This window comes from Indolivaga alginatilytica (assembly GCF_003201355.1).
GTDB classification, from domain to species: Bacteria; Bacteroidota; Bacteroidia; order Bacteroidales; family Dysgonomonadaceae; genus Dysgonomonas_A; species Dysgonomonas_A alginatilytica.
Window position 1 is genome coordinate 1 of sequence record NZ_QICL01000021.1, and the last position, 81,478, is coordinate 81,478.

The window sequence follows — 81,478 nt, forward strand, 5'->3', positions numbered from 1 at the left end:
TTTTGTCTGAGACCTTGGTTTGCATATCTTGAAAAACTCCCCAGTTTTTCTTTCTAAGATACGAAAAATCAAGGTCTTTTCAAAATATTAAAAAACTTATATTCAAATAATTATATCAATTTAGTGCCTCTTTTTGTCATGTACTATGACTTTTGTAACCTTTTAGAAAATTATCATTTGATTTACAACAATTTACACAATAAACAAAAGTGACACTTTTTATCATTTACCGTTTACTTTTGTTACCTGATTTGTTTACTTTTTGTAACCTTTGGCTCTTTACCGTGTAACTTTTCAACTCTTGATTGGCGTAATTCATAAACCGGGACTAAACACAATCTAATTGAACAAAATAATATAAATAAACGTCTTTACATAAAGAAGTACTATTTTTACTCCAAAATAATGCATATTATGATTGATAAGATAAAAAGCTTTATCGAACGACTTCTTCATTTTCTTTCTATAGGGATATGGAGAATAGATACCAACGGGTTAGGGCGACTGCGTGCCATATCCTATAACGTTATCAAATCGTTTGTCCTCACATATCGAAATCTCGACTGGTCTTTAATCAACACACGGGCATCTGCACTCACATACAGTACGCTTTTATCCATTGTACCGCTACTGGCTGTATTATTTGCCATAGCCAGAGGATTCGGTTTCCAGAATATCCTTCAAAGCCAATTATTCGGCTACTTTCAAGGACAAGAACAGGCTCTTTCGACAGCAATGCGATTTATCGACAAATCATTGGAATATGCTCAGGGAGGAATTTTTCTTGGCATAGGTCTTGTCCTTTTATTATACACAGCTTTAAACCTTATTTCGAATATTGAAGATAATTTTAATTCTACATGGGGAATAAAAAATGGAAGATCTTATTATCGCCAATTTACCGATTATACCGGATTATTGCTTGTTGCACCCGTCTTGCTGGTTTGTAATGCAGGTTTTTCGATTATATTAAATTCATCGCTCGAAACTCATATTATCGGCGTATTCATAAACCCATTTATCCAAGTATTGCCTTTTATACTTACCATTTTACTTTTTACATTTATCTATATCTATATTCCCAATACAAAAGTAAAAATAGGAAGTGCCATTTTCGCAGGGATTGTTGCAGGAGTATGTTTCCAAATTTTTCAGCAAGTTTATATCAGCGGGCAAATATGGATATCGAAATACAATACTATTTATGGTAGCTTTGCAGCACTTCCTTTACTATTGTTATGGCTACAAATATCATGGCTAATCCTACTAATTGGTGTTGAGTTATCTTTTGCCCATCAAAACATTGCCAAATTTAATTTCGAGAAAGAGACAAAAGATATTACTCGCAGATACAAAGATTTTATCATTTTACTGATTTCAACGTTAATCGTAAAGCGTTTTGAAACAGGAGAAAAACCTTATACTGCCAACGAAATATCTGAGAAATATAAAATACCGACCCGACTTACAAGCGATATTATTTACTTACTGCTTGATCTCAACGTAATTGTTGAAACACCTTCCGGAAAAGATATGGTTCCGGCATATATACCGGCACTTGATATAAATAAAATATCGGTCAGTTACCTATTCCACAAAGTCGACAGTTTTGGATCGGAAGATTTCAATATTGATATTACGGAGGAATTCATCGATGAATGGAATGTTATTAATGATATTCGAAATACCATACACGAAAAAGAAAAAAATACTCTGATAAAAGACCTGTAAGGCACGAGACCTTTTGTGGATTTTACAATTATAAATATTGAATACTACTTAAATGAAGTCAAATAACTTAAGAATTCACTGTCTGATTCATGTCAGTTTCGAAGGAATCGGACATATCGAATCATGGGCTAAAAAGCATAACTATCATTTAAGCTATACATATCTCTTCGAGGAAGTGAGTTTTCCAAGTAAGGATGAATTTGATATGCTGATTATAATGGGAGGACCAATGAATATCTATGAAGAAGAACTTTATCCTTGGTTAGTACCCGAAAAGAAGTTTATAAGAGAAGCGATAGAGTCAGATAAAACAGTAATCGGATTTTGCTTAGGTTCTCAACTTATAGCCGATGTACTAGGAGGAAAAATCACATCAAACAAGGATAAAGAAATAGGCTGGTTCCCTATCGTATTGACGGATGAAGCCAAAAATACCCCTATTTTCCCAAATCAAGATCTTGATTTCTCAGTATTCCATTGGCATGGAGATACTTTTAGTCTTCCTCAAAACAGTGTAAAACTAGCCTCAAGCAGAGGATGTGGTAATCAAGCCTTTTTATATAACGAAAGAGTAGTCGGTTTACAATTTCATTTAGAAGTCACACCCGAATCATTAGATGAAATGATCAAAAATGGAAAAAGCGAACTACAAGATGGGAAGTATATACAATCAGCACAGGAAATGAAAAATAATACTCACTTTATTTCGCAATGCAACGATTTACTCGAAAATATCCTTGACCAGTTATCTAAAAACTAAAAAAGCAGAGAGCCGCTCTTAGCGACTCTCTGCTTTTCAGACAAGGGATAATCCCTCTATTTGAAATATTTTGTTTTTACGGCTCTTAAAACAGCCATGAGATCATCATCGCCAAGCTTTGCTTGCATCGCTTCTTGATATATGTTCTTCATTGCCTCAGAAGTCTCGGTATTTAAACCTTCAGCCTGAGCGAGTCGAATATCTTTATCCATATGTTTTAGAGGGAAAGCAGCAGGATAATTATCCTGCACAATTGAAGGAGTCTTCATTTTTGACATAGGGCTACCACAAGCACTCTCATTGACAATAAACATCATTGTTTCTTTATCAATGCCATTTTTTTCGGCAAAAAGGACAGTCTCAGCCAATCCTTCGATAACTACAGACATATAGTAATTAATCGCCAATTTAGCCTTAGCTCCCTGCCCTACTTCTCCCAGATATATAGAAAACTTGCCTAATTTCTCAAAGTAAGTTGTTGCAAACTCATAATCGGGTTCTCTGCCAGCAGCTAATATAATAAGCGTTCCATCCACAGCAGGCTTAACGCTACCTGAAACCGGTGCTTCCAGATAATAGCCTCCTTTAGATTCTATCTCAACAGATAAGCGTTTAGTCAGTTCCGAAGAAATGGTACTCATATTGATAAAGAGCTTCTCCGAAACAGAACCTTTTAATAGATCGGCAAACACCGAAGATACTGCTGCATCATCGGCTAACATGGTAAAAATAACGTTCGAATTCTCGCGAACTTCATCTAAAGATGTATATGCTTTGGCTCCGGCATCTGTTAGTGGCTTCGTCTTATCGGCTGAACGATTATATACTGACAGTTCAAAACCTGCTTTAAGCAGATTTAATGCCATGGGAGTTCCCATGTGTCCGAGTCCTATGAAGGTGAGTTTGGGGGTGGGCATGGTGGATTTCATTTAGTTATACCATGAAAATCGACATACCAATCAACAAAGGACTTTACTCCTTCTTTTATTGATGTATTCGACTTAAAGTTAACATCATTCTCTAGTTGTGAGGTATCGGCATATGTCTGATAAACATCACCGGGCTGCATAGGCATAAACACTTTCTTTGCTTCTTTATCTAAAGCCTGCTCTATCTCATTAATGAAATCCATTAGTTTTATCGGTTTGGAATTGCCTATGTTATATATTTTATATGGAATAGCTTCAGCTGGGATATGAATTAATGTTTTTATTATACCCTCAACAATATCATCCACAAAGGTAAAATCACGAAGCATATTACCATTATTAAATATTTTGATCGGTTCATTGCTTACAATTGCTTTAGTAAATAAGAATGGAGCCATATCCGGTCTACCCCATGGTCCATATACCGTAAAGAAACGAAGACCTGTGGTGGGTATTTTATATAAATTGCTATATGCATGAGCCATAAGTTCATTCGATTTTTTAGATGCGGCATATAAACTCACCGGCGAATCAACTTTATCTTCTTCTGAAAACGGTACCTTCTCATTCATACCATATACACTACTAGAACTGGCATATACCAAATGATTTATTGGATTATGTCTACACGCTTCCAGTATATTAATAAAACCCACTATATTGGATTCGATATAAGCATATGGGTTTTCTATTGAATAACGAACCCCTGCTTGTGCAGCCAAATTACAGACTACATCAAATTTTTCCTCAGTAAACAGTTTATCAATATTAGCCTTATCTTCTAGGTTTAGTTGAATAAATGAAGAGTTATTATGTAAAGAGCTAATATATTTTTTGCCGTACAATATATCAGATTTTATAAACCCAAGTTCAGCAAGCCGTCCATATTTCAATCGTAAGTCATAATAATCGTTGATACTATCCAAACCAACTATTTCTATATTAGGATTTATCTCTAACAACTTCTTTGTTAAAGAATATCCGATAAATCCGGCGGTACCTGTTATTAGTATTTTCATTAATTCGCTAACTTTTTATAAATATCTAAATGACTTTTTATAACTTTATCTAATGAAAAATATTTTTCAGCATATAATCGTGAGTTTCTTCCCATCTCTAATCTTAAATATTTATCATCAAACAAGATTTTCAATTTATCGGCTAAAGCCTTACTATCTTTTATAGGAATAAGAAAACCATTATAGCAATCAATAACAGTATCTCGACAACCAATAGAATTTGTTGTAACAATAGGCCTACCAATAGCCGTTCCCTCTATTAAAGATTTAGGAAGACCTTCTTTATAATAAGATGGAAGAGTTACTATGTGTGCTTCTTCTAGAATACTTTTTATATCAGAGCAATGCCCAAACCATTTAATATATTTATCATCACAAATTTGATTCAACATCTCTTCTTTAATGCCTCGGGGATTTTTATCTAAGCCTCCACATAGTAGAAATTGCACTTTATCCTGGTAATCAGCTCTAAGTTGTTCCGCTGCTTCAGTTAATACAAATATACCTTTATCAACGATCATTCTTGCAGTAAGAACAACCTTAATTTTCCCATCTTGGGGTTCTTCGATATATTTAAAAACATTCAGATCAACCCCAGATCCCTTAATAAAAACGATGTTAGAGTCTTTTATTATTCGTGACTTCAAGAATAGATCCTTATCCTCATTATTCTGAAATATTGTATACAAATTATTCCTATTATGGGAGTATTTTAAAATAGCAACAATCGCTTTTGATAATACAGATTTACTTTCTTCGGCAAAGAACACTCCCAAGCCACTAATGGCATTGACAACACCTTTTACCTTTGCCTGTTTTGCTGCTAATCCTCCCCAAAGAATTGCTTTCAGTCCTACGTGATGTACTATGTCGGGTTTCTCTCTCTTATAAAGCTTGTATAGGAAATTTAAAGTTGTAAGTTCTTCGAAAGGATTCATACCAACACTATTCATCGGTAAATCAATAAATCTCAAGCCTAATTCTTTTATCACAAATGATTTTCCAGTATCTTTTGCTAATATTGTGACATCGTAACCAGCTTCTTTTGCACTTACAGCTATTTCTTGACGATGAGAAAGGAAGAACCAATCTACATTGACTATGATGAAGAGTTTTTTCATGATGCACATTAATAATCTAATCGAAATTTAGAACCTAGTGCAAAGTCGAATTCATCAGGTGTAAACTGAACATAGCCACTCCATGGATAGAAAGTCAGTTCTCCAAATAAAATTCTACCATTTATATTATAAAGATCTACACGCACAAAAGGGAAGCCCTCTGAAAGTTTTTCTGCAACATCAACCATTTCTTCAAAATTGTCTGGCTTAGACTTCTCTTTATCAAAACAAAGACAATCTGTTGCAATATTTAGATTATTCCAGTTGTTATCATAGAAATTTCTTTTATGACCAATATAACGATCAATATCAACAACTAAACACTCAACTTTTCCATTAAAACAAAAAAACTTATAATCATCAATCGAATTTTCTGGATCATCAATATTTTCTAAAAAAGCTTCTGCAATAATTAAAGACGTTGCTTGCTCATAAGCCCATTCTCTACTTAGTGAGGAGCTTCCTTTATTTCTCCAGCTATTTAATCTTTTTATTGTTTCGTTAATTTCTAAAGTAGATTTATCCTTACATATTATAACATTTTCGCCACCTCCCCCATCTGTGGTTTTTAATACAAATTTGGCAGGAAGTTCACTCCAATTAATCTCTGTTGCATCTGCGTAAACTCCTAGCAGTTCATTTAAATATTTATTGCCTACTCTTGACTCAACAAATTGTCTAACTTGATATTTATCGGTACAAGGGAGCATTTCTGCATTGCGATAATACATTTTATAATGCTGGATTTTTTCGGTAAATCGTTTTGGCTTCTTTAGATCTAAACATCTATTCATCTTTACTTTATATTGAATCTTCAACATAATACTATCTGGTACCCAAAATAACATTCTAAGAATAAAAAATCTTAGTTTCTGACTTTTAAATATTTTTTTATAGTCCATATCTATTATAATAATTGGAGTTCTTTCATATCATTATCTTTCCATTATATATCTAAATTGAAGATTTTCCGCTTTAATTTAGAACGAATTTATATATCACCATACCACCTATTCTAAAAGGTGTTCAGCATTTTTCTATCTATAATATCTATTTGAGAGAAATCGTGCATTTGCCATATCTACCCAATAAGCCATCTCGAAACCCCAGCAAACAATAGGTCCAATATTTTTTTCTCTCTGTAGATTTTAATAAAACAACTAAAAATCGGAGAATTGTTCGACCAAAACCTCCAATTGAAAAACCTACCGGTATATGTTTATATCTAAAAGATAGTAAACAGTTTCTACTGAGATAATACCTCCTTATTGGGCTATGATTAGACATATTGCGACCCAAAAAAGAAATCCTAGAGTCCCCAATTTTATGCATCATCTTAGCCAAAGGTGTAACAACCAATTGATAATTCTTAGATTTTATTCGACAGCCCCACTCTAAATCTATAATATCGACAAATAAACCTTCATCCATAAGACCAACATCATCTAAAACTTCTTTTCGCACAAGAGTCCCTGAAGCCATAATAAATGAAGCAAAAACATGTTGGTTTTGACAAGGTACTATTTTCTTCACCCATAAACCGTTCAATATCCATACAGAAACTGGAAATAATTTATTATTATCGGGATTATATGCAGTTGGAGCAACTGCTCCAACTCGTATATTCTCTTTCAATAAAACTTGTTCTACTTCCAGTAGATTATAAACAAACCTTGGTTCAACGACAGAGTCATGATCTAATAATAAAATATGATCAGCTTCATTCTTGAAGGCCTCTTTAATTCCTTGATTTTGGGCATATCCCAACCCCATATTTTCTTTATTGGAAAGGATATGCACATTAAAAGAGTTTGAATATTGAGCAAGGCATTCAGTAATTACAGATTGATTTTCCGACCCGTTTTCTACATAAACAATTCCACCAACTTGATCTATTATAGAGTTAAATTGATCTATTAATAAATTTAACTCCGAATTATATGTTACAATAATAGCAAATATCATATTAAAATAGTGTTTTTTGAAAATTTAGTGAATTTGTATATAACAACTTATAAAGCATAGATTTAAATAATGAGTCAGATTAATTTTCAATCAAATAAGACTTAAGAACAAAGTAATCATTAAAATTTGCTTTAAATTGAAGCCCTTTCATTTGACAATAGTCAAACAAAGACACCAACCCTCTCAACCGATCAGCTAATCCACCATGATTTACACGACCATCGGCTATATAAATAAAGATCGGCTCGGCATTTGCAGCTCTTGCAACCGATCCGCTATAATGTTTTTGGAAGTATTTTCTATTTTTTATTTTAGAAACAATAATTCCATAATTAATGTCACCTATTGCAAACTTCAATATTCTCGTTATCTTACTTTTTATTTGCATTTTAATTAAATTCACCAAATTTCCCCAATATCCCATCTCTTAAGCCTAAAATATTATATCGGTAAAAGTCTTTTCGGTTTGTAGATTTTATAAGCATTGCACATATTTTTATTATTGACAAAAAACCTGTCCTAATTCTAAAACCTAATGGAATATGCTTGTATCGGTTAAACAAGAAACTATTTCTAACAATATAATATCTCCTTTGAGGACTATGAGAAGCCAAGTTTACCTTTCCTATGGAAATTCGCCTGTCTCCAAGTCGATGTTCCATTTTTGCATCTGGTGTCATAACAATTTTAAAACCAAAATAATTTGCTCGAAAACACCATTCAAGATCTAAACCATCAATAAATAACTTTTCATCTATAAGACCCACAGTCTTTAAAACATTTGTTCTTATTAAACTTCCCGACGCTATTAGGTATGAAGCAAAAATGGGATCATTCTTGGGAAACCTTTTTTTAATGCATAACCCTTGCATAATTGATGCCGGAGAAGGAAGATTATTATGCACATTTACAAATACCGGACCAACAAGGCCAACTTTTATACCCTTTTTTAGCAGAGATTTTTCTGTTTCCAATAACTGATATATGCAATTATGCTCTACAATAGAATCGTGGTCAAGCAGAAAAATATGATCAGCACCTTTTTCAAAAGCTAATTTTATTCCTTGATTTTGAGCATATCCTAGACCTTGATTCTTTAGATTTAAAATATAAAAAATATTGGTTGAAAAAGTATGCTCTTCATAGAATTTTTTTAATTGCTCAATATTTTTTGTCCCATTATCTACATAAACAATCCCATTCACTTGATGTTTTAATGATTCTAATTGCTTACTTAAAAGATCCAATTCAGGATTGAATGTAACTATTATTGCAAAGACATTATTACCTACCATTTTTAAATTATAAACTTAATTATTTGATTTTTTAAAAAAAAAACTTATTTTTTTACATAAAAAAGTAAAAACAGATATCTTATATCGACTATTAACCATCTTAAAAACCCGTTTATTATAATCAACCATAGGAATCTTGAAGATTTTTTTTAACCCTTCTTCATGTTTACGTGCTCCTAAAGTATTACTTAAATGTTGTCTGTAAAAAATCGTTGCAATAGGTAATGATACAATTCTCCCCCCAGTACTCCAAACGCATAAACCTAACCAATAATCATGCATTATAACATTTTCATTTACAGGAAAACAAACCTCTTTTGCCTTATTATTAAACATCGTGGCACATCCTGTAATAGAATTAGTAACACTTATATATTTTTCATTTATTCTCTGTGGATTCATACGACCATACTCCCAGAATGATGGAGAAAGTACTTCTAGTTTCTCATTAACAATAACCAGGTCGGTATTAATCAAGATCGGCACTTCTGGATATCGATCTTCTTCTAATAACATTGCATTATAGAGTAACTCAATTTTATTGGGTAACCAAATATCATCTTGATCACAGAACATATAATATTTTCCCTCGACCTGTTCTAATAACCACATAAAACTACCACAAGCACCTCTATGCAAAACCTTATCCTTTAATAGAGTTATATTTTCATATTTTGATGCATACTCATTAATTATTGAAGTTGTTTCATCTGTTGAACTATCGTCTCTAATATACAATATCCAGTCTTTATAAGTTTGAGCTATTAATGAGTCCAATTGCTCTCTTAAATATTTTCCGCCATTATAAGTTGCCAATAAAATTACAATACTCATTTCTTATAATAATTTAGTTATAAAATTTCATCCCTTATAGGGACCTCTATTGGATCAAAAATCGTTGAATAAGGAATCCAAGCTTGATACATCCTAAAATAATTATTGCCTCCCATATAATAATAGCCATATAAAAATAGCCACAAACTAATACAAGCAATAAGAGCTAATTTCCGAAATTGTGTTTTAAAATGAACTGAATAGAAAAAATTCACTAAAAACAAAGCATAAAAGGGCATAGTATAGTTCGTAAATCTTGAAAAGATGATTTGATAAAAAGCCACACCAATCCCTAATAAAGCATGCATACATACTAATGATTCAAATTTCACATCTTCTTTTAAAATATATTTCTGGAAAAATAAAACTATCATGGGAAAGAACGTTAATTGCATCAGATTTAAAATTACCCAATTCATATTCATAGCACCTATCTCATTGAAGGATATATAAGTATTTGCTTTATCTCCTACTTTTTCGAAATTTTCTAATAATGTCAAATAAGGACCAATATTAACAATAATAACTAAAAAGAAACCGACAGCTATAAAATATCGCCATCCAAATCTCATTATTTTTATTAAAGGATAGAAAATCAATATAATAGCTGAAAGATGAAATAGTAAAGAAACAAAAACTCCAAAATAATATTTTAACCATTTTTTATCTTCAATATTTTTATAATTAAGCATAAAAACGCATACAGCTAACGACTCTTTCAAAATTTCGGTATTGAAATAAAGAAAATACATATAAAAATAAACCAGCAGACCCGTAAACTTGTATTTTGTATTTTTAGATATAAAATAAAAAACACATAAATTTAAAATTATAGTATGTATTAATTGAAACCATACAAAATCTCCTGAAATACTTCTGCTTAAAGCACATAATAATAGGTATAAAGGTTGATATGCAAAATAACTCCAATCATCGCTCTTAATCGTAAATAAATCAGGAAGATATGAGTAATAATCCATATAGTTGAGAGTATCCACTCCAACTTTATACCTTAAACCAATAAGTAATATTACATAAATAAATAGAAAATACCAAACTATTCTTCTATAGCCTTTATGCCCCCCTAAATCATATTGGATAACAGCTAATAATGTTATTATAAATAAGATTAAATAAGGATACATCTCTCTTTTAGATTTACTGAATAATCATTTAGAAGCATTACTTAAAAGATGAGCTCAAATCCATCTTTTAAGTAATCCCAATATAAAACTATCTTTTATTACAAAATATTGTAAGATAAAGAAATAGAAAATACAAGCAATAACCGCTAATATCAAAGTGAGAAAAGAACTTAAACCGAGTTGTAAAAAAATCAAACATAACGCAACATAAGGCAGGGAATATATTAGATTTTTAAATAATAAGTTCCAAGGAAAATTAAATATTTTTTCTTTTGACAATGCAATAATATAAAAAGCTGTAACTAAAGACTCGGAAATCATTAAAACTATTGCTGTTCCTATGCAAGCAAATCTTTTTACCAAAACAAAATTCAAAAGAACTCCAATAACAGCTCCAACAATAGAGGCATATAAAACTACCTTGTCTTTACGCATGGGCATTAAAACTTGGATCGCTAAAATTTGAGCAATACCAACAATCATTATTAACGGCATTATTATTTGCATGGGAATTATAGCTCCTGAATAATCATTACCTGCCATTAACGAAATTATCTGTGGAGCTAAAATTACAGTACCAATAATTAATGGAAAACAAAAAGCAAATAAAAAACTAAATGATTTACCTAACATCTGTTTAAAGGCACCTTTATCCTCTTGCTCAAACAGAGCACTCATCCTCGGAAGCATTACTCCTGTAAATGCAGCAAATAAGCTCAAAATAATAACGTATAATTTCAAAGCTGTTGTATAAAATCCAACCTGCACATTATCCGACACAAATCCAAGATAAACAACATTAAATGTCGTGTACATGGATGTTAGTAAAGTATATATCCCCAATGTAAAAAAAGGTATAATATATTTTTTTATAGAAATATGATTAAAACTGAATTTGACAAAATTAAAGGAATAAATATAATTTATTATTGCATTAATCACTACTATTCCAGTTGTTAATCCAAAATATAAAACATAATCATCTTCCTCTTTTATAAAGAGGAAGATTAAAAGTATATATATAACTCTAATTATTATATTCCGAATAGTAATGTATTTAAAATCTTCGATTCCTTTATAAAACCATTCTATTAAGAAAAAAGAGAAAATAATTTTAGCAATTCCAATAAAAAAAAACTCCTTATATTCTGACAATTTAGGGATTATCAGTATCGAAAATATATAAATAACTAAAACAAATATAGTCAGAACACCATGTATGAAGAAAAGACTAGAAAATGTTGATTTCATTTGTATCGGGTTGTCCTTATTTTTTGCAATCTCTCGTATGCCTAATAAAGTAATACCCATTGTTGCAAATAGCAAGAAGTAATTGACCGTATTATCCACAAAATTTACAAGTCCAATATTAGACACACCCAAAACTCTAGAAACATAAGGAAATGTAACTAGAATTACTAAATACTGCATTGTTCCCGACAAGCTACTATAAATAAAATTCTTTTTTAATCCCATTCTGCATTTGAATACTTATAACCAAGTTAGGACTTACTTATTATACATTTTCTCATAATATTCTTGATAATCTCCAGATGTAATATTATCCATCCATTCTCCATTGTCAAGATACCATTGTACTGTTTTTTCAATTCCTTCCTCAAATTGAAGAGATGGTTCCCAACCCAATTCATCTTTCAATTTATTCGAATCAATTGCATAACGTAAATCATGTCCTGCACGATCTGTAATATATGTAATCAAAGTATCTGAAGTACCCTCAGGACTTCCGAGCAAACGATCCACTGTTTTAATAATTACTTTTATCAGATCAATATTTTTCCATTCGTTAAAACCTCCGATATTATATGTATCGGCAATTTTGCCTTTATGGAAAATAACATCTATGGCTCTAGCATGATCAACCACATATAACCAGTCTCGAACATTTTCACCCTTACCATATACAGGCAACGACCTTTTGTGTTTTATATTGTTTATAAATAAAGGGATCAGTTTTTCAGGAAATTGGTATGGACCATAGTTATTACTGCAGTTTGTTACAATTGTAGGTAAACCATAAGTATCATAAAAAGCACGGACAAAATGATCACTACTAGCTTTACTCGCAGAATACGGACTATGAGGATCATATTTAGTATCTTCAGTAAAAAATGTATTATCAAATTCTAATGTACCATATACTTCATCGGTAGATATATGATAAAAACGATTACTTGTATATGGAGCAGTCCATAATTCTTTTGCAGCCTGTAGCAAAGACAACGTCCCCATCACATTAGTTTGAGCAAAAGTAAAAGGATCTTTTATACTTCTATCCACATGGCTTTCTGCAGCCAAATGAATTACATTATCAATTTCGTATTTCTTAAAGACATCCAACATCAGACCAAAATCACAGATATCCGCTTTTACAAAAGTATAATTAGGTTTATCTTCAATATCTGTCAAATTTGCCAGATTTCCAGCATAAGTAAGCTTATCCAGATTCACAATATGATATTCAGGATATTTATTGACAAATAAACGAACCACATGAGAACCAATAAAACCGGCTCCCCCTGTTATTAATATACTACGTGTAAATTTCATTTTTTAATTATTCTTAGTTTATCGATACATTTAACTAAAGAATCTTTCCAATAAGGAATAGTATATTGGAAGTCTTTCTTCACTTTTGTTTTATCTAATACAGAAAATGTGGGACGCTTTACTTTACTTGGAAATTCATCTGAGTGACATGGATGTATATCACATTTAGTGCCTGCAATAGATGAAATTTCTTTTGCAAAATCATACCAAGAACATACACCTTCATTACTAAAGTGATATATACCTTGATATTTATGATATTGTTTTTTTTCTATCATAGAAAAGATTAAATCAGCCAAATCCGCGGCATAAGTGGGAGTTCCAACCTGATCAAAAACAACTTTAAGAGTATCGTTTTCAGAAGTTAACCGAAGCATTGTTTTTACAAAATTATTTCCAAATTCGGAATATAGCCATGCTGTTCTAAATATAAGGTATTTACATCCGATTCTTTGAATTGCATCTTCCCCAGCCAGTTTCGTTTTTCCATAAATACCTAGAGGTGCTGTTTTAGCATTTTCTGTACAAGGGAGATTTTCATTTCCTTGAAAAACATAATCCGTAGATACATGGATCAATGTACAATTGTATTCTTTAGCTACAACAGCTAAATTCTCAACAGCTTTATTATTTATCAAATCTGCAAATTCTGCATCATCCTCAGCTTTATCAACATTTGTATATGCTGCACAATTAACAATAACATCGATCTTACTTTGGTTTATAAAATTGCGAATGTCTTCCAATTTGGTAATATCAAGTTCTGCTACGTCTGTGAAGAAATAAACATCATTCTTACTTCTCGCAGATAAGAATTTCATTTCATTTCCAAGCTGCCCATTGGCTCCTGTTATAAGTATATTCATCTTTTAATATAATTTTTCATTATAATCAAATAACCATTCAGCATCAGATAATACTGGATGATTCATATCTTTTTCGGAAAGAATCACTTTATCTTGGGAAATTTTCCAGTCTATTCCTAATTCAGTATCATCCCAAGCAAGAGCACCCTCGTGTTGCGGTGCATAAAAATTATCACACTTATATTGAAATATAACTTCCTCACTAAGTACAACAAAACCGTGAGCAAAACCTCTTGGAACAAAAAATTGACGTTTATTACCTTCTGTCAATTCTACAGAAATATGCTTTCCGAAGGTCGGAGAGCCTTTCCTTATATCAACAGCAACATCCAGTACAGAACCTTTCACCACCCTTACAAGTTTAGATTGTGCATAAGGCGGTTTCTGAAAATGTAAACCTCTCAAAACGCCATATGAAGATTTCGATTCGTTATCTTGAACAAATTCGGTCTTACAAACTTCTGACTCGAATAGCTTTTTAGAGAATGATTCCATAAAATAACCTCTGTCATCTTTAAATACCCTAGGCTCAAGAATAACAACACCCTCTATATCTGTCTTTATTATATTCATTTTTTTTTCTTTGATTCTTTTACTATTTTCGAAAGATATTGTCCGTATTGATTTTTAATCATAGGCTGAGCTAGCTCATCCATCTTATCAGCCGTTATCCATCCCTGATCAAATGCGATACTTTCCAAACAAGCAATCTTTAAGCCTTGCCTCTTCTCCAATACCTCTACAAAAACACTTGCTTCACTTAAGGAATCATGTGTTCCTGTATCTAACCAAGCAAAACCTCGACCTAATAATTGAACTCTTAACTCTTGATCTTTCAGGAACTCCTGATTAACTGTTGTTATTTCTAATTCCCCACGAGTAGAAGGTTTTATATTTTTAGCAACATTGACAACTTTATTTGGATAAAAGTATAATCCAACTACTGCATAGTTTGACTTTGGATCAGCTGGTTTTTCTTCAAGACTTAAAACAGTACCTTGTTTGTCGAACTCTGCTACACCATAGCGTTCCGGATCACTAACCCAGTATCCAAAAACTGTAGCCTTATTATCCTTCTCAGCTGTATGAACAGCGTTATTTAGCATTTCAGTTAGACCATGTCCATAAAATATATTATCACCTAATACTAGACAAGCAGAATCATCACCAATAAATTCTTCGCCTATTATAAAGGCTTGTGCCAAGCCATCCGGAGATGGTTGCTCTGCATATTCAAATCTTACACCATAATCACTTCCGTCACCTAATAATCTCTTAAAACTAGGTATATCATTTGGGGTAGAAATTATTAATATCTCCCTAATACCAGCTAACATTAAAACTGATACCGGATAATAAATCATCGGTTTATCATAAACAGGTAATAACTGCTTACTAACCCCTTTTGTTATAGGATATAATCGAGTCCCTGATCCTCCTGCTAAAACAATTCCTTTCATAGTCTCAGATAGTATTTATTGATATAATTTTTTAAAATAATCTTTTCCTAGAATATACCCACATACTCCCATAGTAAATAAAAAAACAAAACCAATAACAATTAATTTTTTATTTGGCTTTGTAGGTAGCAAAGGCACGGTAGCAGGCTGAATTATTGTATATACAGGCGTTGTATCTTGCACTTTTACTTTTGCTAACTGTAGTTGTTGAGCCATCTGGTTATAGACACTATACGCTAAAGACATTTCATTCTGCAATCTTTCTTGATTCACCCGATAGCTAGCCAATATTACATTTTGATTTTCATCCAAATATCTGGCATATTTTTGCTGAGCATCTGAATAATCTTTTTTTGCTTCTGTGTAGAGCCTTTCAGTAAAAGTAAGATCCTGCCTTGCTTTTTCAGTTCTGTAACTTATTATATAAGATTGCAAATAAGAAGTTAATGTATCTGCAATTGATGCTGATATATTAGGACTCTGCATAGTAGAAGTCAGAGTTATTATACCTGTTTTTTTATCAACAATAACAGTTACACGATCTTTAAGATTATTAAAAACATCTGTTTGTTCTTTAGTTAAAGCAAAATTATTTATAATGCCTGATTCTTCATCGAAATTTTGATTAAAAAACAATTCAATTATACCTCCTGGCAATCTCAATATTTTAGACCACCAAGCACTTTTTTGATCATCATTAATATAAGAATATAAAGTTGTATCAATTTCGTTATCAGCATTTTTTACTCTAACATTGAAAAGCCCAATAATAAATGGACTGGATTCAGCTATATTAGGATATAATTCAGGAGACATCTGCCCTTCCGGAACAGCTTCCCCTAAATTTAAACCTGCCATAGCCGCTAAAGCACCAACATTTCCTGCACTTGATGAACTACTAGCTTCAGGAGCCAGAATTACAGTTGTTGTATATTCTTTTGGAATACTAAATGTTATTACAACTCCAATAACAAAACCAATAGCTGAAACTTTCAATATAAATTTTCGCTTTTCCCAAAGCTTTTTTGCTAAATCAATCAAATCGATTTCTTTTTCTATATTATCTTCCATGCTTACTTCATTGTATTAATTAAGACTCCAATAAGACTAGCCATAGAAACAACACTTGTACTCAAACTAAGAATTTCTGGTAATGATAGTCTCTTAGATTGCTCTTTACTTGGAATTATGATTTCACTTCCAGGTTGGATAGCATTTCTATCTCCGCTTTTTACTTTAGTAACAGTTCCATTCATATAAATGACAAAAGATCTATTCTTTTTAGCGTTATCAGAATATCCTCCTGCCTGATTTATATAATGTGCTAAACGTTCTCCTTGCTTATATACAACTGTATTTGGGTACATTACAGCACCATTTATCTTAACAGTATTATCATATTCAGGAACAATTAAACGATCACCCGGTCTTAAAACCAAATCATAATCCGAACCCGGATTCAATAGTGCTTTATCAAGCTCTATACCCACACTATATGCATTTGCTAAATCCAATGTTCTCACAGAAATAGAGTCCTTACCTCCCTGATTGGCAACTTTTAGTGCTGCCTGAGATCTAAATAATTCTTCTTCTGAGCGCATACGAATAAGTCTCGCACCTTTAGGATAAGCGTCTGCGGTAAGATTACCTGCTCGCTTAACAATATCTGATATTCTTTCTGTTTTTCTATTTAGGGCGTATGCTCCTGGAAATAATAATTCACCATTGATAAAAACATTTTGTTGTGCATGATATCCCGGACTACGCCTTACATATATTTCATCATAAGGTTTTAAAACAAATCCAGGATCTCCATTTACGATATATCCGTCTTTTAAGCTAAATGTATAGTTTTCAGCTAATGTCCTATTTACTGTTTGGCTATGAGGATTAATAACTCTTCGGGCAATATCAACACGAACAACAGATGCTGACTCAAGTAGACCACCGGCCTCTATTATTAAATCTTCCAGTGTTTTATTATCTGAATATTTATAACGACCCGGGCGGGCGACTTCACCATGCACTGTGAAATCTCCAAATTCTTGCAGATCATTAATAGATGGTATATAAAGAATATCATTTTTCCGTAATACAATATCGTTGCCGTTGCTATATAATAACTCACGAATATCAATAGGCAATGTTTCTAACGTATAATCATCCTTTTCTCGAGTCAAAATAGCTCTATTGAGAAAAGCATCACCACGAAGCCCGTCAGCAGCAGCTATCAACTGCTTCACTGTTGTTATATTTTTACCTATTTCATAATAACCTGTTCGATAGATTGCTCCTTTTATTTCAACTCTGTTTTCATAGAGATCGAGTCCTGAACCAATGCTAACAACATCTTTATCTCCAAGAGTAAAATCTGAGTATTCATTCTCTCCTAATGTAAATATTTTATTTTCTCCTCCTGATTCACGAACAACTCTAACACTCTTAGTATAAGCATCACCGGTAAAACCTCCGGCATAAGATATCAAATCTTCCAATGTTTCTTTTGAAGTCATTTCATATAACATTGGTCGCTTAACCTTTCCAGACATATTTACAAGAGATATATAAGGAGGAACAATAATAACATCTCCATCAGTCATTCGGATATCGTCATTCATCTTTCCTTCTAATATATATTTATAGATATCTAATACTCTAAGCAGCTTTCCGTTTCTATAAAGTTTAATTGAACGCAATGATCCAATATTATTTACACCTCCTGCTCTATATAAAGCGTGAAAAACAGATGATAAAGAAGATAGTGAATAAGTTCCTGGAGTAACCACCTCTCCCATTACATTAATCTGTATGGTTCTTATTTGACCTAGGGTCAACTTTATTTGTGTCGATCCTCCGCTATCTAAGCCTGAGTAAATATCTCCAAATTTTCTTTGTACATAATCATTAGCCTCTTTAACACTCATTCCATTAAGAAAAAGAGGACCTAAACGATCAACAGTTATACTTCCTTCAGCAGATATTACTTGTCTTACTGAAGTTTGAGAAGCTCCCCAAATATCTATAACAACCTCATCACCGGGACCTAATCGATAGTCAATCGGAGTCGGAATATTGATATTCGGGCTGAATGTTAAATTTTTAGCATTAAAAATATTTTTTCCGAAAACTTCAATAACATTCTCATCATTTAAGGCATCAGGAGTAACATTGCTATTCACCTGATCCAAATCACCTGCAATCAAATCGTCCTCTACACTTTCTTTTCTATCTCTTCTTAATTCGCTACTGCTTTTAGTACTAGTAGTTCCTGAGGTTTGTTTCTGTTCTTGTTGTTCTTTTATTCTCTCTAGTTGTCCTTTTGTAACGCCTTGTTTCATCAAGTTTGTTGCAATAATTTGTTGAGAGGTTCCTTTATCAACTTCTTGCTTTACATAATTGATAATTTGCTCATCTGACATTTGAGCAAACATCATGTTGCTAGAAAGTAAAAAAAGAAACAAACAAAAAATAATCTTCTTTATGTGGTTCATGTACACTTTTAATAACTTATATAATTGTAACTAATTTCATTTTGAGCCAATACAATAATATTCGAATCCGATCATGCGAAGATCATTTCCATTATAAATATTTCTCCCATCTATCACTAACGGAGTCTTCACAAGTTTCTTTATTACAGACCAAGATGGTAAACGAAACTCATTCCACTCTGTAACTAAAAGAATAGCATCGCACTCTAAAGTAGCATCGTATAAATCTTTTGCGTATTCAACTTTATCGCCAATACGTTTTTTTGTTTCCTCCATAGCTATAGGATCATAAACCTTCACTTTTACTCCAGCTTCTAACAATTTTTCAATTAACACTAGGGAAGGAGCTTCTCTCATGTCATCCGTTTTTGGTTTAAAAGACAATCCCCAAAGAGCAACCTTTTTACCTTTCAAGTCTCCATTATAGTATTCTGACAATTTCTCAAATAAAATTCCTTTTTGATATTCATTTACCGCCTCTACAGCTTTTAATACCTGCATCTCATACCCCTTATCCTTCGCAGTCTGAATCAAAGCCTTTACATCTTTAGGAAAACAACTTCCTCCATAACCACACCCAGGATACAAGAATTTTTTACCGATTCGATTATCAGAACCGATACCAGCTCTAACCATATTCACATCAGCACCTACAATTTCACACAGATTAGCAATATCATTCATAAAACTGATGCGAGTCGCTAACATTGCATTAGCAGCATATTTTATCATTTCAGCCGAAGGAATGTCGGTATAAATCATTCGATAATTATTCATTGTGAAAGGTTTGTATAAACGATCCATCACATTTTTTGCTCTATCAGATTCAACTCCCACAACAACTCTGTCTGGATGCATAAAATCAACTATAGCAGTTCCTTCTTTTAAAAATTCAGGATTAGAAGCTACATCAAAAACTAAATCAGAAAGTCCCCTCTTGTCCAATTCTTCTTGAATCACTTGTTTTACTAATTGGGCTGTACCAACAGGAACCGTGCTTTTAGTAACTACAAGTATATATTTTGTCAAAGATTTCCCTATAGTTCGGGCAACTTCCAATACATATTTTAAATCAGCACTACCATCTTCATCTGGCGGAGTACCAACAGCACTAAAAACAACATCAACATCATTTAATACCGCACTTAAATCAGTGGAAAATTGCAAACGTGCTGCTTTATAATTCCGGATAACCATTTCATCTAAACCTGGTTCATAAATAGGTATAATCCCATTTTTCAGATCTTCGATTTTTTGGGAATCAACATCAATACAATGAACATCTATTCCCATTTCAGAGAAACAAGTACCCGTCACCAAACCAACATATCCGGTACCTACGATTGCAATTTTCATATAAATTTAACTTTTTTGAAATACTAAAATCAAAAACAAAAGTATAACAATAATACTTAACAAAGAAAACAAATTTTAATAAACCATATCAAAAGTGATATTTAACAGAATATATAAACTCTGACTTCTGGTAATAAACTATTATTTTATCTTTGTCAAAGATTCATATTTTAGATCAATAACCTTCAATAATATACAAGGTCATGGTTAATAAACGGAGTTACTCCTTTTTTATTATTTTATGTTTGGTTTTTATTCCTGTGATAGCACAAGATGCAAGCCAATGGACTTCTCATATATCCTATGCGGCTGATATAGAAAATCTCGAAAAAAATGAAAATACGGTCTATGCTGTAACCGACGGAAAGCTTTTCATCTACAATAATTCGGATGAGAATATAGAAACATTTATCAAACAGGAGGGAGGTAATACAGATATTAAACATATAATTTACAGCCCCAAACATAAATGCCTGCTTATTACACGAGCCGATGCTAATATAGAGTTGTTATTTGAAGATAAATCTTACGTAAATATCAGTGATTTGAAAAATTCGACTCAAAATATCGACAAAACAATCAATAAGATATTTATTTATGAGGATCTTGCATACATAGCAACTAATTTTGGTTTTCTGATAATCAATCTTTTGGAGAAAAACGTGAAAGATTTCGGAATATTTAATGTCCCCTTTTATTCTATACTTGTTGATAATAATAAGCTATATGCGGCCACACAAAAGGGAATTTTATATATAGACATAAACGACAACGTTAAGGATCTTGCTCTTTGGAAAAATATGGAAGTAAGCACCCACTATACTAATTCGGAAAATAAATTTACAGATGATGAAATTCGGGATATTCTCGTTTTCAAAAACCAATTTCACTTTCGGGTTCCTCAAAAAGCAATTTATAGAATGGATAGCCCGACATCCGTGAAAATGGTATTAGCCGGAGAAGATTTAAACTCCATGAGACATTTACAAAACAATCATATAATTGTGTCGGCTGATAATGCATTTTGGGATTATGAAGATTTAGATAAAAATGTGAAAATAAATATCAATTTACTAACCAGTGTTATTCCAAATGGAAATAGATCGGGCGAATATTGGGTAGGCTCATCCGGCAATAATCTATCACTGATTAAGGCTAATGGAAACAGTTATGAATATATAAAAAGATGGAAATCTCCACAAGGTCCGGCATCCAACTATCCATTCTCACTAACCTTACAAAACAAGCAGCTATTTGTTACAGGCGGAGGATTTTATTTAAGCGGTGCAAATAAATCGGAAAGAATGGATAAAGCGGCAAGTATATCAATATATAAAGACTCCAGATGGACAAACATTTACTCCAGTGATATAAGTAGTGCCAGTGGTGTTAATGCCCGAGATCTCGTATATTCTGTCAGCGATCCTACCAATCCAAAGCATATATTTGCCAGTAGCTGGGGTGAAGGCCTATACGAATTTGAAGGAGCAAAATACCTAAACAGATACGACAACACCAACAGTACCATAGAAGCCATTGTTTCAGGAGACTATTCGACAACACGTGTTGGTGGAATGGTTTTCGACAAGAACAGTAATTTATGGATGCTCAATCCCGGAGTCAAAAATATAATAACAGTACGTTTGAAGAGTGGGGAATGGAAACAAATTTATTATACGGATATCGCAAATGCATACACCAATCCGAAAGATATTATAATAGATAAATATTCCAATAAATGGGTTACTTCTTTTGGAGGAGATAACTATCTCTTTATTTTTAATGATAATGGAACTATAAATGACAACTCGGATGATAAATATATATACTTAAGTGGAGAAGGTGATAGAAACTATTTCATGGATCAAGATAAAAAAAGGCTCAATATATCCGACATAAATACAATAGCCGAAGATGTTAATGGTCATTTCTGGTTGGGAACAGACATCGGCCCGTTTCAGGTATATAGCTCAAGTAATATATTTACTGAAGAAATTATCTTTAGAAGGATAAAAGTAGAAAGCGGAAGCGGATCGAATTCGGTAACCGGATTACTTGAAAATGTAGCTATAAATGCAATTGCCATAGATGGAGCTAACCGTAAATGGATTGCAACGCAAACATCGGGTGTTTATCTTATAAGTTCCGATAATCAGGAAACTCTTGCACATTTTACGTTAGATGATAGCCCATTACCCTCCAATAATGTAATGTCTCTGGCTATCGATCCGAATAATGGGAGTGTATATTTCGGGACGGAAAGAGGCATGATGTCATACAGAGGCTCAGCCACAGAGGGAGCTGACGATTTTTCAAATGTATATTCGTATCCCAATCCTATACGCCCGGGTTATGAAGGGTCAGTAAGCATAACCGGTCTACAATCTAATTCGAGAGTAAAAATTACCGATTTGAAGGGTAATCTAATAAATGAAGGCAGGTCTCTGGGAGGACAATATTCATGGAACTTACAAAATGCAAGAGGAAGGCGTGTGGATAGCGGTGTATATTTAGTATTCGGCTCTTCGGAAAACGGATCGGAAGGAGTTGTAACTAAAATAATGGTCGTTAATTAATTCATTTAGTCTATTTTACTGCAATACAATTAGAATTTAAATCAAATTAATACGAATACTCGAAAACATAGAGATTCTTTTATCCGTTATAGTGAGATAAAAGAATCTTTTTTAGATTAAATAGTTCAATTTGTTACTTTTGTAAATAGTAACAGAGAATAACACATATTTTCATTTAAATTTTCTAAAATATTCTCCAAATATAGAACTCTGGCAAATTTTATATAAGATGTGCTTATAAAATAAAAAACTGGTGTGGAACCGCAATTTGAGTACGAATGAAAAAAACAATATATTGTCTACTGATCCTCTTTTCTATATGGTCATGTAATTCTACAAAACATGTTCCCGATGGGAGCTACCTGTTAAATGGATATAATATAGATGCAGATTCAAAAGATATCGATGGTTCTTATTTTGAAAGCTTCATTCGTCAGCAGCCCAACAATAAAATAAGGCTGGCAATTTACAATGTAGCAGGTCAGGATACCAGTAAATGGCTTAATCGTGCCATTCAGAAACTGGGACAAGCCCCTATCCTATATAATCCGCAACAGACCAGGACATCGGCAAATCAAGTAGCCAGAGAATTGAGCAATATGGGATACCTGAGGGCAGAGGTAGACACTCTTCTCAAAATAAGAAAGAAAAAGGTTACGGTTACTTACGATATACATAACAACGGAGTATATAAAATACGTAGCTACGATTACACCCTTGCCAATCCTACTATTGCTAAAAGTCTTGCTCCAGCAAAAAAATACACTAGCATACAACCCGGTGTAACGTTTAACCAGATTGACTTGGAAGATTCCAGAGTCAACCTTACTACTTATTTAAGAAATATAGGATATTATAAATTCTCAAAGGAATTGCTTTATTATAAAGCCGATACTACCTTAAACTCGCATCAAGTAGACCTTTTCCTATCGCTTTATCCACCTAGAGACAGCACTTCATTTAAAAAGTTTAAAATACGGAATGTTAGTATATTAAGCGGATTTGACCCTATGGCAAAAGGAAACGACAAGTTATTCTCGGAGGTTGACACTGTCAATTATAAAGGAATAAACATAATCTACGGTAAAAATAGATTCTTAAGAAAATCGGCCTTATATCGGAATAACTCCATACGTCCCGGAAAGTACTATTCAGATATGGCATTTACGCGTACTACGGGGGCATTTAATGGTATTGGTGTTGTCAAACAAACAAACATTCAGTTTACCGAAGTAAGCCACCCAAATGACAGCGTACAATATATAGACGCACTTATTACGATTGCTCCCGGAAATACACACTTCTTTCAAACGGAACTACAAGGAACGAACTCAGCAGGGGACTTGGGTATTGCTCCGAGTATCACTTACCAACATCAAAATCTATTTAATGGAGCGGAGATTTTAAGGTTGAAGCTAAGAGGTGCTTATGAATTTATTTCGAATTCGAGCAATCCCGAAATGGCAAACCAAAACTTCTTTGAGATCGGAGCCGATGCTTCTCTTGCTTTTCCCCAATTCTTATTTCCTTGGCTAAAACCAAGATGGAGAGAGCAACCTTCTGCCAGTACACAGGTAGCCCTGGGTATTAATAATCAACATCGTCAGGAATATACCCGACAGTTTTTTAATGCAACCCTTACTTATCGATGGACATCACATCAAAATAAATTTGCCCATAGCCTCAATCTTTGGGACATAAATTATATCCGCATGCCTTGGATATCTGACGGCTTTAAAGATCGGTTAGCGACGAGTAATCCTATTTTAAAAGAAAGTTACAAGGATCAATTGATTTCGCGTACAACTTACAATATTACATATACTAATGCCAACAGCAGAACAGGTAGAAGAATGCCTAGAAATATATTCAGCATAAGAGCAGGGATAGATATCGCCGGTCTTTTGCCTCGCTTAGTGACAGCATTCTATGATGCACCAAGAGATAGCCTGGGAGCCAAACAAATATTAGGTATCCGTTTTGCCGAATATATAAAAGGAGATTTGAGTTTTGCTCAAACACATACATTAAACACCAAAAATAAGATCGCATATCATATAGGAATTGGCGTTGCCAATCCCTTCGGGAATTCAGTCGTATTACCTTTCGAGACAAGGTATTTTGCAGGGGGAGCCAATAGTGTCAGAGGATGGGCTACCCGTGATCTTGGTCCGGGTTCTTATGTTGCAGACAGTTCCGGAGTAAACGATTTCGTAAATCAAGTTGGTGATATCAAACTCGATATGAATATTGAGTACCGAAGCAAAGTCTCCGAATATATTGAACTTGCAGGATTTATTGATGCAGGTAATATCTGGACAATAAAAAATTATAAAGAATCTCAACCTAACGGGCAATTCAGATTCAATAAATTCTATCAAGAGATAGCCTTATCTTATGGTGGAGGTATTCGTTTCGATTTAGGATTCTTACTTCTCCGCTTCGACTACGGTATCAGAGCCTACGACCCCGGACGACCGCTAAATAATCGTTGGGTTATTTTCAAACCGGCTCTCAACAGAACGGCATGGCACTTTGCAATTGGATATCCGTTCTAATGAAATTATTCCATTCAGGCAGTAATCTCATTCTTTCATGTTTTAAAACATGCTGGTCGTTTTGTATAAAAACGAAATAATATCTAGTTTAGATGTTTATAACATCAGACTTACAAAATATACACATCAAATATCTTAAATCAGAGTATAATATCCGATAATAAGTTAGAAACTTTACAAGATAGACCTTAGTTATTTAATTGATTTTACCATCAATTGATTATGAAAAAACATCCGGAACTCACTGTTATTATTACCTTTCTGAACGAAGGGTCCGAAGTATATCACACAGTCAAAAATATTAGAGAAACTTCAGATATAGAAGTAAATATCATTCTGATTAACGATGCCTCTACCGATGGATACAATTACAAAAGTGTATCCGAAGAATTCGGCACGCATTATATATCACATGCAGAGCGAAAAGGTGTGGCTGCCTCCCGCGATGAAGGCATTGAATTATGCTCTACAAAATATTTTTTACTTTTAGATGCTCACATGCGTTTTTTTCAAAACGACTGGGTGTCAATATTATTGGGTATTCTCGAAAATAATCCGACAACATTGTTTTGTTGCCAAACCGTTAATATGGAAATTGGAGAAAACGGTGAAGTTATTAGCCTTAAAAACCAAACAAAAACATACGGAGCATATATATATTTTGACGACAATCAGGCTTTAGTTACAAAATGGGATAAAACAGATCCTGATCCGAATGAGCCTATCGTAGATATAGCCTGTGTATTGGGAGCATCTTACACAACAAACAAAAAATACTGGCAATATCTAAGAGGTCTGGAAGGTTTGAGATCATATGGTGCAGACGAAGAGCTTATCAGTCTTAAAGTATGGCTTGAAGGCGGTAAATGTCAGCTTATAAAAAGTATTACGGTAGGACATCTATATAGGACTGATATGCCCTATGCAACATTAGATACTGACTTTTTATATAACAGACTTTACATTGCCGAACTTTTCCTTTCTAAAGAAGAAAAATATCAAGTCTTTAAATCTGTTGACAAATTAAATACACAATTTTATAAAGAAGCCGTTAAACTTTTAAGTGAAAACAGGGCTCTACTCAAAGAACAAAAAGAATACTACAAGCAGATTTTCAAAAAAGATATAAAAGATGTATTAGCACAAAATAAATTTCTGCAAAACAGGAATTAATAAACCCGATGTATTAATAAAAAAGTATCAATTATGGAAAACAAACGGAAAAGATTCGTAATGGAGTCTGAGGAAGCTCTCAGCTTATTTAGTAAAAAAACTCTTTCCAGCATGGAACAGAGCGAAATTCTAGGAGGAGTCTCTTCTCAAGCAGGCGGTAATTACTGTTTATCATCAAGCTTTTCAGTACTTACTTCTACGACAGATCCCGATTGGTGTGACAGATGCGCTTGTCCAAAATCAAGCTGCCGTGGCCATGAAAATTAATTTAATAAATTAGGAAACTGGCTATTTGGGGATTGCATAAATAAAAAACCGAACCCCCAAGTAGCCAATTTTGCCTCTAAAATATAAGGCGATATGTTTAAAGAAAGCTTTTACAATTTCTATATACCCAAAAACGACAGTATTCTGTATTTTAATGGTATAACCTGTTCTAATTTTATCGTCACTAAATCAGAACATCAAAAGCTTCAAGAATTGTTCGAAGATGCCATCGACTTTGAAATAAATTATCCTTCCATATTTAATCAGTTTGTAAAATGGGGATTCTTATTCGATGACAGTACTGACGAAATCGATACAATACGCTTCCGTCATAGAATGGCAACTATCGACTCTAAAGATTATAGTTTGGTTATCAATGCTGCACTCAAAGAAGATAACACCGATCAAAAAAAATGCAATTGCCATAACAACCCGGTCGGGCATATGTCTGATGAGACGGTTAATAAAGTCATAAACCATATTCTGTATATGGTCAATAAAAAAAGAATAACCAGTTTATTAATCATATGGGCTGGTTCCGATCCGTTAGAACACTTAGAAAAAGTGATCTATCCGATCTCCCAATTTGCCCAATCTATTTGTAATAAAAATAGTATAAAATTTAAGAATCATATTAATACTAGTTTATCAGATATCAATATTAGTATTATTCCTAAATTAATTGAGATTGAATTAAATAATATCCAGATTTCATATAATAATACAAATACTACCCATGATGATATAGCTCTTCAAAAAGAAATTAAAAATAAGATTCCTACTTTATATGAAACTTTAGACGACCCTACTATAAACTTAGACATAAAAGGCGCTATATCCGATAATACCAAAGCCCTTATAGATGGAATTCAACAAAAATATACGAATCGCTTAGTAATAAACTATGGTAAATCAGCACAAGTAATCCAAAATATAGAAAGTAAAAAAAGGCAGCAGAAAAAATTGAGAACCCAATGCAGACCAAAAGATATATTCTCCGTTAAGCCACATTATAAATGCAATTCCGACAGGATGTATCATGCCAGTATTAACTTCGATGGAAAAGTTTATTCCTGTATAAATCGTGATTATTCTGATATGTATGTTTTCGGAGAAGTAAATGAACATGGAGAAATAAAATATAACAACGAAAAATTAAAGCAAAAATTATCTAAACCCCCATTCGAAAACCCCATGTGTTTAGCTTGTAAATATCTCCCCATGTGCCTTGGCCCTTGTTCCCAGAAAATAATGGAGACACATAAAGACGCATTAGAAAGTGCTTGCATATTAAACTACGTTGATATCGACCCCGAAGCTTTTATATTAAATCTTTATGAGGAAAAATTAAAACAAAATAATAATGTCTAATCTTTTTATTAAAAAACAGACATTATTTTCTATATATATCCATATTTTATGATTTTATGATCTGAAACGTTTTAAATAAAAAAAATCTATTCTCACTAAATTATTAATAAAAAAAATTGGTTCGGAACGATTTAAAATAAGTACATTTGCATGCAATAAAAATTTAAGGTATAGTCTTATGTCATTTATTGCAGATAAAATAGTTATGGATGGGCTTACTTTCGACGATGTACTGTTGATACCTGCCTACTCCGATGTTCTTCCCCGAAATGTCGACCTCTCGACAAAGTTTTCAAAAAACATAACATTGAATATCCCTTTCGTCTCGGCGGCAATGGATACTGTTACTGAAGCCAAGCTAGCTATTGCAATAGCGCGTGAAGGTGGTATAGGCGTTATTCATAAGAATATGACTATACAGGAGCAGGCTCAACAGGTGAAATATGTAAAAAGAGCTGAGAACGGTATGATCTCTAATCCGGTAAGTATCGAAAAAGACAAAACCGTAGGCGCTGCTTTGGCACTAATGGCAGAGTACAAAATCGGAGGTATTCCGGTTGTTGATACAGCCAATAAACTGGTAGGTATTGTAACCAATCGTGACCTTCGTTTCCAGAGAGATATGAGTAAGCTGATTGCAGATGTGATGACTAGCGAAAATTTAATCACAACAAAACAATCGACTGACCTTGAAGCTGCTGCTGACATCCTCCAACACCACAAAATTGAAAAACTTCCTGTGGTAGATGCCCATAATACATTAATAGGACTTATTACATATAAAGATATCACTAAAGCGAAAGATAAACCTTTTGCTTGTAAAGACGAATTTGGTCGCCTTAGAGTTGCCGCAGGCGTCGGTGTTACTCACGATACCTTAGAACGTGTAACAGCCTTAGTAGAAGCCGGGGTGGATGCTATTGTTATTGATACTGCACACGGACACTCAAAAGGTGTAACCGAAGTATTGAGACTGGTAAAAAAGACATACCCCGATGTAGATGTAGTAGTCGGAAATATTGCTACAGGCGAAGCTGCTAAATATTTAGTAGAAGCCGGAGCTGATGGTGTAAAAGTAGGGATCGGTCCGGGATCGATCTGTACAACACGTGTAGTAGCCGGAGTAGGTGTACCTCAGCTTTCAGCTATATATGATGTAGCAAAAGCGCTTGAAGGAACAGGTGTTCCTCTGATTGCAGACGGCGGACTTCGTTATTCGGGAGATATCGTCAAGGCTCTTGCAGCAGGTGGATATTCTGTAATGATGGGATCGCTATTAGCCGGAGTTGAAGAATCACCGGGCGAAACAATTATTTTCAACGGACGTAAATTTAAATCATATCGTGGAATGGGTTCATTGGAAGCTATGGAAAAAGGTTCGAAAGACCGATATTTCCAGGATATGGAAGCAGACATAAAAAAATTGGTTCCCGAAGGTATTGCTGCACGCGTACCATTCAAAGGTTCTTTATTTGAAGTTGTTTACCAAATGCTGGGAGGATTACGTGCAGGTATGGGATATTGTGGAGCGAAAGACATAAAAACACTTCACAAAGCCAAGTTTACCCGTATCACTAACGCAGGGGTTGCGGAGAGCCACCCTCATGATGTGGCCATCACAAGTGAGGCTCCAAACTACAGCCGAGGAGAATAATTTAAGGTCTAAGACCTTTTTATCGATTGGGTAAGCATAGTTAATGAGTTACGGGTAGACAGGTACGAACAGATGTAAGGTAACTGATAACTATTGACTGATTTATAAATAATACAATACATTAAATTTTTTCTATTATTTAAAATAAACAAGAGGTTTCAAATTAAATTTGAAACCTCTTGTTTATTTTGCAGCATCCCTCCGACTGCCCAAATGGGAGGAGAAAACGCCCTCGCAGACGAAGACCGGGGCGAGGTCTATTCTATCTAGAATTTAAGTTTTCATTCGAATTTATCAAAAATAGAAACTATAAATGTCTTTATTCATATTATATAAGTTATAAATACTTTCTAAATAATATATTTAACAATAGTTTCTTTGTATTTTTTAAATTAGTTTTGCATCCGAAGGATTTATAATCAGAACATATATAGTAGAACTAACATATCCTATAACAAACAGACTACATCAATTATGAATTTTCAAAACCGGTTATCAGCTTTTTGTTCATCTACAAAAAGAATGACAAGTATCATGATTGCCTTAATGGCCTTCTCTTTATTCCTTTTCATTAGTGCTTACAACGATTCGTTTGTTTTTGACGAGGCTTATTCAATGGCTATGATACAACATTCATATTCGGAGATATGGAATATTACCGCTGCCGATGTTCATCCCCCACTCTATTATTATATGTTGAAAAGCTTTACCCTTCTATTTGGAAATTCTTTATTGACTCTTAGAATATTTTCGACATTAGGAGTGCTAGGCGTTTTTATGTTAGGAATGATTTCCATTCGCCGATATTTCGGAGCAAGTGTAGCCCTTGTCTTTATAGTAATAATCACATTACTACCTGTAACACAATATCTGGCAGACGAAATACGGATGTATTCATGGACCATGTTTTTCACATTGGCAAATGCCATAGCAGCTTATAAGGTATTTAGAAATTCGACCCTGCTAAATAATTTAGTTTTACTACTCATGGCTCTTTGTGCTTCCTATACTCATTATTATTCGCTAATGGGTACGGCAACCATATTTGGAATATTATTATTCTTTTTAATTATCAACAAGAGACAAACAGGTTACACCATAGGCGCTATTATTTTATTTATAATTGGTTACAGCATTTGGATTCCCGAGTTAATCAATCAAGTAACAGCCGTTAATCACAGTTACTGGATTACAGGACTTACGCTAAAGGACCTTTTACTTTTCACCTATTATCTGTTCTCTCCTAAAGAACCTACACACCCTTATACTATATTTACACTTCCGGTAATGGCGGTAGCATTATCATTTATGTTATTGCTTATAATTGCTATAGCCGGAGTCACCATAAAAGAATATAAAAAGCTGAATAGAACGAAAACAATTACAGCTTTGACATTTATGGCCGTATTCTTCATTCCTGTTATTTCTGCCATTTTTATATCTTATGTGATGAAACCTATTATAATTCCCCGATATATGACCTGCTTATTAGGTTGCTTGGTTTTGGGAATATCTATATTACTGGTTGAATTGTATGAATCAGGAGAAAAAAGAATCAGAACACTCCTGTTAACGAGCATATTTATGCTCTCTGTACTTTCTGTAGCGCGCTTCTTTTCGGAAAAACAACATATGGAGGAAACCAACAAAGAGTACTACGAAATAGAGAAGTATTTTAAAGGAAAAAACACCGAAAAGACTGTCTTTATCTCCACGTTCAGTGCTTGCGGATGGTTGGGTATGTTATCTATAATGTATCCAAGCCCGAATAATTTATATTTGGTTTACAGTGAAAAGAAAACGCCAGTCAGCTACAAGCCATTTAAATTAATAGAAGTAAATACCTTACCTAAAGATTTTGACTTCCATTATACCCAATCGTTCGACGAAAATATGGAACAAACGAAAATCAATAATCATTTTATGAATGGGGTAAAAGCCGATTATCTTATTGAAGATTCATTAATACAAATAACACATCCCCAAAAATTTGAAGGAAAAGAAATTTACCTGATGAAAACGATACATAGAGAAAAAGAAAAACAATAAATATCATTATTTATTTCCCGTTACTTATTTGTATTTTTGCGGGGTAAAAAGGTCTTCTAATTAAGAAATAAGTTTGAAACCTTATTTCTTAATTTGGTAACAGATATTCAACATTATTTAATATCCGGTATATGGAACAAAAATTAGTGATTTACAACACACTTAAGAGAGAAAAAGAAGTTTTTGAACCACTTCATGCTCCCCATGTAGGGATGTATGTTTGCGGGCCTACAGTATATGGTGACGCTCACTTAGGGCATACCCGTCCTGCCATAACTTTCGATCTGTTGTTCCGTTACCTGACTCACATAGGTTATAAGGTAAGATATGTACGCAACATTACAGATGTAGGACATCTTGAAAATGATGCGGACGAGGGTGAAGATAAAGTCGCAAAAAAGGCACGATTAGAAGAACTTGAACCTATGGAAGTAGTACAATATTACACCAACAAATACCACAAGGCAATGGACGATCTCAATGTATTGTCTCCATCCATAGAGCCTCATGCTTCGGGTCATATTATAGAACAGATCGAAACAATTCAGGAAATACTGAAAAACGGATATGCTTATGAAAGCAACGGATCTGTCTATTTTGATGTGGTGAAATACAACAAAGATCATAACTACGGAATATTATCTCACAGAAATATAGAAGAGATGCTCAACACCACCCGTGAATTGGACGGGCAGAATGAGAAACGCAGCAAAGTGGATTTTGCCCTGTGGAAAAAGGCATCACCGGAACATATTATGCGATGGGCTTCTCCCTGGAGTGATGGATTCCCCGGATGGCATATAGAATGTTCATCTATGAGTATGAAATATTTAGGAACAGAATTCGACATTCATGGAGGTGGGCTTGATCTTATGTTTCCACATCATGAATGCGAAATAGCACAGAATACAGCTGCCGAAAAGAAGCAGGTAGTAAAATACTGGATGCATAATAATATGATAACCATTGGTGGTCAGAAAATGGGAAAATCGTTAGGCAATTTTATTACACTTGACGACTTTTTCGCAGGTACACACACATTACTTTCTCAACCTTTCTCTCCGATGACTATACGTTTCTTTATTCTACAGGCACACTATCGCAGTACTGTAGATTTTAGTAACGAAGCCTTATTGGCATCAGAAAAAGGTTTAAGCAGGTTACTTGACGCCTATGCCAGAATTGAGAGAATACCCGTATCGGAGACTTCGTCGGCAGATATAAACCTAATACGTCAAAAATGTTATGATGCATTGAATGACGATCTGAATTCGGCAATCGTAATCTCTTATCTGTTTGATATCGCCACAACTATAAATTCGGCCATAGGAGGAACAATAAGCCTTACTCGAGCTGATATTAATGAGATAAAAGATTTGTTTGATACCTTCTTATTCCAGATCTTAGGAATCAAGAACGAAGCAAACTCAAACCAAAACGGACAAGAAGCATTTGGTAAGGCTGTAGATTTACTTCTTCAAATACGTGATGAAGCCAAAACAAATAAAGATTGGGCAACTTCTGATAAAATTCGTAATGAACTGAATAAAATCGGATTCGATATAAAAGACGGCAAAGACGGTGCTGAATGGAAATTAAAGTCATAAACAAACTATATCAATTTATACGAATGTCCTTAGCCGGTAGCTAAGGACATTTTTATTACCCTATTTTGAGGATCGAAACACAAAATGTGTAGAAAAATATTTCATCATCAATTACAATGAAAATCTATAACAAGCAATCTACTTATCTGTATATTTGCTTCCGAAAAATGAGAATAGGGTCTTCGTATCATTATATACTTAATGCCAATCAGTAGTTGAATAGGTGGTAATAAACGCTCTTTCTTTCTGACGCACCCTATCGGGTTTGTCTTTCATTTTGCCTTGATGCAAAATGAAACAAAAGATCAAGACTGTGTCTCCTTGCCCGACCCGATAAGTGTTTGAAAGCGAAAACAAAAAATTACTTTCTTGATTGATTTCTTTTTGTTTTTTACGCTTTCTTCCCACATCGGGTACCCCGTGCAACCGCCAAGGTCGGAGAGCCTGACGGGCGTAAGCAAAGCCGACGTTTACTTCGGGGGTGAGGCATCCGTTCAACGAAGCAGTCGATAAGAATAAAATGTAAAGAGTCCGATAGGACGGCTTATTTTATTCTTAACGGCAAGTTGCTAACGGATCACACCCGTAAGTGGTCGGCACAGACTTTTTGGTTCCTTTTGCGGCTTTGGGCAAAAGGAACACAAGCAATCTGTGATTGCGCGTAGGATAAATAACTTAAAAGAGCCTTTTATATAATTCAACTACGGATTCGCATAACTAATAGATTAATAAATGTATGACTGCAAAAGATATACAGAAACAACTCGAACAGGTATTCTCTCCTGAGAAAAGAGACTTCTTACCCTATTTCTTTAAAACAGGAAAAGGACAATACGGAGAAGGGGATAAATTTATCGGAGTAGTAGTGCCCGATATTCGAAAAATAGCCAAAGCCAATAAAACGCTTTCATTCGATGAAGTTACCAAATTATTGAATAACGAATATCACGAATGCAGAATGTGCGCTTTGTTCATACTGATTGAACAATACAAAAAGTCGAAAGAAGAAGATAAAAAGCTTTTAGTTGATTTTTACCTCACTCATTCACATCGTATCAATAATTGGGATTTAGTTGATCTGAGTGCCAAAGATATTCTCGGAGAATATTTATTGGATAAGAAAGACCGAAGTATTCTATATAAACTCGCAAAAAGCGATTTATTATGGGATCAACGTATTGCCGTAATAGCGACTCATGCGTTTATCAAAAAGAACGATTTTAACGACATTCTTCGCCTGTCAGAAGAACTTTTACCCCATAAGCACGACCTCATGCACAAAGCAACAGGATGGATGCTGCGTGAAGCCGGAAAAAGGGATAAAAAGGTACTGCTTGATTTTCTTGATAAACATTACCGAAAAATGCCCCGAACCATGCTAAGGTATTCAATCGAAAAACTTACGCCCGAAGAAAAAGCATATTATATGAAAAAGGATTAAGCAGGGTTCAGTACCTTCTGTCCTTAAGTTGTACTTAATATAAATTATTACAGTGATAAATTATACCTTTTCGCAAAACAATAACCTGTTAAATATAGTTTAAATAGCATCTCAATAAACGTTGTAAGGTCGCAGGCCTTTTTATCCAATTGGATTAGCCGTTTATCGTGATTCGGCATAGTTCAAGTAAACTTGACTCTGCTCTCACTGCTTTAAACGTTACTTTGGCCGGACATAATAACCGGAGATAATTATGCTGATAAATCATCGCATTAAATAGTTAGAATTACTTATATGAAACTTACAAAAAATATAAATAGACTGGCAACCTTAGGATTTATTCTTATCGGATTTCTCTGCCTATTATATAATAACTTTATCAACCGGACATTCTGGTACGATGAAGCATATACGATAGCAATAGTGCAGTATTCGTTTTCTGATATTTGGAAGATTACGGCTATCGATGTGCATCCTCCGCTTTATTATTTCATGCTGAAAATATTTACCGGAATATTTGGAGATTCGTTATTCACCATGCGAATATTCTCTAATCTCGGAATAATGGCTTGCTGTATTCTCGGAATATTTCCCATAAAGCGTTTATTCGGAGAAAAGGTGGCATTTACATTTATACTCCTTATGGTATTGATGCCTGTTAATCAGTATTTGGGAGTAGAGATAAGAATGTATTCATGGGCTATGTTCTTTGTATTGGCATGCTCGGTATATGGTTACGAAACATTTCAGAAAAAAACGCTTATATGCTATTCTAAAATGACATTCTTCGCAATCTGTGCAGCCTATACCCATTACTATGCATTGATCGCTATTTTTTCCATATTTCTTATATTGATTATCTATCTGTTAGGAAGAAGAAGGACTATCGTCAGACCTCTTCTTTTTGCTATTATCTTATTACTGGCTTATATCCCCTGGATACCCGTACTTGCTTCACAACTGTACAGTGTCCACCAAAATTTTTGGGTTGAAATTCCCACCCCGAAAGATATACTGTTGTTTTCTTATTATTTCTTTTCACCGAAAGAACCATCACATCCTTATACCATCTTTTCGATATGGACAATGTCAACCGCATTATTAATCACTTTAGGGTTAATATTCAGTGCAATCATTCTTACCATACGCTTGCACCTCGGAGATAAATCGAATAAAAGGCTAAAATCGGCATCTTATTTCATTTTTATTTTCGTCTCCACAATAATCATTACCTTTGCAGTAACATTTATAATAAAACCAATCAGCGTTCCGCGTTATGCAAGTTGTATGCTTGGCTCTCTGATTTTGGGGATATCCATTTATGGTGTCCAATTATATAAGACAAAAGCAAAACCGATTATAATAGCTATTATCATAATGCTTGCTGTTCTAAGTGTTGCCCGCTTTTTCTCAGAAAGAGAATACTATATATCTCAAAACAAGGAATTCGCCGAAATAAAATCATTTATTCAATCAAAAGATATGCCTTTGAAGGTAATAGCTCCTTTACAATCGTACCCGAGTTTGGCTAAATTATCGATGATTGCACCTAAAAAAGAATATCTGTTGCTTTCTCCGGATGATAATACAAATTATTTACCATTCGAGATTAAGAAAAAGGAACAGCTTCCAAGTATAGGTCAATTCATACTTGTTCAATCTGTCGGTGATTCGACACTATTATCCGATGATTTTACTATAAAAAAGAAATTAGAACAAAAAGAAATTATTATTAGCCTGATAGAGGCTACACCAAAGAATTAAATGAAAGAATATCAATCACATACACTACAAAACGGTTTACGTATTGTACACAAACCTTTAGCAGGAAAAGTTTCGTATTGCGGATTTATAGTCAATGCCGGAACACGGGATGAACAACCAACCGAATATGGTATGGCTCATTTTGTTGAGCATATGCTATTTAAGGGTACGGAGAAACGCCGTTCGCATCATATTATAAATCGTATGGAGAGTGTAGGCGGAGAAATCAATGCCTATACGAATAAAGAAGAAACAGTGATTTATTCGATATTTCTCGAAGAGCATTTTACGCGAGCATTTGAACTGCTTACCGATTTGACTTTTCACTCCGTATTTCCTGAAAGAGAAATAGAAAAGGAAATAGATGTAATACTCGATGAAATAAATTCGTATGAAGATAGCCCTTCGGAATTGATATTCGATGAATTCGAAAATATCATTTTCCGCAATTCCCAATTGGGTCACAATATACTCGGAGAACCTGAGTTGCTGACTAAATTTGATACAGCCAAGGCAAGTCACTTTGTTCAGGAACATTATCTTCCGGAAAATATGGTATTCTTTTCACTGGGAAATACAGATATGAAGAAGATCATAAAACTGGCTGAAAGATATTTGTCAGAAATAAATTTATCAGCCCCCAAACACTCCAGGATACCACCGGAATCTGTAGATAAAACAGAGCAGATAACGGCAAAAGAAACTTCGCAAACACATGCATTGATCGGAGGTAAATGCTACAACCTACACCATCCTAAGCGAAAAGCATTGCATCTCCTCAATAACATTCTCGGAGGACCCGGTATGAATAGCAGGTTAAATATATCTCTACGAGAAAAAAGGGGATATGTGTACAATGTAGATTCTAATGTAACCGGTTATTCCGACACCGGGATTTTCTCCATCTATTTCGGCTGTGATAAACGCAATGCCGAAAAATGTATGAAACTGATACATGCCGAACTTAAAAATCTACGAGATAACAAATTGACTGCATCTCAATTGGCCGCTGCCAAAAAGCAAATGATCGGACAAATTGCGATTTCGGGTGATAGCCACGAAAATCTGGCACTCGGTCTGGGTAAAAGCTTTATGCATTACAACCACTTCAACAATATGGAGGAGACTATTAAAAAGATCGAACAGATATCCGCTTCGGATCTTTTAGAGGTAGCAAATGAAATTTTTGACAGAGATAAGCTCAGTTCATTAACTTATCAGTGATTAATTGAAGCGATAGATCCTCCAAATGAGGGTTAATGGTTTCAATTAACTTAAAATGTCATAATGAAAGACAACCCATTATCAAACAAGCAATTTAAGTAAAAAGACAACACCTATTTAACTAAATATTTATGCTTAACCTTACATTATTTCATATTATTTAACATAAATATTCCTTTTTTTGATTCTAAATATCAAAATTAAGGATAAATTTGTGCCGTTTTTGGTTAACTAAGGTATTAATAATTTTAAAATTTAGGTTTATGAAAAAGTTATTCTTAACAATTGCAGTAGCACTAGGTGTATTCACTGCAGTAAGTGCTCAAAGCAACATGTGGGTTGGAGGAACAGCAGGTATTTGGTCTAGCAAAGAAAAAGGTGGCGACAGCCAACTTAGCTTCAAAGTTATGCCGGAATTCGGATATATTTTAAACAGCAACGTAGGTATTGGTATCGCTCTTGGTGGTGCTCATGATCACGGAAGCACCAATTTCGATGGAAATATGTTTGCAGCACAAGAAAGCTCAACAAATACATATATTGTAAATCCTTTCTTACGTTATACATTTCTAAAGGGTGATTTAGGAGGTCTTTTCTTTGACGGAGGCGTATCTTACGGTTGGTCGAAAGGAACTACCGGAGGACTTAAAGGATCTCAACTGGAAGTAGGTTTAAGACCAGGGGTTGCACTAAGCGTATCTAATAAAATTACATTACTTGGTAAATTCGGTTTCTTAGGATACCAAAACCTAAAATATGATTATTTAACAATAGCCCCATCAACAGGTATATACGATAAGACAACACGCGAAACTAACAGCTTCGGTTTTGACTTTGACATGAGAAATATTGAATTTGGTGTTAACTACAAATTCTAATTTGATCATATTATCAAATACAAAAAAACCTCTTGGAAATTTTCAAGAGGTTTTTTTTATGCTTTTGCTCAATACTATCAAACTTTCATTACCCATATTGAAAAGGAGATCCACAATGCTTAGATTTTCGGTGAATCCGAATCGCTGATCGAAAATCTGATAATAAGGGATTGATTCAAAATCAGAGTCAGCCATCCTCCAATCTGTCTTTGGAGAAATTTTAGATCTGAAATCTTCACTTCCCAACTCTAATTTAAATTCATCCGTATATCTTAGACCGGAAGTGTCTATATCAATTAATCTACATATAAGATCTCTCAACTCTTTGTTGAAATCAAAAAGGTATTTATAGCTCTTCTCATAGAAGGGGCGGAAGTCATCTTGATAGTATTCGAAGAATGGAGTCGAATTATAAGCTGAAATAAGGGCATTCCAATGCAAATGACGCCAATTTCCATGCTCGGCAATACAAATATCCCTTATCGGGCATTTTTTGCCGCCAGAGCTCTCTATTGGAATGGAAAGAGTCATCGGACCATTTGCCGAAAGAATCGTACACCTGTTCCTGTAAGTTTGCTTAACATAATTCTCATGTTGCTCGATAAAAACATCCTCATTCAGAAGTTTCGAATAATATTCGATCGGAGCAAGATACGCAGTAGATAAATATATACTCATTTGTAATTCAGTTAACAGTTAACAGCAATCAGTTAACAAGTAGACAAGTAATAAATAACATAATTCTACTTTACCCACGAGAATAAACGGTTCCATCTGGAGCCGTCTTCATCGCTCGAACTATACCAGATAACAGAAGCTTTACCAATAATATTTTTTTCGGAGATAAAACCCAATGATCGGGAGTCAATAGCATCATCGGCATTATCCGACAAAAACCAATAATAATTATATAGGAAAGTATAAGATTTCAGATCTTCAATCTTCACCGCTTCTCCCACTTCATCATTGATTATCTGGTTGTACAAAGGTCTATTAAATTCGGTAAGGGCAATAGTCATGCCTGCCTCGGGAATAATTAAATCATAAGACAATAGCTCTTGAATGCTCAATTTTAATTGGAGGCTATCCGGCAATTTCTGATTGATAAGAAACACTTCATATCTGCTAAGAGTAGAATATACCGAAAGCGAATCCATAGAAATATCACGTGGTGATATCTTCAATGAATTTACAACTGCCAGAATTGTATCTTTTGAACTTCTTTCGAATCGGAATGATTGTAATAAATCGGGTGAAGAAACCGATTTTATTCCATTTACATAAAAATCAGATCCTTTTACGATGATTGTATCACCCGCCACTGCCACGCATCTACTGAGATACAAACTTCGCTTATCCAAAGGTTTGTCTGATTCCAGCGGATTATTGAACAAAACGACATCATTTCGATCAACCATTTTACTGAATAAGCGATGATATCCTAATTGTACTAAACCGGAATATGACTTAAATCCAAGAAATTTATCAAAAGTAAAAGGTATAGACAACAAAGTCATTGGCATCCTTATACCATAAGAAACCTTATTAACCAAAACCCTGTCGCCTCTGAGCAAAGCAGTCTCCATCTGAGAAGAAGAGACTGTATAAGACTGAATAAAGAAAGCTCTGACAATAAAAACGATCAATAGAGCGATAAGGAATACCTTGCCCCACCAATTTAATATCTGTGCTTTCTTCTGGAACATAAGCTAAATAAGTAAATGAAAATTTTTAATGATATATATTTTTGTAGGGGCGGGGGCGGACATATGTATCTGCCCTGTGGTGTGTGAACACATAGGTTCGCCCCTACAGCAAACCAACAAAAAGATTTGCGGCCTTATTTCTTTTTTGCACTTGTAAAGATTCTGTTCCAACGGATTTTTCCATTGAACCAGCCTTTATCCTTGTCTAAAGATAACCAAACAAACAAAGGTTGCCCTACAATATGATCTTCCGGAACAAAGCCCCATGAACGGGAATCCGCAGAATTATGACGATTATCGCCCATCATAAAGTAATAATCAAACTTAAAGGTATAAGAATCTGCTTGCTGACCATTGATGTAAACTTTTCCATCTTTATAATCAAATTGATTATTTTCATAGTTTTTAATTACACGCTCATAAGCAGCCACCTTATAATCTACATCTTTATCGAAAGTGATCGTTTCTCCTTTTTTGGGAATCCAGAGAGGTCCGTATGCATCACGAGTCCATCGTGTAGGATAGTTAATCGGATAATAAAACGGATAATCTATAATCTTTCCATCGGCAGTTTCTCTTCTTTCAATACGTTCTTTTTCTTTGAAAATATTAATAACAAAAGGCTTCGATTTCAAAGTTTCCACCATTTGTTTAGTAAGAGGTAATGTATAAACCAGACCGAATGTTTTACCCTTCGCCACAAAACCCAACTGAGTCAGTTGTAAGCTATCGGAAGTATATTTCATTTCCTCCGGAAGGCTTTTATTTAAAAGAGGATTAGCTCTCCTCAATTCATTTAACGGATCAAAATAGTTAGCGGACAATTGACCTCTTTCGTTCATAACAGCATAGTCATCCTGGCTGATTCCTAATTCATCGAATACCTGCTCAGAAATTGCAGTGCCATCCGTTTGAACGAAATATCTCAATTGCATATCTTCAGGATCTGCGACCTTTACGCCATTGATATAAACTTCATCGTCCTTTATTTCTAAAGTTTCGCCGGGAAGTCCCATGCACCTTTTCACATAATTTTCTCTCCTGTCTACAGGGCGATAAACTATTTCTCCATATCTGGCTTTATCAGACCAAAGTCCTTCGCGTCCCCTGGCATCTAATTTACACAAACTATAATAATCAGCTTGTTGCATATTTAACGCCACAGTATCACCTGCAGGAAAATTGAAAACAACAATATTGCCTCTTTCTATCGTTCCAAAACCGGCAAAACGCTGGTATTTCAATTGTGGCTTATCTAAATAAGATTTACAATCTAAAACAGGTAAGGTATGTTGAGCCAAAGGAAAAGACAAAGGGGTCATTGGTGAACGGGTTCCATAGCTCATTTTACTTACAAACAGAAAATCACCCACTAAAAGAGACTTCTCTAAAGAAGACGATGGAATCTGATAATTCTGAAAGAAGAATGTATTAATAATATATACCGCAATTAAAGCAAAACCAATAGCATCTACCCATTCCATAAATTTACGAAAAGGTCCGTTATCGCTGGTTTTCCAAAAAGCCCACGGAATAAATTTTAAAATATAACTATCGAAGAAAAGGGGAATTAATAACAAAACAAGGTAATAACCAGTCCAGATGGTAAAGGCAATACAAAATAGCGTTATTAATAAAAATTTGACCCATTGCTTCCGCGTAGCACCCGAAAGCCTCTCTTTGAAACTTTTCTTTGCTGAAGAGTTATTCTGGTTACTTGTTGTTCCCATATTAAGCAATATAAAATATTTATTATGTAATCAAGCTCACTAGTTAATATTCTGCCAAAATAATAAAAAGGTCTGTGACCTTAAAAATTAAGCATATCCTGCATTCCTAAAAAACCTTTCTTGCCGTTAGTAAATTCTGCGGCTAAAACTGCACCTAAAGCCAAACTTTTTCGGTTCTTAGAATCGTGTTTTATACTGATTACATCGGCTTCCGACTCATAAAATACTTCGTGAATACCGGGAACCTCACCTTCTCTGATACAATGTATCGCCACATCCGACGGTTTCATTTCTGCTTCCAAGTGCCAATCGCTCTTTCTATCGACATTTTCGATAATACCTTCGGCAAGAGTAATAGCAGTTCCACTCGGAGCATCCAATTTATGGATATGATGAGTTTCCTCCATTCTCACCGTATAATCGGGAAACTGATTCATAATTTTCGCAAGGTACTTATTCACTGCAAAAAAGATATTTACTCCCAAACTATAATTAGAAGCATAAAAGAATGTTTGACTATTTTTCTCACAAGCCTCTTTTACTTCAGGTAAGTGCTCAAGCCATCCTGTAGTACCTGCCACAACAGGAACACCGGCAGCAAAACATTTTCTGTAATTATTCATAGCACTTGCCGGAGTCGTAAACTCAATTGCAACATCTGCACTCTTAAATGCTGGTGAATCAAATTCCGCAAGATTATTCTCATCAACAATCGAAACTATAGAGTGTCCACGATCTTGGGCTATTCGTTCGATTTCTTTACCCATTCTTCCATAACCAATCAGTGCTATTTTCATACCTAATTAATTCTATATTAAAGTATTATAAACTATTAAATTCTATATTATATCATTTTTACAAGCCAAACGACCCTATCTATTTTCAGAGAATAAAAAGCTTCATCGGCTTATAATATATTCATATATACTACAAATGTAAGAAAAACTAATTACTATAATCTACTGGATATTCTGATAAACAGACTATTTATTCAAGTATTTAATAAAAATTTCAATTATGCCTTTTTTCAATTAGTCTGACAAAGTATAAAAAGATCACAGAATACTCAAATAAAAATAACACACTAGTACTCAAAGAGTAAGTTCTAATACAGTCCTTTTAATCGCATCAGAATATTATTATTTAGAACAAATATTATCTTTCCATCGGAGAAAAGAAACATTAGAAAAAATAGAATATATCTTGATTAGTAAGCTTATTGAATTTCTTATAAAAAAGGATGTTTTTTTTCAGAATATAAAACACAATTTCAAAGAAGAATTTCGGAGAGAATTACAGTATAAAATACGAGCCTATAATATTAAGCTCATACTTATATAGGTAAATAATAAAAGAATAATAGTAGAAATTATATACCAATAGTTTATACTTAGCAATCAATAAAGTTTTCAAAAATAAAATTAATCCTAAATTAATAATTAAATAAAAATATAACTATTACACTAATATTCTATATTTATACATATTATTTAACTTATATAAAAAATAAAATAATTACATAATATTATTATTTATAATACTATAAATATATATAGTAATACATAGTACTATTATAATAATCATATATTATATATTTTTATAATAAAAAATAAAAGTAACTATTTAGATAAATAGAAAAGATTAAACTGATATAATATAAATATAGTTTACCAAAACAGATAATTCTATACAAAAAATAAAATCTGAATTAGAAAAAAATAGAATCTCAGAAAAACAAGAATGTGATTAATTAAAAGTTTAAGGAAAAAAATAAAGACTCTAAAAAAACAAAAAAGGAGTAAGAAAAAGAGAATACTCCCCTCACTTACTCCTATAAAATATTGATTGTTTCAACATCCTTTTAGGATAGAAAAAAATTAGATAGAAATAGAAAAAACAGTTACAAATTAGCAGACTTTACAATTTCTTTTATTCTGTCGGAATCTGAAACAAGAAAAGAATATTCTGAATAACCCGAATTATTATAATTATCGGGAAAATTCGGGTTATTATATTTCATTCCCCCTTTTCTTAATGTCTGAAATGTACCATGTACTTCTTTTACTCCTGTAGAATGAACCAATTCCCGAACATTCGATTCCTTTACTCCGGCTCCAGCCATTATAACAATCCTATCAGCCGCTAAATTGACAAGTTCTTTTAAGATATTTCGCCCATCAAAAGCTGTTTGATGCCCTCCGGAAGTAAGAATTCTATCACACCCCAGACTAATAACATCCTCAAGAGCCGAATAAATATCACAAACACGATCGAAAGCCCGATGAAAAGTAACAGACATTCCATATTGTTTTGCCAATTGCACTAAAACACCATTCTTTTCTATATCCACATGCCCGTTTTCATCCAGCATACCGATAACGACACCATCACAATTGAGTTCACCACACATAGTAATGTCGCTTTTCATCGACTCAAAATCGAAATTATCATATAAAAAATCACCTCCCCGAGGACGAATGATTACATTCAGATCAATTTCAATGTGCTTGCGGGTAAGCTCTATCTGAGACTTTGCAGGAGTAGTTCCCCCATCACAAAGATTTCCGCAAAGTTCAACCCTTACCGCCCCACCCTTCTGGGCTTCAATTGCCGATTGAACAGAGTTAGCACACACTTCTACTGTTACCATATTTGAAAAAAATTAGAGTTAAGTAAATGAAATTATTTGATGATCGACTTCCATATTGTAAGAGGCCATTGTCACTATACTTGCCAAAACAATAAAAAGGTCTGAGACCTTACATTTATATTTTAAGTAAAAATAAGACAAAAAAGAAGAAATAAGAAAACTTACACCGAAAGAAACAAGTTATGAACTGATATAAAAATAGTAACTTTGCGCTGTAATTAAGTAACAGTAAGTATTTAATACAACATATCCAATTAGAACAGACAGTTGTAATTATACTTATCTAAATAACAAATAGGTCTGTGACCTCAAAGTAAATAACAATGAATTTCAAATATGACGTTATAGTCGTAGGTGCAGGACATGCAGGCTGTGAAGCCGCAACAGCAGCAGCCAATATGGGTTCGAAGACTCTGTTGATCACGATGGATATGAACAAAATCGCTCAAATGAGCTGTAATCCGGCAGTGGGTGGTATTGCAAAAGGGCAAATTGTAAGAGAGATTGACGCTTTAGGCGGACAAATGGGGATAGTTACAGATATGACGGCTATCCAATTCAGGATGCTGAATAAGTCAAAAGGACCTGCCATGTGGAGTCCGCGTGCACAAAGCGACCGTACACAATTCATCATAAAATGGAGAGAAATCATCGAAAATACCGATAATCTTTTCATGTGGCAAGATGCGGTAACATCCCTTATCATCGAAAATAAAGAAGTAAAAGGAGTAAAAACTGCTCTCGGAGTATCCTTTTCCGCTCAAGCGGTAATCCTTACAAACGGTACTTTTTTGAACGGATTGATGCACATCGGAGCAACTCAACTGACAGGTGGCAGAACTTCTGAACCCGCATCATACGGAATCACCGAACAATTGAGGGAAGCAGGATTCACTACAGACAGGATGAAAACGGGAACTCCTGCCAGAATTGACGGAAGAAGTGTAGACTTTTCACTCATGGAAGAACAAGAGGGAGAAAATGATTTTCACAAGTTTTCTTACCTTGATTTTGAGCCAAGACCTCTAAAGCAACTTAGTTGTTGGATATCGAACACCAATATGGATGTACATGATAAACTGAGAGAAGGTCTCGAATTCTCTCCCCTTTACAACGGACAAATCAAGAGTATCGGACCCAGATATTGCCCTAGTATTGAGACCAAAATAGTAACATTTGCAGAGAAAACATCTCATCAATTATTCTTGGAACCCGAAGGAGAAAACACTCAGGAGTATTACTTGAATGGATTCTCATCGTCTCTCCCACTCCACAATCAAATAGAAGCTCTGCAAAAAATTCCAGCTTTTAGAAATATACATATATTCAGACCGGGATATGCGATTGAGTACGATTTCTTCGACCCGACTCAGTTGAAACATACGTTGGAAACGAAACTACTCAAAAATCTGTTTTTCGCAGGTCAAATAAATGGAACTACGGGATACGAAGAAGCCGGCGGACAAGGATTGATTGCAGGTATAAATGCTCACCTGAAATGCCACACCGATAAAGAATTTATATTAAGACGCGACCAGGCATACATTGGTGTTTTAATCGACGACTTGGTAACAAAGGGTGTTGATGAGCCATATAGAATGTTTACATCCCGTGCCGAATATCGTATTCTATTAAGACAAGATGATGCAGATGCACGCCTGACGAAAATAGGATATGATTTAGGACTTGCTAAACAAGAACGTGTAGACTTATTAAATGAGAAGCAATCAGAAATAAACAGATTGATCGAATTCACCTCGAATTATTCTCTTAAACCGGATTACATAAACCCTGCTTTGGAGAAACTGGGAACAAGCCCACTAAAACAAGGAACCAAATTAAAAGACCTTTTGATGCGTCCGCAAATAAATATTGAGAACATCAAAGAAGCCATTCCTGCGTTTAAATCTGAAATAGATAAACTAACCAACAGAAAAGAGGAGATTCTGGAAGCAACAGAAATAATAATCAAATACGATGGTTACATTAAACGCGAACAGCTAATCGCAGAAAAAATAACGAGACTCGAAAACATTCTTATAAAAGACAAAATAGATTACGAGAGTATTCTTTCATTATCGACAGAGGCTCGCCAAAAGCTCGCCAAAATAAATCCCGAGACAATCGGACAGGCAAGTCGTATTCCGGGAGTTTCTCCAAACGACATTTCTATTCTCCTTGTACTTTTAGGACGATAAAAAAAATAAAGTTCCACGTGAAACAAAAATCGGTTTCACGTGGAACAATTTCAAAAATACGCATCAGAACACTTTAAAACAGTTATTTATAAAATCATGCCACACAAAAAAATTGAAAATTTAAAAGCATCTGTAAGAAACATTCCTGATTTTCCGATACCGGGAATCCAATTTAAAGATGTAACAACATTATTTCAATCTCCTCAAAATTTAAAAGACCTGACAGAAGTTCTAACGGATTTATACAAAGAAAAAGGAATAACCAAAGTTGTAGGAATAGAATCAAGAGGTTTTATAATGGGTCCTATCCTAGCCTTAAATATGAACGCCGGATTTATCCCGATCAGGAAGCCCGGAAAACTTCCGGCAGATACAATCGAAGAAAGTTACGAAAAAGAATACGGTATAGATACTATTCAAATCCATAAAGATTCGCTCAACCCCGAAGACGTAGTTCTTATACACGACGATTTACTTGCTACAGGAGGAACCATGCTTGCTGCTTATAAATTAATCAAAAGAATGGGCGTGAAAAAAATATATGTAAACTTTATTATCGAACTGGAAACTCTTGAAGGAAGAAAGCTATTCCCCGAAGATGTAGAAGTGGAAGCAATCATAAAGTATGACATTTGAGGTCTCAGACCTTTTCTTAACTTTGAGAAGTTAATCTCTCAAAGCTTTTTTATTGCTTTGGCAAGTGTAATAAACAGACTCTTAATATCAATTCTCAGTTTAAAAAGAGACAAAACATAGACTAAATCCTACATATATGAACGAAAGCTTAAGAAACATAATACAGAATATACCCGACAAACCGGGATGTTATCAATATTTTGATGATAAGGGAAGTATTATATATGTAGGAAAAGCTAAGAACTTAAAAAAAAGAGTATCCTCTTATTTTACCAAGACACATCACGATAGTCCGAAGACACGAATACTGGTCAGTAAAATAAAGGATATAAAGTACATCGTTGTAGACACGGAGGAAGATACTTTTTTATTAGAGAATAATCTCATAAAAGAATATCGCCCCCGCTACAATGTAATGCTGAAGGACGACAAGACATATGCCTCCATCGTCGTAAGGAATGAGTTTTTCCCCAGAATACTACAGACCCGTAATATAGTGAAAGACGGATCGCAATACTTCGGACCCTATGCCACCGGAGGAAGCATAAAAGCTCTTCTCGAAACAATACACAAGCTCTACCCTATCCGCACGTGCAGTTTAGCTCTTACTCCCGAGAATATACGAAGCGGCAAATTTAAAGTTTGCCTCGAATATCACATTAAACGTTGCCTCGGTCCGTGTGAAGGATTACAATCGCTGGAAGATTACCAAAAAAACGTAGAAAGCGTACGTGAGATATTAAAAGGTAATATCAATATTGTAAGTAAGACAATATACGAAGAGATGCAAAATCTGGCTAAAGATTTCAGATTCGAAGAGGCTCAGAAATTAAAAGAGAAATACATTTTAATCGAAAGTTTCAAACAAAGATCAACCGTTGTATCGAGTATTATGTACAACATCGATATTTTCGGTTATGACGAAGATAGTTCCGCCGCCTATATAAATTTCCTCAGCGTGCATAACGGATCGGTAATACGGGCATATACTTTCGAATACAAGAAAAGGCTCGATGAGCCAAAAGAAGAATTACTGGGTCTTGCCATTCTCGAAATGAAAGACCGTTTTCAGAAACTGGCCAAAGAGATAGTAGTACCTTTTTATCCCGATCTGATTCTCCACGATACCGAATTTACGATACCTCAACGGGGCGATAAATTGAAGCTGTTGAAACTTTCTATTCAGAATGTAAAACAGTATAAGGTAGACAAACTTAAAAAGGCGGAAAGCCTGAACCCCGAACAACGATCCATCAGAATCGTAAAAGGAATTCAAAACGATCTCCATTTAAAAGAACTGCCCATCCATATAGAATGTTTTGATAATTCGAATATACAGGGAACAAATCCCGTTTCGGCATGTGTAGTATTTAAAATGGCTAAACCATCCAAGAAAGATTACCGTCATTTCATAGTGAAAACGGTGGAAGGCCCCGATGACTTTTCTACTATGAAAGAAGTAGTCCATAGACGTTATCACAGGCTGAAAGAAGAGAATGCCCCCCTACCCCAACTGATTATAATTGACGGCGGTAAGGGTCAATTAAGTGCTGCTTGTGAATCTTTAAAAGGGCTGGATTTATACGGGAAAATAGCAATCGTAGGTATCGCCAAAAGATTGGAGGAAATCTATTATCCGGAGGACTCCATACCATTGTATCTGGACAAAAATTCGGAGACATTAAAGGTTATTCAACACCTACGGGACGAAGCTCACCGCTTTGGAATTACTTTCCACAGAAACAGAAGAAGCAAAGGTCAGATAGTATCGGAACTCGATACCATTAAAGGCATCGGTGAGGAAACAAAAAAGATGCTTTTGAAACACTTCAAGAGTATAAAACGCATAAAATCAGCCACTAACGAAGAAATAGAAGAGGTTGTAGGCAAACATAAATCGAAACTTATTACAGAACACTTCAGCAAAGGAAGTACTACACAAGAATAGCTAAAAATTGATGACGTACTTGGTTGCATGGGCAAAACCTTTTATATCCGTAAAACATTAAATATCAGCACACTGGATGGAATCCGCCTACCCTGCACAAAAAATTGTCTGAGAAATACTTAAATAATACCAATCAGTAGTTGAATTATCTGTAATATTTTACTGACGCACCCTATCGGGTTTGTCTTTCATTTTGCCTTGATGCAAAACGAAACAAAAGATCAAGACTGTGCCTCCTTGCACGGGGTACCCGATTCGTGATCTGAAAGCGGAAACAAAAAAAGTACGTTTGACTTTGATTTCTTTTTGTTTTTTGCGCTTTCTTCTCACATCGGGTACCCCGTGCAATAGACAAGGTCGGAGAGCCTGACGGGCGTAAGCCGAGCCGTCATTTACTTCGCAGGAGAGGTAAATGACGGCAAAGCCTTTTTGGTTCCTTTTGCGGCTTTGGGCAAAAGGGACACAAACAATCTTTGATTGTGCGTAGGTTATAAACAACATAAAAAAGCGTTTTATACAATCCAATTACGGATTCGCATAAATACTAAATTGATATTAAAATACACATCAACCTATTAATACAATACTATCAAGAAGAAATAAAAAATAATCAAAACATATTTAACTATCCATTTGTTATAATTAAAAGAAAACATAAAATTATATCATTATGGAAAATCATTTACTTTCTACAGTCAAAAGAGCAGTTAAACATTGGTGGATATCGGTATTAGTCGGAATAATAGCTGTTATAGTTGGCTTCATTTCGATGTTTACACCATTCGCCACCTTCGCAGCTATCACCCTACTATTTGTTTTTTCATTTTTTGCAGGTGGAATCTCCGAAATTGTATTTGCAATAGCTAACAGAAAAATAATAAATAACTGGGGATGGACATTAGCAATGGGAGTAATCGACCTTTTGTTTGCCCTGTTCTTACTGGCTAATCTGGATATTGCACCCTTGATGCTATGTTATTTCATCGCCTTCTGGATACTTATTCAATCCATTTGGGGTCTAGGTATGGCATTCGACCTTCAATCGGCAAAAAACAGTGGTTGGGGATGGGTATTGGCATTATCGATACTTAGTGTATTCGCATCTATAATCCTATTATTCCAACCGGCAATCGCAGGATTATTTGCAGCATACATCATATCGTTCGGATTCATATTTTACGGAGTCATGAGGATATTCTTAGGTTTTAAATTAAAAACATTGAATAAATACCTGCCTGAAGATAAACACGAAGATTAAGGTTTCACATCTTTTTTCGATTTGATGCAGGGGTGGGCTTATATATCCACACACAGAGGGCAGACTTTCAGGTCTGCCCTCTGTTATTTAAAATATATATTCAACACGCTATATTTCTTACTTTTTAAGCTGTGACTTTAATTCTTTTACCTGACTTTTCAGTTGAGCATTTTCAACCTCCGATTTCAATAGTCTTTCGTATAAACTGATTAAATCGTCATCATCATTAGTAGTATAGTTTATCTGTTCTCCCTGAATTGTATTCTGTACATCTTTCGAATACTCTGCTCCTGTTTGTGTTTGTGAATGACCAATCGGAGAATCATTTATAGTATTATTAGTTGCTCCCAGAGGCGAATGGTCTTCTTTGAGATAATCCATATCTACATTCAAAGCCAATGCAACTTTTTCGAGTATTTCATCATCAATGGTCTGCTGTCTTTCGAGCTTCGATACTCTATCCTGCGAACAGTCCAGCATATCGGCAAGTGCAACCTGCGACATCTTGTTCCATGTTCTCACCATTCGTATATTATGTCCCTGATGTACCTTTGAGGCTTCCTCTGTTTGCGTCTTCATAAATGGTCTGTTTTTCTGCGGATTTATACTTTTTATTACTTTGGTAAGCAAAACAATAACTGATAGTTATGATTTTGAAATACGGCATTAAATCTTTTCTATTACTTAAAAACAAAGGTACTAAATTAATTCATTTGCTTTAAATACCAATATCTTTTTTGGAAAATGAAACTTTCAGAAGGAAATTAAACACACAGAATACACTAATAATACAGATTTTAGCACCCCACCTCAGCCCTCTCCTACTGAGAAGAAAGAAAGAGAGAGAACAGTCGTAGGGGCAGACCTATGTGTCTGACCGATAAAAGAAAAGACTTAGCACCCTCAGCGTTAAAAAAATGCTTAAACGCAAAGCCGCAAAGTTTTTTCTAACCCCTTTCAGTAACAAAGGCTTAAGGTGAGGTCAGAGCACTGGGGTGAAATCAGCTGGAGGGGATAAAAAACTTCGTGCCTTTACGGCTTTGCGTTTAATAAAAATCTGTTATTTCAGTCTATTTCATATGCCTAACCCACTTGAGAGACCCCCTTTATAAATATTAAAATAAATCATTCGCACTTTTTTTTAAGCGATAGCCGTATCCTATATTTGTACACTATAAAAATTGTTACAGGAGAAGGATAATCTGCTATTATGGTTTCACACAAACTAATTTAGATTAAATATGGGAAACACGCTTATAAACACTAGATATTCATAATCAACAGTGTGAAACCGTAATAGACTTTAATCTGATGCTTCTGTCACAGTAATATTCCCCGTTTTTAATCGATACTGACTCTTATATTCAATTAATTACTATCTGATTTAAGCAGTTTGTTTTAAATGCAAAAACACTCTTAAAGACTTCGTTTTTCTTATTCAAAGAATAAGGTCTCACACTTTACCCCCGATGTAGGGGCAGGCCTGTGTGTCTGCCCGATACGGGGCGAACACATAGGTTCGCCCCTACAAAGCAGGTCGGGTGAGGTCTTCCGTCATCTTTGCGTTTAATACAAAATCTGCATATTCAGCATATTTTGTATGCTTATTCGACCTTTGACTCATATCCTTTTTTATTATCACTTACCCAAATTTATTCCTACTTTTGTATCTGAAATAAAGCTGTTTTAAGGTCTCAGACCTTTTTATGGCTTTGGCCGGGCATAATGGGGGGGTGTCATAAGATGTCTAGCACACAGAATACACTGATATTACAGATTTTTGTATTTCATAAATCACTGTTAAATAGTGAAATAAGAAAAATTAAAATCTGTATTTTCTGTTATTTCTGTGTAATTTGTGTTCTGTTCAGACTTTTGACACACCCTCATGATAATAAAATATCGCATTAAATATTTAATACTACTTAAAAGGGTTACAGCCAAAAACTCTGATAAATATTGTAACTTTATTTATCTATAAGACAGCCAGTAGATTGAATAAAAAGTAACAGAAAAAAGAGACAATAAAAAAACACTGTAAAAAGTGTCACTTTTGTTACCTTTGTAACCTTTTTATTCGTTTCATATTGAAATACAGCACTTTAAAAAAAGTGACAAACGTGACAAGAAGGTGACAAAAGTAAAAAACAGTATAATACAGATTTAAGTTTCTGATTTTCAGATAATAATAAAAATATTACAAGTAACTCAATGCGGGTATTAATACAAAGGGTAAAACGGGCATCGGTAACGATAGAAGGAAATGTAAAATCGAAAATAGAGAAAGGATTGCTTGTTCTTCTGGGGATTGAGGATTCGGACTCCAACGAAGACATCCAATGGCTGTGCAACAAGGTTGTCAATCTTCGTATTTTTGATGACGAAAACGGTGTGATGAATCTCTCTCTAAAAGAAACAGATTCCGAAATACTGGTTGTATCTCAGTTCACCCTTTTTGCATCGACAAAAAAAGGCAACAGACCCTCTTACATCAGAGCATCAAAACCCGATATCGCCATACCTCTGTATGAAGAATTTTGCAGGGAACTGGAAAAAGCAATAAACAAGACCGTACAAACAGGCTCTTTTGGAGCCCATATGGACGTCGAATTAATTAATGACGGTCTGGTAACCATCTGGATCGATTCAAAGGAAAAAGAATAGCTTAAAATACGAAATATGACTATACAGGAAGCACAGAACAAGGTTGATGAATGGATAAAAACATACGGAGTCAGATATTTTAGCGAACTGACCAATATGACCATTCTAACGGAAGAGGTAGGAGAACTAGCCAGAATTATGGCGAGAACTTATGGAGACCAGTCATTTAAGAAGGCGGATCTGGAGAAAAACCTTGCGGATGAAATGGCAGATATTATGTGGGTGCTTATGTGCCTTGCCAACCAGACAGGCGTAGACCTTACCGAAGCCTTCAACAAGAACATGGAAAAGAAAACAAACAGGGATAAAAACCGACATATAAATAACGATAAATTGACTCAATCATGACCAGTACAAACAAATACATCGACATCCTGAAACAGTACAAAACTGCTTTAAAAGACGAAGACATTGCAGCAAAAGTAAAGGAAATAATAGCCGGTAAATTTGCAGAAAACAACAATGTTGAAGTATATAAAACACTATATTCCTGTATCGATTTAACGACACTAAATACCACCGATACGAAAGAGGAAGTGTGGAAGTTTACCGAAAAAGTAAACGACTTTGAGGGTACATATCCTGACGTAAATAACGTTGCCGCCATCTGTGTATTCCCCAACTTCGCCGAAGTGGTAAAAGAGGCTCTAACGGCTCAGGGAGTAAAAATAGCTTGTGTATCGGGAGGGTTTCCATCGTCACAAACATTCACCGAAGTAAAGATAGCCGAAACGGCGCTGGCTGTAGCCAACGGTGCAGACGAGATAGATATTGTTCTCAATCTGGGCTTCTTCTTAGATGAAAACTATGAAGAACTGTGTGAGGAAATAGACGAGATTAAACACGCTTGTCGTGACGCACACCTAAAAGTAATATTGGAAACAGGAGCATTAAAAACAGCTTCGAACATCATGAAAGCTTCTATATTCTCATTATACTCAGGTGCGGATTTCCTGAAAACATCAACCGGAAAAGTATACGAGGGTGCAAGTCTTGAGGCTGCTTATGTAATGTGTACCGCTATTAAAGAATACGCAAAGAAAACAGGTCGCAAAGTAGGTTTTAAAGCCTCAGGAGGCATTGTTACCACCGAAGACGCCGTAAAGTACTACACAGTGGTAAAAGAGGTTCTGGGAGACGAATGGTGTAATAATGAATATTTCAGAGTAGGAGCCAGCCGATTGGCTAACAACTTACTGGATACAATAAAAGACTGACCGGGATTAAACCCCTACTCCACCATATTAAAAAATAAAGGTTATAATCAATCGATTATAACCTTTATTTTTATTCTTCTACCTTCTTAGTATACCTGTCCCGCAGTAGCGAACCTATAAGCAATAAGATGATAAGAACGCCTACAAGCTTACCTCCCCAGGCATCCCAAAAAGGAATCCTTACCAAGCCTGCAAGATTCTTTATATTATTCGTTTTTGCAATATCGGCAATGTCTGCCTTCGATAAAACGACAAAATTTTCTTCGTCTATATACCCCACAATCTGACCTTCACCCTGTTGAAATATAGGTAAAAAGACAACTTCGAAACAAGTGTACTTGTACCCGAAATCGAAGTATTTACCATCATTAGACTTATAATCGTCGGTATCGGGTAAATCGCATATTTTCACAAGCTTATCATGCGGACCAAAAGTAACTTGCGCCGCATTCGCTTCATATGTCGAAACAAGGTTGAATAGAGTAACAAAACCTAAAAGCAATAGCATTTTTTTCATAAACGAAACAAAAAAATAGTAAGTACTTCGACTATTATTGCCAGTTACAAAAGCTCAATAAACACGCTCTACAACATATTCTACAGCATTCACCAAAGCCTCTTTTACTTCTCCTTCTTCCAAAGTGTCAATAATTTCAATTGCCTTCTGCCTGAATATTTCGATCTTATCATATGCATATTCTATCCCTCCGTTTTCTTTAGCAAAAGAAATAAGAACAGATACATCCTGATCCGAAAACTCACCTGTCCGGATAATTTTCATCATCGCCTGCGATTCTTCAGAATCTGTATTCTTCAAGGCATATAGCAAAGGAAGAGTAACCTTTCCTTCCCGTATATCATTACCCGTTGGTTTGCCTACATTATTCGAAAAATAATCGAAAATATCATCTCTCAATTGGAAACAAATACCTAAATATTCGCCCAATTTCTCAAAACGACCCACATTATCCGAACTGGCTCCAACAGACTGAGCACCTATTTTCATGCATACCGAAAGCAATGAAGCGGTCTTCTTCTTAATTACTTCAAAATATTCTGCTTCATCCAGAATGATCTCCTTAGCCAATGACAACTGATTCAATTCACCTTCTGCCAAACTACGACCTAAGCCCGATATAGCCGAAATGATTTCCATATCACCTGTCAATACACTCTTAATCAAAGCTGTCGATAAGAAATAATCACCCGCCAGAACTGCCATTTTATTATCATAAATAGCATTCGTGGAGAGTCTTCCTCTTCTCATTTTCGATTCATCCACAACATCGTCATGTATCAACGATGCAGTGTGCAACAATTCTACTGTTACTGCAGAATGATAAGTAGTCTCAGTTATTTCTCCACAAGCTTTAGCTGCCAACAATAATAAAATCGGACGAATATGCTTTCCGTCTGATTTCATTATATAATCTATAATCTCCTGAATTCTAGGATTATTACAAAATATTGACTCTCTAAAATAAGAAGTAAAACGTTCGAGTTCTGAAGCTATCGGTTTAGCTATCAAAAGCTTTTTATCCATACTAAAATTAGTTGAATTGCAAATTTATAAATAATTCAGCTTTTAGAGGCATTTATTTGTAACTTTACTGAGAAATAGAACTATTTAACTAATATTTTGGTATGAAATTCTTTCTGTTAGACGCCTACGCACTTATATACCGGTCTTATTACGCTTTTATAAAAAACCCGAGAGTCAACTCCAAAGGTCTGAACACATCAGCCATCTTTGGTTTTGTAAATACTCTGGAAGAAATTCTCAAGAAAGAAAATCCCACTCATATTGCAGTGGCTTTTGATCCTGCGGGACCGACTTTCCGTCACGAAGCTTACGAACATTATAAAGCACAAAGGCTCGAAACCCCCGAAGATATTAAATTAGCAGTCCCTATTATTAAGCAAATAATTGAGGCTTATAATATAAAAATCATCGAAGTACCTATGTACGAAGCAGATGATGTAATTGGAACAATTGCCAAAAAAGCCGAAAAAGAAGATATCGATGTCTACATGATGACACCCGATAAAGACTACGGTCAGTTGACCAGTGATCGGATTTTCATGTATAAACCCAAATTTGCAGGAAACGGTTTTGATGTTCTGGATGATAAAGCCATCATGGAAAAATATAATTTGGCCTCTCCCCTACTCATGATCGACTTGCTCGGTCTGATGGGAGATTCTTCCGATAATATTCCGGGTTGCCCGGGAGTCGGAGCAAAAACTGCCGAAAAATTAATTGCCGAATTTGGAACGATTGAAAATATTCTTGAAAATACTTCAAGCATAAAAGGAACCCTAAAAGATAAACTCGAAAATAATAAAGAGCAAATAATTTTCTCCAAATTTTTAGCAACCATAAAAATTGATGTTCCGATCGAATTTGTAAAAGAAGAATTTGAAAGAAGAAATATTGATGATGAAAAAATAGAACATCTTTTCGAAGAGCTCGAATTTCGAACACTCATAAATCGCGTCTTAAAAAGAGAAACCAAAATTGTTCCTAAAAAAGAGGAAGCTCAAGGCATTCTCTTTGAAGAATTTATGGAGGATGTACCGGAAGAAAAAAAATATTCGACTCTCATGGAGTTGAAAGACATGGTTTACTCATACAATTTAGTTGATAATGAGGAAGAAATGATCAAATTAAGGGACAAAATTTTAGGTAGTAGTTTTTGTTCATTTGATACAGAAACAACCTCCGTAGACCCTATTGATGCTGAATTGGTAGGAATGTCGTTCTCCATTGAAGAAGGTGAAGCATATTATGTACCTATCTCGGCAAATTTCGACAAAGCAAAAAGTCAAGTGGAAATTTTCAGAGAAATTCTCGAAAATGAAAATATTCTTAAAATCGGGCAAAACATAAAATACGATATTATTGTTCTCAAAAAATATGGAATAGAAGTAAAAGGCAAATTATTCGATACGATGATTGCCCATTACTTAATAAATCCGGAATTGAGACATAATATGGATTATATGGCAGAAACATATCTCAACTATAAAACAATTCATATAGATGAGCTAATCGGATCTCGCGGAAAAAATCAATTGAACATGAGAGACCTTTTTCCAAAAGATGTTTGCAATTATGCGTGTGAAGATGCCGATATAACACTCAAGCTAAAAAATATACTAGAAAAAGAAATTGAAAAAAATGGTATAAGCCATTTACTCTATGATATAGAATTTCCACTTGTCTATGTACTAGCCGATATGGAATATGCAGGAGTAAGACTCGATACTAAAGCATTGAAAGATTCTTCTGAGAATCTGACAAAAGAAATGCTGAATATCGAAGCCGAAATATTCGAACTGGCAGGAGTAGAATTTAATGTAAATTCTACTAAACAGGTAGGCGAAATTCTTTTCGACAAATTAAAAGTAATCGAAAAACCCAAAAAGACAAAAACGGGTCAATACACTACGAGTGAAGAAGTACTCGAAAGTTTAAAAGACACCCACCCTATCATTGGCAAAATATTGGAATATCGTAGTCTTAAAAAATTATTGAGTACCTATATCGATGCACTTCCATTACTGATTAATAAAAGAGATGATAAGATACATACATCATATAATCAAACAGTTACAGCAACAGGAAGACTTAGCTCCAGTAATCCAAACCTACAAAATATACCTATCAGAGAAGGGCATGGAAAAGACATTCGAAAAGCTTTTATTGCCGATCCGGGATGTACTTTTTATTCTGCCGACTATTCGCAAATTGAACTTAGAATCATGGCACATCTTAGCCAAGATCCAAGTATGATTGATGCTTTTAATAGTGGCGAAGACATTCACGCTTCCACTGCTGCCAAAATTTATAAAATTCCAATTAAAGAGGTAACAAGCGATATGCGCCGTAAAGCAAAAACGGCTAACTTCGGTATTATATACGGCATCTCGGTTTTTGGACTTGCTGAAAGACTTTCTATCCCTAGATCTGAATCTAAAGAGCTGATTGACGGATACTTCGAAACATATCCGAAGGTAAAAGAGTACATGGATAATATCATTAACAATGCCAAAGAAAAAGGATATGTGGAAACTATTCTTGGACGCAAACGATACCTGCCGGATATCAATTCTCGAAACGCTACAGTACGCGGATATGCCGAACGAAATGCAATAAATGCACCGATACAAGGAAGTGCTGCAGATATCATAAAAATAGCAATGAATAATATCTTCGAACGCTTCAGAAATGAAAAAATTCGCTCAAAGATGATTTTGCAAGTACATGATGAACTGAACTTTAACACTTTTAATGATGAATTGTCGCACGTGGAACAAATCGTAATTACAGAGATGGAAAAGGCATATAAACTCATCGTTCCGTTAAAAGCCGATTCGGGTACAGGAAATAACTGGTTAGAAGCTCATTGATAATACTAAATATTTAATTATCAACAATATAAATAAATATGCTTGATGGATTTGTCGAATACGGATATATAGGACTTTTTTTAGCTTCCTTTTTGGCAGCTACTATCCTACCCTTTGGTTCAGAATTTGTATTTGCTGCATTAATAGCGGCAGGTTTAGACCTTTGGACATGTATACTCATAGCATCTGTTGGTAACTGGATGGGAGGTATGACCAATTATTATCTGGGAAAACTGGGTAAGCTCGAGTGGATAGAAAAATATTTAAAAATCAAGAAAGAAAAGATTGAAAAAATACATCTTTGGCTCACAGGAAAAGGAGCAAGCATGGCATTCTTCAGCTTTTTACCAGTAGTAGGAGACGTTATAGCCGTAGCACTCGGGTATATGAGAGCTAATGTATATATAGTGAATATCAGTATGTTTGCTGGTAAATTTGCTCGTTATGTACTTCTTGCATACGGAATCATTTATGGAATTGAGTGGTTAAGATAATAGAATCTATAAAGAATTAAGGTTTCGGAATTTTTTATTGTTTGAGTAACACTCCTCTTATCTGTCCCTATTAATACTCCCCTCTTTGAAGAGGTGATAAAATATAGTTTTAAATACTTAAAACATTAACATGATAAATAATATACTGAATATCATTGAGAATAATAAAAAATATCAAATTGCAATATTTCTAATTGTTCTTACAACTTTATCAACATTCACTATATATAGATATTCATTTGCAGATACAATAACACCCGGAGATGATAGCGAATTTCACTATTACAGGTTATTAGCTCTAATGAAATCTTTGAAGGACGGATCTTTTCCTATATATATAAACAATGATGCACTCCTTCAATATGGGTATGCAGCCCGATGGTTTTATTCCGATTTTATACTAATACCATTTGCAGCATTAGCAAACATAATAGGTGTTGTAAAAGCATATACAGTTATGTTTTTCACGATGAGTATGCTATGCGGTATATTAACATACATATCTGTAAATAAGGTTTATAAGAACAGAATGGCTGCTTTTATTACAGCTATTTTATATACATTCTGTTTATATAGGTTACAGGATTTATACGACAGATCGGCTCTTTCAGAAGCTTTTTCCTTCACATTTGTCCCTCTTGCATTTTGGGGTCTGTACGAAATAATAAAAGGCGATTATAAAAAATGGTATATTATAAGTATTGGCTTTTGCCTACTTATTTTTACCCATGTCATAGCAACCTTATTGGTGTTTATAACTTCTATTATCATCATTATTATCTATTATAAAGATTTAAGACAAGAACCAAAACGTTTATTATACCTTATTCTTTCAGGTATGGTATGCGTATTATTATCAGCCTATTTCTTATTTCCTTTCTTTGAACAAATATCCTCAAATTCTTTCTACTTTGAAGAAGGCAGAATGTTTGCAATAAATTTTGGTCGTGCTAAAGATGATCTTATTAGGATTCCGACACAGAATGTATTAGTAGGTATGTTAAGTATTGCACTTCCTAAAATAACTAATCTCCACTTTCTGCCGGCTATAGGATTAACTTTGACTTTCGGTATTTTTCTACGCTTTTTTATACACGAAAAGGATCAAAAAATTAAAAGTATTGATATTTTTGTTGTTTTAGCATTAGTTTATATCGCTTTTAGCTTTGACACTCTACCCTCCTTTTTCTATGTGAAAAAGTTCTTTTCGACAATACAATTTACCTGGAGATTATATGAAATATCAAGTTTCTTCTTAGCCTTAGCTGGAGGATATTATCTTTCACTACTATTGCAAAAAAATATTCGTTCAGTAGCAGCTCTTATATGCTTATTAGGATGTGTCGTCTTATTAATAACAGTAAATTCTACATATTATAAATATACGCGGGAAAAACCTAAAACCATATCTTCACAGAATATTATAATTGATAAAAACAGCATTGCTGGACTTGGTCTTGCGGAATATCTTCCAATAAAAGTACCTTCTATAGAATTTATTCAAGATAGAAATATTCTTCTGAAAACGAATAATATAGAAACAGTCACAAATAATTTTGAAAGAAAAAACAGAGCTACAATTTTTAATGTAATAGTAAACAAACCAGATATAATTGAGCTTCCACTCATATATTACAAAGGATATTCGGCAAAATTAAACAATGAACAAATAACTATTACAGAAAGTGAAAATGGATTAATAGAAATTCCTATTAATCAATCAGGCAAAGTACATGTAGAATTTACAGGAACGCTAATACAGAAATACAGTTTTTATGTTACTGTGATTAGTATTCTGTTATTCTGTATTTATATTTTTTGGTACAACAGAAAAAATAAAAACATAAATAAGACCAATCATGTCAACACTATTATTTGACGAAATAGTCTTCGGACCCATACATAGTCGCAGATTAGGTACATCACTAGGTATGAATCTCTTACCTTACGATGGGAAAGTATGTTCATTCAATTGTATTTATTGTGAATGCGGATACAATGAAGATGGTAGAACCAAAACAGAATTACCTAATCGTAAGAATGTAAAGGCTGCTTTGGAACACAAATTATTGAAATTAAAAGAAGAAAACTTAAAGATAGATGTAATTACTTTTGCCGGAAATGGAGAGCCTACTTTACATCCCCATTTTGCAGAAATAATTGATGATACCATCGAGTTACGCAATAAATATGTTCCCGAAGCTAAAATAAGTGTCCTTTCCAATGCAATGCACATCGGAAAAGAAAGTGTTTTTAATGCTCTTAAAAAGGTCGAAAATAATATCTTGAAACTCGATTCGGCTAATATAGAAACAGTTCGTTTGATAGATCAACCAAATTCTCCCACTTACAATATAGAGAGGCAAATAGAGTTTTTCAAAAAATTTGAAGGGAATTTTATTCTGCAAACCATGTTCGTTAGAGGCAGTCATAATGGTAAAATAGTAGATAACACTACCGAAGAAGAAGTGAATGGATGGCTTGATATCATAAAAATGACTCATCCAAAGGAAGTAATGATATATACAATAGACAGAGAAACTCCAGAAAAAAATCTGGAAAAAGTCCCTCTTGAAGAGCTTAAACAAATTGGAAAAAAAGTAGAACAACTAGGTATAAAAATTAACATAGCAGGATAACCACTTTTTACTTCTAAAGTAGTACTTTTGTATACTAACTAAAACTAAATAAATAATATGAGTAATTTTCCTCAGTTTTTCGAAACAAATGAATACTTTATAGATCAGAAAGTTAACTACTTCAAATTCGAAGCAGAATATAAAGTATTTGGTCAGGATGGAAACCAAATAGGAGTTATTAAACAACGAATATCAACCGGTCACAAAGTGCTAAGACTAATTCTTGGTAAGGCAATGATGCCTTTTCTATTGGAAATTGTAGACATGGAAGGAAACACTCTTGCTGTAATAAAAAGAGGATGGACATTTTTCATGTCTGAAATAGCTGTACTTAACGGTCATCATGAAACTCTTGGTTTTATCAAACAAAAATGGGCATTTTTTAAACCTACATTCCATATTATGGCGGCCAGCAGAGCTAAGATCGCTGAAATAAAAGGAGATTGGAAAGGTTGGAATTTTGCTATATCTGAAGCTAATGGCGAACCCATAGGAACAATCAGTAAAAAATGGGCAGGTGCTATGAAGGAAATTTTTACTACTGCCGATAAGTATAACGTTTCTATCAGAGAAGAATATAAAGAAAACACAGACAAGATAGTTGTAGTATCTACTGCAATTACTATCGACATGGTGTTGAAAGAATCAAAATAGAATTAAGTCTTAAATAAGTAAGACACATAGATATGTGAGCTATAATCAATGATTGTAGCTCTTTTCTATTAAATAATGTTTAGAAAAAAGCAAGTAACAAGTAGTCTGCTAATAAATGCTTAATTTTATAGAACCAATAAAATAATAAAAATATGATAACAATAATCTTAGCTCACCCTTGGCACGGTAGCTTCACAAAAGTGATTTTAGACACTATTACTAATAAATTAGATACAGATAATCGTCCATATCAAGTAATAGACCTGCATAAAGACAATTTCAATCCGGTATTAACAGAGTCTGAATTGGCTTTATATTCAAAAGGCGGGTATTCGGATCCTTTGGTGGGAAAATACCAAACTATGCTCAAAAATAGTGAAGAGATTGTATTTATGTATCCAATATGGTGGATGAATATGCCGGCTATTTTAAAAGGATTTTTCGATAAAGTACTTCTTTATGGCTTTGCATTCAACTATGAAAATGGATGGAACCCACTTCTTAAAATAGAAAAATCTACTGTAATAACTACTTCTGAGCAATCTACAGATAGTTTTGCAGAATCAGGAGATCCCGTAAATGATATCAATAAAAACTGCCTGTATTCTATAGGTATAAATAATACTACTTGGTTCAATTGCGATCATATCACATCGGGAAGCGACGAACACAGACAAGCATTTTTAGAAAAAATAAAAAATCACTTTTAATTTACAAAGCTATTATTTTCTATTAATTATGAAATATCTATTAATTGCAGCATTAGCATTTGCTTCTTTTATCAATACAAATGCTCAAAGTTTATCGAATATCCAGCTGAATGATCCTGTAAAAACAGGTGGGCTCACCGTAATGGAGGCTTTTGCCAAAAGACAATCTTCTTCTGAATTTTCAGATAAAGAACTCAATATACAAGACCTGTCCAATTTACTTTGGGCTGCTAATGGTATTAATCGTGAAAACGGTAAAAAGACCGCTCCATCGGCTCAAAACAGCCAGGATATCGATGTTTATGTTGCCCTACCTCAGGCAGTATATAAATTTGATGCACAATCAAATAATTTAGTACTTGTAGCTGAAGGTGATTACAGAGGCTTAGCAGGTGGAAAAAAGGATAATCCCCTACCCCCTACTATTCTTTATCTTGTAGCGGATGCTTCAAAATACAAGCCATCGGCTTATAATACAATGGAACACATCACCGATATGAATAAAGTAGATGCAGGAATCGTATCTCAAAATATAGGTATCTTTTGTTCGGGTATGGGCTTAGGCACAAAACCTCGTGCACAGATGAATCATGCAGAATTAAAAAAGGCTCTTAAACTAAATGATAGTCAAACCTTGATTCTTAATCATCCTATAGGATATTTAAAATAATCCCGTTTTACTCAAAAAAGAAAGCCTGATAATTAATTATCAGGCTTTTATATTAAATAGGGCAAAAGCAATAAAAAGGTCTGAGACCTTATTTCTTTTTTTCTAAGTTAGCAATACGTTTTTCAAGACCGGGATGACTCGAAAATAACTGATTTGCTTTACTTGTTTTACCTGCGCCGGCTTCTTGTTCCATTTTTAATAGAACACCCAAAGATTGAGCCATTGCCTGAGGATCTTTATTAGCTTCTTTCAATAAATTATATGCATAATCGTCAGCCGATGATTCTTGTTTTTGAGAGAATTGAGCATTGGTTAATGCTTCACCCAAAGAACCCAATTGAGAGTCTGTTAAAGATGCTGCTGTATTTCCGGTAGAACCTACTGCATCTTTAAGAGCCGAAGTTAACAGAGCGGTTTTAAAAGCGTCTTTAGAGTCATTATTTACAACGTGACCTATCTCATGTCCCATAACAGCAAGAATTTCTTCATCAGACATAATATCCATTAATCCGGCAAAAACACGAATACTGCCGTTAGCACATGCAAAAGCATTTACATCAACCACATAAAGAGCTTTAATATCAAGCTTCTTTCCATTTACATTATCTATAGGGAACATAGCTGAAATTTTCGCTAAACGCTCTGCTGTTTCTCTCATTCCTTTATCGGTATCGGTAACACTGCATACAGGATTGTGAGCATCGATCCAATCGATATATTCCTGAGCATACTGAGAAATTTCGGCATCGCTGAGAGTCATCGCCTGAACTCCTTTTGTTGCAGCATCTATTGCTTTACCAACCTTAATTTTACCAAATTGTGCATTAGCCGCAAAACTACAAGTTGCTAATAAAGCCAATGCTAAAAAAAACTTTTTCATAAACTTATTTAATTAGTGAGAATGTATAGTGTAATAAATATTTTCAAATCTTAAATTTATTTTGCAAGTAAATCTTCAGTAATCCGTAAATTGTATATACCTGTGCGTTTCTCGGCTCTATAACTCCAATATTTAAAGAGCCGTAACGACCGGGATGTTAAGATATCCTCTATGTAAATATCCAATTTAATATAAGATAGAGGTATTGTATCTGTCATCTTATATTCCGAAGGAGGGAGAAAATTTCTCCCACATATTCCACCATAATCATCTCTGACGATCTTTGTTTCATTTGGCTTTATTTGAAATATAGAATCGGTTATTGTAGTGAATGAACTCTCATTCTTAACAGTCTTAACCGTAATTATTTTATTTGTAGAATTCGTTATTTCATAATTATAATCGTAAGTATAGTCACAACCAATAAGCAATAGAGGAAATACAGTTAATACAAATAATACTCTCTTCATAAAATATTTTTTAGACATTAAATCTAAAGTGCATAATATCGCCATCCTGAGCAACATATTCTTTACCTTCGACACTCATTTTACCTGCTTCTTTTACAGCAGCCTCAGAGCCTAAAGCAATAAAGTCTTCGTATTTGATAACCTCGGCACGGATAAAGCCTTTTTCGAAATCGGTATGTATAACACCTGCACATTGTGGAGCTTTAAAGCCTTTTACAAACGTCCATGCACGAACTTCCTGCACTCCGCAGGTAAAGTATGTCTGAAGACCTAAAAGTTGATAAGCGGCCTTTATAAGACGTGCGACGCCCGATTCTTCAAGACCTATTTCAGAAAGAAACATTTCACGTTCTTCGTAAGATTCAAATTCTGCAATCTCCGATTCTATCTTAGCAGCTACAACCAGTATTTGTGCATCTTCTTCTGTGATAGATTCACGTACTTGCTCTACATATTTATTTCCTGTAACAGCACTTGCTTCATCTACATTACAAACATACATTACAGGTTTGTAAGTCAGCAAATATAATTCCTTGGCAGCCTTCTCGTCTTCTTTATTATCAAACTTAACAATACGAGCCGATTTTCCTTGTTCCAAAGCTTCTCTAAACTGAATAAGAATGTCGTACATGCGCTTAGCATCCTTATCTCCACCTGTTTTAGCCTGCTTTTCTACTTTTTGAATACGTGCAGTTACAGTTTCCAAATCTTTCAACTGCAATTCCGTATCAATTATTTCCTTATCACGAACAGGGTTTACACTTCCATCGACGTGAGTAATATTATCGTCATCAAAACAACGCAATACATGAAGTATAGCATCTGTTTCACGTATATTCGCCAAAAATTTATTGCCTAATCCTTCACCTTTACTGGCTCCTTTTACCAATCCTGCAATATCTACGATTTCTACAGTTGTGGGCAAAATACGATTTGGTTTAACCAATTCCGCCAATTTGTTCAAACGCTCATCGGGTACAGTAATCACACCTACATTAGGTTCTATTGTACAAAAAGGAAAATTAGCAGATTGTGCTTTCGCATTTGATAAACAATTAAAAAGGGTAGATTTTCCTACATTAGGAAGTCCCACTATACCACACTGTAGAGCCATTATTTTATTCTGATTTTTTTAATATTCAAGGTTGCAAAGATAGTCAAATTATATAAATTAAAAGGCATCTACTTGTAACACATAACTATTTAATGATGCTTATCAAAAGCATAAAAAGATGCGAAGCTTCAAAACAAGTCGAAAGTTACAAACTATAGAAATTTTCTGTCACTTTTTGTATATTTTCTGTCACTTTATAAAACACTGTAATTCAATAAATAAACTCTTAAAAAGTGACAAAAGTAACAAAAGTAACACTTTTTTAGCTGTCTTATTTTCTCTGTGTTTACTAATAATTGTTCCTTGTTTTCTTTTCGTCAATTCGGTCAGACATACAGGTTAGCCCTTACCGTACCCTGTTTACGAATCCTTACATAGATAGATAAAAATTCAACTACTGATTGACATTAATTATAATCATTAGATCCAAGTGTTTTTCCGTTCCTCACTGTGTAACCACAGCACATATTTTTCTTTAAATTTTTTAATGGATTGTTTTTTGATAGTATCTAAATAAGCTTCTACAAAATTAGGATTATCCTTACAAAACGAAAAAATACAATTTTGTATACCCGTCAATTGAAAATAAGGCATAATCTCTATTCTGTCACAAAGAATAACAGCTACCTCTCCCCTACTTAATTTTCTTTTTAAACATTTGGAATACACATCCGTTTTAGAATCATCCGTAAAAAATTCAGGCAATATCTCTAAAGCTTCTTCCTGATAATCCGATATTTTTGAGGCATATTCACTTTTTATAATATCTTTGGAATCAGATACTTTACAAACCTCTGTTAATAAATTTTCTATCTCACTTTTCGATTGTGAAAAAGCAAAACCTGAAAACGAAATGAATATAATAATTAAAGCGAAAAGCTTTTTATATAAACTTAAAAGTACCATAATTAAAAACCTTTACAATTAATTTTCATAACCATAAACATTCAAAAAGACATTATGTTTTTCAAATGAAGACAAAATAAAACTATTTCTTTTTAATTTTTTGCATATAGTTTTTCCAATCCGATTCATTTCGCCAAATCCATTTATGTTCCTTGAGCCAGTTATCAGAGGAAGGAAGTGAATCAGCAGATGTAAAATGCTTGAGTTCTCCATTTTTCCACGGACTATGGGTTTTATAGTAATCATCTGCTGATTTTAATATGCTTCTGAAGTAAACAGCCTTTATTGCCTCACGATCTATAATCTTAAATCTAATCTCATCTAAAGACCACCCTTTTAATAAAGCGGGTTTATCATATGAATGAATAATAATAGTGTCATCGCGTATGGCATATACTCCCCAATTCCCCCCCCATAGGATTTGTTTACCTTCTTTCCAAGTTACTATAGTTTTAGATAGATTTGATTTGATTTCATTATTAGTACTTTCTCCTTTAAAGTGAAAATAAACCCAAGTCCCATCTTCGAAGAAGATATAGCTGCCATATTTCCGATAAATTGAATCAGCATAATAACCATCAATTTCAATCAAATCCCGAATATTTGTATTTCCACCCTCTAACTTGATTGTAGATTTAGCAATTACCTCTTTCTTCTGTGATGCACAAGAAAAAGAACTCAGCAAACAAATAAGTATTATCAATTCTTTTTTTACCATTTCATAGCACAGTTGAATTGTGTAAAACATTAGAAATGTACTTATTATAATCTTAATAAATAATTATCAAATCTCAATACAAATACCTTTCTCTGAATTTTTGAATATCTACTCCAAGAACATTAGTTAAGTAATTTTCGACTGTACCATGCTCTTTCTTTATCTCATCTATACCAGCCTGTATAAATTCCTTCTTTACTTCAAAGAGAGGCTTTAAATTAGGATTCTGGGCTATATACTGGGCATACTTACCATCAAGATAAATATTAGAAGATAAATAATCTTCAATAATTGTATTCTCATCCACACCTAATGCAAATAAAATAAGAGCAGCTCCCATACCTGTTCTGTCTTTACCTGCCGAACAATGAAACATCAAAGGAACCTCTTTTTCCTGTTGCAGCAATGTAAAAAAATCTTTATATCTGTTTACACAAGCCGAATCGGTAACTAATATTCTATTCATATCCATCATGGCGCTATCCATCTGAGCCTCTTTAAGGTTTGCAAGGCTTTTGGCTGCCAGTAAATTACCCGGAGTAATAGAATAAGCATAATCTTTGCTTACAGATGAAGGAAACTTATCGGGCGAACGTTTAATTTCGTCAGGAGATCTGAAATCTACTATAGAAACAAGAGGAATGCTCGACAAATAACGAAGATCCCCATCCGTCAGATTATGCAGGTCATCCGATCGGAATATTTTCCCCCATTTAACAAACTTTCCATCCGTAGTTTTAATTCCTCCTAAATCCCGGAAATTATAACCTCCTTCCATAGGTAAATGGCGTTCCGCAAGAATTGCTTTTCCCTCAGGTGTTACAAATTGAAAATAACTGCGAACACTATCCGGCACATTCAATGGAAAAATACCACTGCCCCTACCTTCGGCAACAGGTTTCGAAAAATCAATATTATCTATTGAGGTACCCGAATACAAAAGCCATTTGTCTGCTGTCTGAATACGTACTATAGCCGATTTATCATCTTTATTTCTTATAATAAATGCCTCACCGGATACATCCTTTCCCGAATACTGAGCTTTATCTGCTTTCATATTTGAATCTTTACATGAGATCATAAAAACCGATCCTATTAGTAATAAACTTGAAATAATTTTTTTCATAACAATATAAGTAATGCTAACTATTTAATGCGATGTTTTATCAGCATAACTAACTCTGTTTATTATGCTTGCCAAAGTAATAAAAAGGTCTGAGACCTTAATCAATTTTTCATTTGAATTTAAAATAACTGTCAATAGGTTTAAAATAAACCGATACTTTACTAAAGTATTTTTCTATAAAAAAAGTAATTATATAAGCTATTATAAAGAGTATTATATAATCCAGCACTATATTTTTAATTATATGCGACCAAGATAACATACTATTTAATGGAAAAAAATGTTGAACCACAAAATTTTCCATTAAGAACACACAAAAAGTACAGGATGCCACTTTGTTGATATATTCGTTTTTAAAATGAAATTTAGTAAAAATGTAGAAAAACGAAAACGCAGATAGAAGTACTAACGGGTTATTATAAGCAAAAGCCGATAGATTAGACTTGTAAAAATATGCCCATACCATTATTCCAATAACCGATAAAAAGTAAAGAGAAACTAATTTATAGGTTCTAATGAATGGTGCTCTTCTCAGAAAATATCCGAATATATATAAATAAATAAAATTGAAAAGATTATAACCATTAGGGTCAATACACACATAACCAAGAGTAAACCCCATAAATACATTAACTATTGTAACTAATATTATAATTTTTTTAAGATCCTGATAAGAACAAACTTCCAAAGCTTTATTCAATAAAGGAGATAATAAAAATAAAGCTAAATAAGAGGGTATAAAAGAATTTTGAGTTCGTAAAAGTAATATACTACGCAATATATTTTTCACTTCATTTTCCGGAGCAAAAAGTAAGTAAACCAATTGGCATACCAGAATAATACATAATAATTTAACAAACTTCGAAAATTTGAAATTTATAGTAAAATATCCGGATATAAGTATAAATAAATTAACGCCAATGATAAAAAAGGAATTTAAACATATCCCTAATATTTTATAAGATTCAATATCTACACTTCCGTTCCAATAATTCATTAAACCTAGTCTTATCAGGCAATGATGGAGAAAAATAAAAGTTATAGCTATGATACGTATTAATTCAAATGTAGAATTTCGTTGTATTTGTTTATTTTCCATTTTCGTTTAATCGTTCCGGTAGTTATCAACAATTCTATTATGTATTATATTTTCTTTTTTAAACCAAAAACTAATATGGTAGTAATAATAGGCTGTTGAAACTGTTTATTATTATTTGATCTTTTACTTGCATTTTTAGTTACTGTTCTGACAGTATAGACTTATATACATTTATCAACATTTTTTAGAATACTTATGTATGATGGTTTACTGTTTGTTATAGACTTTATTAAATGAGTGTTGATAACTACGGGTGTTCAAAAGTTTTATTTTTTTCCATTGTTAATAGCTGTTGATAACTACATGATATTTTAAACAAAGATTTATGCTTAATAATTTTGTATTTCATGAATATCTTATATACTATTATCACTATGAACTTTGCAACTTTATTTTTCAGAAATTTATCAACAGTTATGAACACTTTATTGACATCTTTTACATTTAATTAAACTTCTCTGTATTAATAATTTAGAATATAAGTATCTGTATAACAATAAATTAAATTATTAATAAAAAAGACTGATCTAATAATCAATCCTTTGAATTTTTGAATCTTGCATATATACTGAGAGGAAGTCTTTTCCCTGATTTTTCGGGAATTAAAAGCTCTCCGTACTGATACGATTTTATAGCCGGAAAATAACTTTTAATTAAATTTTCAGCTATTACAGACGAAAATCCCATCGAATAGAGGTTGAGTATAAGAAACGAGTTTTCGCTTTCTAAAAGCTCCCGGCAAATAGACATCAGTTCTGCAATATTTTCTTCGAGAATCCATCTTTCGCCATCGGGACCACGTCCGTAAGCAGGAGGATCAAGAATAATACCATTGTATTTTTTACCTCGTTTTACTTCACGCCTGCAAAATTTGAGCGCATCTTCAACAATCCATCTGATATTATCGAGGTTCGAAGCCTCCATATTTTCACGGGACCATGTAATGACCTGCTTCACCGAGTCTACATGAGTAACATCGGCTCCTGCACTTTTAGCAGCAATGGACGCACCACCTGTATATGCAAAAAGATTTAATACTTTCGGTTCGCTTACAGTAAAGCTTTTGATGGTATCGTAAATAAAATTCCAGTTTTCGGCTTGTTCGGGAAATATACCTACATGCTTAAAAGAAGTAAGCCCCAAACGGAATTTGAGGTGCATTTCTTTATAATCATAATTGATAAACCACTGGTCGGGCATCCCTTTTTTCTGAATCCACTCTCCCCTTTCGTTTCCATCCTGCGACGATTTTCCTTTTTCGCGTCTGAAAACAGCATCTGCCATTGTTTTCCATTCGTCTTCCGATAATGTTTTCTGCCATACGGCCTGTGGTTCGGGGCGTGCAAGTACGTATTTTCCAAATCGTTCGAGTTTTTCATAATTACCCGAATCTATCAATTCATAATCTGTCCAGTGTTGAGGTTCTAAAAGAAGCATATAGAAGAATTTTTTTAGGTATGTGACCTATTGTTGCTTTGTAAATATTCATTTATTGAATATTTACCATACTTAAGTAACGTTTAATATTTAATGCGATGTTTTATCAGTATAACTATCTCTGGTTGTTATGCCTGGCAAAGTAATAAAAAGGTATGTTGCCTTAATATCAAGGCAAAGATACGATATTTGTATTATTTTTTCTTTTACAAGTCTCTTAATTAAGGTTTCAGACCTTTTTATTACTTTGGTAAACATAAATCAATTAAGAGTAAGTAGTAAATATTTACGTGTTTATTAAAAAATAATACAAAACGGATGTTACATTATTCAGGTAGCTTCGTTATATAAGTAAATGAAAGTTTTTAATGAGATACTTTCGAATTGTAACAAGCTATTGCTGTTGTGCTTACTAAAGCAATAAAAAGGTCTGAGACCTTAAGTAGATATGGAGCTAGAGAGATTTAAAACAATGGTGATGCCTCTTCGCGAAAAGTTGCAAAATTTTGCAAGAAGCATGCTTACAAATGATATTGACGCCGAAGACGCAGTCCAAGAAACCTACCTGAGGTTGTGGAATGCCAGATCGCAGCTCAATGATCATCCCAATCCTCATGGATTTGCCATGCAAACGCTCAAAAACATCTGTATCGATAAAATAAGGAGCAGTAAACATCAAATCTCTCTCGATAATGTAAATATGGCCGAATCAGGTATAGATCCGTATACCTATACCGAGGAGGCCGACAGCGCACAGATTATACGGAAAATTATCGATACACTGCCCGAATTGCAACGCAAGATAATGTTGATGAGAGATGTAGAAGGATATGAGTTGAATGAAATTGCAGATATAACAGGTTCTGACATCGGTGCGGTAAGGGTAAACCTCTCGAGAGCACGCAAAAAAGTTAGAGACACCTATATAAGCATAAGCCAAATAAGACATAAGGCATGAATGAAATAGATAAAATAATAGAAAAATATTTTGACGGGGAGACTTCTTTACGTGAGGAAGAGATACTGCGCAACTATTTTCTGAAACCCGATATCGAAGCCAGACACAAGATGTATGTACCGATGTTTGCCTTTTTTACCGAAGAACGAAAAGTTGCCGAACCGCCGCAAAAAGCGAAAAAGAAATTCCCTCTATATCTGTGGGCAGGAATTGCGGCAAGTATCTTATTGTTAGTATGTATTAAGTTTGCTTATACGCCTGCTGATAATGTGTCTTCAAAATCGATGGTATATATCGATGGCAAAAAAATATCTGATATGCAAACGATAAATAATCAAGCTCTTATATCAATAGAAAATGTATCGAACGTGGATGAGGAAATACTCAATTCGCAAATCGATATACTCGATTCGTTTACCGAATAAGTAAAAGAAAATATTTAATGAAACATTTATCAAGTATAACTATCTATCGCTGTTTTGTTTGGCAAAGCAATAAATACTTCTGTGAACTTAAAATTAATGACAATGAAATATAAAATAGTAATACTACTCTGTATAATGCAGGCAATCAGTTTGGGAGCATCTGCACAGAGCCATTTGAATATAAAAGATGTATTTGACTTGTATGGCAAGCAAGGCGGGTCTGTATTGGTACAATTATCCACCGATGTACTTTCGCAAGGCAGTAAGATTACTTTTTATAAGAGTCTCATTACAGACGAAAGTGTGGAGAAAAACCGCCTGATATGGGAAGCCATGGAAGCAGATATAAAGAACGGAACCAAAATATCGGAACTGAAAAAGGACGGCAAAATAGAATCGGGAACGTATTATTTGAAAACAAACAGTTCGTCTAAAACAAACGAATATATTCTTTATAAAAATAAGTCGAGAAAGATAACACTTGTATATCTGCAAGGTGATTTCCCTCCGCAACAGTTGGAATATGAACTGAAAAAGCTCAAAGACTTATTTATTTATGTCAACAATAAACGACTGAAATTGCAATAAACAAAAACAATATAGATATGAAAAAGCTAATTATCCTCTCTATTTTCTGTCTGGGCATAAGTATGTCATATGCAGATAATACTACATCCACGCAAGACACTGTTATAAGAACAGTAACCATAGTGTCGGAAACAAACCCGAGTACAGGTGCTGTAAGAACAACAACGACCAAAACTGAAAAAATAATACAAGCCAAAGTAGAAAATAGCGGCAGCAATGTTATTTTCGACGGTTCGTCTTATAATATTATTTTTTCATGGAAAAAGAAGAAAAAACTTCAACCGCACTGGACAGGTATTGGTATGGGATTCATGAATTACAATGATAAGGACATACCAAACGGAAGGTTGCAAGTGAGCCGGTCGCACAATTTTACGGTAAACTTGATTGATTATCACAAACAAATAAAAAACTCCAACTGGCTATTTGTAAGCGGTATCGGATTTGAGTGGTCACGCTATCATTTTCAGGATAATGCTGCTCTGACAAGGATAGACGGCGTTACCCGTTTCGAACCTGCTCCCGAAGGCATAAATTACAATTCGTCCAAATTGTTGGTGTATTATATCACATTCCCTTTATTGCTTGAATATCAAACATCGGGTATACATATGTCAGGGGGAGTGGTTGCATTTTTTAAATATTATTCTAAATCGCAGGTAAATTATTATACCGAACGTGGCAGACAAGTAATAAATATGGGACGCGACCTGAATATTCGCCCTGTAGACATAAAACTAAGACTGCAAGTAGGTATCAACGATGTACATGTATATGGTTATTATTCGCCCATGTCGATGTTTAACAAAGACAGAGGGCCCGATCTTAGAACTTATACTATCGGTGTAATGATAGGCATATAAGTAACGTTTAATATTTAATACAATGTTTTATCAGTATAACTATCTTTGGCTGTTATGCCTGCCAAAGCAACGTTTAAAGCAGTGAGAGCAGAGTCAAGTTTACTTGAACTATGCCGAATCGCGATAAACGACTAATCCAATTGAATAAAAAGGTCTGTGACCTTAAAGCAGACACTCAATTATTTTTTTATTATAAACACTCGAATGCGAGTCCGTGAACCTAAATTTCCGGATTCGCATTATTTTATATGGGGCGTATCGCATACGTTCCAAAAACTGAATAAACAGGTGTATACAATATGTATGCCCCCTACAACGAAATTTAACAGGCGTAAACTTTTAACTTTTTATCTAAAAAGCTGATAAAAAATAATTGTTTTTATAATTGTTTTTATTTGTTTAGTTAAAAGAAATTTCTCTTTTGTTAGTCTCTCTTTTTAACATTACATTTCGGGTAGAATACGTTAAATATTTACACACATATTTTTATCTAAATCTAAGTTATTATGAAAATTAAATATTTGCTATTAGCCATTGTTTTTTTAGGCTGTATAACAATGTCCTTAACTTCTTGCTCCGAAGGCGACGAGATGCGTCAGGGAAGTACTGAAGAGAGTGGTGATCCCGATAGTTCTGTTCGATCTACGGAAAGCTTATCTACAACTGAAGCAAATGATAGCATTACCAGCCCTGATTTTACAAAAGACTGATACGGATTTATATTTATAGCCAAATTTTCTATTAGAAAGTTAGTAAATAATATTTGCACACATACTTTATCAATATTCTTAAATTTAAGTTATTATGAAAATTAAATATTTGTTCTTAGTCGTTATTTTTTTAGGCTGTATAACAATTTCCTTTACTTCTTGCTCCGAAGGAGATGAGATGCGTCAGGGAACTGTTGATGACGGTGGTGCTCCCGATAGTGTTCGATCTACAAAAAGCTTGTCTACAACTGAAGCAAATGATACTATTACGACTTCTGATTTTACAAAAGACTGATAAGGGTTTATATTTATAACCAAACTTTCTACAGATGAAGACTTTAACAAACTTTCTGATACTACTTTTCGTGTGTTTATTTATTTCCTGCAAAAAAAACGATGCTTCGGTTGGTTTATTAAGGCAGGCTCAGGATATTGCCGATAGTAAGCCTGATGATGCTTTGGTTCTTTTAGATTCTATTCAGAATCCCGAAAGTATGGGTACTGACAATTATATGCAATATATTGTAGCCCGTGTACAGGCAAAACAAAGAGCGAAACAGGATATTACAAATGATACATTGATTTTTGAAGCAAAACAGTATTTCGAAAAGAAAAAAAATATTGAACAATCGGCACTGGCTTACTATTATGCAGGCAGAATATACTATGCAAAAGATATATCCGATAAAGCCCTTAAATGCTTCTTACAAGCGGAGTCATATGCCGAAAAATCCAATAAGAATGCATTGGCAGGTAAAAGTTTGCATGTTATTGGTCGGTTATATTATGAACAAGGAATTATAGATACTGCCCTTGTGATTTATAAGAAGGCATTAAATTATTACAATAAAGAAAAAGAAGAAAATACGGATGTATATAAAGCACAGGTTATTACTGCAATAGGAGCTTCTTATGATGAAATTGGAAATATCGACAGTTCTTATGTTTATTTTAAGAAGGGATTGGCAGAGGCAGAAAGGCTTGGAAATGATAAACTAACGGCTTCTTTATCTAATAATTTGGGTTATACTTATTTTTTGATGAAAGACTATGACAAGGCTCAGCATTATCTGAATAGTGCACTCATTCAAGCCTCGGATACGGTACTTCTTTCTAAAATATATATTAATTTATCATTTTTATATGATACTAAGAATCAACCTGATTCAGCAAAATATTATATGAATTTGGGACAAGAAAGATTACTTGATATAAAAAATAATTATACTTTAAGAGATTTATATAGTTATCTTGTTGATGTTTTAAAGAAAGCAGGCGATTACAAACAAGCACTGCACTACAAAGAGCAGGAAGATTCAATAAAAGAAGTGATCGCAAAGAATGAGCGTCCTTTATCACTGATGAATGCAGATAAGAATTTTTATTTGGCACAGAAAGATAAAGAGGTTAACAAATTACGCACAACTAGCTGTTTATCCATATGGGTGGGAGTAATTTTAGTTGTTTTGGCGGTAATAATAGTAGCAATATTATTTTACAGGGTTAATAAAAAGGACAAAGAAGAAATCAGATTGCAGGAAGAAAAATACCGTAATATTAAAAATCAACTGATTGCTATGGGAGCCGAGTACAAAGAAATAGAAGCCGAAATAGCAGCTATGTTAAAAGATGACGAAGTAAGTGATTGATTAGCATTGATTATATTGAGTGTAGGTAGTGAAAGGTAGAGCGTAGTTGATTTATTAACTGCGCTTTACTAATTTAAGCTCGCAGAGCTGTTGGTATAGGAGGTTGTGTCAAAAGCCTGAATAAAACAAAAGTTACACTGAAATAATAGAAAACACAGAATTTTACGTTAAACGCAAGGTCGTAAAGTCTCAAAATTTTGTTTCTCCCTCTCAGTATGAGAGGGTCGGGGTGAGGTGCTATTCTTGCATTTGCCAAAGTAAATGGATATAAGTGAATAAAAGTATTTAATGATATACTTTCAAATTATAACAGACTATTACTGCTATGCTTACCAAAGCAATAAAAAGGTCTTAGACCTTATACTGTAGAATAATAAAGATTATTCTTTGGCTTTACTTAAATCCTGTTTTCTTAAGCAGACTGTAAAATCGAAGATAAGCAGTTCTTAAATCCTTTGTATTTATATTGATATAATTACTGAAAGCCGAGAAAACGCCTAATCCAAGCGGAATTGTCATAAAAGATTGAGCTACGTAATCGAGATCGATATCCGATCTTATTTCTCCCGTTCTCATGGCTAATTGAATTCCGTTTCGCCAACCGTTAAATTCTTTTTCGGATAAAACATTTACTTTTTCGGTAAAGTCTTTGCAATGCTCCGAAGCCTGAAAAATAAATTTGAAGAAATAAAAATCTACCATCTTGAATGAAGTTACTTCTTTAAGTAAATTTATATGGCTCTGGCGGCATTTTATGGATGCATAGATCATATTTTGTAAGGACGATTTGTCATCTTCCTGAATCATCGAATAAGTAGAAAATGCAGGTATAAGATACTCATTTACTATCTCTTCGAAGATTTCTTCTTTACTCTTGAAATGGTGGTAGATGGCTCCCCGCGAAACACCCGAGGCATTTTGTATTCTTTGCATGGAAACGGAGCTGTAACTTTCGGTGAGAAAGAGGTTAAATGCATTCTCCAGTATTTTCTTTTTAGAAGGATTCATTTATCAATTATAGATTATATATGTAATTGAAAGTATTAATACCTGCATTTTAGTTGTAGGGGTAAACCTATGTGTTTGTCCTATATGAATAACCCTATACCAAAGCAACAATGCTCTGCAAGCTTAGTGTGTCTACACTACAAAAATAGGAATTATTAAATAGAATACAGCATATGTTAATAGAAACTGATTTATTTTGAATAAATTCAGTACATCGATCAGATCTATAGGTTAAAGAATAAAAGAGAAAAAAGCATGTCAAAGTATAAAATTCCGACATGCTTAAGGTCTTAGACCTTTTTATTACTTTGGGAAGCATAAAAGCAATAGCCTGTTATAATCCGAAAGTATATCATTAAATACTTTCATTTACTTAGAGCCTGTTTAAATTTTAGCGAAAATATTTATTACAGGCTCTTTCGAATTAGTCTTAGCTATTTTTTTATGCTCTTTATTAGCGTATTTTCCGTTTCTCCCTTTCGATTTAGCCCGCTAAATCAGCAAGCAAGAAACGAAAAATCCATCTAAAAACAGCTATAAAAAAGATTAGCTATAAAATTTAAACAGACTCTTACTATCGTTTTTAGTTACAGGCTATCTCCAAAGTCTTCTCTGAACTTTGCCATTAGTTGTTGAGGCCAGTCGTTGATAGGAGCTAAACCTCCCATAAAGAAGCGAAGCACAGGCGGCTCGTAGACAAATTTAAGTCCTCCTATTAAGTGGCGGTTATCGAATAACCATGTCAAACGGTCTTCCACATATTTAATTTGCGATAGTGTAAATACACGGCGGGGAACGGCCAGACGCAATAGTTCCATATCGGCATAGGTTTCGTTACCGTATTCGTCACGCTGATTCGATACCGACCCCCGTTCCATACCACGTACACCCGAAATAAGAAAGAATGCGGCAGCCAGTGCTCCGGCAGGATATTGCGATTGAGGAATATGTGCACATATTTGCATGGCATCCACATGACAACCCAATACTCCCGGAGGTGTAACTACGGGAATGCCTTTACTCTCCAAAGCATTTACAAGATAAGCGATGAATTGCGGACTTTGACAAATCATACTTTCATCGAGAGTTTCGTATAATCCTACGGCAATAGCTTCCACTTCCCGCACCGACATACCTCCATAGGTAAGGAAACCTTCGAAAAGGGGTACAAGAGGTTCCAGTTCCCTATAAATAGCTTCGTTGTTGGTACAGATACCACCCCCGCGTGAAGAGCTTAATTTACGTGCCGAGAAATACACCAAATCAGCCAGATCGGTCATACAAAGCAGAATATCTGCCATCGAGGTTTCTTTGAATTCCTCTTCACGCTGTTTTACCAGCCATGCATTTTCTCCTATCAAACTGGCATCCAGTACCAAGGGTATTTTATATTTATCGGCAATAGCACGTACTCCACGTAAATTTTCTATAGAAAACGGTTGACCGCCAATCAGGTTTGTAGAGGCTTCCATGCGAATGTACGGAATTCTGGCGGCGGTATGTTTCAAGATACATTCTTCGAGTTTCTCCAGATTCATATTTCCTTTGAACGGGTGCTTGCTGTTGATAACATAAGCTTCGTCATACAAAAGTTCTTCAATACGTCCTCCGTATTGGGTAATATGTGCCATAGCCGTTGTAAAGTGGTAGTTCATGGGTACTACACTGCCTTTTTTTACATAAGCATTCGATATTATATTTTCGGCAGCACGCCCTTGGTGCACAGGCAGCAGGTATTTTTTTCCTAAAACATCTAATACGGCTTTTTGAAAACGAACGAAACTCTGCGATCCGGCATAGGCATCGTCAGCCATCATCATGGCTCCCAATTGACGGTCGCTCATAGCATTGGTTCCGCTATCGGTAAGCATATCGAGAAATACATCTTTGGTATCGAGTCGGAATGTGTTAAACCCTCCTTCATATAAGGCTTCGAGACGACGTTCGATAGGAACTAAATGTAATTTTTGTACAATACGCACTTTGTGAAGTTCAAGAGGAATGTTTTCTCCGCTATAAAATTTAATTTTCTCGCTTTCGTTTAGCATAGTATTATCTTATTTGATTTTAAATTAGGCTATCATTTTATCCAACCTTGCCCTATAGGAATAGACTTGTGTGTCTGCCCAATTACAGGGTGAACACACAGGTTCGTCCTTAGATCGGTAGGTTTGAGACTTTAGGCTTTGTAAACATAAAAATAATTTGTCAATTGACAAAAAAGAAATTTACCCAAAATGAGAGTAAAAGAGACTATTAATCAATAAAATGTTGGGGAAAGCCCGAAAAATAAAAGAAAATACTAAGAGCCTGTTTAAATTTTAGCGAAAATATTTATTACAGGCTTTTTCGAATTAGTCTTAGCTATAAAATTTAAACAGACTCTTAGATTCAGTTGTGTTTTGTGTGATGTAGTTTCGTAATTAAATAATTGGTCGGGATGAGACGACTCGAACGTCCGACCTCCACGTCCCGAACGTGGCGCGCTGCCAACTGTGCTATATCCCGAAGTATTGTATTACAAAAATAAGGATTCAGACCTTTTATTGCTTTGGTAAATATACTAAAATTTATCTATCAGTATACAGTAATCAGTAGGGGCTGACCTGCGGTTTGTCCGAATCGGTAAACAGTAAATAAGAGAAAATCAAATCCATAAAAAAAGTGTTACTTTTGTTACTTTTGTCCATAGTACATGACAAAAAGAGGCACTAAATTGATATAATTATTTGAATATAAGTTTTTTAATATTTTGAAAAGACCTTGATTTTTCGTATCTTAGAAAGAAAAACTGGGGAGTTTTTCAAGATATGCAAACCAAGGTCTCAGACAAAA

At 34.2% G+C, this 81,478-nt stretch carries 71 protein-coding genes and 1 tRNA gene; 34 read left to right on the plus strand and 38 right to left on the minus strand.

What is annotated here, in order from left to right; translation table 11 throughout:
* The first annotated feature begins 414 nt into the window (after positions 1–414).
* A complete protein-coding gene (locus CLV62_RS14680) occupies positions 415–1,731 on the plus strand; it encodes a YihY/virulence factor BrkB family protein (RefSeq protein WP_110311596.1) in 1,317 nt (438 codons plus the stop codon).
* A gap of 52 nt (positions 1,732–1,783) precedes the next feature.
* Positions 1,784–2,491 (plus strand): type 1 glutamine amidotransferase, encoded by a 708-nt coding sequence (locus CLV62_RS14685; RefSeq protein WP_110311531.1) that lies wholly within the window; start codon positions 1,784–1,786, stop codon positions 2,489–2,491.
* 56 nt (positions 2,492–2,547) lie between these two features.
* On the opposite strand, the gene CLV62_RS14690 is transcribed toward CLV62_RS14685, so the two are convergent.
* The 17 genes from CLV62_RS14690 to CLV62_RS14770 all read right to left on the minus strand — a co-directional run bounded on the left by CLV62_RS14690 (position 2,548) and on the right by CLV62_RS14770 (position 20,543).
* The gene (locus tag CLV62_RS14690; RefSeq protein ID WP_110311597.1) at positions 2,548–3,408 is read right to left on the minus strand and encodes an NAD(P)-dependent oxidoreductase; all 861 of its coding nucleotides are present in this window, start codon (positions 3,406–3,408) and stop codon (positions 2,548–2,550) included.
* Between the two features lie 8 nt (positions 3,409–3,416).
* Positions 3,417–4,439, minus strand: a complete 1,023-nt coding sequence (locus CLV62_RS14695) for an NAD-dependent epimerase (RefSeq protein ID WP_110311532.1) — start codon at positions 4,437–4,439, stop codon at positions 3,417–3,419.
* Positions 4,439–5,560, minus strand: a complete 1,122-nt coding sequence (locus CLV62_RS14700) for a glycosyltransferase family 4 protein (RefSeq protein WP_110311598.1) — start codon at positions 5,558–5,560, stop codon at positions 4,439–4,441. Before CLV62_RS14700 ends, CLV62_RS14695 begins: the two co-directional genes overlap by 1 nt.
* Positions 5,561–5,568: 8 nt before the next feature.
* Positions 5,569–6,462, minus strand: coding sequence for an ATP-grasp fold amidoligase family protein (locus tag CLV62_RS14705; RefSeq protein WP_110311533.1), 894 nt, complete (start codon positions 6,460–6,462; stop codon positions 5,569–5,571).
* A 148-nt stretch (positions 6,463–6,610) separates the two neighbouring features.
* On the minus strand, positions 6,611–7,525 hold the full coding sequence (locus tag CLV62_RS14710; RefSeq protein WP_110311534.1) for a glycosyltransferase family 2 protein: 915 nt from the start codon (positions 7,523–7,525) through the stop codon (positions 6,611–6,613).
* Between the two features lie 79 nt (positions 7,526–7,604).
* Positions 7,605–7,913 carry a hypothetical protein gene (locus CLV62_RS14715; protein ID WP_146212761.1) on the minus strand — a complete coding sequence of 103 codons (309 nt, stop codon included), beginning with the start codon at positions 7,911–7,913 and terminating at the stop codon, positions 7,605–7,607.
* A gap of 1 nt (position 7,914) precedes the next feature.
* Positions 7,915–8,820 carry a glycosyltransferase family 2 protein gene (locus CLV62_RS14720; RefSeq protein WP_110311536.1) on the minus strand — a complete coding sequence of 302 codons (906 nt, stop codon included), beginning with the start codon at positions 8,818–8,820 and terminating at the stop codon, positions 7,915–7,917.
* Positions 8,821–8,835: 15 nt separating this feature from the next.
* Positions 8,836–9,654, minus strand: coding sequence for a glycosyltransferase family 2 protein (locus CLV62_RS14725; RefSeq protein WP_110311537.1), 819 nt, complete (start codon positions 9,652–9,654; stop codon positions 8,836–8,838).
* 17 nt (positions 9,655–9,671) lie between these two features.
* Positions 9,672–10,799 (minus strand): EpsG family protein, encoded by a 1,128-nt coding sequence (locus tag CLV62_RS14730; RefSeq protein ID WP_110311538.1) that lies wholly within the window; start codon positions 10,797–10,799, stop codon positions 9,672–9,674.
* 54 nt (positions 10,800–10,853) lie between these two features.
* A complete protein-coding gene (locus CLV62_RS14735; RefSeq protein WP_110311539.1) occupies positions 10,854–12,275 on the minus strand; it encodes a flippase in 1,422 nt (473 codons plus the stop codon).
* A 33-nt stretch (positions 12,276–12,308) separates the two neighbouring features.
* Positions 12,309–13,370: a dTDP-glucose 4,6-dehydratase gene (gene rfbB, locus CLV62_RS14740; protein WP_110311540.1), complete on the minus strand. Its 1,062-nt coding sequence runs from the start codon at positions 13,368–13,370 to the stop codon at positions 12,309–12,311.
* Positions 13,367–14,236, minus strand: coding sequence for a dTDP-4-dehydrorhamnose reductase (gene rfbD, locus CLV62_RS14745; RefSeq protein WP_110311541.1), 870 nt, complete (start codon positions 14,234–14,236; stop codon positions 13,367–13,369). The genes rfbB and rfbD overlap by 4 nt, the downstream gene beginning before the upstream one ends.
* Positions 14,237–14,239: 3 nt before the next feature.
* Positions 14,240–14,809, minus strand: coding sequence for a dTDP-4-dehydrorhamnose 3,5-epimerase (rfbC, locus tag CLV62_RS14750; protein ID WP_110311542.1), 570 nt, complete (start codon positions 14,807–14,809; stop codon positions 14,240–14,242).
* The gene (rfbA, locus tag CLV62_RS14755) at positions 14,806–15,696 is read right to left on the minus strand and encodes a glucose-1-phosphate thymidylyltransferase RfbA (protein ID WP_110311543.1); all 891 of its coding nucleotides are present in this window, start codon (positions 15,694–15,696) and stop codon (positions 14,806–14,808) included. The genes rfbC and rfbA overlap by 4 nt, the downstream gene beginning before the upstream one ends.
* A gap of 15 nt (positions 15,697–15,711) precedes the next feature.
* A complete protein-coding gene (locus tag CLV62_RS14760; RefSeq protein ID WP_110311544.1) occupies positions 15,712–16,767 on the minus strand; it encodes a Wzz/FepE/Etk N-terminal domain-containing protein in 1,056 nt (351 codons plus the stop codon).
* A gap of 2 nt (positions 16,768–16,769) precedes the next feature.
* Positions 16,770–19,178 carry an SLBB domain-containing protein gene (locus CLV62_RS14765; RefSeq protein WP_110311599.1) on the minus strand — a complete coding sequence of 803 codons (2,409 nt, stop codon included), beginning with the start codon at positions 19,176–19,178 and terminating at the stop codon, positions 16,770–16,772.
* Between the two features lie 45 nt (positions 19,179–19,223).
* Entirely contained in the window at positions 19,224–20,543 is a 1,320-nt protein-coding gene (locus tag CLV62_RS14770; RefSeq protein ID WP_110311545.1) for a UDP-glucose dehydrogenase family protein, read from the minus strand.
* A gap of 203 nt (positions 20,544–20,746) precedes the next feature.
* Between CLV62_RS14770 and porZ the strand changes: the two genes are divergently transcribed.
* The 7 genes from porZ (at position 20,747) to cysS (ending at position 33,798) form a co-directional block, all read left to right on the plus strand.
* Positions 20,747–23,119, plus strand: a complete 2,373-nt coding sequence (gene porZ / locus CLV62_RS14775) for a type IX secretion system anionic LPS delivery protein PorZ (protein ID WP_110311546.1) — start codon at positions 20,747–20,749, stop codon at positions 23,117–23,119.
* 278 nt (positions 23,120–23,397) lie between these two features.
* Positions 23,398–25,677, plus strand: a complete 2,280-nt coding sequence (tamL, locus tag CLV62_RS14780; RefSeq protein WP_110311547.1) for a translocation and assembly module lipoprotein TamL — start codon at positions 23,398–23,400, stop codon at positions 25,675–25,677.
* Between the two features lie 222 nt (positions 25,678–25,899).
* The gene (locus CLV62_RS14785) at positions 25,900–26,850 is read left to right on the plus strand and encodes a glycosyltransferase (protein ID WP_110311548.1); all 951 of its coding nucleotides are present in this window, start codon (positions 25,900–25,902) and stop codon (positions 26,848–26,850) included.
* A 360-nt stretch (positions 26,851–27,210) separates the two neighbouring features.
* Positions 27,211–28,488, plus strand: a complete 1,278-nt coding sequence (locus tag CLV62_RS14790) for an SPASM domain-containing protein (RefSeq protein WP_110311549.1) — start codon at positions 27,211–27,213, stop codon at positions 28,486–28,488.
* 178 nt (positions 28,489–28,666) lie between these two features.
* Positions 28,667–30,142: an IMP dehydrogenase gene (gene guaB, locus CLV62_RS14795; RefSeq protein ID WP_110311550.1), complete on the plus strand. Its 1,476-nt coding sequence runs from the start codon at positions 28,667–28,669 to the stop codon at positions 30,140–30,142.
* Between the two features lie 522 nt (positions 30,143–30,664).
* The gene (locus CLV62_RS14800; protein WP_170120067.1) at positions 30,665–32,191 is read left to right on the plus strand and encodes a glycosyltransferase family 39 protein; all 1,527 of its coding nucleotides are present in this window, start codon (positions 30,665–30,667) and stop codon (positions 32,189–32,191) included.
* 131 nt (positions 32,192–32,322) lie between these two features.
* Positions 32,323–33,798, plus strand: coding sequence for a cysteine--tRNA ligase (gene cysS, locus CLV62_RS14805; RefSeq protein WP_110311552.1), 1,476 nt, complete (start codon positions 32,323–32,325; stop codon positions 33,796–33,798).
* 198 nt (positions 33,799–33,996) lie between these two features.
* On the opposite strand, the gene CLV62_RS14810 is transcribed toward cysS, so the two are convergent.
* Positions 33,997–34,296, minus strand: coding sequence for a hypothetical protein (locus CLV62_RS14810; protein WP_110311553.1), 300 nt, complete (start codon positions 34,294–34,296; stop codon positions 33,997–33,999).
* Between the two features lie 238 nt (positions 34,297–34,534).
* On the opposite strand from CLV62_RS14810, the gene CLV62_RS14815 reads away from it, so the two are divergent.
* The 4 genes from CLV62_RS14815 (at position 34,535) to CLV62_RS14830 (ending at position 39,105) form a co-directional block, all read left to right on the plus strand.
* The gene (locus tag CLV62_RS14815; RefSeq protein ID WP_110311554.1) at positions 34,535–35,239 is read left to right on the plus strand and encodes a DNA alkylation repair protein; all 705 of its coding nucleotides are present in this window, start codon (positions 34,535–34,537) and stop codon (positions 35,237–35,239) included.
* Positions 35,240–35,533: 294 nt separating this feature from the next.
* On the plus strand, positions 35,534–37,003 hold the full coding sequence (locus CLV62_RS14820) for a glycosyltransferase family 39 protein (protein WP_110311555.1): 1,470 nt from the start codon (positions 35,534–35,536) through the stop codon (positions 37,001–37,003).
* Positions 37,004–38,227, plus strand: a complete 1,224-nt coding sequence (locus CLV62_RS14825) for a M16 family metallopeptidase (protein ID WP_110311556.1) — start codon at positions 37,004–37,006, stop codon at positions 38,225–38,227.
* A 263-nt stretch (positions 38,228–38,490) separates the two neighbouring features.
* Positions 38,491–39,105: an outer membrane beta-barrel protein gene (locus CLV62_RS14830; protein ID WP_110311557.1), complete on the plus strand. Its 615-nt coding sequence runs from the start codon at positions 38,491–38,493 to the stop codon at positions 39,103–39,105.
* Between the two features lie 42 nt (positions 39,106–39,147).
* On the opposite strand, the gene CLV62_RS14835 is transcribed toward CLV62_RS14830, so the two are convergent.
* From CLV62_RS14835 to CLV62_RS14855, 5 genes are all read right to left on the minus strand, one after another.
* On the minus strand, positions 39,148–39,783 hold the full coding sequence (locus CLV62_RS14835) for a WbqC family protein (RefSeq protein WP_110311558.1): 636 nt from the start codon (positions 39,781–39,783) through the stop codon (positions 39,148–39,150).
* A gap of 65 nt (positions 39,784–39,848) precedes the next feature.
* Positions 39,849–40,811 (minus strand): signal peptidase I, encoded by a 963-nt coding sequence (lepB, locus tag CLV62_RS14840; protein WP_110311559.1) that lies wholly within the window; start codon positions 40,809–40,811, stop codon positions 39,849–39,851.
* 134 nt (positions 40,812–40,945) lie between these two features.
* Positions 40,946–42,541 carry a signal peptidase I gene (lepB, locus tag CLV62_RS14845; RefSeq protein WP_110311560.1) on the minus strand — a complete coding sequence of 532 codons (1,596 nt, stop codon included), beginning with the start codon at positions 42,539–42,541 and terminating at the stop codon, positions 40,946–40,948.
* An 80-nt stretch (positions 42,542–42,621) separates the two neighbouring features.
* Positions 42,622–43,338 carry a 4-hydroxy-tetrahydrodipicolinate reductase gene (gene dapB, locus CLV62_RS14850; RefSeq protein WP_110311561.1) on the minus strand — a complete coding sequence of 239 codons (717 nt, stop codon included), beginning with the start codon at positions 43,336–43,338 and terminating at the stop codon, positions 42,622–42,624.
* 1,103 nt (positions 43,339–44,441) lie between these two features.
* The gene (locus CLV62_RS14855) at positions 44,442–45,191 is read right to left on the minus strand and encodes a copper homeostasis protein CutC (RefSeq protein WP_110311562.1); all 750 of its coding nucleotides are present in this window, start codon (positions 45,189–45,191) and stop codon (positions 44,442–44,444) included.
* Positions 45,192–45,514: 323 nt separating this feature from the next.
* Between CLV62_RS14855 and mnmG the strand changes: the two genes are divergently transcribed.
* The 3 genes from mnmG to uvrC all read left to right on the plus strand — a co-directional run bounded on the left by mnmG (position 45,515) and on the right by uvrC (position 49,973).
* Positions 45,515–47,389, plus strand: a complete 1,875-nt coding sequence (gene mnmG, locus CLV62_RS14860; RefSeq protein ID WP_110311563.1) for a tRNA uridine-5-carboxymethylaminomethyl(34) synthesis enzyme MnmG — start codon at positions 45,515–45,517, stop codon at positions 47,387–47,389.
* 96 nt (positions 47,390–47,485) lie between these two features.
* Positions 47,486–48,025, plus strand: a complete 540-nt coding sequence (locus tag CLV62_RS14865) for an adenine phosphoribosyltransferase (RefSeq protein ID WP_110311564.1) — start codon at positions 47,486–47,488, stop codon at positions 48,023–48,025.
* Positions 48,026–48,161: 136 nt separating this feature from the next.
* Positions 48,162–49,973 carry an excinuclease ABC subunit UvrC gene (gene uvrC / locus CLV62_RS14870; RefSeq protein WP_110311565.1) on the plus strand — a complete coding sequence of 604 codons (1,812 nt, stop codon included), beginning with the start codon at positions 48,162–48,164 and terminating at the stop codon, positions 49,971–49,973.
* A gap of 159 nt (positions 49,974–50,132) precedes the next feature.
* Here the strand turns inward: uvrC and CLV62_RS14875 are convergent, their stop codons facing one another.
* A complete protein-coding gene (locus tag CLV62_RS14875; protein WP_110311566.1) occupies positions 50,133–50,474 on the minus strand; it encodes a hypothetical protein in 342 nt (113 codons plus the stop codon).
* 169 nt (positions 50,475–50,643) lie between these two features.
* Between CLV62_RS14875 and CLV62_RS14880 the strand changes: the two genes are divergently transcribed.
* Positions 50,644–51,231: an HdeD family acid-resistance protein gene (locus CLV62_RS14880; protein ID WP_110311567.1), complete on the plus strand. Its 588-nt coding sequence runs from the start codon at positions 50,644–50,646 to the stop codon at positions 51,229–51,231.
* Positions 51,232–51,348: 117 nt separating this feature from the next.
* On the opposite strand, the gene CLV62_RS14885 is transcribed toward CLV62_RS14880, so the two are convergent.
* Positions 51,349–51,810, minus strand: a complete 462-nt coding sequence (locus tag CLV62_RS14885) for a helix-turn-helix domain-containing protein (RefSeq protein ID WP_110311568.1) — start codon at positions 51,808–51,810, stop codon at positions 51,349–51,351.
* Positions 51,811–53,442: 1,632 nt separating this feature from the next.
* Between CLV62_RS14885 and dtd the strand changes: the two genes are divergently transcribed.
* Genes dtd through deoC form a run of 3 tightly spaced genes read left to right on the plus strand, consistent with a single transcriptional unit; the run spans position 53,443 to position 55,112 of the window.
* A complete protein-coding gene (dtd, locus tag CLV62_RS14890; protein ID WP_110311569.1) occupies positions 53,443–53,895 on the plus strand; it encodes a D-aminoacyl-tRNA deacylase in 453 nt (150 codons plus the stop codon).
* A gap of 15 nt (positions 53,896–53,910) precedes the next feature.
* Complete coding sequence (locus tag CLV62_RS14895; protein ID WP_110311570.1) at positions 53,911–54,243, plus strand: nucleotide pyrophosphohydrolase; 333 nt, start codon at positions 53,911–53,913, stop codon at positions 54,241–54,243.
* Positions 54,228–55,112 (plus strand): deoxyribose-phosphate aldolase, encoded by an 885-nt coding sequence (deoC, locus tag CLV62_RS14900; protein WP_394337210.1) that lies wholly within the window; start codon positions 54,228–54,230, stop codon positions 55,110–55,112. Before CLV62_RS14895 ends, deoC begins: the two co-directional genes overlap by 16 nt.
* Before the next feature lie 70 nt (positions 55,113–55,182).
* Here the strand turns inward: deoC and CLV62_RS14905 are convergent, their stop codons facing one another.
* Both CLV62_RS14905 and CLV62_RS14910 read right to left on the minus strand, forming a co-directional pair.
* Positions 55,183–55,629, minus strand: a complete 447-nt coding sequence (locus tag CLV62_RS14905; protein WP_146212762.1) for a hypothetical protein — start codon at positions 55,627–55,629, stop codon at positions 55,183–55,185.
* Between the two features lie 54 nt (positions 55,630–55,683).
* A complete protein-coding gene (locus tag CLV62_RS14910; protein ID WP_110311573.1) occupies positions 55,684–56,655 on the minus strand; it encodes a polyprenyl synthetase family protein in 972 nt (323 codons plus the stop codon).
* A gap of 101 nt (positions 56,656–56,756) precedes the next feature.
* Between CLV62_RS14910 and polA the strand changes: the two genes are divergently transcribed.
* The 7 genes from polA (at position 56,757) to CLV62_RS14945 (ending at position 64,692) form a co-directional block, all read left to right on the plus strand.
* Complete coding sequence (gene polA / locus CLV62_RS14915; protein ID WP_110311574.1) at positions 56,757–59,525, plus strand: DNA polymerase I; 2,769 nt, start codon at positions 56,757–56,759, stop codon at positions 59,523–59,525.
* 38 nt (positions 59,526–59,563) lie between these two features.
* Positions 59,564–60,019, plus strand: coding sequence for a YqaA family protein (locus CLV62_RS14920; protein ID WP_110311575.1), 456 nt, complete (start codon positions 59,564–59,566; stop codon positions 60,017–60,019).
* A gap of 529 nt (positions 60,020–60,548) precedes the next feature.
* Entirely contained in the window at positions 60,549–61,898 is a 1,350-nt protein-coding gene (locus tag CLV62_RS14925; RefSeq protein ID WP_146212763.1) for a glycosyltransferase family protein, read from the plus strand.
* Entirely contained in the window at positions 61,879–62,658 is a 780-nt protein-coding gene (locus CLV62_RS14930) for a radical SAM protein (RefSeq protein WP_110311577.1), read from the plus strand. Before CLV62_RS14925 ends, CLV62_RS14930 begins: the two co-directional genes overlap by 20 nt.
* 57 nt (positions 62,659–62,715) lie before the next feature.
* Positions 62,716–63,312: an LURP-one-related/scramblase family protein gene (locus CLV62_RS14935; protein WP_110311578.1), complete on the plus strand. Its 597-nt coding sequence runs from the start codon at positions 62,716–62,718 to the stop codon at positions 63,310–63,312.
* Between the two features lie 152 nt (positions 63,313–63,464).
* The gene (locus CLV62_RS14940) at positions 63,465–64,022 is read left to right on the plus strand and encodes an NAD(P)H-dependent oxidoreductase (RefSeq protein ID WP_110311579.1); all 558 of its coding nucleotides are present in this window, start codon (positions 63,465–63,467) and stop codon (positions 64,020–64,022) included.
* A gap of 28 nt (positions 64,023–64,050) precedes the next feature.
* Positions 64,051–64,692 (plus strand): SagB/ThcOx family dehydrogenase, encoded by a 642-nt coding sequence (locus CLV62_RS14945; protein ID WP_110311580.1) that lies wholly within the window; start codon positions 64,051–64,053, stop codon positions 64,690–64,692.
* 88 nt (positions 64,693–64,780) lie between these two features.
* On the opposite strand, the gene CLV62_RS14950 is transcribed toward CLV62_RS14945, so the two are convergent.
* From CLV62_RS14950 to CLV62_RS14985, 8 genes are all read right to left on the minus strand, one after another.
* Complete coding sequence (locus CLV62_RS14950; RefSeq protein WP_110311581.1) at positions 64,781–65,572, minus strand: M48 family metalloprotease; 792 nt, start codon at positions 65,570–65,572, stop codon at positions 64,781–64,783.
* A gap of 56 nt (positions 65,573–65,628) precedes the next feature.
* Complete coding sequence (locus CLV62_RS14955) at positions 65,629–66,042, minus strand: hypothetical protein (protein ID WP_146212764.1); 414 nt, start codon at positions 66,040–66,042, stop codon at positions 65,629–65,631.
* Positions 66,043–66,052: 10 nt separating this feature from the next.
* Positions 66,053–67,156 carry a redox-regulated ATPase YchF gene (ychF, locus tag CLV62_RS14960; protein ID WP_110311583.1) on the minus strand — a complete coding sequence of 368 codons (1,104 nt, stop codon included), beginning with the start codon at positions 67,154–67,156 and terminating at the stop codon, positions 66,053–66,055.
* Positions 67,157–67,576: 420 nt separating this feature from the next.
* Positions 67,577–68,062, minus strand: coding sequence for a hypothetical protein (locus tag CLV62_RS14965; protein ID WP_110311584.1), 486 nt, complete (start codon positions 68,060–68,062; stop codon positions 67,577–67,579).
* Between the two features lie 82 nt (positions 68,063–68,144).
* A complete protein-coding gene (locus CLV62_RS22080; RefSeq protein ID WP_245904100.1) occupies positions 68,145–68,810 on the minus strand; it encodes a hypothetical protein in 666 nt (221 codons plus the stop codon).
* Positions 68,811–68,853: 43 nt separating this feature from the next.
* Positions 68,854–69,906, minus strand: coding sequence for a tyrosine-protein phosphatase (locus CLV62_RS14975; protein WP_185144272.1), 1,053 nt, complete (start codon positions 69,904–69,906; stop codon positions 68,854–68,856).
* A 109-nt stretch (positions 69,907–70,015) separates the two neighbouring features.
* On the minus strand, positions 70,016–71,005 hold the full coding sequence (locus tag CLV62_RS22370; RefSeq protein ID WP_110311586.1) for an acyltransferase family protein: 990 nt from the start codon (positions 71,003–71,005) through the stop codon (positions 70,016–70,018).
* 534 nt (positions 71,006–71,539) lie between these two features.
* Positions 71,540–72,442, minus strand: coding sequence for a class I SAM-dependent methyltransferase (locus tag CLV62_RS14985; protein ID WP_110311587.1), 903 nt, complete (start codon positions 72,440–72,442; stop codon positions 71,540–71,542).
* A 448-nt stretch (positions 72,443–72,890) separates the two neighbouring features.
* Here CLV62_RS14985 and CLV62_RS14990 point away from each other — a divergent pair, with 448 nt between their 5' ends.
* The 7 genes from CLV62_RS14990 to CLV62_RS15020 all read left to right on the plus strand — a co-directional run bounded on the left by CLV62_RS14990 (position 72,891) and on the right by CLV62_RS15020 (position 77,635).
* Positions 72,891–73,400 (plus strand): RNA polymerase sigma factor, encoded by a 510-nt coding sequence (locus tag CLV62_RS14990; protein WP_110311588.1) that lies wholly within the window; start codon positions 72,891–72,893, stop codon positions 73,398–73,400.
* Positions 73,397–73,825, plus strand: a complete 429-nt coding sequence (locus CLV62_RS14995; protein ID WP_110311589.1) for a hypothetical protein — start codon at positions 73,397–73,399, stop codon at positions 73,823–73,825. The genes CLV62_RS14990 and CLV62_RS14995 overlap by 4 nt, the downstream gene beginning before the upstream one ends.
* 102 nt (positions 73,826–73,927) lie before the next feature.
* Positions 73,928–74,413 (plus strand): hypothetical protein, encoded by a 486-nt coding sequence (locus tag CLV62_RS15000; protein ID WP_110311601.1) that lies wholly within the window; start codon positions 73,928–73,930, stop codon positions 74,411–74,413.
* 17 nt (positions 74,414–74,430) lie between these two features.
* Positions 74,431–75,276 carry a hypothetical protein gene (locus CLV62_RS15005; protein WP_110311590.1) on the plus strand — a complete coding sequence of 282 codons (846 nt, stop codon included), beginning with the start codon at positions 74,431–74,433 and terminating at the stop codon, positions 75,274–75,276.
* A 506-nt stretch (positions 75,277–75,782) separates the two neighbouring features.
* A complete protein-coding gene (locus CLV62_RS15010) occupies positions 75,783–75,986 on the plus strand; it encodes a hypothetical protein (protein ID WP_110311591.1) in 204 nt (67 codons plus the stop codon).
* Between the two features lie 94 nt (positions 75,987–76,080).
* Positions 76,081–76,281 carry a hypothetical protein gene (locus tag CLV62_RS15015; RefSeq protein WP_110311592.1) on the plus strand — a complete coding sequence of 67 codons (201 nt, stop codon included), beginning with the start codon at positions 76,081–76,083 and terminating at the stop codon, positions 76,279–76,281.
* 34 nt (positions 76,282–76,315) lie between these two features.
* Positions 76,316–77,635 (plus strand): tetratricopeptide repeat protein, encoded by a 1,320-nt coding sequence (locus CLV62_RS15020; protein ID WP_110311593.1) that lies wholly within the window; start codon positions 76,316–76,318, stop codon positions 77,633–77,635.
* Between the two features lie 393 nt (positions 77,636–78,028).
* Here the strand turns inward: CLV62_RS15020 and CLV62_RS15025 are convergent, their stop codons facing one another.
* From CLV62_RS15025 to CLV62_RS15035, 3 genes are all read right to left on the minus strand, one after another.
* Positions 78,029–78,643 carry a TetR/AcrR family transcriptional regulator gene (locus CLV62_RS15025; protein ID WP_110311594.1) on the minus strand — a complete coding sequence of 205 codons (615 nt, stop codon included), beginning with the start codon at positions 78,641–78,643 and terminating at the stop codon, positions 78,029–78,031.
* A gap of 587 nt (positions 78,644–79,230) precedes the next feature.
* Entirely contained in the window at positions 79,231–80,691 is a 1,461-nt protein-coding gene (locus CLV62_RS15030) for a tryptophanase (RefSeq protein WP_110311595.1), read from the minus strand.
* 384 nt (positions 80,692–81,075) lie between these two features.
* Positions 81,076–81,151, minus strand: a tRNA-Pro gene (locus CLV62_RS15035).
* Positions 81,152–81,478 lie beyond the last annotated feature (327 nt).

Excerpts from the sequence above, each read along its gene's own strand:
- CLV62_RS14990 (WP_110311588.1), top strand. The coding sequence starts at position 72,891 with ATGGAGCTAGAGAGATTTAAAACAATGGTGATGCCTCTTCGCGAAAAG.
- CLV62_RS14705 (WP_110311533.1), bottom strand. The coding sequence starts at position 6,462 with ATGGACTATAAAAAAATATTTAAAAGTCAGAAACTAAGATTTTTTATT.
- CLV62_RS14905 (WP_146212762.1), bottom strand. The coding sequence starts at position 55,629 with ATGAAAAAAATGCTATTGCTTTTAGGTTTTGTTACTCTATTCAACCTT.
- CLV62_RS14950 (WP_110311581.1), bottom strand. The coding sequence starts at position 65,572 with ATGAAAAAGTTTTTTTTAGCATTGGCTTTATTAGCAACTTGTAGTTTT.
- CLV62_RS14695 (WP_110311532.1), bottom strand. The coding sequence starts at position 4,439 with ATGAAAATACTAATAACAGGTACCGCCGGATTTATCGGATATTCTTTA.
- rfbD (WP_110311541.1), bottom strand. The coding sequence starts at position 14,236 with ATGAATATACTTATAACAGGAGCCAATGGGCAGCTTGGAAATGAAATG.
- CLV62_RS14680 (WP_110311596.1), top strand. The coding sequence starts at position 415 with ATGATTGATAAGATAAAAAGCTTTATCGAACGACTTCTTCATTTTCTT.
- CLV62_RS14760 (WP_110311544.1), bottom strand. The coding sequence starts at position 16,767 with ATGGAAGATAATATAGAAAAAGAAATCGATTTGATTGATTTAGCAAAA.
- CLV62_RS14975 (WP_185144272.1), bottom strand. The coding sequence starts at position 69,906 with ATGAAAAAAATTATTTCAAGTTTATTACTAATAGGATCGGTTTTTATG.
- lepB (WP_110311560.1), bottom strand. The coding sequence starts at position 42,541 with ATGGGAACAACAAGTAACCAGAATAACTCTTCAGCAAAGAAAAGTTTC.
- CLV62_RS14910 (WP_110311573.1), bottom strand. The coding sequence starts at position 56,655 with ATGGATAAAAAGCTTTTGATAGCTAAACCGATAGCTTCAGAACTCGAA.
- CLV62_RS22370 (WP_110311586.1), bottom strand. The coding sequence starts at position 71,005 with ATGGAAAATAAACAAATACAACGAAATTCTACATTTGAATTAATACGT.
- CLV62_RS15020 (WP_110311593.1), top strand. The coding sequence starts at position 76,316 with ATGAAGACTTTAACAAACTTTCTGATACTACTTTTCGTGTGTTTATTT.
- CLV62_RS15010 (WP_110311591.1), top strand. The coding sequence starts at position 75,783 with ATGAAAATTAAATATTTGCTATTAGCCATTGTTTTTTTAGGCTGTATA.
- ychF (WP_110311583.1), bottom strand. The coding sequence starts at position 67,156 with ATGGCTCTACAGTGTGGTATAGTGGGACTTCCTAATGTAGGAAAATCT.
- CLV62_RS14965 (WP_110311584.1), bottom strand. The coding sequence starts at position 68,062 with ATGGTACTTTTAAGTTTATATAAAAAGCTTTTCGCTTTAATTATTATA.
- CLV62_RS14995 (WP_110311589.1), top strand. The coding sequence starts at position 73,397 with ATGAATGAAATAGATAAAATAATAGAAAAATATTTTGACGGGGAGACT.
- CLV62_RS14985 (WP_110311587.1), bottom strand. The coding sequence starts at position 72,442 with ATGCTTCTTTTAGAACCTCAACACTGGACAGATTATGAATTGATAGAT.
- CLV62_RS14835 (WP_110311558.1), bottom strand. The coding sequence starts at position 39,783 with ATGAGTATATATTTATCTACTGCGTATCTTGCTCCGATCGAATATTAT.
- lepB (WP_110311559.1), bottom strand. The coding sequence starts at position 40,811 with ATGTTCCAGAAGAAAGCACAGATATTAAATTGGTGGGGCAAGGTATTC.
- polA (WP_110311574.1), top strand. The coding sequence starts at position 56,757 with ATGAAATTCTTTCTGTTAGACGCCTACGCACTTATATACCGGTCTTAT.
- CLV62_RS15030 (WP_110311595.1), bottom strand. The coding sequence starts at position 80,691 with ATGCTAAACGAAAGCGAGAAAATTAAATTTTATAGCGGAGAAAACATT.
- guaB (WP_110311550.1), top strand. The coding sequence starts at position 28,667 with ATGTCATTTATTGCAGATAAAATAGTTATGGATGGGCTTACTTTCGAC.
- CLV62_RS14815 (WP_110311554.1), top strand. The coding sequence starts at position 34,535 with ATGACTGCAAAAGATATACAGAAACAACTCGAACAGGTATTCTCTCCT.
- CLV62_RS15005 (WP_110311590.1), top strand. The coding sequence starts at position 74,431 with ATGAAAAAGCTAATTATCCTCTCTATTTTCTGTCTGGGCATAAGTATG.
- cysS (WP_110311552.1), top strand. The coding sequence starts at position 32,323 with ATGGAACAAAAATTAGTGATTTACAACACACTTAAGAGAGAAAAAGAA.
- CLV62_RS14770 (WP_110311545.1), bottom strand. The coding sequence starts at position 20,543 with ATGAAAATTGCAATCGTAGGTACCGGATATGTTGGTTTGGTGACGGGT.
- CLV62_RS14895 (WP_110311570.1), top strand. The coding sequence starts at position 53,911 with ATGACTATACAGGAAGCACAGAACAAGGTTGATGAATGGATAAAAACA.
- CLV62_RS14720 (WP_110311536.1), bottom strand. The coding sequence starts at position 8,820 with ATGGTAGGTAATAATGTCTTTGCAATAATAGTTACATTCAATCCTGAA.
- mnmG (WP_110311563.1), top strand. The coding sequence starts at position 45,515 with ATGAATTTCAAATATGACGTTATAGTCGTAGGTGCAGGACATGCAGGC.
- CLV62_RS14930 (WP_110311577.1), top strand. The coding sequence starts at position 61,879 with ATGTCAACACTATTATTTGACGAAATAGTCTTCGGACCCATACATAGT.
- CLV62_RS14685 (WP_110311531.1), top strand. The coding sequence starts at position 1,784 with ATGAAGTCAAATAACTTAAGAATTCACTGTCTGATTCATGTCAGTTTC.
- CLV62_RS15015 (WP_110311592.1), top strand. The coding sequence starts at position 76,081 with ATGAAAATTAAATATTTGTTCTTAGTCGTTATTTTTTTAGGCTGTATA.
- uvrC (WP_110311565.1), top strand. The coding sequence starts at position 48,162 with ATGAACGAAAGCTTAAGAAACATAATACAGAATATACCCGACAAACCG.
- CLV62_RS14785 (WP_110311548.1), top strand. The coding sequence starts at position 25,900 with ATGAAAAAACATCCGGAACTCACTGTTATTATTACCTTTCTGAACGAA.
- CLV62_RS14920 (WP_110311575.1), top strand. The coding sequence starts at position 59,564 with ATGCTTGATGGATTTGTCGAATACGGATATATAGGACTTTTTTTAGCT.
- CLV62_RS14925 (WP_146212763.1), top strand. The coding sequence starts at position 60,549 with ATGGCTGCTTTTATTACAGCTATTTTATATACATTCTGTTTATATAGG.
- CLV62_RS14715 (WP_146212761.1), bottom strand. The coding sequence starts at position 7,913 with ATGCAAATAAAAAGTAAGATAACGAGAATATTGAAGTTTGCAATAGGT.
- CLV62_RS14945 (WP_110311580.1), top strand. The coding sequence starts at position 64,051 with ATGAAATATCTATTAATTGCAGCATTAGCATTTGCTTCTTTTATCAAT.
- CLV62_RS14800 (WP_170120067.1), top strand. The coding sequence starts at position 30,665 with ATGACAAGTATCATGATTGCCTTAATGGCCTTCTCTTTATTCCTTTTC.
- CLV62_RS14735 (WP_110311539.1), bottom strand. The coding sequence starts at position 12,275 with ATGGGATTAAAAAAGAATTTTATTTATAGTAGCTTGTCGGGAACAATG.
- CLV62_RS15000 (WP_110311601.1), top strand. The coding sequence starts at position 73,928 with ATGAAATATAAAATAGTAATACTACTCTGTATAATGCAGGCAATCAGT.
- CLV62_RS14825 (WP_110311556.1), top strand. The coding sequence starts at position 37,004 with ATGAAAGAATATCAATCACATACACTACAAAACGGTTTACGTATTGTA.
- CLV62_RS14790 (WP_110311549.1), top strand. The coding sequence starts at position 27,211 with ATGTTTAAAGAAAGCTTTTACAATTTCTATATACCCAAAAACGACAGT.
- CLV62_RS14880 (WP_110311567.1), top strand. The coding sequence starts at position 50,644 with ATGGAAAATCATTTACTTTCTACAGTCAAAAGAGCAGTTAAACATTGG.
- CLV62_RS15025 (WP_110311594.1), bottom strand. The coding sequence starts at position 78,643 with ATGAATCCTTCTAAAAAGAAAATACTGGAGAATGCATTTAACCTCTTT.
- CLV62_RS14955 (WP_146212764.1), bottom strand. The coding sequence starts at position 66,042 with ATGAAGAGAGTATTATTTGTATTAACTGTATTTCCTCTATTGCTTATT.
- CLV62_RS14865 (WP_110311564.1), top strand. The coding sequence starts at position 47,486 with ATGCCACACAAAAAAATTGAAAATTTAAAAGCATCTGTAAGAAACATT.
- dtd (WP_110311569.1), top strand. The coding sequence starts at position 53,443 with ATGCGGGTATTAATACAAAGGGTAAAACGGGCATCGGTAACGATAGAA.
- rfbA (WP_110311543.1), bottom strand. The coding sequence starts at position 15,696 with ATGAAAGGAATTGTTTTAGCAGGAGGATCAGGGACTCGATTATATCCT.
- rfbC (WP_110311542.1), bottom strand. The coding sequence starts at position 14,809 with ATGAATATAATAAAGACAGATATAGAGGGTGTTGTTATTCTTGAGCCT.
- CLV62_RS22080 (WP_245904100.1), bottom strand. The coding sequence starts at position 68,810 with ATGTTTTACACAATTCAACTGTGCTATGAAATGGTAAAAAAAGAATTG.
- CLV62_RS14885 (WP_110311568.1), bottom strand. The coding sequence starts at position 51,810 with ATGAAGACGCAAACAGAGGAAGCCTCAAAGGTACATCAGGGACATAAT.
- CLV62_RS14690 (WP_110311597.1), bottom strand. The coding sequence starts at position 3,408 with ATGCCCACCCCCAAACTCACCTTCATAGGACTCGGACACATGGGAACT.
- CLV62_RS14710 (WP_110311534.1), bottom strand. The coding sequence starts at position 7,525 with ATGATATTTGCTATTATTGTAACATATAATTCGGAGTTAAATTTATTA.
- CLV62_RS14830 (WP_110311557.1), top strand. The coding sequence starts at position 38,491 with ATGAAAAAGTTATTCTTAACAATTGCAGTAGCACTAGGTGTATTCACT.
- rfbB (WP_110311540.1), bottom strand. The coding sequence starts at position 13,370 with ATGAAATTTACACGTAGTATATTAATAACAGGGGGAGCCGGTTTTATT.
- CLV62_RS14855 (WP_110311562.1), bottom strand. The coding sequence starts at position 45,191 with ATGGTAACAGTAGAAGTGTGTGCTAACTCTGTTCAATCGGCAATTGAA.
- CLV62_RS14940 (WP_110311579.1), top strand. The coding sequence starts at position 63,465 with ATGATAACAATAATCTTAGCTCACCCTTGGCACGGTAGCTTCACAAAA.
- CLV62_RS14875 (WP_110311566.1), bottom strand. The coding sequence starts at position 50,474 with ATGTTGTTTATAACCTACGCACAATCAAAGATTGTTTGTGTCCCTTTT.
- porZ (WP_110311546.1), top strand. The coding sequence starts at position 20,747 with ATGGTTAATAAACGGAGTTACTCCTTTTTTATTATTTTATGTTTGGTT.
- CLV62_RS14730 (WP_110311538.1), bottom strand. The coding sequence starts at position 10,799 with ATGTATCCTTATTTAATCTTATTTATAATAACATTATTAGCTGTTATC.
- CLV62_RS14935 (WP_110311578.1), top strand. The coding sequence starts at position 62,716 with ATGAGTAATTTTCCTCAGTTTTTCGAAACAAATGAATACTTTATAGAT.
- dapB (WP_110311561.1), bottom strand. The coding sequence starts at position 43,338 with ATGAAAATAGCACTGATTGGTTATGGAAGAATGGGTAAAGAAATCGAA.
- CLV62_RS14725 (WP_110311537.1), bottom strand. The coding sequence starts at position 9,654 with ATGAGTATTGTAATTTTATTGGCAACTTATAATGGCGGAAAATATTTA.
- CLV62_RS14700 (WP_110311598.1), bottom strand. The coding sequence starts at position 5,560 with ATGAAAAAACTCTTCATCATAGTCAATGTAGATTGGTTCTTCCTTTCT.
- tamL (WP_110311547.1), top strand. The coding sequence starts at position 23,398 with ATGAAAAAAACAATATATTGTCTACTGATCCTCTTTTCTATATGGTCA.
- CLV62_RS14820 (WP_110311555.1), top strand. The coding sequence starts at position 35,534 with ATGAAACTTACAAAAAATATAAATAGACTGGCAACCTTAGGATTTATT.